A 112,719-nucleotide genomic window follows, 5' to 3' on the forward strand; every position below is an offset into this window, starting at 1 on the left:
AACTGATACTAATTGCCCGTAAGGCTTGATCCTATAACAGGTGTGTCTTTGAGAGACGCACGGTTGAGAGATCAGTGTTGTGCCGATATAAACAACACAACCCGAATTCAGTAAAAACTCTTTACGCTTCTTCCAGATTGGCTGTGGCGCCCCCAAAGGCGACGCAGCAACCCGTCATGCCTGATGACCATAGCGAGTCGGTCCCACCCCTTCCCATCCCGAACAGGACCGTGAAACGACTCTACGCCGATGATAGTGCGGATTGCCCGTGTGAAAGTAGGTAATCGTCAGGCTTCTTATGCAGTACGTCCAGAACCCCGGTTTCTCCAGAAGGAGAGCCGGGGTTCTGGCGTTTGGGCGCGGGAAATACGCGTGCCGGCTAGTGACTAACGTGCTCGGCTAGCTCACGGTAGCGCGAATAGCAAACCGCTCCCCGCAGCTGCTATCGAGCAGCCGCAGAATAGACGCAACGTCCGTCTGACCACAACCAAGGGCCGCAATGGCCCCCGCCTCAGCTCAATGTCTGCGGCGCACGCGCTCGAGCACGTGATGCTCGGCGAGCCAGTGGTGCATCATGCCTTCCCCGTTGTGTTCCTTCCGGTAAGCGCGCGATTTACCGAAGAGACACCGAGGGTAAAAGATCTGGCCCGACTGACCTCACCCTGCCGAGTGCACCATTCGTAAGTTAGTGGTCTCGCCGGTTTTCGGTTGATGCAGTTGTCGGAATTGGTCCGGTGCCAGTTGCCTCAAGGCACTATGCGGGCGCACCGAGTTGTAGTCCGTGCGGCACGCTTTGATCGGCGTGCGAGCATCGTCGAGACTGACGAACGCATGCTGCTTCAAACACCTTTCGCGCAGCCGGTCGTTGAAGCTTTCGATGTGTGCGTTTTCCACCGGCTCTCCAGGACGGATGATCACCTCTGTATCCGCTGCTCAAAGGTTGAGCAGGGCATTCAATCACGTCGGTAAATTCGATGAAGACTACGGGTCTAGGTGGGTCAATTCTGGGTGAACGTCAATAGTCCTGCATGGCTCCGGGTGCGTGGCTGCTCGCGCGAACACTTAGAACCCGAGAACTTTCGTTGATGGGCTACTGCGACAGGCAGGTTTCACAGATTGAACGGGTCGCGAGGAGATTCCGAACGACCGCTTTCAATGGGCGTTCAGGTCTGACGGTCATTGCCTGCATCTGGTCGGTAAGCGTCTGTTCGCCGGCCATGTTGCCGTCAGACCTCGGTCTGCTCCGTTGTCTCGGATTGAACCGGTCGTTGCGTCTTCTGCTGCATCACCATTGCACGCGAACCAACATGGGCACCTTGGCAGACGTCTTGCACCTACAGCCGCGCCAGATCGCACGCTCGAAGTTTGCTATCAATTGCAAGATTGAACATAGCCAGCTTGCGAATGTTCGAAGACATCTGGAGCCGGGTGCGTATCGCCCAAATTTCCGGAAGATTCAACGGCGGCTTCTGGCCGGTTGGTTTTCCCTTGTTCCACGGCACACGGTTGCCTGCCTGACCATTCTCCGTTTCCATGACGATCCAGCGGGCCGTCTCGCAGTGGAAGCAGTGGTCGCTACCCTACCCCGAGCGGCCTCCTGTCCGACCATGTGCCAACGGCTGTTTGTGGCCGCCACTACGCGGTCGTTCGCGAGCGCTCACCAGGAAAGGTTCGAACGACTTGTCACGGCAGAATCGCGGCGTGAGCTCACATGGAAAAAAGCTCGTGGTGCGTTTCGCCGAACGCCCCTGTGTTGGTGGCGGCGACTACGCCAGTCGCAAATCCCACAACACATCAAGTACATGTTGCGTGGACCGCTCAACGTGCCCCGCGCGATACGCAATACCGAGCCGTCGCCATAACGCAGGGCGTAGCGGACGCATGACAATGCGCTTGTCGGGTATTGGCGTCGTGGCCTCATGGGGCAACAGCGCTGCGCCGTAACCCGCTGCTACCAGACTCTTGATCGCATCGTTGTAGTTAAGCTCGATGCGCGGCGCAGGGTGGTGACCACCGGCCGCGAACCACTCCGTAGTCAAGCGCGAGAGACGCGTGGTCGCGTCGTTGAGAATGAGTGGCTGGGCAGCGAGCCATTCAGGAGTCACGCGCGCCGGGCATTGCCAATGGGCCGGCACAAACGCCATCACCGGATCGCGGCGCCAGGGCTTGATGACGAGTCCGGCCACCGCAGGCTGAGGTAGCGCGACCAGCCCGATATCCAACGTCCCCTCCACCAGCCGCGACAGGGTCTCCTGCGAAGTCAGCACGGCAATCTGAACGTCGATGGCGGGGTGGTGCTCGCGCAGCGCCTCCAGCGCTTGAGGCAGTAGATGTGCGATCACGCCCGTGGATGCGCCGAGACGCGCGCGTCCTTCGAGCCCTTCGACCTGCCGCTGAACATCGTCCAACGCCTGCTCCGCGTCGGCCAGCAACCGGCGCGCACGCTCCACCAGCAGATCGCCGATCGACGTCGGCCCCACATGGCCGCGCCTGCGTAGTAGCAGCGGCGCCCCGACGCGTTCTTCGAGTTCGGCGATGTGAAGGCTGACCGTTGGAGGTGCGAGATGCAATGCGCGCGCCGCATCGGCGAAGGAACCCCGGTCGGTGACTGCAACCAGAGTGCGCAAACGGTCCAGACTGATCTCTCGCATGATGTCGACCAGATTCAGAAAAACTGAATGTAGAAGTCACGAAATTCAACTTTCCCTATTCTAACCTTCCGCGCAACATAGGGCTCCTTCTACCTGTTAGCACTCACAGTCAGCGGAGCGATCCTCGTATGAGTTCTCCCGTAGTTTTCATCGACGGCGACCAGGGCACCACCGGCCTGCAAATCCACGAACGGCTACGCGACCGGACCGATATCCGCGTGCTCACGCTCGCGTCCGCAGAGCGCAAAGATCCGCGGCGTCGCACGGAAGCGATCAACGCCTGCGATATCGCCATGCTCTGTTTGCCGGATGCCGCCGCGCGCGAGGCCGTAGACGCCATCGTGAATCCTGACGTGAGAGTGATCGACGCCAGCTCGGCGCATCGGACCCATCCGGATTGGGTCTATGGTTTTCCGGAAATGACGCCGGGGCAGGCGGAGCGCATCGCGAACGCGCGCAGGGTGACGAATCCCGGCTGCTATCCGACCGGCGCAATCGGCTTGCTGCATCCCTTGATGGCGGCTGGGCTCATCCCGGACAACTACCCGATCAGTATTCACGCGGTCTCCGGATACTCGGGACGCGGGCGTGCTGGCGTGGACGAACATGAAGGGCCGGGCGCAGCGAACGCGCCGTCGTATCAGGTCTATGGTCTGGAGCTTGCGCACAAGCATACGCCGGAGATCGAGCAACATGCCCGGCTCGGGCAGCGTCCTGTTTTTGTTCCCGCGTACGGTGCGTTCCGGCAGGGCATCGTGCTAACGGTGCCGCTGGCGTCACGCCTGCTTGCATCTGGCGCGGACGGCGCGACGTTACATGCCTGCCTCGCGCGCCACTATGCCGATGCGGCCCATGTTCGCGTCTTGCCGCTGGAGGAATCGGGCGCATTAAAGCACCTGGATCCGCAGGTGCTGAATGGGACGAACGATATGAACCTGTGCGTCTTCCAGAACGTCGAGCACGGGCAGGTATTGCTCGCCGCGGTTTTCGATAATCTCGGCAAGGGAGCATCGGGTGCTGCTGTTCAGAACCTGAATCTGATGCTGGATCGCGGATAGCGAATGGCCATGGCAAACGCGTCGCCGCTATTTATGAGCTTCCGGGATCGAGCCTGAAATCGTTGGGATCTGTCGTGAGGAACGGGGCGAGTCAGTCAAAAGCCCCCGAGTCCGCTAAACAGTTTCTTCCCCAGATGCCATCAGCCGCGTCGACGCCAGTTCGGCACGGCGCTGAGAATCCGCGCAACGATGGAACCCTGTGCCGGAACCGTTTCTCTTCGCGCGCCACCAGCAAGCGATCCAGCCGACAGGTCTGCATGATCCTCGCCGAGCAGATCGTGAATGGCAACGTACCCATCGCCGCGGTACACATGCTCGACCAGCCGATGGATCTTGCCAAGGGGCTCGGACAACCAGTTATAGGTCGATGGCAGATCCTCTGCCGCATGCCTGCAACTCGCAAGAAACGCGTCGAACGCTGCCCGATGGCTGCTGCGTCGTCCGCGGAAGACGTGCAGCATTGACGCCGACGCAGGGGTCTTGACCGTCGCACTGATCACCGAAGGAAGAAGCTCGTCGCGAAAGCCGTGCTCATCGGCGTAACGCGATGCAAGCACATGGTCTTTCAGCGCACTCAGTTCCGCGATCGTCGTACAGCGACGGGCCGCGATACCGTAGTTATTGGTCTGATAGCGGAAATCATGCGGCTTACGCTCACCCCACTGGAAATCCGGCGTAATGTCGCCGGTGACGAAGGTGGAATGGCGTTCGCTGCCGAGGCGGAACAACGGTGTCACGATGCTGTCGGCATCCGTCTTTGCCGCACGGATGACCTCCGGCAGATGCGGCGCGAAGAAGTCGTCGTCGTCATGGAAATAGACGTAGCAACGCTCCACCGAAGCACACTGAGCGACAATCGAAAGCTGGTCGAGCGTCAGCATTCTGGCGTCAGGAATCGCCGAGATATTGCGGCGCGAAAGCATCGCGACCGCATGCCGGAAGGTAAAGAAGTCGATGGAGAAACGCCGGTTCCATTCGCCGATCAACGACACCAGCCGATCGGGGAAGCCCGGCACAGGATGGTCCGGAACGTAACGGGAAGGATCGATGGCCAGGCCCTGGCGATAATCCCGGGAAAGGCTTTGCCAATCCGGCGATTGTCGACGCACGAAAACGACTGCCGCGGTCACTAGGTACCTCAAATGGGCTGAGACGGCTGGCCGCATCCCCTTACCGACGATCAACGCGAACGACACATCGCGTGTGCAGCCGAGTGTGCGCCAGGTGCAGATTGCTGCGATCGCAATTGTACCGATGGCGCCTGGAAGGCGTTTACGCTTGATTACGCGGTCTTTCTGATGTTTTCCGGGGTGGGCAACGGCCACGCGTCGCGTCCGGCGACCTGCACTGGATCCCGGCAGCTCCCTCAGTATGGAAATGGACTATACGAGACCGCAAAGCAGCCGACCAGTACATGAGGTCGATGCAACCGCCATTCGCGCCCGTCTGCGTTCATATCAGGGGCCAGCCGACGCGCCCCTGATCGCGCGGCTTACGAGCCTGCTGTTCCAGCGGGCCGCTCCCGGCCGACCCAGTGCGGCGCTCAGTGTCTCGAATGCCGCACCGCCCCTTTTTTCAGCCATGAAACGACTTCGTCGACCATCGGATGGTGACGCTCGGTATTCCATATCAAAGCCGCGGTGACAACCATGATCTTCTCTTTCAGGGGCCTCACCACGACATTCTCCGGTGCCAGCTTTCGCATCGTCGCCGGAACCAGCGCCACGCCCTGTCCGCACCCGACGTACGCGATCTGCGAGGTGACCGAGCGCACCTCGTGGGTGACGCGTGGGGTCAATCCGTGCGAACGGCAGACCGACGTCAGCAAGTCGAAGTAGACCGGGCTGACCTGCCGGGAAGACATCACGAGCTGTTCGTTCGTCAGCGATTGCAGTCGAACCCTGGGCAGCGCGGCAAGCGGATGATCCTTCGGAAGCGCTACAGCCAATCTGTCCTCGGCCAGTGGCAGGGTGGCGATTCCCTTTCCGACCTCGCCATCCACGCGGACAAATGCCAGATCGATCTCGCCCGCTTCGAGCGCGGGAATGGCGTCGACGCTATCGATTTCGCGCACGAATACGGTCAGATGCGGATGCGCATGCTTGAGCGCTTCCAGCACGGGCGGGACCGTTTCCAGCATGGCAGAAGTGATCGCGCCGACGTGCAGCACGCCTGACTGACCGGCCGCCACTTCGCGGACTACGCGTTCCAGTCGTTCCACATGCTCCGCGAATTGCCGGATGGCGGGCAATATCGCCGCGCCTGCGGGGCTCAATTGCGTGCCTTGGCGAGATCGGTAAAAGAGCTGCAGTTTGAGCGATTGTTCAAGGACCTTGATCTGTTCCGTCAGCGGCGGCTGCGACATGTTGAGCCGCTTCGCCGCCCGCCCATAGTGCTGCTCCTCCGCGACGGCGAGGAACATCCATAACTGCCTTATCAGCTTGAAATCGATCGTATTGCTCATGTCGGTTTTTTTCGTCAGGGGGCGGTGAACGTACCATTGTGCCTGTTCCGAAATTAGTATCAGCGAGATACGAAATACGAAATTTACATATCAACCTGAAAGCGCGAGGATTGCCGCACTCTTCCATGGAACTACGCGCGATGAACCCGACATCCATTCTTGATCGCCTCGCGGCGCTGGACACCAACACGGTTTCCGACGCGCTCGACTTTCTCGGTCTGCCCGGTGCGACCTACGGACTGCGACCGTTGTGGAACTGCCCGAAGATCGTCGGTCGGGCGAGCACCATCCAGCTCGGGCCGAAAGCCGATGCGAAGCCGACCGTGCATCTGATTTCGCCCGTCATCGACGCCGTGACAACGGACGACCGCGTACTGGTCATCGCCGGCGGAGCGGAGGGCATCTCGTGCTGGGGCGACATCCTGGCCAATGCCGCCACGGCAAAGCAGATTCGCGGATCAGTGATCGACGGCCTGAGCCGCGACATCGATGGCAGTGAATCGATCGGCTATCCCGTTTTCGGTCGCGGCGTGACGATGATCAGCGCGCGAAACCGCGTGATCCAGATTGATTCGGGCAAACCCGTCCAGATGGCGGGCGTCACCGTCGAGGAAGACGACTACGTGGTCGCCGATCGCTGCGGCACGGTGTTCGTAGCGGCCGCCCGCATCGAGGAAGTGCTGGATCTCGGAGAGCGTATTGCGCGCCGCCAGGATGGCATGGTGACGGCCGTGCGTGCTGGCCGTTCGGTTGCCGAGGTCATGCACGACAAGGAATTCGAATCCATCGCAGTGCGCGGATTCGACATCATTTCTGTGGAGTGTCTCAAATGACGAAGCCGAAGAAGGCGGCTGCCGAAGATCAGGAACTGGTCGCGCTTTTCGCTGGACTGGATACCCCTGGCGTTTCCGATGCGATGGACAAACTCGGTCTGCATGGTCAGGCACTCGGCATCATGCCGCTGGCGAACTATGCGAAGGTCGTGGTGGGGCCCGCGTTCACTGTCAAATACGTACCCGCGAGCCATCCTCCCGGCACGGTCGGCGACTTCATCGACGACGTCGCGCAAGGCGATGTCATCGTGCTCGACAACGACGGCCGTACCGACTGCACCGTCTGGGGAGACATCATGACCCAGTACGCGGGGTTGCGTGGCATCGCCGGCACGGTCATCGACGGTGTCTGTCGCGATGTCAACAGGGCGCTCGGTGACAACTATCCGCTGTTCACGGCGGGCCGCTTCATGCGTACCGGCAAGGACCGCGTGCAGGTCGAATCGGTGAACGCGACGGTCGGAATCGGCACCGCGCGCGTCGCGTCGCGCGACATCGTGGTGGCTGATGCGAATGGCGTTGTCTTCGTGCCGCGTGGCCGCGCACGCGAAGTCGCGCAGATCGCTCGCCAGATCGAGGAAGTCGAGTCGCGGATCCGCGAACAGATCGCCCAGGGCAAGTCGCTGGGTGATGCGCGTGCCGCACTCGGTTATCACACGCTGCAAACCAAAGGCTGACCCATGACCATTACTCAATCCTACGATCAGACCCTGCTGCAGCAAGCCCGCAGACTGGGTACGTCCACGCTGTTCGAAGCATTGGGTGTTGCCACCAGCGCCGTCGATCCCGCCATCCACACGGTATGGCCGGGCGCGTCGGTCGCAGGTGCGGCGTATCCGCTCGAATGCTCTCCCGGCGACAACCTCTCGATCCATATCGCGATGGAGAGAGTACCGCGCGGCAGCGTGCTTGTCATATCGAGCGGCGGATTCGTCGCGGGCTACTGGGGCGAGGTGCTGACGGTCGCTGCGGAAGCAGCCGGCGTCGTTGGTCTGGTCATTGATGGCGGCGTGCGTGACATCGCGGCACTGACCGCGCGACGCTTCCCAGCGTTCACTCGCGGCATTTGCATGCGCGGCACGATCAAGGCGAGTTCGCCGTCGGTCGGACAGCCGATCAGCTTCGCGGGAACGCCTGTGGCGGCTGGCGATCTGGTTGTTGCGGACGATGACGGCGTGCTCGTGATCCCCGCTGCACATGTTGGAGGGACACTGTCGCGAGGGCAGGCACGTGCCGACAAGGAAGCGAAGATGATGGACGCGCTACGTGAAGGCCACAGCACGCTGGAGCTGATGGGACTCACGAGCTGGAGGGCGGGGCAATGACCGCGCGAGTTGACGGTCTGAACCGTTTCCTTGCCGTCGCGCGCCCGTCGGCGACCTACAAGGTCATGGATCGCGTCGCAGCGCGGCGCGCGAGCGGCGCTGCCGTGCTCTCGTTGAGCGCCGGCGAGCCGGACTTCAACACGCCCGAGCATGTTTGCGACGCGGGCGTTGCGGCGATCCGCGCGGGCCATACGCGTTACACGCAGGTGGCGGGGCTGCGCGCGCTGCGCGAAGCGATTGCCGCGAAGTTCCAGCGCGAAAACGGTCTCGACGTCGACTGGCGCGACACGCTCGTCTGCAGCGGCGGCAAGCAGGTGATCTTCAATGCGCTGGCCGCGACGCTCAATGAAGGCGACGAAGTCATCGTACCGGCGCCGTACTGGGTGAGCTACCCGGAAATCGTGCAATTGTGCGGCGCGCAGTCCGTGATCGTTTCGTGCGACGCTGGCAGCGGCTTCAAGCTGACTGCCGATGCATTGCAGGCCGCTATCACGCCACGTACGCGCTGGCTGATCCTGAACTCGCCATCGAACCCGACCGGCGCGGTTTATAGCCGCGCGGAACTGCAGGCGCTGGCCGAAGTGCTGCTCGCGCATCCGCAGGTACTGGTACTGTCCGACGACATCTACGAGCACCTGATTTTCGACAACCTTGAATTCTTCACGATCGCCCAGGTAGAGCCCCGGCTGCGCGAGCGTGTACTGACGATGAACGGTGTGTCGAAGGCGTACGCGATGACGGGCTGGCGCATCGGTTTTGGGACCGGGCCTGGTTGGCTGGTCGAAGCGATGGAGAAGCTTCAGGGACAGCAGACGTCCGGAGCGTCGACGATTTCGCAACACGCGGCGTTGGCTGCCCTGACCGGCCCGCAGAACTTCATCGAGCTTTCGCGCGAGGCATTCCAGCGCCGGCGCGACCTCGTTGTCGAGCAGATCAACCAGGCTCCGGGCCTGCACTGTGCAGTTCCGCAAGGCGCGTTCTACGTGTTCGCATCGTGCGAAGACCTGATTGGCAAAACCATGCCGTCGGGCGTGCGTCTGGATGGCGATGAATCCGTGGTCAACGCGCTGCTCGACGAAAAGGGCGTCGCGACCGTGCACGGGAGTGCATTCGGTCTCGGACCGTATATCCGCATTGCGTATGCGCTCGATGACGAGTCGCTGTTGCACGCATGTACGGCGATCCGGGACTTCTGCCAGACGCTGACAAACTAACGTATCGCGGCAACGGCCGGCCTCCGGGGCCGGTTCGATTCGACCACTATCCAGCGAGTAAAGAAAATGACCGCAGAATTTAGCCGCGCGCATTTCGTGTTTTCCGTTGATGGAACGGCGCTGGATGTTTCAGCCATCCGTCGCGACGGCGACAAGGCGCCGATCCTGTTCCTGCATGGATTCGGCTCGACCAAGGAGGACTATGCCGACATCGTCCGCCATGCGGAATTCGCCGGTCATCCGTTCGTCGCGTACGACGCGCCGGGATGCGGTGAGACGCATTGCGCCGATCTCTCGAAGATCAGCATCCCGTTCCTGGTGGAGACGGCGCTCGCCGTGATCGAGCGCGCCGGATACGACCGTTTCCATCTGGTCGGCCACTCGATGGGCGGCCTCACCGCCCTGATGCTTGCGCACCGGCACCCGGAGCGCGTGATCAGTTTTGTCGATATTGAAGGCAACATCGCACCGGAGGACTGCTTTCTCAGCCGGCAGATCATCGAGCACCCGCGCGACGGTGCGCAGCAGTTCCTTGATGACTTCATTGAACGCACGTTGCACGCTCCGGCGTACGCGAGCGCGCTCTATTCGGCGAGCCTGCGGCACAAGGTTCGCGCCGACGCCGTTGGTGGCATCTTCCGGTCAATGGTCGACCTGTCGGACAACGGCGACCTGATGACGAAGTTCCTCGGTCTGCCGTCTCCGCGGATGTTCATGTATGGCGAGCAGAACGCTTCGCTTTCCTATCTTGACTCCATCCGCGAGCAGGGCGTCGAGTTGGCCGAAATTCCGGAATGTGGGCATTTCCCGATGTATTCGAATCCCGTGCTGATGTGGAATGCCATTGCCTCGTTTCAGGCGCGTGCGGGTAACGGTGCGGATCATTAGTTTATTAAGCGGCTATGTGTCAACGCGACTGCAATTGATGCCTTGGGTTGTTTCGATTAATTCATCACGCGTATGTTCTGTTTCGAAGCGACAAGGAAAGGTTCTCCAGGAGCGCCATCCGTTGGTGAACCTCACATGCTGCTTGATTCAATTTGATGTCTTTACCTGGGCACCTCACCCAATCTGCGCAACCGCGCAGCGACAAACCTGCCGCAATATCAATCAGACTTCGGTTTCCGCGACGCCCGCATGGCGACGCGACTACTCTCCTTCGACGTTCAATTCGCCTTGCGGCAATACGCCGCGCTCGCGCGCTGTAACTCCTTATGCGATTGCGCTCCCGCTCGCCGCGATATGTACCGGAGCGAAGCGTATAGGGACAAACCCTAAAGATTTTTTTAACTTCTGTCGTAAGTCCCCGTAGATGAAGTTCTCCTTTCCACGGTAGCAAGACTTTCCAGCAGGTAAGAAAATCATGTTGAACGGCTTCACAATCAAGGCGAAAGTGGGCGTATCAATGCTCGCGCTCGGGGCGTTGATGGTCATGATCGGCGCTTTTGGTCTTTACGGCATGGCGTCCAGCAATAGCGATTTCGGTGATACGCACAACAACAAAATGCCGGGCATGCTGGCCGCAGCCATGGCCAATTTGAACGTCGCGCGCGAAAGACTGAATTACGACCGTGCTGTGATTCAGATCGGTACGTCGTCCGTCGACGTGGCCATCGATAAAGCCCACGCGTTCCGCCAGGCTGCCGCAAAGCAATTGAAGATTTACGAAGACCTGCCGGATGCACCCGGTGAAGCGGAGTTTCACGACGCCGTTCGCAAGAGCTACGAAGCCCATCAGCAACTCCTCGATCAAGGTTGGGCGGCCGTGAAGGCGGGCGATGCGCCGACGGCCCAACGCATCGCAGGCGAACTCGCCGGTCAATTCAATGCGTATGCGAAGGCCAACGAAGCGCTCTTTGCCTTTCAGCAAAACAGCACGGATAGTGCCTTTCGCGATGCAACCGCCCGTTATGAGCGCATTCGCGCGATCAGCGTGATTGCGATTCTCGTTGGGCTCGCGCTTGCGGTTTACGCGTGGTTTATGTTGCGTCGCGCGATCGGCGTGCCGTTGTCGATTGCACTCGAACATTTTCAGGCTATTTCCAAAGGCGATTTGACGCGTCCGGTGCACATTCATTCACGCGACGAAATGGGGCAATTGCTCGACGGCTTTTCGGCGATGAAAACCGCGCTGACCGAAACCGTCAGTTCCGTGCGGAGCGGAAGCGCGGCCATCGTGCAGGCGACCAGCGAAATTGCGGCGGGTAATCTCGATCTGTCTTCGCGTACGGAAGAGCAGGCTTCCGCGTTGCAGGAAACGGCGGCAAGCATGGAGCAATTGACCGGCACCGTTAAACAGAACGCGGAGAACGCGAAGCACGCGAATGCGATGGCCGAGAACGCATCGGAAACGGCATTGCGCGGCGCCGATGTCGTCGAACAGGTGGTATCGACGATGAGTGAAATTAACGAGAGCTCGACGAAAATCGCGGACATCATTGCGATCATCGAAGGTATTGCATTCCAGACCAATATTCTCGCGTTGAATGCGGCTGTTGAAGCCGCTCGAGCTGGCGAACAAGGCCGTGGTTTCGCCGTGGTGGCCGGCGAAGTGCGCACGCTCGCGCAACGTTCGTCCAGTGCGGCCCGGGAAATCAAGGATTTGATCAATACCTCGGTGTCGCGCGTGCGTTCGGGCACGACGCTCGTCGACGACGCAGGCAAGGCGATGCGCGAGATCATTTCGGCGATCAAGCGCGTGACGGACATCATGGGTGAAATCACCGCCGCTTCGCAGGAACAGAGCAACGGGATTGGCCAGGTGGCGCTTGCCGTCGGGCAAATGGATGAAGCGACGCAACGCAACGCGGCGCTCGTCGAACAGTCGGCCGCAGCGGCGCAGTCGCTTGAAGATCAGGCCGGGAAACTGCGCGAAACCGTGGCGGTTTTCCAGCTCGCCTGACGCTTGATTGAACGATTGGCTTGTCTGCTTCTCGCGCGACGAGAGGGCAGATAGTCCGATCGTCATCAGGCGTACTGATTTGCGAAACTCGACATGGCTTTAAAATAGTCGATGGCCGCGCCATGTCGGCGAACCGGCCATAACATTATAAGAACGCACGCTATGAAGAGAATCCTCACCGCTGCTCTCTGCTTTTCAACGACCTCGGTTTTCGCCGCGACGCCGGTTTTACTTGAAACGCCGGTCACCTACGCGCCGGACGCGAGCGTCGTCGAGCAGATCAAGAACGAATGCCACATTGAAGACATGCTCACCCAGCACGTCTCCAAGGTGCTCCGCAAGATCAACCATGGCGGCGACGGTACGATTGCCGCGCAAACTGATGCCGGCGATGCTCGGATTCTCAGGTTGCAGATTACCCACGTGCTGGGCGTGGGCGGCGGCGCATGGAGCGGTCCGAAGGCCACGACGGTCAGCGCCGATCTGATTGAAAACGGCAAGGTGGTTCGTCACACCAAAATCAATCGCTGGTCCGTCGGCGGCGTGTGGGGAGCGTTCAAGGGGAGCTGTTCGATTCTGGATCGCACGACTATTGTGATCAGCAAGGACCTGAGCCGTTGGGTGCGCGATCCGTCCTATGAGATCAAGGATGAGGCGCCGCCGAAAGAGGCGTCCGCGCCGACCGCGCAGGCGGAGTCGGCGAGTTCGGTCGACGCTGAGTAAGCGGTGAGGTAGGGGGGGGGCACACGGCACGTGTGCCCTCGCTGCGACACCGCCGACCATGGCCGACCAGGGCGTGAATGCTCTAGATCCATCGCGCTTCGCCAGACTGGTCGACGCTGCGCCGCGCGATCAATAGCAGTTTGACCTCATCGGCTGCGTACGGCTTGTGCTCGATACCTTTGGGCACCACAGCCATTTCGCCCGCGCGCAATACGAGCGAACGGTCGCGAAAGTCCAGACGTAATTCTCCGTCGAACACGAAATACGTCTCGTCGCTTTCAACGTGCGTGCGCCACAGAAAATCGCCTTGCAAACGCACGATCCGAAATTGATGATCGTTCATTTCGGCGATCACATGTTGGCCCCAATGCGATTCGATGCGTTCGAACTTGCCGTGCAAGGCGATGGCATGGCGCTGGCCGCGCGCGGCGTGCGTATCGAGTGTGTCGCGAGACATGACGGCAATTTCCCTGTGCAATGGATGGCGCAAAGGCTACGCACCATGCATCAGTCCGTCTTGCACGATATTGCAACTTGCTTACAGTCGCGGGAATCGGGATCGCTGCCGGTTATCGGTGATCCGCGGTCGGGTCGCGCAACATCTGCAGCCAGCGCGCCGGTGCGATGCCGAAGGCCTTGCCGAAATGGCGGGTGAGGTGGCTTTGATCCGTGAAGCCGGTGGCCGCGGCGACGCTTGCCAGCGGCGTGCCGGCTTCCATCATGCGGCGCGCGGCGTCCAGTCGGCGCAGGGTGAGGAAGCGGTAAGGGCTCGTGCCGTAAAAGGTGTGGAAGTCGCGCGTGAGGCTCCAGCGGTCGCGGCCCGTGATGGCTTCGAGTTCGTCCAGCGTGACCACGCGCAGCGCATTCTCGTGCAGAAATTCGCGTGCGCGACGGGCGCTGGCGAAATCGCGCGAAGCGGGCGCGGGCCGCGCACCGGAGACGGTCGCCAGTGCCATCGCGAGGTCCGCGAGCGCTTCAGCCTGTTCCATGGGATCGAGCGTGACGTTCATCGGCTGAAGCAGCATGTCGGTCGCGGCCAGCAGGCGCGGGTCGGTCGAAACACCATGGTCGATGAAGGGCAGCGCGCGCCCGGCCAGCGCATCCTGAAACAACGTGGGCTCGACGTAGATCATGCGATAACGGAAGCCACCTTCCGCGCCGGCTTGTCCATCGTGCAGTTCGTCGGGATGCAGGACGATGGTGTGGCCCGGCAGGCTGCGCCGCTTGCCGCGCCGATACTGGAAATCGTGGACGCCTGCGAGGGAGCGGCCGATGGCATAGGTGTCGTGCCGATGGCTCGCGTAGGCGTTGCCGGTGAAAAAGGCCTCCATGCGCTCGACGCCTTCCACCGCAACAGCACGCTGGATCCAGTCCGTCTCGCTGGATCGACGGGCCCGGCTCATGCACGCCCCCGCGCCGTGCAGGCTGCTGGAGTTGTTTCGCCTGAGGTTCTAAAACAAGCCGCCATATTCCCCGATTTCGATTTATCCAATTCAGTCACGAATTCATCATAACGCGATATTCGAGTGAATCCGGAACTGTCGATCGGCGACCGCATGATCAGTAGGGAGATTAAGCGATTGACGGGCAATGCGTCGGCGCATTAATTACTTCGTTTCGTCGAGGGCGTTTAAAACACGAAGCGCGCGATGAATCGCTGATTCAATCAATCAACCGGTCTCGTCCCGACAATACCGCGAATACGGTGACGAGCGCGCTCGCGCCGACGAGCATCGCGAGCGACGCCGTCCACGAACCCGTGACGCCATGTAGCATGCCCGTCAAAACGGGCCCTGGCGCCGCGCCCGCATAACCGACGAACTGCGCCATGCCGGAGAGCTTCGCGGCCTCGTCATGATGGCGCGTGCGAAGCGCGAACAAGGACAGGCTGGTCGTCATCGAAAAACCCGCGCCCAGACCCGCAATCGCGAGCCAGAGCGCCGGAAAGGGCGCGGCGACGCCGAGTCCGATCGTTCCCGCAAGCAAACTCGCGCCGCAAACGAGGCCGATGGCGCGCTGGTCTTTCGTGCGCTTGATGAGCGGCGCGGACAGCAGATTCGTGGCCACCGCGACCACCTGATAAAGCAGCAGATCGAAACCCGACGCAGTAGCCGATTCGCCGCGCGCCGCGCTCATCGCCGCGTACCAGGTGATCAGCGAGTAGAACACGAACGACTGGAACGCAAAGAAGCTCGACACCTGCCAGCCGATCGGATGACGCCACGGCGAGACTGCGTGCGACGCGTTCGCGCGCGACGCCACGGCATGATGCGGGCGACGCAACTGCGGCAGCCAGACGAGGATGGCGGCAGCGGTGATCACGGCGCCGAGCGCAATGGCGATGCGCCAGTTCGAGCCGGGCAGGTCCGCCACGGGCGCGGCGAGGCCGGCGGCCAGACTGGCCGCGCTGGCCATGGCCGCCGCGTACACGCCGATATGCAGCGTGGCGTGCTCCGGAAACGCGCGTTTGACGAGGCCCGGCAGCAGCACGTTGCCGACGGCGATTCCGCAACTGAGCAAAAGCGTGCCGATCCAGAGGCCGCCCGATAAAGGGCACGAACGGATCAGCGTGCCGATGAGGATCGCAACCAGTGCGATGGCGAGACTGCGCTCCAGTCCGAAGCGCCTGCCGAATGCGGGCGCAACCAGCGAAAGCAGCGCGAAAATCAGCAGCGGAAGGGCGCTGAGCAGGCTGGCGGTCGTGTCGCCGAGCGCCAGATCGGCCTGAATGCGGTCGAGAACCGGGCCGAGCGCGGTGATCGGCGCACGCAGATTGGCGCCAATGAGGACGATGCCGAGGGGGAGGAGAAAGCTGGAACGACGGCGCGATAGCGCCTTCGAAATGGCGTTATTCATCAATATGAACCCGACGCAATTGAGCCCGACGTCAGGTCGTCCGGCTCAAGGATTTGCGTTGGTTCACGTTAACGCCTACGCGAGAATCGAGCGAATGGCTGAATCCCGTCTGCGGCGCAGTGTAACGGGCTGAACGCCCGAACGCAAGCGTGCGCGGGAGACGGCGCGAGGTTGCGCGAGCCGCTGCTGGCGCCGTTCGACGCGGTGCTGCCGACGCGCAAAACCGGCCATGCACGTCGAAAAAATAATCGGGACGACGAGATAAGCGGAGAAAGCCGTGTTTTTTGTGTCATCGCGTGGACCGCGACCTGTGCTACTGTGAGCCTTCAGAGCCCGCAGCACATTTCAGTCGAACACCAGAAGGATGCTCATGGAATTCAACAACGGCGCTGTACTTGACGCTCTCCGACTCGCGTTGTATCGCCAGATACCGTGGCACAAGCGACCGGCAATTTTTACTTTGCTTCGCTCGCAAGGGCTGATTCAGACCGTTGATCAGAAACCTCCTCCCAGCACGAAATTCGTCCCGACGCTCCAGATTGCGATCCTGACCGACAAGGGGCAGCAGGAAATCCGGCGTATCGAGGCGTCGGAACATGTTTCCGGCTGGCTCGACGACGATTACTTCGCGACGTTTCTCGCGCAGGTTGCGTCATGAGTTGTTGACCGGATACGACATGAAATGGCGCACGTCGCTTGAACTGTCTATCAGGAAGCCGTTCCGTTCATAAAGCCGCCTGGCGGGATTCACGCGAAGAACGCGTAGCCGGATGGGCTTGTTGCACGCGTGCGCGCGCTCGATCAGGCGCGTGAGCAGCCACGTGCCGATGCCGCGTCCCTGAAAGGCCGGCAGGATATAAAGTTTTTCCAGCGACAGCACGCCCTCTTCTGCGACGACGGCCATGCAGCCAATCTCGTCTCCGTCGTATTGGATAATCTCGTGTATTTCGGGCCGGAAGTTTTCCGGTGGCTCGGGTATCCATGTTCCCCACGTTTGTACCGCGTACTCCTTCATGCAGGTTTCCTGAATCATGCTCAGTAAGATCCAGTCTGCATCTGATGCCTGGCGCAGCGTAATAGTCGGCATGGGAAAGGGGCGAGCAAGGGTTGTGGTGATATCGATTCTCGGTGAATCGGGTGCTTGCGTCGACTGATTAAAAATCCCTGAGTGGGGCGAACGATGATCACGCGAGAATTCGCGAGCTCATAAAAGTAATGCGGATCCCTAAATAACCAGGCATCCCCGCGCCTCGGCCACCGTCACGGTCGCTTCCATGCCCGCCGTGAATCGCAAATAGTCGCTTTCCATGCCATCGGAAAAGATCACACCGTTTTCCGGCATCCGCGAACGCACTCGCAGTGGCTGCGCGGCGCTCACGTGGCCGAATACCAGTTCGGTTTTCGACGCACGGCTCGGAAACGGCTCGCGCACGGCGAAGGTCAGTTCAGGGCTGTCCCAGTCCTGAGGCTCGTAGCGGAAATTGCCGCCCGAGCCTCGCACCGCCTCGCTCACGCCAATCGATCCCGTCACCACGCTTTTGATCCACGCGGTCGATCCCAGCCCCGTGGACACGATCACGCCCGACGACGACTGCGATTCGCATCGCTCGCCCAGTTCGATTTCGTAGAGCGCGGACGCATGCGTGCGCGGCCCGATAAACAGATCGTTGACCGCACGCAGCACCTGCCCGTCCGAGAGTCGCGCTTCCGCCATGGTGACGGATTTCGTCGCGCGACGCGGGCGGCTGTGGGCGACATCCGCGAGCACGGCACGGAGGTCGGGTGCCTCGAACGGCAGCAGCACGCCGTCCCATCTGCCGGGTTCGGGGTTCAGGCCGATCAGCGACTGGCCGTCGAGGTATTTCATCGAGTTCGCGACGATGCCATCCTGCCCGAGCGCGACGACGATGTCGTCCGGCGCGAAAATGAAATTGGGCAGATAGCTGCGATCGACGATCTGGTAACGACCCCAGTCTTCGAGCGTGCGAACCGTCAATTCCAGTGCGCGCGCGTAAGCGGCGTGTTCGGCGAGATAGTCGGAAAAGTCCGCGCCCAGATGCTCGATGTAAAAGCGCGCCTGGGCGAGCGTGTGGTGCCGCGCGATCAACTCTTCGTAGCGCGTGCGGCGCGTCACCAGCACGACCTTGCGTGATTCGGCGCTCATGCTGCCTTCCTTTCGCCGCCGCCGATCAAGCCCTGAAGCAGATCGGGCGACACATTGAGCTGGCCGATACGTTCCGCGCGCTCGGCAATGCCGCCGAATGCCTGAGCGATCAACTGACCCGGTTGCATGCCCGCCGCCGCGAGCGCGCTGACGATGCGCGGATCGGCCTTTTCGAGCGCCTCCATGACAGCGGCGACGCGGTGCGCCTCGGCTTCCGCGAGCGTCCGGCTGTTTTGCGCCTGGCCGTTCACGAACGCCTTGCGCTGTTCCTCGAGTTCGATATCCGATGTCATCTGCTCGTTGCGCAACGCGTTTTCCTTGCGCATCAACGTGGCTTTCGCTTCCATCTGCGTTTCGCGGATCTGCCGCTTCTTCTGCTCGACGGCGATGTCCGTATCGAGTTCGTTCTGGCGGATCGCGCGTTCGTTTTCCACCGCCGACATACGGCGCAGATAGACGGCGTCGTCGGCGGCCTTGAGGTTGGATTCGCGGGCCTCCGCTTCGAGTGCGCGTGCGATGTCCGGCGTCGGTTTCACGGCCATCACGGAAACGCCGAGGATTTCCAGGCCGAGCGCGCCGATTTCCGTTTGATCGGCGAGGCCCGTTTGCACGGTTTGCGCGATCGCCGCGGAGGCGCGCAACGCCTGCTTCAGATCGAGCGCCTGCACGGTCTGCTGAACGATCACCTCGACCTGCATCGCCACGCGGTCGCCGAGGCGTTTGGGATCGTCGGACACATAGCTTCGGCCGTCCTTGCCCAGCGAAAAATCCATCATGGCGGCCGTGCGATGCGGATCGCGAACCCGGTAGGTGACTTGCCCCTGCACGGTCACGCTCTGAAAATCCGCTGTCACCAGTTCGAGGATGAAGGGGCGATCCTGGCTCGCAACGGGCACCGACACGAGCGTCGTGGCGGGCGCGTAATAGAAGAACGACAGCCCGGCGCCTTCACGCACCATCTGGCCGGCGCGGAACTGCATGAGGTGGACGGTCGGTTGCGACTTGATGAACCGGATGCCGAACATGGTCTGCTCCTTGTTTGAGTTGTACAGTAAAACTTGTATGGGTTGTACAATACAACCTCGAATCCGGAACGTCAAGCATTCAAGGTGCACCATGGCAAACACAAAGCCTTCCTCCAGCCGCCGCGCGCGACCGGCGCGCGAGTTTCCGCAGCCTTATACGACCGTCGATGTCGTGATCTTTTCGGTGATCGACAATGCGTTGCAGGTGTTGCTGGTGCAGCGTCCAGACGTGCCGGGCGAGCCATATCCGGGGCGTTGGGCGCTGCCCGGCGGTTTCGTCGACGTCGAGGTCGATACGACGCTCGAGGATTGCGCGCGCCGGAAACTCCACGAGAAGACCGGCGTGAAGAGTCCGTATCTGGAGCAACTGGGAAGTTGGGGCAGTGCGGTACGCGACCCACGCGGCTGGTCCGCCACGCATGTGTGGTTCGCGCTGATTGCCGCGCAGGATGTGTCGCTCGCGAAGGGCGCGAATGCAGCCGAGGTGGCGTGGTTTGCCGTCGATGCGCTGATCGGCAAACACGCACTCGCATTCGATCACGACGCCATTCTCATGGCGGCGGTCGAGCGGCTGCGCAGCAAGGTCGAATACACCTCGCTGCCTGCGTTTTTGCTGCCGGAGCCGTTCACGCTGCCGCAATTGCAGCGCATGTACGAGGTCGTACTGGGCCGACCCGTGGATAAAAGCGGCTTTCGCACGCGCATGCTTGCGGCGGGGTTCCTGAGCGAAGCCGGTTATGTCGCCGGCGAATCGAACCGGCCGGCGCTCGGTTATTGCCTCGTCGATCGCAGCGCGCCAGCGGTGTTTCCGCGTACGTTCAGCCCGCGCGGCGGGGATTGATTAGGAGTTCGCGCGCGCGATTAGCCGAAGTCGCGGTTTAAGCGCAGACTGGATTGAACATGACATGGGCGGGCACGAATGAATGGCGGCGATATGCAGCCGGTAACCATTCATCGCCGCCATCTTACGCACTGTGCTGCAAGCTATCGAAGGTATCGAGCAGCGCGTGCATGGCGTCCTTGCAATCGGCGGGCTGCGGAGTCGAGGCGCGCAGCGCGTCCAGCGCGCGGTCGATGGCCTTGTCGACACGATGCCAGTCGCCGGGCGCGCGCGGTTTGATGCCGGCTTCGGCTTCATCCCAGGCGATCTCCAGATCCTTGATGCGCGCCTTGGCCGCGGGCAGGTCGCCGCTTTCGACTTTCGCCGTCACGTCTACCGCAATGGCGCGGAATGCGCCCAGATCTCCGAGTGCGGAATTCGCGCCGGCCAGGCCTTGTGCGTCCTTCTGTGCGGCAGCGTTGCTGGCGGGATTCGCGGTCGTGTTGTCGGCGGAGCGAGAGCACGCGCTCGTGGCAAGCACGAGCGTAGCGCAAGCGGAGAGCAGCAGGGTGGATCGAATCGACATCGCGACTCCTTCAGGCATGAGGTGAATGTGCGTGAATCAGTGAGTTGAAGATTCGGCGCGAAGTGATCGCGCCTTGATTTCCACCATCGCGACCAGTCCAACGATGGCAGTCAGAAATACGGCGCTGGTCCATTGCGCGCCGAAGCCGAGTCCGCCATAAACACGCGCTTGTGTCAGCAGATCACCCAGCGCGGCGCCAAATGGCCGCGTCAGGACATAGGCGACCCAGAATGTGGCGACGGCATTCGCGCCTAAGCGAAACAGCAGCCAGACCGCCGCGATCAGCACGCCGAAAATCATCGCGCCTCGCGTAAAGCCGAGTCCTGCGGCTTCCGTCGCGAGATCGCCTGCCGCCGTGCCTAATGCGAAGGTGCAGAGAATGGCGGCCCAATAGAATGCTTCGCGGCGGCTCGTCACAATGGTGTGGATCGAGAGCGTATGTTCGCTGCGATACCAGACGATAAAGATCGCGGCGAGCGTGACGGCGAAAAGGGCGGTGCTGACATACAGGCTGACGCCTAATCCATCGGTGAGCAGGTCGGTGATCTGCGTGCCGACGATGCTGACCAGAACCACAGCGAGCCAATAAAGCCACGCACGGAAACGGTCCGACGACCATTGCAACGCGAGAATCGCGACTAGCAGCGTGCACATGACGACACTTGTCACGCCTTGCCCCCAGCCCGCGTTGACTGCGAGATAATCCGCGCCGGTTTCACCGACTGTCGTCGAGAGTATTTTGATAATCCAGAATGCGAGCGTGATTTCCGGCACTTTATTCTGGCCGTGCGCGGAGGGCATTGAATACGTGGATGTCATGACCATCTCCACGGAAAAAGGAAAAGAGAATCGAAACGGCTTGGCTTGCGTGAAGCCTACGCTTCAAAGCTTAGCTGACGCTTAGCTTGCAATGCGTTGCGCGAATTCAGGTTGTCCTAAGTGATCGGCGAAATCCGGACAGGGAGTTCACGTTGAGGTGAATGACTCTTTGCGATTCGACGTGACGTGACGTGACGCGACGTGACGCGACTCGACTCGACTCGACGCGACTCGACTCGACTCGACTCGACTCGACTCGACGCGCCCGGCAGCTTGAACAGCCGCCGCAGCATGCCGATTGCGCATCCAGCGCCCAGCTATTTCCGGCAAGTGAAATAATGCTCTGCCCGCCGCCACGCCAATCTTCGGCGGGTTTCTTTACGTGCGAGAGTCGTTGTTGCAGGTCTGCATGCGACAGAGGCACCGGTATACGCTCCACGGGCGCTCCATTTCGGGCCGCGCGCACTCGCGCGGCTTCGGCACAGACCGGACAACCGTTTCCGCGACCACTGACCGGGAGACGTTCCGATGTCCTACCTCGAAGTGCTGGAACCGCTTGTTTCCACCCTCATCGCCCCCGAAGCCGCTCAGACCGACCAGTTCGCCCGCTTTCCGCGCGCGGCCGTCGATGCGCTCGGCGAGGCCGGCCTGCTCGGACTCATCAGCGCCGAGGAGGTCGGCGGGATGGGCCTGGGTGCGGCGCAGGCCTGCCGGGTCGTGGAGCGCATCGCGCGCGATTGCCCGTCCACGGCGATGGTCGTCACCATGCACTACGCGGGCGCGTCGCTGATCGAAAAATACGGCCCCGTCGAAATCCGTCGCGCGATCGCGCGCGGCGAGCACCTCACGACGCTCGCATGGTCGGAGACCGGCTCGCGCAGTCACTTCTGGGCGCCGGTCGGCACGGCCCGCGCCGATGGCGACGATTTCGTGCTCAGCGGCAGCAAGAGCATGGTGACGTCGGCATCCGAAGCCGATTCCTATGTGTGGTCGTCGCGGCCCGTGAGCGCGGAAGGCGCCAGCACGCTTTGGCTCGTCGACAGCCGCGCGCAAGGGCTGCAATCGCCGCATGCTTTCGACGGTCTCGGTCTGCGCGGCAACGCATCCGCGCCGATCCGCGCCGAGGGTTTGCGCGTGCCCGCAAGCGCGATGCTGGGCGCGGACGGCAGCGGCGGCGACATCATGAATGGCGACGCGCTGCCCGTGTTTGCAAACCTCGTTGCGTCGACTTCGATCGGTCTCGCCGACGGCGCGTTGCAACGCGCAACGCAGCACATCACCGCGAGCCGATTCGCGGAGAGCGGCGAGGCGCTCTGCGATCTGCCGACAATCCGCGCCTATCTCGCCCGCGCGCAACTGCGCGCGGACCAGGCTCGCACGTTGCGCGACGACACGCTGGCCGCGATGTCGGCAGGGCGGGCCGACGCGATGCTGCGCGTGCTCGAAGTGAAAGCCGCGGCCGCCGAAGCCGCGCTCGACGTGACGGATACGGCCATGCGTATTTGCGGCGGCGCGGCATTTCGCAAGGAGGTGGGCATCGAGCGTTTGTTTCGCGACGCCCGCGCCGCGTCCATCATGGGACCGACCTCGGACGTGCTTTACGACTTTCTCGGCCGCGTGCTGTGCGGCATGCCGCTCGCTTGACGGAGAAAAACGCCATGTCACGCAACGCACCGCTGATGCTCGGCGCCGTCGCCTACGCGCCGAAAGTCGTCACGATCTGGGAGGGTTTCAAGTCCTGGTTCGCAGAACAAGGATTGGCCATCGACTATCTGTTGTATTCGAATTACGAAACGCAGGTCGAAGCACAGTTTGCGGGCGATATCGCTTTCGCCTGGAATTCGCCACTCGCATGGATACGGGCGCGACGCATGGCCGAGGCGCGCGGCGAATCGGTTCAATCGCTTGTCATGCGCGATACGGATATTGATCTGCGGTCCGTATTAATTGTTCGCAGTGAAAGCCATGTGAAAACGCTCGCCGATCTGCGCGATACGGCGATCGGTTTTGGCGCCATCGATTCGCCTCAGGCCACGCTGATTCCGCTCGATCATCTGCGTCATGAAGGCGGCCTCGTTGCGGAGAGGGATTATCGCGCGCGCCGTTTCGACGTGCTGGGCGGCAAGCATGGCGATCATATCGGCGGCGAGCGCGATGCGGCCCGCGCGCTCGTGAACGGCGAGATCGACGCGGCGTGGATGATCGCCGGCAACTACAAGGCCTTCGCCGACGAAGGCACGCTGCCGGCGGGTGGCACGCGTATCGTCGCCACGACCGGCGCGTTCGATCACTGCAACATGACGGTCAGCCCCGGCGTGGCGGAGGACGACGCGCGCCGCTTTGGCGAGTTGCTGATGGCGATGGACTGGAACGATGCGAGCGTGCGTCCGCTGCTCGAACTGGAAGGACTGCGGCGCTGGCTGCCGGGCCGCGCGAGCGGCTACGCATTGCTCGATCGCGCCGTGACCGAGGAGGCGTTTTATGACGACCGAGGCCGGATCATCGAGCCCGCTTATCGATATTGAGGCGCTCGGTTTCGATGCGGGCGCGCATCTCCTGGTCCGGCACGCGCTCGATGCGTTGATGCCGGGCGAGCGCTTGCGCGTGGTGGGCGCGGCGCCCGGCTGGGACGTGATGCTTGCGCACTGGTGCCGCGCGCAGGGCCATGATGTGCAGTGGAAAGCCGAGGGAGGCGAGGACGGCGATGAAGGTGATATGAACGGCCGTCGCTATGCACTCGTTGCTCGAAATAGCCGGTACGGCCGCTGGCGCGACGCGCAGCAGAGCGGCCACAGCGATCCGCATGTGCCCGAAGCGGTAGCCGCGCGCGCGTTGCCCGTTTGGGGACTCGCGGCGCGCGGCGCGCAGGTCGAAGCCGGTGCGCCGGCGTTCGCGTTTCGGCTCGACCAGAAGGCGGAAGTCTGGACCGACAACGCGGCCGATCTCTACGCGCAGGCCGTCGCGTCGCAATGGAATCCCGACGAGGCGATCGACTGGTCGGTGCCATTCGATCTGCCCGCGCCGGTGGAAGCGGCCGTCGTGCAGATCATGACGTATATGGTCGAGAACGAGAACGCCGCGCTGATTGTGCCCGCGCGCTTTCTGGGCCAATTGCATCCGCATTACCGCGAATTGCAGGCGGCGCTCGCGATTCAGGTCGCCGACGAAGCGCGCCATATCGAAGTCTTCACGCGGCGCATTCGCCACAAGGGCCACGAGCCTGCTTTATCGACGGCGGGCGGACAGGCGTCGCTCAAAACGCTGCTCGATGAAGCGGATTTTTCCGTTGCGAGCTTTTTGCTCTCGGTGATGGGCGAAGGCACCTTCGTCGCGCTGCTGCAATTTCTGCAGACGCACGGGCCCGATCCGCTGACGCGACAGATCGCACGACTGGCCGCGCGCGATGAAGCGCGTCACGTTGCACTGGGCATGTCGCATCTGCTTTATCGTTTGAAAGGCGAACCGCATTTGCGCACGCGGCTCGCGCGCGCCGTCGAAATGCGTCATGACGCGCTGGCGGGCACGGCGGGCCTGAACGAAGAAGTGTTCGATGCGCTGATTCTCGTCGCGGCAGGCGAATTGACGCCAACTGCCGTGGCGCGCGGTTACGCGCTCGTGCAGAACCTGATGCGCGAGATGGCCGATGGCCGTTATACGCGCCTCGTGCGTCTGGGTTTCGACCCGCACGAGGCGCGCGAACTCGCGTCGCTGCACACGCGCAATTTCATGTAGCGCGAGTTATAGAACGCGGGCCGATTTTATTACCGCAATCAAACCGTGAATAACGCGCGCAACGCGCGAATATCGTGCACGGTTTCCAGACGATTGATCTGCGCGATCAATAGTTGCGTCTTGTCCTTGCCGAGCACCGGCGCCATCAAATCGCGCGCTTTGTCATTCACGCCCTCCACGCTCAAGGGATTTTCTTTCGTGCCTGGCGGAAAGCGTGTCGTATGCGATAACGTGCGGCCGTCCGTGGTCGTGACGAGCACGCGCGCGCCGCGCGGCGCGGCGGGATCGTCGAGCGCCTTATCGGCGACAACGCTGATCTTGCTGCGTAACGCGACCATATTCGGATCGTGCATCAACGCGGCGTTATGGCTGTCCGCGAACGACACCGCGCCTTTTACGAGCGCGACCGCCACCATATGCGCGCAATTCACGTCGGGCATCGAACTGTCGCCGACGATACCGACCGCATCGCTCGGCACATGCACCTCGATCTTGCTGACGTTGCCGGGCGTGAGACTGTTCTGTTTGCGAAGCGTGAGAAAAGCGTCGAGCGGCGATTGAATCGGATAGCCGACCGAATACGTTTTAATCGCCGTTTCGGTGACGAAGAAACGCTGACCGAGTCCGTCGAGCATCGCCTGCGGATCCGGTTGCGTCGAGAGCGCGATGAACAGATTGTGCGTGCCGTCGAGCACGTCGGCGACACCGGTCATGCCGGACTGCACCATCGTCACGGCCTGCACGCCGTTGCGCGCGCCCATGCCTGCGAAATCGAAGGCCTTTTCGATGTGGTCCTTGTCTTTTACCCAGCTCCACAAGCCCGATTCCTGCTGCGCGGCGTACGAAATGGCAAAGCGCGTGTCGCGCTCGTCGAGCGAGGCGAGCGCGGCGGCGGCGCCCACCGCGCCGAATGTCGAGGCCGTGCCTTCGGCGCTGCGATGCGAGGCCCGCACGTGGTCGGGGCCGAGCACCAGCAGCAGGCGGCACGCCATGTCGTAGCCGAGCGTCACCGCGCGAATGAACGCTTCACCGCTGCAGCCCGCGTGTTCGCCGACGGCGAGCGCGGCGGGCACGACCGAGCTGCCGGGATGCGCCTTGGTCACCGGCTCGAAGTCGTCGGTTTCGTCGGAGTGGGCGCACATGGCGTTAGCGAGCGCGGCGTTCACGCAGGTCGTGCGCAGGTTCGAGGCGATCACCGACGCTTGCGGCGTGCCGCCGAGACTGCGCACATAGCGCGTGGCGAGTTCGCCGGGACGCATGCGCGAGCCGGAGACCATCGCGCCGAAGGTGTCGAGGATATGGTTCTTGCACGCGGTGGCGACGGCCTCGGGCAGCGCCTGGCCGCGCGACGCCACGATGTAGCGCGCGAGTTGCGCGGTGACGTCGGTCGATGTGCCCGCGCTCGATGTCGTGTTGTTTTCGTCGGCGAAAGCGCGGGGCCAGCCTGGCAGCGAAGCGGCGACGAGCGCTGCGCTCGCTTGCAGAAAGTGTCGGCGGTTGCGGGAAATACGCGCCATCTGTTCTCCTGTTGTTGGGTTCGCCGATGCGCGTGCATCGGCGTCGAACGCACAATCGCGCTATGACACGGAGATCCAGTGCGAACCGATGCCGCCGACGATGCTCGCCGCGTCGAAGCGATACGCCATCAATGCGGCGAGACCGCGTCGTCCGTCGATCGACGCGGGCGCGCTCGTGAAGCCGTGCTTCGCGATCAGCGCGGCTTCGATAGCGTCGGCGGCGGCCTTACCGGTCTCGATCGCGCGCATCGCGTGCGTGGCGTTGTGCGCGAGTCCCGCGGCTTGCGTGGCGGCCACGCCGAGCGCGTGACGCGCGCGCGTTGCGTCGAGTCCGTAGAGCCGCGCGGCGGCGAGCACCGCGCCCAGGATGCCGAGCGACGACGCCACGTTCCAGCGCGCGCGGAATTCGCTGCTGTCCACCGCGGCGAGCACGCGCGCGGCCGCTTCGATGCCGATCGCGGTGGCGGCGGCGATGTCGACATCGGATGCGTTCGTGGCTTCGCCAACCGCGATCGCAACGGCGAGCACCGGCGCATCCGATGCGAACGCATCGGCATGCGCGAGCGTCGCGCCCAGCGTCCACGCACGCACGCGCAGATCGGTGGGCGAACTGCCTTGCGACTGCAACAGCGCCGCGAGTTGCGTGGCGATGGCGCGGTCGTCGTGCAGATATGAGCGGGCTTGCGCGAGCCGTGTTTTCGCGGCTTCAATCGCAGCGCCGGCCGAACGATCCAGCGAGGCGCAGGCCAGCGCGGTCAGCGCATCGGAGACGGCGGAATGTTGTACGGCTTCATGCATCGTTCAGTTCCTCTTGCGGTGCGCAGAGCGCGAACAACGTGTCGAGCGACGGCGCGGCGTCGATCGTTTCGACGGCCGTGGCGAGACTCGCCGCGATGCCGTCGCCGAGCAGCGGATCGATCAGCAGGCGCACCTTGTCCATGAGTTCCGCGTCGGTGAGCGGGCGGGCGAGACTGCCGCGCGCGTGCTCGACATGATGTTCGAGCACGTCGCCGCGCTTGAGCGTCGCGCGTATGAACACCTCGTCGCGATTCACCGCGGCATCGGGCGTGAGCGTCGTCAGCGCACGCACGCGCCGCACGTCGTCCTGCACCACGCGCGCGTCCTCGTACTGCGCGAGGCCCACGCGCTTGTCGCACAGCGCCGCCGCCACGCCGTGGATCGCCGAGAAGCGCGCCTGCAAGCCGTCCTTCGGCTGCGGATTGCCCATCAACTCCGGCACGAGCGGATGACAACGCAGCGTAATCGTTTCGATATCCTCAGCATTGTCAATGCGTGGCGCGAGCACGAGTCCCGCATCGATGGCCGGATGCGCGACGATCCCGCACGGATACGGCTTGTACGTGTTGAACAGCAGTTCCCAGCGTTCGCCGAACGCGCCGTTCATCTGCTCGAAATCGACGCGCGTCGACATCGAATGCGAATAGCCGCCCGCTGCGTCGAAGATATCGCCGGCCGCCTGCTGGCCCGCGAGCGCGAGTCGCGCGGCGGCGATGCCGTTGGCGGCGGCCTTGCCGGGGTGATACGGCTTGGTCATCGTGCCGAACGCCTCGCGCTGGCCGACGAACATCGACGCCGCGATCGCCACGGCCTGCGTCAGTTGCGCTTCGTTCAGGCCGAGCAGCAGGGCGGCCGTCGTGGCGCAGCCGACCACGCCGCAGGTGCCGGTGATGTGCCAGCCGCGGTCGTAGTGCTCGGGCGAGATCGACACGCCCACGCGCAACTGCGCTTCGCAGCCGAGCGCGAACGCACTGAGCGCGGCGCGGCCCGTCGGTCGCGTTTCCGGCGCGAGCGCGGTGATGACGGCGAGCACCGACGCGGCCGGATGGATGACCGTGGCGAGATGCGTATCGTCGAAATCGTCGAGATGCCCGGCGAAACCCGTGGCGAGCGCGGAAAAATGCACGTCCACGCGTTCCGTGCGGCCCGGCACCGGCGCGCGTGGCGCGACGCCGAGATCGCGCGCGGCGGCGAGTATCGCGTCCACGCCGGGATGGCGCGACGCGCCAATCGACGTGCCGATCACATTGATGAGAGAACGTTGCGCTTCGCGCGTGACGTTCGCGGGCAGCGGGCGCTGCGCAAGGGCATGGAGACCGTGCGCAAAGGCGGCGGCGATCACACTCATTGGGACAATTCCTCCAGACGGACGCCGTTGGTGCGCGGCCCGAGCGCGCCCACCATCACGACGATGACCAACATCGCTGACGAAATCAGCACGAATACGGCGGGCACGCCCGAATGCTTGAGCAGCGCCGCCACCCAGAAGCCGACGAAAATCGAACTGAGCCGGCTCCAGCTAAAGACGAAGCCGACGGCGCGCGCGCGAAAACGCGTCGGGTACAGCTCGGCCTGATAGGTGTGGAAGATGCCGATCAGCCAGTTGTTGGCGATCGTCACCGCCGCGCCGCACAGCAGGATCGGCAACGGTTCGCGCGCCATGCCGAACAGCACGCCCGCGACCGCCACGACAATCGCGCAGCCCACCAACTGCCACTTGCGCTGCACGCGCTCGGCGAACAGCATCGCGCCGATCGCGCCCAGCGGCGTCGTGAACGCAATCACCATCGTGTAGAGCAGCGAATGCGTGAGCGTGATGCCCTTCGTGAACAGCAGCACCGGCACCCACGCGCCGAAACCGTACACGCCGAAGGTCTGGAAAAAGTTGAAGCACGACAGCATGATCGTGCGCGGCAGATAGCGGCCACGCCACATGTCGCGCCACGAAGCGGGGGCGTCGTTGATGCCGTCGCGCGGCATATCGGGAACGGGCACGGGCGCGGCCAGACGCTGGCCCGTTTCCGCGACCACATGCTGCTCGATATCGTCGACGATCGCGCGCGCTTCGGCGAACCGTCCCTGGCTTTCGAGCCAGCGCGGCGACTCGGGCAGGCCGCGCCGCACGAACCAGATCAGCACCGCGCCGCCCGCGCCGATGATCATCACCCAGCGCCAGCCTTCGAGACCCAGCGCCGTGTACGGCACGAGCAGATAGGAGAGCACCGCGACGGTCGGCACCGACGTGAGAATCACGAGAATGCTGAAGGCCGAATAGCGGCCGCGCGTGTGATTGGGCGTCAGCTCGGAAATATAAGTGTCGACAGTAATCAGCTGCACGCCGATGCCGATGCCGGCGACGAAACGCCAGGCGTCCATCGCGACCGGCGAGGTCTGGAACGCGGCGGCGAGCGTCGCCACCGAATAGACGAGCATGGCCGCCGTGAACACGGCGCGGCGGCCGAGGCGGTCGGTGAAGCCGCCCAGCGCGACGGTGCCGACGAACATGCCCGCGAAGAACGAGCCGAGGAAACTCGCGAAGCCGTTCACGTCGAACATGCTCGACGTGGTGGCGCGGTAGAGGCCGCTGTGGATCAGGCCGAGCGAGATATAGGCGGCCATGAACATCTCGTAGAACTCGAACCAGCCGCCGATGGCGATGCGCGCGACCAGGCCGCGAAAGTAGCGGGTCGGCGGCAGGCGGTCGAGCCGCGCGGACACGCCCGCCTCGACTCCGCCCGCCAGGGCGACCTCCTTCTCCAGATACATGAATGTCTCCAATAGTGATGTGCGGCTTTTTTGTGAGTGTCGACACTTAATTCAGTGTATGTCTTGAAAAGGAGAAATTTCAAGATAAAATCTGCTAAGTGTATACACTAGAGCTTGGCGGCACGTTTAGAGATGCGGGCGCGGGTCGGGGCAAACAGCGGGCTGGCAGTTGGTAAAATCGGCGGGGCGGCGCGCCAGGCGCCTCGCAGGGACAGAAAAGGAAGCGCATATGACGGAGAGCGACGCCGTGCTGATGGATACCGACGACCTGCCGGAGGCGGGCGGCGAAAGCCCGCGAGTCGCGGAAATCGTGGACTGGGTCGCGCGCGGCATCATCGAAGGTCGCCTGCAGCCCGGCGACGATCTGAATTCGGTCGAACTCGCGCGGCGCTTCAGCGTGAGCCGCACGCCGGTGCGCGAGGCGCTGTTCGTGCTGCATCGCGAACGCATGGTGGACTGGTCGCCGCGGCGGCGCCCGCGCGTGGCGGCGATGAGCCTCAAGGACGTGCGCGAGATCTATCATCTGCGCGCGATGCTGTACGCGCAGGTGTCGCTTGCGATCGTCGAGCACGCGACCGACGACGACATCGCGTCGCTCTGGCGCGCGCACGGCGTGCTGGCCGAGGCCGCCGCGCAAGGCGACGTCGATCGGTATTTCTGGGCCAATGTCGCGTTTCGCGACGAGGAACTGCGCGTGAGCCGCAACGCGATCTTCAAGGAAGTGCTCGACTCCATGCGCATGCGCACGAATCGCATGCGGCACCTGAGCACGTCGCTGCCGGGCCGCATGCAACGCTCGTGCACCGATCATCAGCGACTGTGCGAAGCGTATGCGGAGCGCGACGGCACGCTCGCCGCTGCGCTGAATCGTTCGATCGTGATGGGCGCGCTGAAGTCGATCGAGAATATCTGGGTGGCTTGAATTGTCGATATCGCGTGCCGTTTAGATGAATCGGAATCCTGATTAATAGGGCGGGCGCGATGTAGCCGGTATCGAGCGAATGTTTTAAAATCGATCGGATTTCGCCGCCGTGGCCGTCGCCGGCGTTTGATCAGGCGGCGTGCGCGGCGCTCAACCGCGCCTTGAGTTCACACGATGACACAGACCGATCAGCCCTTCTCCGAGCGTTTGTTTTCCTATGGCACGCTCCAGCTCGAACAGGTTCAACTGGCCACCTTCGGCCGCAAGCTCGACGGCGAAGCCGACGAGATGCCGGGCTTCTCGCTCACGATGCTGAAGATCGACGACCCCGAGGTCGTGAAGACGAGCGGCAAGACGCATCATCCGGTGGTCGCCTATACGGGCAATCCCGCCGACCGCGTGGCGGGCGCCGTGTTTGCGATTACGGCGCAGGAACTCGCCCACGCGGACGATTACGAAGTGGCCGCGTATCGGCGCGATCGCGTCACGCTTGCGTCGGGCGTGTCGGCGTGGGTTTATGTCGATGCCAGTACGCCGCGTCAGCCGTAAGCGCGGCACGCTATAACCGATTATCAGGCGACCAGCACGCCACAAACGCCGGCGCCGCGCATGGCGCGGTCCGACGTTGTGCTCATATTGCGCACATGTCGCGTCTCAGCGGGCGGACGCATTCCAACTGCCGCCCGCCGCATCGAAGCGCATTACGAATGCGCGTACACCACCGAATCCAGATACGCGAGCTGGCCGTCCTGCTCGGCGTGCACGAGGTCCTGATACACCTGGGCGCGCGTGAGCGACTTGACGGGCTGGCCGTACGGCGGCACCCATTGGTCCGCCGTTGCCGCCGCGCCAACGTATTTCACCTGCGTGGGCGCAGCCTGATGCGCGCCGTAATTCGGCGCGGTGCCGACGTTCGTCTGCGCGAAAGCGGTCGTGGTGGTGGCGATACCAGCAAGGGCGGCGGCGATCATGAGGGCTTTCATCTGTTTCTCCATTACGGTTGAGTGAGGGGCGATGCGCAGTTCATTGCTCGCTCCATGTGCATAGCGTAGTGGCCTGGACTTATCAGAAAAGAGACGGCTTGATGAAGAAAAGTTAACTCGCGCGGACGGCGAGTTCGACCAGGGCGGGCGCGCCCGATGCGCAGCTTTCGTCATCGCGATACAGTGGACGCGTGCGCGTGGCTCACGGCCGTGCGCGTTGTCGAGCCACGTTCGCATAGAAGGGCGCGAACACGCTACCTCCACGAACGACCGCGAATTCCCGCACATTTCGGCACCGTTGCCTATGCCCCGCAAAAAATCGAACGTCTGGCTCAGAGGTTTCGATCTGCTTTCTACCGCGATGGGCGTGCGTCCCGTGAAATCGCTCAAGCCGAAGCGGGCCGCGAAAGTCGCCGCTAAATCGGCATTCAATTCCGCTGTCAAATCCGCCCTTAAACCGGCCGTCAAGCGCAAGCCCGCCGTCAAACGCGCGGCGGCGCGCAGCGCGCCGTCCGCCGCGCCGGGAAAGTGGATACGCTCGTTTCATTCCGCGCCGCCGCTGCCGGGTCATCTCGTCAACCATCTTGCCTATGAGTTGTACGTGCCCGCGAATCGTCCGGCGCGCGCGCGTTTGCCACTCGTCGTCATGCTGCACGGCTGCAAGCAGAACGCCGCGTCGTTTGCGGCCGGCACGCGTATCTGCAGGCTCGCGGAGCGCGCCGGTTTTGCCGTGCTGCTGCCGGAGCAGGCGGTCACCGCGAACGCGCAGCGCTGCTGGCACTGGCACGGCGATCCGGCGCAGACGGAAGCGCCCGCGGTGGCGTCGCTCGTCGCGGCTATCGTGCGGGAGCATGGTTTCGATGCGGCGCGCGTCTACCTCGCGGGCATGTCGGCGGGTGCGGGCCTCGCGGCGAATCTCGCGATACGGCACCCGGCGCTGTTCGCCGCCGTCGGCCTGCATTCGGGGCCGGCGTTCGGCGCGGCCACGTCCACGATGAGCGCGATGAGCGTCATGCGGCGCGGCAGCCGCGACGAAGCCGTGCATCTCGTCGATGCCGCCATCGACGTGGAGACGTTTCCGGGCATGCCCGCCATCGTCGTGCATGGCGATATCGACGCGGTGGTGGCGAAGCGCAATGCGCTGCAACTGGGCGAGGCGTTCGCGCGCGTCAATCGGCTCGTCGATGCGCACGGCGAGTTGCGCGTGGGGGAGCAACGCACGTTCGAGCGCGACGGTGTGGACTACGTCGACTATATGAAGCGCGGGCGGCTGATCGTGCGCGTGTGCGTGATACGCGGGCTCGGTCACGCGTGGAGCGGCGGCGATGCGCGCGAGGCGTTTCATTCGGGACGCGGCCCCGAAGCGAGCGCGATGCTCTGGCAATTCTTCCGTCGTCAGATAAGGACTGCTTAGTATTGCGATCTTGATTCAGTCGTGGCCGGATTTCCGTGCGCAAGACAGCCTGACAACCCGTCACGCGCAGTAGGCGTATAACCGTAGCATCCGCGCGCGTTGCGCGGCTTTTTCGGATTCTCACGGACGGAGGTTGTCATGACATTCACTCTGTTGCGAAGCGTGTGCGCCTGCCTGGCGCTGAGCGGCGCCGTCGCCGCGTATGCGCAGACGGATACGCCGGCGGCCGATGGCTCGTCGATGTCGGCACAAGCTGGCGCACAAGCGGGAACACAAGCCTCGCCCACGAACCAGAAGGCAACCAAGGCCGATCGCACCCTGTCGCGTGCGGTGCGCCGCGCGCTGTCGAAAGCGCAGGGCTTCGACGTATCAGGCGTATTCGTGCGCGCGCGCAGCGGCGCCGTCACCTTGAGCGGCACCGTGCGCAATGGCGATCAGATTCGCCAGGCGGAAGAGGTCACGCGCTCCGTGCAGGGCGTGACGTCCGTCACGAACCGGCTCACGCTCTTTCACGGCGGCAACGGCTGAGCCGCGTGATCAGAAGCGGTAGTTCAGTGCGGCGAAAGTGGTGAGTTCGCGGCGGCGCTCGGTGATCGGGCTGCCGGCGGCGTAGTGCTCCAGACGGCCGAGCGTCGCGTTGACGGAGCCGACCCAGTGCTTCGAGAAGTCGTGCGTCGCGTAGAACGTCATGTGCAGATCGCGCACGCCCGAGCCCGTTGCGTACTGCGGCAAGCCGGATGCCGCGCTCTGCGCGCCGGACACGCCGAACAGCGTGCGCGTGTAGACCGCATTGGCCCACGTGAGACCCGGTCCGACCGAGAACAGCCAGCCCGTGAGCGGCAGCGACGCGTACAGATCGAGCGTCGCCGTCGTGCCCTGACCGTGCCCGCTGATATCCTGATACACGGCGGCCGCGCCCGTGAAGGCCCAGAGCGTGTAGTCGGCGAACAGGCGCAGCTTGGGGCCGTCGTCGACGTTGCCGAGTCCGTGCAGATGCGGATCGTCGGACGCCGTGCGCGACTGGAAGTCGAAGCTCAGCGACGCGCCCACGTGATAATTCTCGCTCTGGAACACGTTCACGCCCAGCACGTCGGGGCCTTGCGAGAAAATGCGGTCGCGGTACGAGATATCGAGCGACGGAAACGGATACACCTTCATGTGGCGCGCGCCCGGATACTGCGGCGCGAGATACATGCCAGGCCCGATCGAGATTTTCCACGGCGAATCGGCCTGCGTCGACGTTGACGATGGCGTTGAGGTGAGCGTTGTCGCGTCGTCGTCGGCGCGTGCGGGCTGGCCGAAGGCAAACGCGATCACGCACGCGAGGCCCAACGCGGCGGCAGTCTTGTCGAGCAGCTTCAAGCGTTTTTCCTTCCGACTGCCGCCAGTTGGCGCAGGCGGCGCGCCAGCGCTTTCGACACCACGGGCTGGCTTTGCGCATCGCGTGCGCCGTGCGCAATTTCGCTTTCGCGCAGAAAGAGCGCAGTCTCGCGCGCCACGATCTCGCGTTCGTTATCGGACGTGATCATGTGATACGAATCGTCGAGCCAGACGGTGCGCAGAAAACTCGCGCCGATATGATCGATCACGTAGCGTGGATTGCGCGGGCTCGACGTTTCGTCGTCGATCGAATGAATCACGAGCGTGTCGTTTTCGATCGCGGCGACGTCCTTGCGCGCGCTGCGCGAGAGCCGCAGTGCCTGATGCAGCGCGGGCAGGGCGATGGTCGAGGGGCCCACTTCGCTGAACGCATTGCGCTGCATCGCCCGCGCGATCTTCGCGCGCAGCGCTTCGTTTCGCAATCCAAATGGTTCGGCTTCGCGATACTGATACGTGTGGCGCATGGGCGTGTAGTACGCGCAATCGAGCAGGAAGCGATACCACGGAATCGCCCAGCCATCGTAGGCGAGCGTGAGCGAAAGCAGCACGAGCGACTGCGCGGCGGGCCGCGCGTGAACGAGGCGCAGCGCGAGCGCGCCGCCAATCGAAAGACCGCACACGGAGACGCGCGCGTAGCGCGCGGCCAGCGCGTCGAATTCGCGCACGGCGCCTTCGAGCCAGCGCTCCATCGTCTGCATCGGCGAACCCGCGCTATAGCCCTCGATGACCGGCGCGCACACCGTAAAGCCTTCGTTCTGCAGATAGCGCGCGAGATAGCGCAATTCGAGCGGCGAACTGGAGAGGCCGTGCAGCAGCAGCACGGCGTGCGAATCGCCTTCGTGGAAAAAGCGCGCGGCCTGCATGGCGGGCCTTTGCACGGCTGAGGGTGCCGGTTCGATCGTCGCCATGTCAGCTCTCCGTGCGCAGCACGAGGAAATCGCCCGCGTGCGTGGTGAAGCGCTCGCAGAGGCAATTCGTGAGCCGATGCTCGCGGTCGTGCGGCGTGCGCAACAGACGCACGCGATGATTGCCGGGCCACAGCGCATTGTTCAGGCGCTGCACGTCTTCGGGATGCACGGCGTCGAACAGCGGACCGGGCGCGATTTCGCTGGCTTGCGGCAGCGCGGAGCCCGCGCTCTGTCCCACGCTCGCGCGCTGCGCGACATTCGTTTCGAGCGCCTTGATGAGAATGAAGCCGTCGTGATGCTGCGCGAGATGGCGCAGCAGGCGATGGGTTTCGTCCACGGCGCGGCGCGCGAGCGCGCGTTCGTTGTCGTGGCGCAGCAGCATTTCGTAGCGCGATTGCGCAACCGACGCGATCAATTGCGCGCGGCATTGCTCGCGTCGCAGACGCTCGATCAAGGTAATCACGATGAGCGTGACGAGCGGATAGGACACGATCAGAATGAGATCGTGGCGATCGAAATACGTAATATTGCCGTAAGGCGGCACGAACAGATAATCGGCGATACCGAGACCGAGCACCATCACGGTCAACGCAGGCGCGAGGCCCAAATAGTATTCGACCAGCGCGGCGGTGATGCAAAACGCGGTTGCGGGCATGATCGGGCCGAGCACCGGATGCAGGGCAATGCGCAGGGCGGCCGCGATGGCGAGCGCGCCGGCTGCGAGGCACCAACGGCGTGGACCTCGGGGTGCCCAAAGACGGGCATTACGGACTTTCATGGCATGCAGTGGCGCCAACCTCGTAGCGTCCCCGCGATCGGACTGCGGCGGGCGCTGGCGCGCTGGTTTTATCGAATAAGGAAGCGGGTTGGCCGCGTATGCGAAGACAGTGCTGGCCAACCGGTACGGAGGATCGTTATATAAGCGATTTTCCTCGTCGGGGGCGTATGTTACCACTGATTACAAACGTTTTTTCCGGGGAATTCTTTCGAATTCCTTTCTTTAATCGGTAGGGATATTGAATTGTAGGGTGAGGTAAAGGCAAGCGAATAAACGAGATGCAAAACCGCAAGGATTCTTCATCAATAAAACGTTAAAAGTGCGCGCGCGGCATGTCGAAAAAAGCGATTGCGCCCGAAGTTTTAACACCGGTTTTACGCGATCCGCTCTACGCTAGGTTTGTCTTCACCACCGGCGCGTTTTTCGCCCGATCGTATGGCTCTCGCACAATCCCGTCTTGCCCGTCATGCCGTTGTGGATGCTTCCACCACGATTCCCGCTTTGAGTTCCGCTTCCAGTTCCGTCACATCGCGCCCGCGCGCCAAGGTCGTGCCGCTGCGCGCGCCACGCGCCTGGCTCGATATCGCGCTCGAGGCCCGCACGCACGATGCGGCGCGCGCGCAGCTGGCTACGCTCTATCATTCGCCGCTCGGCATTTACGTCGTGCAGTCCGCCGTGAAGCGCGAGACGCTGTGCGTGCGTTTCGACATTGCGCCGGAAGATTTCGATTTCACGTTGCACACGCTCATGCGCATCGTGCCCGAAGCGACGATCGGCTCGCTGCGTCCGCGTCAAGGTGGCCAGGCATGCTGAATCGATTCGAAGGCATCTGGTTGCCGATCGTCACGCCGATGCGTCGAGGCGAAGTGGATATCGACGCCTTGCAGGCGCTCACGGATCATTACGTGAACGCGGGCATCGACGGTCTCGTGGCGTTGAGCACGACTGGCGAGGCCGCCTTGCTCGACGACGTGGAGCGCGCCGCCGCGTTGCAGGCGATCACCGATGTGGCCGCGCAGCGCGTGCCGGTGCTCGCGGGCGTGGGCGGCAGCGACACGCGCGCCTTCGTGCGCGAAATTCATCGCCTCGAACATTGGGACGTGACGGGTTTTCTCGTTTCCGCGCCCGCCTATGTGTGCCCGGACCAGCGCGGCGTGGCCTGGCACTTCGAGCAGATCGCGCGCGCGACGGCGCGGCCCATCGTGCTCTACGACGTGCCGCATCGCACGGGCGTGGCCATCGAAGCGCAGACCGCGAGCGATCTCGCCGACATCGACAATATCGTGGCGATCAAGGCCTGCGTGCGCGAGCGTTTCGACGCGCTCGGCGGCTCGCGTCTTGCGATGCTATGTGGCAGCGACGACGCGTTTCTCGATTGCCTGAACGCGGGCGGCACGGGCGGCATCCTCGCCGGCGCGCACGTTTGCGGCGACCTGCTGCGCGACGTGCTCGTGCTCATGAAGCAGTCGCAACACGAAGCGGCGGCGGAGCTGTTCAAGCGCTTCGTGCCCGTGCTGCGCCTGTTGTTCTCCGCGCCGAATCCGAGCGCGATCAAGGCGATGCTCGCGCTCGAAGGACGCCTCTCGCACGAGACGCGCATGCCGATCGCGAGTGCGTCGCCGGTCCTGCTTACGCGGCTTGAAATCGCGCGCGCCGCGCTCGACGATCTGCGTGCCGAACTGGCGCTGAACGCGTGACGCATTCAGCGCGACGGGTGAATCCGGTTCACTCCACCGAGTAATGCACCGAGAGCTGTCCCTTCTTCTCCTTCACCTTCGACACGACGATCCTGCCCACCCGCGCCGACGACACCACATGCGTGCCGCCGCACGGATAAGCCGGTTGCGTGCCATAGCCGATCTTGCGAACCGCGCCTTCGACATGGCTATGACGCGGCAGATCGGCCGCCGCCTGCGCGTTGGCGTGCTGTTCGATGAGGTCGGCGTGGAAGGGCGGCGCGTCGCCGCTGCTTTCGAATACGACGCGTGCTTCGCCCGGCCAGTGATGCGCCTTCACGGGCGTCCAGCCAAGCTGTTCGCCGCAATAGCCGAGCAGATGGCCCGCCGAATGCAGACGCGCGTGCAGGTCGCGCACACTCGCATCGACGCGCAAATGTGTGCTGCCGAGCGGCACTTCGGCGTCGCAAACGTGGATCACCTCGTCGCCATCGAGCAGCGCGCGCAGCACGTTCGCCGTGCCGATCGTGCCGATGTCGGACGGCTGGCCGCCGCCTTGCGGATGAAACAGCGTCGCCGAGAGCACGACGTGATAGTGGCCGTCGTCCGTGCGCGTGCAGCGTAGCGCGACGCTGGCCGTTTCCAGTTCGTCGCTCTGCAAATAGAGGCGTTGCGTCATGAGCGGCTCCTCACGCGCGCGGCGAGGCGACCGCGTCGCGCGCGTGCGCGATCAGGCTGTCGACCGCATCCGGCGCGGTGCAGAACGCGGTCACGAAACGCACCACGTCCGGACCCCAGCGGTCGCGATAGAACTGGAATCCGGCCTGCACCAGCGCGGCGCTGACCGGCTTCGGCAGACGGCAGAAGATGATGTTGGCCTGCGTTTCGCCCATCACCTCGACGCCTGGCACCGTCGCGAGACCTTGCGTGAGACGGCGCGCCATGTCGTTTGCGTGACGCGCGTTGCGCAGCCACAGATCGTCGTTCAGATACGCGTCCATCTGCGCGGAAAGAAAGCGCATCTTCGAGAACAGATGGCCCGCGCGCTTGCGGCGATAGCCCATTTCGGCGGCCAGCGTCGTGTCGAACAATACGATGGCTTCGGCGGCGAGCACGCCGTTTTTCGTCGCGCCGAGCGAGAGCGCGTCGACGCCCGCTTTCCATGTCATCTCGGCGGGCGTGCAGCCGAGCGAGACGAGCGCGTTCGCGAAGCGCGAGCCATCCATGTGCAGCTTGATCGACGCGGCCTTGCAGACTTCGCCGATCGCCGCGATTTCATCGAGCGTGTAGACGCTGCCCACTTCGGTGGCCTGCGTGATGCTCGCGCAGGCGGGCTGCGTCGAGTGCACGTCGCCGACCTTCACGCGTGCGGCCGCGCGCAGTGCGTCGGCATCGAGTTTCGCGGCCGGCCCGTCGAGCGTCACGAGCTTCGCGCCGTGCGTGTAGAACTCGGGCGCGCCGCATTCGTCGTTGTTGATGTGGCTGGCGGGGTGGCAGTAGACGTTGCCCCAGGGCGGCGTCATCGTGCTCAGGCACAGCGCGTTGGCGGCCGTGCCGGTCGGCACGAGAAACACGGCCACGTCGCGCTCGAAGATCGCGGCCAGCCTGCGCTCGACGCGCGCGGTGATCTCGTCCGCGCCGTATGGGCTCGACTGGCCCGTGCTGCTCGCCACGATCGCTTCGACGATTTCCGGCGATGCGCCGGCGATGTTGTCGCTCGTAAATCCCCATGCGGGCGCACGTGCGCCCGGTGCTCGCTCACTGTTCATGCTTGCGTTCCTCGACTGGCGGGCGACGATGGCTCGCCCGGATCGACGCATTCTGGCGCAGGCGGCCCGGCGTCGGCTTGTAAAAAATTGCGCGACGCGGCGGGGGCGCTCAGGCCTGGTAAGTCGATGGCGCGACGCCGAAGGCCTGGCGGAACGCGCGATTGAAGTGGCTCTGGTCGTAGAAGCCGACCGCCTGCGCGACGCTGGCGATGGCTTGCGGACGCCTCGACAGCAGGCTGCACGCATGTTCGAGGCGCAGCCGCACGAGCCAGGCGTGCGGCGTCATGCCGATGGTCTGCTTGAACTGCTTGAGGAACGCGAAGCGCCCGAGGCCGCAGAGGTCGGCCAGCGCATCGAGTGTGATTTTTTCGGCGAGATGCGCGAAGCAGTAGTCGCGCACGCGCTGCCATTGCAGCGGCGAGAGCGCGCCTTGCACCGTTTCGGGCACGATCGCGCGCGATTGCGCGAGCAGCAGATCGGCGAGCGCGAGCCATTCGGATTGCACCGCGAGCACGTCGGCGTTGGCGCTCATGGCGTCGTGCAGTCGCAGCAGCCGATGCGCGAGCGCCGGGTCTTCGAGCAGGGTCGCGGCGAGCGAGGGTTCGCGCGGCGCGCCGCCGATCTCCTGCGCCACGCTCGCGAGCAGGTCGGGCGCGACGCGGAAGGTCTTGAGCGTATAGGCGTCGCCGTCCTCGCCCACGCCGTCGTGAATCTCGCCGGGCGGCATCAGCGCGATGCATCCGGCCCCGACGCGCACGGTCTTGCCGTTGAAGCGCTGCCGCTGCACGCCGTCGGTCACCAGCCCGATATGGAAGTCGAGATGGAAATGGCGCTCGAAACTGAAGTCGACGAAGCGCGCGGCGCCCAGCACGAGGCCGGGAACCTCTGAGACCTGGTGGTAGTGGACGGAGTCGGCCATGGAGCAGGGTGCGGGAGGCGGCGGGTTCGCGTGAGTATACCGCCGGGCGGCGCGCGGCGCCTGGGCGGTTCGGGGCACAATGGCGTGGTTTGGCGTGTATTCACTCAACATCCATGAGAATTCGCTTCAAGATTCATCCACCATCGACGATGAGGTCATCATGAGCAATCCGAATCAATCGACCGAAGCGGCAGCGTCATCCGGACACAGCGAAGCGTATGAAGCCGGCAAGGCGCGGCGCACGCAGGTGATGGGCGAGCCGTTCGTCGAACGCGCGATGAGCGGAACCGATGGCTTTTCGCGTCCGCTGCAGGATTGGCTCAACGAACACGCGTGGGGCAGCACGTGGCTGCGTGACGGCCTCGATCTCAAGACGCGCAGCCTGTGCACCTGCGCGATGCTCGCCGCGCTCGGGCGCAGTACGGAACTGAAGGGGCACGTGCGCGGCGCGCTCAACAACGGCGCGAGCGTCGTCGAGATCCGCGAAGTGCTGCTGCACAGCGCGCTCTATGCGGGCGCGCCCGCGGCGAGCGAAGCGTTTCGCAGCGCGCGGGCGGTGCTGGAGGAAATGGGCGTGCCGATGCCTGAATGACGGGCCTCGCCGGATGGGCGAGACCGATAAAACCCGTTCAGGCCGCGACGCTTTCGCGTTCCTCGCGCGTTTGCGGCGTGAGCGTGTCGATCGTCACCGGCACGCGGCGCGCGACCGCGCAGAGCAGTTCATAGCCGATCGTGCCCGACGGTTCGGCCACCTCGTCGACCTTGATGTGCTCGCCCCACAACTCGACCGTCGAGCCGATATTCGCCGCCGGACACGGCGTGAGATCGACCGTGAGCATGTCCATCGACACGCGGCCGACCACGCGCGTGCGCACGCCGTCGACCATGATGGGCGTGCCGGTGGGCGCGTGACGCGGATAGCCGTCGGCGTAACCGCAGGCCACCACGCCGATGCGCATCGGCTGCTCGACTTCGTAGGTGCATCCGTAGCCCACGGTTTCCTGCGGCGCGAGCGTCTGCACGCCGATGATCCTGCTCGTGAACGTCATGGCCGCGCGCAGCCCGACGCTTTCGATATGCCGCGCCGCGCCCGTGGGCGACGCGCCGTAGAGGATCGTGCCGGGGCGCACCCAGTCGCGGTGCGCGCGCGGATGCCAGAGCACCGCCGCCGAATTCGAGAGCGAGCGCTCGCCGGGAATGTCCTGCGTGGCGGCGTCGAAGCGATCGAGTTGCCAGTCGATCGCGCCGTCGTCGGCGTTCGCGAAATGGGTCATGAGGCCGATCTCGCCGATCGTCGGCACGGCGCGGGCGCGCTCCCAGGCGGCGCGGTAGGCGTCCGGACGATAGCCGAGGCGGTTCATGCCCGAATTCATCTTCAACTGGATGTCGATCGGGCGCGTGGTGTTGGCCGCCGCGAGCAGCGCCAGTTGATCGTCGCCATGCACGGTCACGGTCAGGCGATGCGCGACGGCCGTCGCCACGTCGGCGGCGTCGAACACGCCTTCGAGCAGCAGGATCGGGCCGGTCCAGCCCAGTTCGCGCACGCGCACGGCTTCGTCCAGATCGAGCAGCGCAATGCCGTCCGCCGCCGCGAGCGCGCAATAGATGCGCTCGATGCCGTGGCCGTACGCGTTAGCCTTGACGACTGCCCAGACGCGCGCGCCTTGCGCGCTTCGCTTCGCGATCTGGAGATTGTGGCGAATGGCATCGGGATGAATGCGGACGGCAATCGGACGCGGCATGGCGAATGGGTTCCTGGTTAGTGGTTTGTGCAATCGTATTGATTTTCGTCCAGTTATTTTTAATGTATTTTTTCGGAAATTTGGACGAAACCACTGGTTTGCGATGTCAGCCGCTGGCGAGGTGTTTGTAGTAGAAGGTGGTGGCGCAGAGTGCGCCGTCCGGCATTAGCGCGTAGTCCGGCACGGTGCCCGCGCGTTGCCAGCCGCTGCGCCGGTAGAGCCGTTCGGCGTCGCCGCCCGTGACGGTGTCGAGCACGAGCACGGTTTTTCCGGCCGCGAGCGCGTGGGTATCGACGGCCTGCATCAGCAACTGGCCGACGCCGCGCCGCCGCGCGCGGCGATGCACGAGCATCTTGGCGACATCGGCGCGATGCGGCTGATTGTCGGGCTGCGACGTGACGATCTGCACGGTCCCGACGATCTCCCCGCGCGCGTCTTCGGCGATCAGCAGAATGCGTTCGCCTGCGGCCACGCCGTCGGCCACGCGTTTCCAGAATGCCCGCGCCGTGTCGCGCGCCAGCGGCGCCATGAAGCTGACCGAGGCGCCGCCCGCCACGCAGTCCATCAGCACGTCGGCGAGCGCGTCGATGCTGGCGGCGGCTTCGTTTGCGCCGAGCGGGCGTACCGCGATGGCGTCGTTCATTGCGTTCACGTCGTTCATGCCGGGCTCCTTGCGCTGCCGTCGGGGACGCGGCTGAGCGCCACGAGATAACGCGCCGGCTTGCGCGTGGGGTTGCGATAGACGATCGGGCAATCGAGGCGCATCGCGAGACAGTCGCCGGTGCGCAGGCGCCAGCGCTCCTCGCCGAGGGTCATCTCCATTTCCCCCTCGATGATCCACACCTGCTGATGGATTTCCGCGTCGCGCAGGCTGGTGTCGTAGGCCACGCGCTTGCCCGCCGGGAATTGCACTTCCACGAGTTGCAGCGGCGACCAGAGCGCGGGCGAGAGATTGCGGCGCACGTAACCCGAAGCGGGATCGGTCCAGACCGGCTGTTCCCCGGCGACGGCGAGCGGCGAGGGCTCGGTGGCCGCCGCGCCGTCGGGTGCTTCGAACAGCGAGGCGAGCGAGACGCCGAGCGCCGTCGCGAGTTTGTCGAGCACGACGGCGGTGGGGCTGCTCTGTCCGCGTTCGATCAGCGAAATATTCGAGCGGCTGACCGTGCTGCGATCGGCGAGCGCATCGAGCGACCAGCCGCGCGCGTCGCGCAATTCGCGCAAACGCTGGGCAAGGGCGGTGTGGATGTCCATGCGGCGTCCAGTTTATTGGAGGTTGATTTCCAGTAAACTAGACGAGCAATATTCGCGTGTCAACCGCTTCGAATCGAACGCAATGACGGCAGGGTGATTCAAATTAATACGGATGCCGAATTAATCGATGCAACAAAAAAGCGTGCAGCCGCGATGGCCGCACGCCCGTCACCGTCGCTTACGCGGCGGCGATCACGTCGATGCGCAGCGCTTCGCCGCCCGCTGCGACTTCGAGCAGACGGTCGACGTTCGGGTGCGCGCCCGGACGGTTGCGCGCGTCGGCGGTGTGCTCGGCGAACACAGCGAGGCCGTGCTCGGCCGCTTTGGCGTCGAGCGTGCCGAAAGCTTGCTGCAGATAGTGATAGACCGCGAGCGAGCCTTGTTTGCCCGGCTTGTTTTCGATCGTCGAGACCACGGCGCCCTGGCCGTTCACGAGATCGATGCGCTCGATGCCGTCGATGGCGGGCAGTTGCGCGAGATTGTCCTTGAAGACGTTGCCGGGTTGAATCATGAGAGCACTCCGTTAAGTCAGATAAAGCGTGGGGATGGCGTAGTGGGCCGCATTTTAGCCGATCCCCCGCGCCCGTTTCAGGCCGGGCCGCAGCCGCGCGCGCCGTCTCGCTGCGGCGCGCGCGAGAAAACCGCCTGATTTCAGGGCTTTTCTTTCCCGAGCGCCGTGAGGATCGCGTAGCCGGCGCGCACGCGCGCGTCGATCGGATAGGCCTTGTTGGCAAGAATCACCACGCCGATTTTCTGCGAGGGCACGAACGCCGTATAAGTCGAGAAGCCGTTGGTCGAACCGGTCTTGTTGATCAGCGCGTCGGTTTGCGGCGGCAACGGCGGCGTGATCGCGGTGGCGGGCATGCCCTTGCGCAGCATGTCGGGGCCGTTGCCGCTTTGCAGCGTGGCGAGCGTGACGGGCCACGGATACTGCTCCCACACGAGATCCTGCGTGATTGCGGCCGCCTTGTAATAGCCCGTGTGCGTGCACGCGAGCGCGCGTTGCCACGGCTCGGGCAGCGCGGTGAGACCCATGTTGGCGTCCAGATAGCGCACGAGATCGGGCGCGGTCGTGCGCATCCCGTAGGCTTCGTCGGCGAGCACGCCGGGATGCAGGCGCAGCGGCGTGTCGTGCGCATCGTAGCCTTGCGCGTAATCGGGCATGCGCGCGGCGGGCACGTCGAGCCACGTGTGCGTCATGCCGAACGCGGGCAGCAGACGCTGCTCGACGGTCTCGCGATACGGCTCGCCCAGACTTTGCGCCGTGACCATGCCGAGCAGCCCGATGCCGAGATTCGAATACACGCGCTGCGTGCCCGAGGGTTGCGCGGGCTGCCAGCGGCGGTAGTACGCGATCAGTTGCGCATCGTTGGTCACGTCGTCGGGTTCGAACAGCGGCAGGCCGGACGTATGCGTGCCGAGATTGAGCACGCTCACGCGATCGAACACGCTGCCGCGCAGCGCGCCGACATACCGGCTGGCGGGCGCGGCGAAGTCCAGCTTGCCTGCGCCCTGCGCGTAGCACGCGAGCGTGGCCGTGAACGTCTTGGTCAGCGAGCCGATTTCGAACAGCGTGTCGTCGCGCACGGGCGCGCCGCTGGCCCTGGAGGCCACGCCGTAGCGATAGAACGTGTGCTTGCCGTTCACGGTCACGCCGACGATCAGGCCCGGCACGCCGTATTGCGTCCGCACGGGCGCGACGGCGGCATCGACGGCGTCTTTCAGGCGGTCTTGCGCGTGGCCGGTGGTGGCCGTGGCGGCAGCGGCGGCCAGGCTCATCGACATCAGTAAAAATTTTATCTTGATTTTCACGATCGAGGAGAGAGTTGGTCAGTAGAGCGCCCGACAGACGCCGCCGGGCGGCGGATCACACTCATTGCGCCGACGATTGTGGTGCGTTGCCCGCCGTCCGACAAGCGACGATAATTTGGTTGAGCCACAAGCCAAACTTATAGGTCGACACGATGCGTCCCAATTTACCGCTGCATGCGCTGCGCGCTTTCGAGGCGTCGGCGCGCCACCTGAGCTTCACGCGCGCGGGCCTCGAACTCAAGGTCACGCAGGCCGCGGTGAGCCAGCAGGTGCGCATGCTCGAAGAGTGGCTCGGCGTGCCGCTGTTCCGGCGCCTGCCGCGCGGGCTCGGCATGACCGACGAGGCGCGCGCGCTGCTGCCCGTGCTGAGCGACGCGTTCGGCCGCATCGAAACCGTGCTCAAGCAGTTCGAGGGCGGACGTCTGCACGAAGTGCTCACGGTGGGCGTGGTCGGGACATTTGCGATCGGCTGGTTGATGCCGCGTTTGAAGTCGTTTCGCGAGGCGCATCCGTTCGTCGAATTGCGGCTGCTGACGAACAACAATCTCGTCGATCTGGCGGGCGAGGGGCTGGATTTCGCGATTCGTTTCGGCGACGGCAAGTGGCCCGCGACCGACAACACGCGCCTCTTCGACGCGCCGCACGCGGTGCTGTGCGCGCCGGAGATCGCGCGGCGGCTGGCGTCGCCGGCCGATCTGGCGAAGGAGACGCTGTTGCGCTCCTATCGCACCGACGAATGGCTGGAATGGTTTGCGGCCGCGGGCGTCGAGGCGTGGGCCGTGAGCGGGCCGATTTTCGATTCGTCGCGGTTGATGGCGGAGGCGGCGATGCAGGGCGCGGGCGTCGCGCTCGCGCCCGCGTGCATGTTCGCGCGCGAGTTGCAGGCGGGCTTGCTGGTCAGGCCGTTCGAGGTGGAGGTGAGGCTCGGGAGTTACTGGCTCGCGGGGTTAAAGTCGCGCGAGATGACGCCGGCGATGAAGGCGTTTTGGGGGTGGATTGTGGGGGAGGCGCGGGCACACTGACGCCGTTCACCTTCCCGCTTCACAACACATTCAACATCGCCAGCGCCGTCTCCTGCAGATGCGGCAGCACGCGCCGCACGGCTTCTTCCGGGCTTTCATTCCCGATCGACATATTGGTGCTCAACGCCGCCACCACATCGCCGTTGCGATTGCGCAGCGGCACGGCCACGCCGCGCACGCCGACCTGCAACTGCTGCTCGATCAGCGCATAACCGTCCACGCGCGCGCGCACGATCTTTTCGCGCAGACGCGACGCGCTCGTGATCGTGTGCGCCGTGAAGGGCGCGAGCTCCACGCCGTCGAGCCAGTTCGACACCGCCTCCTGATCCTCCTTGTGCGCGAGCAGCACGACGCCCGGCGAGATCAGCGGCGCGGGCACGCGCGCGCCGAGCACGAAGCCCGTCGTCATCACGCGCGAGACGCCGTTGCGTGCGATCACGACGAGATCCCAGTCGTCGAGCACGCTCACATACGCGGACTCGTTGAGCGTCGCGCTCAATTGCTGCAGATACGGCTGCACGGTGCGCGGCAGGCGCGCCGAATCGAAATACGACCAGCCTACGCGCAGCACGCGCGGCGTGAGGCCGAACAGACGCCCGTCGGTGTAGACGTAGCCGAGCGATTCGAGCGTCAGCAGATAGCGCCGCGCGGCGGTGCGCGAGAGGCCGGTGCGTTCGCCGGCCTGGGTCGCGGTCATGCGCGCGTGCTGGTTGTCGAAGGCTTCGAGTATCGCGAGGCCTTTTTCGAGTCCGGCGATCCAGTCGCGCCGGGCGAGGGGGATGGTTTTCATATCGGATGGCCGGAAGGCAAAAAAGCCGGGCATGCGCCCGGCCTCGTGACTGCCTCTGCGCTTGCGCTCAGTGCGCCTGCGCGGGCTTCATGCGCGCCGCCACGATCAGGGAAATCAGGCAGCCGACGGCGAGATACGCGGCCACCAGATGCCACGAGCCGCCGCCCACGCCCACCAGCGCCACGGCGATGAACGGCGTAAAGCCGCCGCCCACCACGCTCGCGAACTGGTAGCCCACGCCCGCGCCGCTGTAGCGGTATTCGGCGCCGAACAGTTCGGTGAACAGCGGCTGCTGCACGCTCACCACCATGTCGTGCGCGAGGTTCGCGAGCGCCACCGAGCAGATCACGATCCACACGATCGAGCGCGCTTCGAGTGCGAGGAAGAACGGCACCGCGCCGGCGAGGCCGATCGTCGCGCCGATCAGATAGACGCGGCGCAGGCCAACGCGGTCGGCGAGCCACGCGAAGCACGGAATCGTCACGCACGACAGCGCGCCGACGAACAGGCCGATGCCGAGGAACAGATCGCGCGACAGGCCGAGGTTCGCGGTCGAATAGCTCAGGGCGAACGCGGTCACGATGTACATCGTGAAGAGTTCGGCCAGACGCAGCGCGACGATATAGACGAAGGCCTTCGGATGACGCGTCAGCGCTTCGAGCACCGGCATCTTGAGCTTGCGATGGCCGTGCTCGACCTTTTCGACGAATTCGCGCGACTCGTCCATGCTCGAACGCACCCACAGGCCGACCAGCACGAGCACCACGCTGAAGACGAACGGCAGACGCCAGCCCCAGGCGCGGAACGCCGTCTCGCCGAGCAGATGGCTCAGCAGCGCGACGATGCCGGTCGCGAGCACGAGGCCCACGCCGTAACCGACCTGCACGCCGCTGCTGTAGAACGCTTTCTTGTGCTTGGGCGCGCTTTCCACGGCCATCAGCGCCGCGCCGCCCCATTCGCCGCCCACCGCGAAGCCCTGAATGGCGCGCAGCAGCACGAGCAGTACGGGCGCCCACCAGCCGATCGTCGCGAAGGTGGGCAGCAGGCCGATGGCGACCGTCGAGAGGCCCATCAGCATGACGGTCAGCACGAGCATGCGCTTGCGCCCGAGGCGGTCGCCGTAGTGGCCGAACACCACGCCGCCGAGCGGGCGGAACAGGAAGCCTACGCCGAAGGTCGCGAACGCCGCGAGCGTGCCCATCTTGCCGATGTTGGGGAAAAATGCCGTGTTGAAGACCAGTGCGGCGACAATCCCATAGAGCAGAAAGTCGTACCAGTCGACGACGGCGCCGACGAAGCTGCCGATCGCGGCCTTGCGGGCCTGGCCGCTGGAACGGGCGGCAGGGGCGGGCTCGCTGGCGCCGGTGGTGTCGAGGGTCGGGGTCATGAGTGTCTCCAGAAACTGGCTTTTGATCTATGTCGCCAAACATGGCTGCGGGACTTGCCGCAGCGGTGAAACGGAGCATAGAGCCGCGCAGGCGGCTCGGCAATGTACGGAACGCGCAAAATGCGCGATTATCGCCCAAGCGCGTGCGTTTATCGAACGCTTTGCGGGTTAGCACCGAGAACGGGCAGCCCCGGAACGATGCCCGTCTTTGGCGCGATGAACGATTTGGTTAAAATTGGCGTGCACTGGCGGCGCGGTCTGTCGTCGCTGTCGTTCATGGTTTTTTGCTGGTATCAGGAGCCTTCCGCATGTCGTCCAACCCCATTTCCGGCGCGCCGGAGCAGGCCAATCCGCTCGGCATGGCCGGCATCGAGTTCGTCGAATTCGCGGCGCCCGATCCCGCCGCGCTCGGGCGGCGCTTCGAGCAGCTGGGGTTCAAGGCCATCGCGCGCCACATCAGCAAGGACGTGACGCTCTATCGCCAGGGCCAGATGAATTTCCTGCTGAACGCCGAGCCGGACTCGTTCGCCGCGCGCTACGCCGAGGAATACGGCATGGGCATCTGCGCGATCGGCGTGCGCGTGGACAGCGCGCGGCGCGCCTTCGAGCACGCGCTGCGTCTGGGCGCGTGGGCGTTCGAGGGCGAGCGCGTGGGCACGGGCGAGCTGAAGATCCCGGCCATTCAGGGTATCGGCGACTCGCATATCTATTTCGTCGACCGCTGGCGCGGCCGTGGCGGCCAGCGCGGCGGCGTCGGCGATATTTCGATTTTCGACATCGACTTCCGGCCGATCGACATCGCCACCGCCGAGGCCGATCTGGAGCACGGCGGCACCGGCCTGCAACGCGTCGATCACCTCACGCAGACGGTGGGCGCGGGCCGTATCGGCGAATGGCTCGATTTCTATCGCGAGCTGCTGCACTTCCGCGAGATTCACGAGATCAACGCGAACTGGCACGTCTCGCAGGAGTCGCGCGTGATGGTGTCGCCGGGCGGCGAGATCCGCATTCCCGTCTATGAGGAAGGCACGCGCCGCACGGAGCTGATGCACGACTATCTGCCCGATCATCCGGGCGAGGGCGTGCAACATATCGCGCTCGCCAGCGACGACATCGTGCCTTGCGTCGACGCGCTGATGGCCAATGGCGTCGAATTCGTGGAGCCGCCGCCCGCGTACTACGATTCGGTCGATGCGCGCCTGCCCGGTCACGGCCTCGATATCGCGGCGCTGCGCAAGCGTCATATTCTGATCGACGGCGAAATCGGCGCGGACGGCGTGCCGCGTCTTTTCCTGCAGACCTTCGTGAAGCGTCGTCCCGGCGAGATTTTTTTCGAAGTGGTGCAGCGCCTGGGCCACCACGGTTTCGGCGAGGGCAATCTCGACGTGCTCGCGAAGGCGCGCACGGTTTGATGCCTGACATTGCACGCTGAAAAGGAAAACGCCCCGCTGAAACCGGGGCGTTTTTCATGCTGCGTTGGTCTTCGTGCCGGCGGGCTTTACACCGTCACGACGATCTTGCCGACCTGCGCGCCCGCCTCCATGTAGCGATGCGCTTCGACAATGTCGTCGAGCGTGAACGTGCGGTCGATCGCGGGCTTGAGCGCGCCCGAGGCGAGGCCTTCGGTAATGAAGCGTTTCGCGCGTTCGAGCTTCGCGGTGTCGGTGGTGATTTCGAACAGTTCGTAGCCGCGCACCGAGAGATGGCGCGAGAGCAGGTCCATCACCGGCACGCTCAGATCGCGCGTGTCGAGCGCGCCGTATTGCACGAACATGCCCTGTTTCGCGAGCGCGCGCAGTTGATGCGCCGCTTCCGGGCCGCCAACCGGATCGAAGGCCAACTGCGCGCCCGTGCCGCCCGTGAGCTCGCGCACCTGCTGCGTGAGCGCGTCGCCGCCGCCCGCGATCACGTGCTGTGCACCGGCTTCGAGCAGCGCCGCGCGCTTGCTGTCGCTGCGCGTGAGCGCGATCGGCACCGCGCCGACGCTGTTGGCGATCTGGATCGCCGCCAGTCCCACGCTGCTGGACGCCGCGCCCACCAGCACCGCCTGGCCGCGTGCGAGGCCGCCGATCTCGATCAGCGCGCCCCAGGCCGTGGCGTACTGCATCCACGTGGCGGCCGCTTCCTCGAACGAGAGGCCGGCGGGGTTCTTCACCACGGCGCGCGCGGGTGCGTTCACGAGTTCGCCGTACATGCCGTAGTCGAGAAACGAAAATGCGGGGACGACGCTCACGGCGTCGCCGGGCGCGAAGTCCTGCACGCCCCTGCCCACGGCCTCGACCACGCCCGACGCTTCGTAGCCGAGCGCGGCCGGAAAGCGCGGCGCGTGTGTGTACTGGCCGCTGCGATACATGACTTCGGCGCGATTCAGGCCAATCGCCTTGACGCGGATCTGCACGTCCCCGGCCTTGGGCGTGGGCACGTCGATATCGTCGATCTGAAGCACCTCGGGGCCGCCGATACGGTGAAAGCGTACGATTCTGGACATTCTGGATTCCTCTTGAATTCGAACGGGGCGCACAGCATCGAGCACAGCCTCGCGGAGCGCGCCGGGTCCGAATACTGTATGCCGCGCGGCGGCGCGAATAAACGCGCGGGGCGATTACTCATTGTTATTGGATGAATAACAATGCGCGACACCGCGAGGAACGCGCGCAGCACGTCAGCCCGGACAACGCTTGCCGATCAGCTCCGTGAGCCAGTCGACGAACACGCGCACCTTGCCCGGCAGATGCTCGCGATTCGGGTACATGACGGAAATCGGCTTGGGCACCTTCACGACGCCCGGCACCACTTCCACGAGTTGTCCCGCGTCGATATGCGGCTGCAACGCGGGGCGCAGCGCGTGTATCAGCCCGAAGCCCGCGAGACCGCAGGCGAGCAGCGCTTCGGCATTGTCGGTGAGCAGGGCGCTCTCGAGCTTGAGCGCGACGTTCTTGCCGCCGCTGCGATACACCCAGTCCATCACGCGACGATTGCGTCCGGTGAAGAAGTTCACGGCGCGATGCGCGCGCAGATCGTCGAGCGTGCGTGGCAGGCCGTGACGCGTGCAATAGGCGGGCGACGCGCAGGTCGCCATCGACACCGAGCCGATCTTGCGCGCGACCATGCTGGAGTCTTTCAGATCGCCGATACGCACCACGCAATCGATGCCTTCGCCGATCAGATCGACGGGCTGATCGCTCGCGCCCAGCACGATTTCGATCTGCGGATAGCGCTGCTGGAATTCGGGCAGTGCCGGAATGATGACGGCCTTGGCGAGCGCGACGGCCACGTTCAGGCGCAGCCGTCCTTTAGGCTGCGGACGCTGCTGCGAAAACTGCGCGAACGAGGCGAAGGTCTCGTTGACGCCCGCGAGCAACTGCACGCAGCGCTGATAGAACTCGTCGCCCTCGGCCGTCGTGCTCACGCGCCGCGTGCTGCGGTTCAGGAGCCGGATGCCGAGTTCGTCCTCCAGTTGCTGCACGGCTTTCGTGACGGCGGGGCGGTGCAGTTGCAGCGCGTCGGCGGCTTGCGTGAAGCTGCCGCGCTCGACGATATTCACGTAGATCTGCATGGTTTGCAGACGATCCATGGGGCTTCCTCGGCGATCGGTTCAAGCGGTTCAAACGGTTCAAGCATTTCGGGGCGCACGCGGTTTCACATGTGCGGTGGCGCACAGACGCGCGGCATCGCGTTCGCCTATGCTGCAACCGGGCCCTCCCCACAAGCGGTGACGACAATGATAAACACTGACCGCATCGACGAGACACGTGCGCGTGCACGGCGTAGGACCGTGCTGCGCGCGAGCGCGCGGCTGGGCTTTTGTCTGAATCTGCTACTGGGTTTATGCGTGGGTTTGTGCGTGGGCATCGCTGCGGATGCGCGGGCGCAGGACGCCGCGCCGGGCTATCGTCCGCCTGTGTGGACCGCGAGCCTGCCCGGTCATCCGACCTTGCTGCTGCTGCCGACGATCCACGGCCTCGCGCACGACGATCCGCGCATCGACGCCGCGCTTGCCGCGCTGGCGGACGGCGTGCAGGCCGTCGTGCTCGAAACGAACGTGAACCCGACGCACGAGAACGTGCAGACGATCCTGCGCTACGGCCTTTATCCCGCCTCCGACAATCTCTCGAATCACATGCAGTCGATGAGCGCCGAAGCGCTCGCGCATTGCGCGCGCGACAGCGGCGCCGACATCAAGCTGTTCTTCCAGCACAAGCCGTGGCTCGCGGGCTTTCTCGTCGATGCGGTGCGGCTGCACGCGGACCGCTTCGAGTGGAAGAACGGCGCGACGCATCCGCATCTCGTGCCGACGGGCGAGTCGCTCGTGTTCGCGGGGATCGATTTCCGGCTCGAAGCGATCGCGCAGCGCCGCAGCATTCCGCTGATCTATCTGGAGACGATGGAGCAGGGCATGAGCCTCTTCGACACCATGCCCGCCGCCGATCAGGACGCCTTCCTGCAAGGCGAGTGCGCGGGCCTGCATGGCGCGCGCCAGGGCGCGGCGTCGTATGCGCAATTCCAGCAGGCGTGGGTCGCGGGCGACGCCGCGCAACTGGAGCGGCTGGCGATGGCGCGCTATCCCGGCGAAAGCGACGCGCATTACGACTTCAGTCAGTATCTGTTCGTGCGCGGCACCGATATTTTTGCGCGGACGCTCGCGAGCGACGGCTATTTCTACGGCAAGGGTCCGATCCTCGTCGCGGTGGGCGCGGGGCACTTCTTCGGTGCGCAATCGCTGCTGCAACGGCTGCGCGACGCGGGTTACACCGTGACCGGACCGGCGCCCGCGCTGGGCGAAGTCGCCGCTCGCTGACGATTTGTAAACTTACCGATTCTTGCGAGGGCTTCCCTAAACTTTCCCGTGCATGCGCCGTTAGAGCAGGTATGAAAACGCTATTCTCGAAAACGGAAGCCCAGCTTCTGCTGTCGATCGCCCACGAACGCGCGGAGCACCGCGCGGCGGCGGCGGGCGTCGATCTCGAGTCGCCCGCGGGTTCCGCGATCTACGACACGGTGATCTATTCGACACTCTCCGAATTCGCGCCCGCGCTGACGATCGACGAATTCATCGGCCTGCTCGCCCGTCCCGAGGTCCTGCACTGAGACCGGTATCGCCAATGGCCGGATGAAAAAACGGCGCGCGGGTGAGAGCCCGCGCGCCGTTTTCTTATCGGCGAAATGATGAGCGACGCCTAGAACTTCTCGCGCAAACCCACGCTCACGATCGCCTGCGATTGCGCGTTCGACGAGTGGCCGTTGCCCTTGTCCGAGACCGAGGCGGTCGCGGCCACCGGACGGCCGAGCGCGTCGAGCGTCGTGCCCGAGGCGTGCTGATAACCGGCCAGCAGATACACCGTCGAGCGCTTCGAGAAGTCGTAGAGCGCGCCGACCGAGACGTTGTGGTACTGCGCGGCGTCGTCGAGATTGTCGACGTCGCTGCCGCGCGTGTAGCTGTAGCTCGCGAACAGATGCGTGTTCGGCTGCACGTTCCACATGCCGAACACGCCCGCGATATTGAACTTCGCCGTGCCCGAATAGAGCGAGTTCGCGCCCGCCTTGTACTGCACGTTGCTGTAGTTCACGCCCACCTGCACCGTGCTGAAATTCCACGTCGCGCCCGCGGCCACCACCTGCTGCGATTGCGCGCTCGCGAAGCCTTCGTTGATCGACGAGTTGAAGGTGCCGTCGTAGGTGCCTTGCCACTTGCCGTAAGTGGTGTCGTCGAGGCCGGTCTTGCTGTTGTCCGAGCGCTCGTAGCCCACGCCCACGCGCAGCGGGCCGTTCGCGTAGCCCGCGCCCACGCTCCACGTGTTCTTGCGCTTGAGGCTGCCCGCCTGGCCGCCGAAACCGTATAGCGCGCCGAACGTCAAGCCGTTGTAGTTCGCGCTCGTGTACTTGATCGAGTTGTCGACGCGCGTAGTCTGGTCGAGATCGTCGATATCGCCCGGATGCGCGCCGAAGCCGCCGATCTGGCTCACCGGCGCGACCGGCCCGACGAAGTCGTCGAGCGAGGTGTACTGGCGGCCCATCGTCAGCGAGCCGAAGTGCTGGTCGGCGAGGCCCACGAACGCCTGGCGGCCGAACAGGCGGCCGCTCTGGCCCGAGGTGCCGTTGCTGATGTCGAAGCCGTCTTCGAGCACGAAGATCGCCGAGAGGCCGTTGCCCAGATCCTCGCGGCCCTTGAGGCCCCAGCGGCTGCCGGAGAGGTTGCCGGTCGTCACGCCGACATTCGAATGGCCCTGATAGGCGCCGGTCTTGCCGACGCGCTCGTTGCTGCGGTAGGTGATGCCCGCGTCGGCGATGCCGTAGAGCGTGACGGAGCCCTGCGCGGCCGCGGTGCCCGCGAGCGTGAGCAGAACCGGAGCGCAGAGCAGGTGGTGTTTCATCATGTGTCGTCTCGGTGAAGAGTGGAGCGCCGCATCAAAGCGGTCTCGTTGTTATGCGCGCGCAGCCCGGCCGCCTCGATGACGAGGCAGCCGGCGTGCGGCGCTGGAAAAACGCGGATGGGAACTTCAGGACCTCAGGCGCGTGATATCGCGCGACGCCACGTGATTCGACGCGTGGCGTGTCGCGGATATCAGCGCTTGAGCGAGGCGCCCGGCGGCAGCTCGGGCGGCGTGACGTTCACGGTCTTGCGCAGCTTCGCGACGTCGTCGGCGCTGACCGGCGCGCCGGTATTGCCCCAACTGGTGCGCACGAAGGTGGCGACGTCGGCGACTTCCTGATCGGAGAGGCGCCAGCCGAACGGCGGCATCGTGAAGGTCGAGGGCGCCGTCTGCGTGCCTTCGAGCGCGGCGCCCGCGAGCAGCACGTGGATCAGCGACGTGGCGTCCTTGCCCTGCACGACGGGGTTGCCGCCGAGCGCCGGGAACACGCGCGTGTAGCCGCGTCCGTCGCTGCGGTGGCAGGCCATGCAGTTGTCGCGATAGACCGCCGCGCCGCGCGCGCTCGCATCGCCGCCTTGCAGCTTGCTCGCGGCGGTGGCGTCGTAGGCGTACGGCGTTTCCTTCGCGTCGTTCGAGGGCAGCGTCTTGAGATAACGCGCCATCGCGAGCAGATCGGCGTCGGTCATGTACTGCATGCTGTGCTGGACCACGTCGGTCATGCCGCCGAACGCCGCCGTGTGCAGATTGCGGCCGGTTTTCAGGAACTGGACGATGTCGTCCTCGCTCCACGCGGCGATGCCCGTACGCGGATTGCCGCGCAGGCTCGACGGCACCCAGCCGTCGATCGGGCCGCCGCCCGCTAGGAAGTCGTCGCCTTCGAGATCGGTCAGCGCGAGTTCCTGCATCGTGCGCGCGCGCGGCGTGTGGCATGCGCCGCAATGGCCGAGACCCTGCACGAGATATGCGCCGCGCGCGACGATCGCATCGTTGTAATGCGCGGCGTCGAACGGCGCGACCTTCGGCGCGAACATCGTGCGCCAGATGCCGAGCGGCCAGCGCATCGACAGCGGCCACGGAATGTCCACCGCGCGATTGGCGGCGTTCACCGGCGCGACGCCGTGCATGAAGTACGCGTAGAGCGCTTTCATGTCGTCGTCGGAGAGGCGCGCGTACGACGGGTAGGGCATCGCCGGATAGAGCGTGTCGCCGTTCGGGCGCACGCCCTCGCGCACGGCCTTGGCGAAGTCGTCGTAGGTCCACTTGCCGATGCCGCTGTTCGCGTCGGGCGTGATGTTGGTCGAGTAGATCGCGCCGATCGGCGTGTCGAACTTCAGGCCGCCCGCGAAGGGCTTGCCGCCTTGCGACGTGTGGCAGGCGATGCAGTCGCCGGCGCGCGCGAGGTACTCGCCGTGCGCGACGCGCGCGGCGTCGGACGACGCGGCTTGCGTCGACGGCGCCGCCGTGGCGGCGTGCGCAGCCGTGGCCGCGAACGTCATCGAAAACGTCACCGACAGCGCCGCGCACGCGGCCAGCGCGCCACGTGCGACGCCCGTGGGGAAAAGGGTCTTCTTCATGCGGGTCGTCACACGCTCACCAGAGGGCCGGGGTTCTTGAGGTACTGGCTGCGAATGGCCTTCGCGGACCAGTACGCCAGGGCGGCGACCATCCCCGTGGGGTTGTAGCCGATGCCTTGCGGGAACGCGGACGCGCCAATCACGAAAACGTTATGGACGTCCCAGCTCTGCAGATAGCGGTTCAGCGCGCTGGTGTTCGGGTCGGTGCCCATGATCGCGCCGCCCACGAGGTGGGTGGTCTGATAGCGGCGCGAATCGAAATGCGCGCCGAACTCGCGCGTGTAGACGTTGATGGCCTTCGGGCCCATCGCCTCGGCGATCTTCTTCATCTGGCCGGTCACGTACTGCGCCATCTTGACGTCGTTGTCCTTCCAGTCGAAGGTCATGCGCAGCAAGGGCTGGCCGTACGAGTCGCGATAGGTCGGATCGAGGTCGAGGAACACATCGCGATACGACATGTTCGAGCCGTGCGCGTCCATCGAAATGGTGTGCGCGTAGTGATCCTTCACGGCCTTCTTCCACTGCGAGCCCCAGTTCGGCGTGCCCGCGGGCGTGGCGATGCCGCTGATCGGCTTCACGCCCGCCTGGTTCACCCACAGCGGCGAGCCGCCGACGAAACCGAGCGGACCGTGGTCGAAGTTGTCGGCGTTGAAGTCGTCCACGGCCACGCCGTTGCCGCCCGCGCCGATGAACGGATTGGTCCACGTGTCCTTGTCGAAGAACGCCGTGATGGTCGAGAGATTCTGGTACGCGAAATTGCGGCCCACGACGCCCGTGCCCGACACCGGGTCATACGGCTTGCCGATGCCCGAGAGCAGCATCAGATGGACGTTGTGATACTGGAACGCCGAGACGATCACGAGATCGGCGGGCTGGAACACTTCCTGGCCCGACGGATCGACGTAGGTCACGCCGGTCGCGCGCTTTTTCGTGTCGTCGAGTTCGACGCGCAGCACATGGCACTTCGAGCGCAGTTCGAAGTGCTTTTCGAGCTTGAGCGCGGGCAGGATGTTCAGGTTCGGCGACGCCTTCGAGTACATGTAGCACGCGTAGCCGCTGCAGTAGCCGCAGAAGTTGCACGGGCCCATCTGCACGCCGTACGGGTTCGTGTACGGACCCGAGGTGTTGGCCGAGGGCAGCCGGTACGGATGCAGGCCGACCGACTTCGCGGCGTCCGAGAAGCGTTGCGCCGAGTACGTATTCAGTTGCGCGGGCAACGGAAAATTGTCGCTGCGGCGCGCTTCGAACACATTGCCGTCGCCGACCACCTTGTCGCCGACCTTGTAGGCCTGGCCCGAGGTGCCGAACACTTTTTCGGCGAAGTCGAAATGCGGCTCCAGCTCGTCGTAGCTCACGCCGTAATCCTGGATCGTCATGCCTTCCGGGATGAACTTCTTGCCGTAGCGTTCTTCGTAATGGCTCTTCAGGCGCAGCTCTTCCGGCGTGATGCGAAAGTGCACGCCCGACCAGTGCAGGCCCGCGCCGCCCACGCCCTCGCCGGGCAGAAACGCGGCGAGCTGGCGGTAGGGCAGCGCCGTTTCGGCCGCGTTATGGCGGATCGAAACGGTGGTCTTCGAAAGGTCGAGAAAGAGCTTCTTGCGGATGTTGTACGTGAGCTCGTCGATGGTGTTCGGGTACGCGCCATCCGGATAGGTGTCGCGATACTCGCCGCGTTCGAGCGCGACCACGTTCAGGCCCGCTTCCGTGAGCTCTTTCGAGAGGATCGCGCCGGTCCAGCCGAAGCCGACCACGACCGCGTCCACATGAGGTTTCTTGATCGCCATTACGTGCGCTCCCCGTTGATCGATACCGGACCGTACGGGTAAGGCTGACCGTTCTGGTTCACGAAATCCATGAAGTCGGCGCGCGCGCCGGGAAAGCCGATCATCTTCCACGCGGCCATGTCCTTGTTGCCGCCGTGGATCGGATCGCAGAAGTAGCCTTCGCGCGTGTTCTGCAGCAACTGGCCGAAGAACACCTTCGCGGGCACCGAATCGAGTTCGACCTTGCCCGCTTCGAGATTCGCGAGCAGCGCGTCGCGCGTGTTCGCGTCGAGTGCGTCGAAATCCTTGCCGTATGCCTTGTTCGCGTACGCGTTCACCGCCGCGATGCCGAGGCGGTAAATGTCGCGCGGCACCAGCTTCATCTGATAGCCGAGTTCGGGCGCGCCTTGCTGGAACGGCCCCTGCATGTACCAGAGCGCGCCGTGCGCGTAAGGCGTGTCCATCTGACGGTCGATGAATTCGGGCACGCCCGCGTCGAGCGCGCCCGGACCTTCGGCGTCGGCGGGAATCAGGCGGTCGACCGCCGCTTGCACGAAGGCCCATTCACGGGCGTCGAAGTAGCGGGGCTTGTAAGGCGCGGCCTGGGCCTGGGTTTGTCCCGGCTGGCTGCCGCCTGATTGTTGCGCGTTGCCGGCGGACGACTGCGCGCCGCCTTCGCAGCCGGCGAGCGCCCCTGCGGGAACGAGCACTACCGCCGTGCGTAGGAATCCACGGCGAGACGTGAGAGGGGATTCGGACATTGTTCGATTCTGTATGAATTCGGCGCGATCTGATCTGACCGTGAGCATCTGGGGAAGCCGGTTTCTGCCCGGCCGTCGCGGTAACCAATGGTAATTGGAACCGGTTCCATGATTGGCGGGGCATTTTACAATAATCCGTTGCGCTGGCTGTATCGGTCGCGGCAGGTCAAGTGGCGGGGTGTCGCAAGGCAGCGCGCCATGGCGCCCCGGATGGTTCGCGAAACTCGTGCGGATTCAAGGGCTTGAGTTCGCCGCGCGGATTTCGGACGGGCGGCGTCCGAGCGCAATCGGCGACTTTCAAGACGGGCGCACGGCCGCGAAGGCTGTTGCTTTTTAGGGAATGTGCCGGGCGTTGGGTTGTCACTCGCGGACGGATTCGCTAACGCACGGGATCGCGCGGGATTGTGTACAACATGTAAAGGCGCGTGCCTGATCGTCCGATCAATCCCCGAAACAGCAGTGCGAACAACCGCCGCAAATCCCCGCCCAGCCGCGCCCACGCTGGTGTGGCCGAGCGTCTCCGAACAAACCCTAACAAGTCCATCAAGTTGTTTGACAACTAGTCGGGGCGAGTGCTACTGTGCGGATATCGACAACCCACCATTTCTGCACGAGGCCTCATGAACGTGTCCCCGATCGTCGAAAGCGAATTCGCTTCGACCGTGATGGCGGTGCCCCCTCTGGCACGCCGCGCCGATTTTTCCCTCGACGTTGAAGCAAACGGCAAGCTCATCCGCCATATGGAAGCGGGCGGCATCCGCACGCTGCTGTACGGCGGCAATGCCAACCTGTACCACGTCGCCGTGAGCGAATTCCGCGAGTTGCTTGACATGCTCGCCGAACAGACCGCGCCCGAGACGCGCGTGATCCCGGCCATCGGCCCGGACTACGGCAAGATGCTCGATCAGGCGCGCATCCTCGCGCAGACGCAGTACAAGACCGCCATGGTGCTGCCGCTGTCGGGCTTCACCACGCCGGCCGGCGTCGAAGCGGGCCTCACGCGCGTCGCCGACGCCGCGGGCATTCCGCTGACGCTCTATATCAAGAGCGAGGATTATGTCGATGTGGACACGCTCGTGCGCCTGATCGACCGCGGCACGCTCATCGCCGTGAAGTACGCCATCGTGCGTCAGGATCCGGCCAACGATCCGTATCTGCGCCGCCTGCTGCAAAGCGTGCCGGCTTCGAAGGTCGTCTCGGGCATGGGCGAGCGTCCGGCCCTCGTGCACGTGCGCGATTTCGGCCTTGCCGCCTGGACCACGGGCTCGGGCTGTATCGCCGCGAACGCCGTGATGGCGCTGCTCAAGGCCGCCAAGGAAGGCCGCGCCGACGAAGCGCAACGCCTTTACGACGCGTTCATGCCGCTCGAAACGCTGCGCGACGACATCTCGCTGATCCGCGTGCTGCACGACGCCGTCACGCTGTCGGGCATCGCCGACATGGGCCCGATCCTGCCGCTGCTTTCGCAGTCGCCGGCCGAAGCGCTGCCCGCCATCGGCGAAGCGGCGAAGACGCTGCTCGCGTTCGAGCGCACGCTGGCCGGTTCGGCGCAGGCGGCGCACGCCTGAGCGGCGCGTGCAGGCGCTTGCGCGGAGGCTCGTGCAGGCGCCTGTGTCACTGAATGAACTGAACGGAGCGACCATGTCGTCTATCACGGGAGCCATGCTGATCGGCGCGCAGTCGGTGCGCGGTCAGGCCGGCGAAATGCGTGCCTTCGCGCCCGCGCTCGGCCAGGACATCGAGCCGGCCTTCGGTCTCGGCAACAAGGCCGACGTCGCACGCGCCTGCGAACTCGCGGCGCAGGCGTTCGACGCCTTCCGCGCCGCGCCGCACGAAACGCGCGCCAAACTGCTGGAAGCGATCGCCGAGCGCATTCTCGCCATCGGCGACGAACTGATCGAACGCGCGCATCTGGAATCGGCGCTGCCCAAGGCGCGCCTGGAAGGCGAGCGCGGCCGCACGGTCGGCCAGTTGCGCCTGTTCGCCTCGCTGGTGCGCGACGGCCGCTGGTGCGGCGCGGTGCTCGATTCGGCGCTGCCGGAGCGCAAGCCGCTGCCGCGCTCGGACCTGCGCGCGCAACGCATCGGTCTCGGCCCGGTGGCCGTGTTCGGCGCGAGCAACTTCCCGCTGGCGTTTTCGGTGGCGGGCGGCGACACGGCGTCGGCGCTGGCCGCCGGCTGCCCGGTGGTCGTGAAGGCGCACCTCGCGCATCCGGGCACCTCGGAACTCGTCGGTCGCGCGATCCAGCAGGCGGTCGCCGACGTCGGCCTGCCCGAAGGCGTGTTCTCGCTGATCTTCGGCGGCGGCAACGAAACGGGCGAAGCGCTGGTCGCGCATCCGGCCATCAAGGCGGTGGGCTTCACGGGTTCGCGCCGCGGCGGTCTCGCGCTCGCGCAGATCGCGGCGCAGCGCGCGGAACCGATCCCCGTCTACGCGGAAATGAGCAGCATCAATCCGATGCTCGTGCTGCCGGCCGCGCTGGCGGCACGCGGCGAGGCGCTCGCGCAGGGTTTCGTCGATTCGCTCACGATGGGCGTCGGCCAGTTCTGCACGAATCCGGGCCTCGTGCTCGCGATCGATTCGCCGGAACTCGACCGTTTCGTGACGGCCGCGAGCGCGGCGCTCACGCACAAGCCCGCGCAGACCATGCTGACGGCGGGCATCGCGTCGGCGTATGACGAAGCCGTGGCGCAGCGCAAGACGCAGGGCGTCGAGCAACTCGCCGAAGGCACGGCCAGCGATGCGCAGTGCGCCGCGCTGCCGCTGCTGTTCAAGGCGAGCGCCGAGCAGTTCCTCGCGCAGCACGCGTTGTCGGACGAGATTTTCGGGCCGACCTCGATCGTCGTAGCGTGCCGCGACGAAGCGGAACTGCTGCGCGTGACCGAGTATCTCGAAGGCCAGCTCACGGCCACGCTGCAAATCGACCGCGACGACTACGCGATGGCCGCGCGTCTGCTGCCGGTGCTCGAACGCAAGGCGGGCCGCATCCTGGCGAACGGCTTCCCGACGGGCGTCGAGGTGTCGTACGCGATGGTCCACGGCGGCCCGTTCCCGGCCACCTCGGACGCGCGCACGACCTCGGTGGGCGCGATGGCGATCGAGCGCTTCCTGCGTCCGGTTTGCTATCAGGATCTGCCGGCGGAACTGCTGCCGGCCGCGCTCCAGGACGAGAATCCGCTGGCGCTGTGGCGTCTGCGCGACGGCGAACTGGTGCGCAAGTAAGTACCGCACGACGTCGGGCGAAGGCGCTTGCCGCGGCTCCCGAGCCTGCTGCAAGCGCCTTCTCACGGGGCGGCCCGACGATCGACTCACAGCATGCTCACAAAAGCCCTGACGTTGCTTGACAACTTGATGTGTGGTTCGGCATCCTTTGACCGCGGCGAAAGTTGGCGCGAAGGTGGCAGCAAGCTGGCAATAAGTTGGCAATAAGTTGGCAACAGGCTGGCGCCAAACAGGCGTCCAGCCGGAAATACAGGCATCAGAACGACAACAGCCGTGTATTCAAAACCCATAATCAGATGTGAGGAGATGCGATGTTCGATGGACGCTTGAAGGCCAGCGTGCTGGCCGTATGTGTGGCGGCCGCGGCGGCGCTCGGCATGAGCGCGGCGAAGGCGGATCCCGTTTCCCTGAACATAGTCGACGTGGCCGGCAACCTGCAGCTCACGCAGAAAGCCTTCGAGGCGTTCAAGGCGAAGTACCCGAATCTCGTCTCCAACATCACGTACACCAATGCTCCCGCGCCGCAGTTGCCTGGCAAGATCAAGGCGATGCAGGCGGCCGGCCGCGCCGATATCGATCTCGTGCTCACGGGCACGGACGCGCTGGCGGCGGGCATCGAACAGAATCTGTGGATGAAGCTGCTGCCCGATCAGACGGCGGCGCTGCCGGGCGTGCTCGACAAGTACGCGCCGGGTCCGCGCAAGATGCAGGATCTCGCGCAGGGTTACGGCCTCGAAGTGTCGTACATGCCGGCCGGTCCGCTCGTCGAATACAACCCGGCCAAGGTCGCGAAGCCGCCGCACACGCCGGCCGAACTGCTCGCGTACTGCAAGGCCAATCCAGGCAAGCTTATTTACGCGCGTCCGGCCAATTCGGGTCCGGGCCGCACGTTCCTGATGGGGCTGCCGTACCTGCTCGGCGACAAGAATCCGCAAGACCCGATCAATGGCTGGGACAAGACCTGGGCCTTCCTCAAGGAGCTGAATTCGTGCGTGCCGTATTACCCGGGCGGCACCTCGGCGGTGATGAAGGAACTCGGCGAAGGCACGCGCGACATGACCGTGACCGTCACGGGCTGGGATATCAACCCGCGCGCGCTCGGCATCGTGCCGGCTGAATTCAAGGTGCAGGCGTTCGACAACATGACGTGGGTGAACGACGCCCACTACATGGTGGTGCCGAAGGGCGTGTCGAAGGAGAAGCTCGCGGTCCTGCTCAAGCTGATGAACTTCATGCTGGAGCCGCAGCAGCAGGCCATGACCTACGACGACGGCTACTTCTATCCGGGCCCGGCGGTGAACGGCGTGACGCTCTCGATGGCGCCGAAGCCGAGCCAGGACGTGATCGCGAAATACGGCCGTCCCGAATACGCGAAGTGGCTGACGCAGTATCCGCACGTCCAGCCGCTCTCGGCGCAGGCGATGGTCGCGGCGTTCCAGAAATGGGACCGCGAAGTCGGCTCGCAGAAGTCGCAGTAAAGGGCGCGGCGCCGGGCTGCTCGCAGTCTGGCGCCGGAGAAAGGGATCTCGTGGTCAGGAAGGTGTCATGAAGCATTCTTTCGATCGTCTGCGTCTGGACGCGGTGTGCCGCAGCTTCACGAGCGCGGAGGGCGCGCAACTGGCGGCGCTGCGCGGTCTCGATCTGGAGATTCGCCGCGGCGAATTCATCGCGCTGCTCGGGCCGTCGGGCTGCGGCAAATCGACGGCGCTCAACTGCATTGCGGGCCTGCAGCCGCTCACGAGCGGCAGCATCTGGCTCGACGAACAACGCATCGACGTGCTGCCGCCTGAGAAGCGCGGCTTCGGCATGGTGTTCCAGAATTACGCGCTGTTCCCGCATATGTCGGTGCTCGACAACGTGGGCTTCGGCCTCAAGATGCAGGGCATCGCGCGCGACGAGGTCAAACGACGCGCGCGCGAAGCGCTGCAACTCGTGCAGCTCGTCGGACACGAAAGCAAGCTGCCGGGTCAGCTCTCGGGCGGCCAGCAGCAGCGCGTCGCGATCGCGCGCGCGATCGTGATCGAGCCGCCGCTCGTGCTGATGGACGAGCCGCTGTCGAATCTCGACACGCGTCTGCGTATCGAAATGCGCGCCGAAATCCGCCGCATTCACGGCCAGCTCGAACGCGCCACGATTTACGTCACGCACGATCAGGACGAGGCGCTCTCGATGGCCGACCGCATCGTCGTGATGAAAGAGGGCGTCGTGCAGCAGGTCGCCACGCCGAAGCAGATCTATAGCCGTCCCGCGAATCTGCACGTCGCGCGTTTCATGGGCTATCGCAATGTGCTGCCGTTCGCCGTGAGCGGCGAGCGTGGCGAGCATATCGCGCTGTCGTCGTCGGGCATCACGCTGACGGGCGTGCCGATGGACGAACTGAAGGGCGGCGAGATTTCGGTGGCAATGCGCCCCGAAGATTTCGAGCGCGCCAGCGCGGGCGATGCAAACGCGTTCGATGTCGAAGTCGAAATGGTCGAATACGGCGGCCGCGATTCGCTGCTGCTCGCGAACGCGCCGTTCGGCAAGCTGTGGGCGCGCGTGGAAGGCGAATTCGAAGCGGGCGAGCGCGCCACGCTGCGCGTCGCGCCGTCGCGCGTGCTCGCTTATGCGGAGCGTGCATCATGAGCGCGCTGGCCCCGTCGCTCACCAAAGCGCCGCGCGACGCGCGCGGCTGGCTCGTCGCGCCCGCGCTCGGTTTCATCATCGCGCTGTTTCTCTATCCGTTCGCCTACGGTCTCGTGCTGTCGTTCAAGCCGATGAACGGCGGCGGCGTGTTCGCGAACTATCTGCAGTTCATTCACGATCTGTCGCTGTGGCCGACGGTGTTCGTCACGCTCAAGCTCGCGGTGCCCGCGACCGTCATCAACGTCGGGCTGTCGCTGCCGGTGGCGTTCGCGCTGCGCCGCAAGTCGCCGTATCAGAAGCTCGTGACGACGCTGCTGGTGATTCCCGTCACGCTCGGCACCGTGCTGATCGCCGACGGCATGCTGAGCTACTTCGGGCCGAACGGCTGGTTCCCGCAGGCGCTGCACGCGCTGCATCTGTACACGAACGAAGAGATCCGCCTCACGCACAACTACTGGGGCGTGCTGATCTCGCTGATCGTCTCGGGCTTTCCGTTCGCGTTCCTGCTCACGCTCTCGTACGTCACGGGCATCGACCCGACGCTCGCGCGCGCGGCGGCCACGCTCGGCGCGGGTCCGTGGCAGCAGTTCCGGCAGATCTATCTGCCGCTGCTCGCGCCCGGTCTCACGATGGCCGCGTGCCTGTCGTTCGTGCAGGCGTACTCGGTGTTTCCGTCGGCCGTGCTGCTCGGCGCGCCCGCCGGTCCCACGCGGGTGATTTCCATCGCGGCGTCGGAAGCGGCGTTCGAGAGCTACGATTACTCGCTCGCCTCGACCATCGCCATCGTGATGGGCTTCGTGCAGCTCGTGGTGGTTGCGGCGATGCTCAGCGCGAAACGCTTCTTCTACTCGGGTCCGGTGAGCGGAGGGAAAGGCTGATGAGCGCACATCAACGTAACGCCGCCGGTCTGCCCGCGGGCGCGCCGATGCGCGACGAACGTCCCGCGCCCGCCGCCAACGCGCCGCAGACGAAGCCCGGCGCGAACGTGCCCGAGATCGTCTGGAAAGTGCTCGTGTGGGGCGGCGTGGTGTTCTTCCTGCTCAACGTGCTGCTGCTGATCGCGACGGTGGGCGTGAACTCCATCGCCACGCGCTGGTTCGGCACGCCGCTGCCGCAAGGCTTCACGCTGCACTGGTATGCGCAGGCGTGGCGCGACTTCCAGCTGGGCAGCGTGCTGTGGGTCACGTTCGAAGTGGTGGGCGCGGTGGTCGTGCTGTCGATCGCGCTCGGCGTGCCGGCCGCGTATGCGCTCGCGCGCGCGCAGTTTCCGGGCAAGCGCATCGCCATGCTCGTGTTCCTGCTGCCGCTGATGGTGCCGCCCGTGACCTACGGCATTCCGATGGCCACCGCGATGTATCAATTCGGTCTCGCGGGCACGCTGCCCGGCGTGATCCTCGCGAACCTCGTGCCCGCGCTGCCTTTCGTGATTCTCGTGATGACGCCGTTCATCGAGCAGATCGATCCGAATCTGGAATCGGCGGCGCGCATTTTCGGCGCGAACACGCTGCGTTATTTCCGTTATGTATTGCTGCCGCTCCTCGTGCCGGGGATGCTGGCGGCGGGGCTGCTCGTGCTGGTGCGCACGATCGGCATGTTCGAACTGACTTTTTTTACCGCCGGACCCGACACGCAAACGCTCGTCGTCGCGCTGTATTACGCAGTGTTCTCGACGGGCGTGCGCGCGCCGCAGTCCATCGACGCCATGGCGATGATCTACATGGCCATCACGCTCGCCTGGGTGCTGGTCGCGCTGCAGTTCGTCAGCCCGACACAACTCGTGTCGCGCGTGAAGGAATCGCGTTAGCGCGATGTCGGCCCGCGCCGGCGGCTTTATTGACACATCCGCGGAAACACTGGAGCAAGGCAAGATGAGCAACAAGCGAAAGACCCCCGAAGAACTGCGCAGCCACCGCTGGTATGGCGTGAACGACCTGCGGTCGTTCGGCCATCGTTCGCGCTCGGCGCAGATGGGCTACAGCCGCGAGGAGTATGCGGGCAAACCGGTGATCGCCATCCTCAATACGTGGAGCGAAATCAACCCTTGCCATACGCACTTCAAGCAGCGCGTGGAAGAGGTCAAGCGCGGCATCTGGCAGGCCGGCGGTTTCCCGATCGAGCTGCCGGTGCAGACGCTCTCCGAGCCGTTCCAGAAGCCCACCACGATGCTCTATCGCAACTTCCTCGCGATGGAAACCGAGGAAACGCTACGCTCGTATCCCGCCGACGGCGTGGTGCTGATGGGTGGCTGCGACAAGACCACGCCCGCGCTGCTGCTCGGCGCGATCTCGATGGATCTGCCGACGATCTTCCTGCCCGCGGGCCCGATGCTCAACGGCAACTGGAACGGCGTGACGCTCGGTTCGGGTTCGGACACCTGGAAGTACTGGGCCGACCTGCGCGCGGGCAAGATCACCGAAGCGGACTGGCAGGGCGTGGAGGGCGGCATCGCGCGCTCGCCGGGCCACTGCATGACGATGGGCACGGCCTCGACGATGACGAGCGCGGCGGAAGCGCTCGGCTTCACGCTGCCGGGCTTCGCCTCGATTCCGGCGCCGGATTCGCGTCACGCGCAGATGTCGGCGAAGACGGGCATGCGTATCGTCGAGATGGTGTGGGAAGACCTGAAGCCCTCGGACATCATTACGCGCAAGTCGGTCGACAACGCGGTGACCACGTGTCTGGCGCTGTCGGGTTCGACCAATGCGATCGTGCACATGATCGCCGTCGCGCGCCGCGCGGGCGTCGACCTGACGCTCGGCCACTACGACGACATCGCGCGCCGCACGCCGGTGCTCGCGAACGTGCGCCCGACCGGCAAGTACCTGATGGAAGACTTCTATTACGCGGGCGGTCTGCGCGCGATGCTCAAGGAGCTCGGCGACCTGATCGACGGCACGCAGATGACCGTGAACGGCAAGACGCTCGGCGAGAACATCGCCGACGCCGAGATCTATAGCGACGAAGTGATCTATCGCCGCGCGACGCCGCTGATGCCGGACACGGGCCTCGCCGTGCTGCGCGGCAATCTCGCGCCGGATGGCGCGGTGATCAAGCCGGGCGCGGCTGAAAAGCGTCTGCACGTGCATACGGGCAAAGCCGTCGTGTTCAAGGACTACAACGACATGGCCGCGCGCATCGACAGCGAAGACCTCGATTGCGACGAGAACAGCGTGATCGTGCTTCAGCACGCCGGTCCGGTCGGCGCGCCGGGTATGCCCGAGTGGGGCCAGTTGCCGATTCCGCAAAAGATTCTGCAGAAGGGCGTGCGCGACATGCTGCGCATCTCCGACGCGCGCATGAGCGGCACGAGCTATGGCGCGTGCGTGCTGCATGTCGCGCCGGAATCGTTCATCGGCGGTCCGCTCGCGCTGGTCAAGGACGGCGACCTGATCGAAATGAACGTGCCGGAACGCCGCCTGAACGTGCTGATTTCCGACGAGGAAATGGCACGTCGCAAGGCTGAGTGGGTCGCGCCGGAACCGCGCTTCACGCGCGGCTATGGCGCGATGTATCAGATGCACGTCATGCAGGCCAACAACGGCTGCGAATTCGACTTCATGCAGCGGGACGGCGCCGGCGGTTCGTGCGGCGGCGGCGTCAAGAACGGCGGCGAACCCGAGATTCACTAAGCGGCACGGATTCGGCGCGGTTTATCGCGGCGCGCGCGGCGGGGCTTGGCCGCCTCGCGCGCCGCGATGCTGGAGGAGCACAGGCAAGACGATTCACGCGTAGTTAAAAAATCAATACATCACAACGATTAGATCAGGAGTACAGATGAAGAAGACCATTCTCGCGTCCACGCTTGGACTTGCCGCACTGGGCGCGCACGCCCAGAGCAGCGTCACGCTCTACGGTATCGTCGATACCGGCATCGGTTATCAAAGCAGCGCCACGTCGCTCGGCAAGACTTCGGGCGGCCATTCGCTCGTCAAGATGGCGCAAGGCATCTGGGCGGGTTCGCGTTTCGGCTTCAAGGGTAGCGAAGATCTGGGCGGCGGCACGCGCGCGATCTTCCAGCTCGAAGAAGGCTACAACTCGGCCACCGGCGCTGAATCGACCTCGGGCCTGATGTTCAGCCGCGCGGCCTTCGTCGGTCTCGCGAACCAGCAATACGGTACGCTGACCGCAGGTCGCCAGTACGCGCCGTACTACACGCTGCTCTCGGCCTACAGTCCGACCAACTGGCTCACGGGCGCGTACGGCGCACACCCGGGCGACCTCGACTCGATGGATACGATCTACCGCATCAACAATGCGCTGGTCTACACGTCGCCGAACTTCTCGGGCTTCACGTTCAGCGGCATGTACGCCTTCGGCGGCGTGGCGGGCAGCACGAACGCCGGCTCGTCGTGGAGCGTCGCGGCGAACTATATTCACGGTCCGGTCGGCATTGCCGTGGGCTTCGAGCGTCTGAACAACGCGACGAGCGGCGGCGGCACGTGGAGCTCCAGCTCGACTGCGTATAGCGGCGGCGAGCCGGGCGTCTCGGGCATCACCAACGGCTTCCAGACCGCGCAGGCGCAGCAGCGTCTCGCCGTGACGGGCGGCTATGCCTTCAATTCGCAATGGGATATATCGGCATCCTATTCGAATGTGCAGTACATCGCGGGCGCGGGTTCGAAGTTCTTCGACACGCAGATCTGGAACACGGGCGGCGTGGTGCTGCACTACAAGCCGTTCACGGTGCTCGATCTGGCGGCGGGCTACAGCTACACGCGCGCGACCAAAGCGAACGGCATCACCAGCGCGGCGTCGTACCAGCAGTTCAACCTCTCGCAGTACTACAGCCTGTCGAAGCGCACGGGCCTGTACTTCGTCGAGGCGTATCAGCGCGCGGGCGGCCAGACGCTCGGCACGAACGGCGCGGGCGACATCATCAACGCGACGGCCGATATCGGCGACGGTCAGAACAGCGCGCCGGCTTCGTCGCGCAGCCAGTTCGCGGGCGCGATCGGCATCATCCATCGTTTCTGATTTCACGCTCCGAGGGAGTCTCTTGCGGCGGTGCCTGGCGGCACCGCCGTTTTTTTTTGCGTGTGCAGTTGAGTGTGACGCCGAGCGTGAATGCGCGGAAAGCGGGGCGGCGCCTGTGACGTTCGAGCGCCTGCGCTATCATGCAGCCCCCGGCATCGCGAAAGCATCCGCGTCGCCGCTCATTCACGCACCCAACGTCGACGATGCTCGAATCCTTTCTTTCCGGAGGCGTCCTGCTGCCTCACATGCAGGCGCTCGATACGTGGCAACTCGCCGGACTCGCCGTCGCGCTGGTGCTCGGCGGCATGGTGAAGGGCGTGAGCGGCATCGGCGTGCCGCTTGTCGCCATGCCGATCCTCACGCAATTTCTGCCCGTCAAACAGGCCGTGCTGCTGCTGTCGATGCCGATCATTCTCGGCAATATTCCGCAGGCGCTCGAAGGCGGCGAGCTGTGGAAGACGATCAAGCACATCGCCGCGCCGCTGATCGGCACGGTGATCGGCAACGTGGTGGGCGTCTCGGTGCTGCTCCGGCTCGAACCGCATCACGCGCAGGCGGCGTCGGGCGTCGCGCTGGCGCTGGCGGCCGGTTTGCTGCTCGCGTCGCCCAAACTCACGCTCTCGCCCGGGCTCGTGCGGCCCGTGGGCTTCGCGCTCGGCTTTGGCGCGGCGCTGATGGAAAGCATCGCCTCGGTGCCCGGGCCGCTGCTCGCGATGTACCTGATCGCCACGGGCGCGACGGGCCGCGCGTTCACCAAGCAGATCGCGATCATCCTCGTGGTTTCGGTGCTCACGCTCATCACGACGTTCAGCGGCGGCGCGCACGCCAACAGTGCGGATCTCGCGATCTCGGCGCTGGCGAGCCTGCCCGCGATCGTCGGCATGCTGCTGATCCGGCCGCTGCGCGACAAGCTGCATCCGCTGGCGTTTCGCGTCGTGGTGCTGGTCTGCGTGGCGGCGGCGGCGGTGCAGATGATCGTGAAGTCGGGCGTTCTGTGAGTGCTTGACGCGCGTGATGCGCGTGCCCCGCCATGAAAAAAAGCGCCTGTGCAGGCGCTTTTTTGTTTCCCGGCGAACGGCTTGTGGGGATCAGCCGCGCTTGCCGCGCTGCTCGACCGGCGTGAAATCGAAGCTCGCGAAACTGCCGCCCTGATAACGCTGCGCGGTCGCGTCGAGCGGATTCTGCTGCGCGAGAATTTCCGCGGCGTAGTCTTCCGAATTCTGCGTCGGCGTGTAACCGAGGCGCTTCGCGTCGTCGTGTTCGCCTTCCTGCACCCAGTAGCTGCGCGTGTTGTTCGACACGCCCCACACCACGGCGAAGCCGATCGATTCCACGTTGATCACGCGATCGACGAGATGGAACAGATCTTCGTGGCCGAACCACGTGCTCAGATGGCGGAACTCGGTCGGCTTCGGCAGGCAACTGCCGATGCGCACGTTCACGGTCTCGATGCCGTGCTTGTCCCAGTAGAGACGCGCGAGCGATTCGCCCCACGCCTTCGAGAGACCGTAGAAACCGTCCGGACGAAACGCGCAATCGAGGTCGAGTTTGTCGTCGACGGAATACATGCCGATCGCGTGATTCGAGCTCGCGAACAGAAGGCGTTTGACGCCGTGGCGGCGCGCGCCTTCGTAGACTTCCACGAGCCCGCGCAGATTGTTCTCGATGATCTCGGGCAGCGGACGCTCGACGCTCGTGCCGGCCATGTGGATCAGCACGTCGACGCCGTCGAGCAGGCGGTCGACCACTGCGGGATCGCGCAGGTCGCCGTGCATGACGTCTTCGCCCGCGACGAGCGGTTCGAGCGGCTTCGTGCCGGCGGCGGATCGCAGGTTCACGCCGCGCTCGAGCAGGCCCTTGCGCAATACGGTGCCGAGCTGGCCGGCGGCGCCGGACAATGCAACTTTCTTCACAGTGGATTACCTCACATAAAAACGCCAAAAGCCGGCGCCCTCGCGGACGCCGGCCGATGATGAGCCGATCAGGCCTTCACGTTGTGCGCAGGCTGGAGCGCGGCGCTGACCGCGTCGTCGCGCTGCTGGTTCGAGATCAGACGCCAGGCCACGCAGGCGCCGATCAGGTCGAACAACATCAGGCAGACGAACAAGGGGTTATAGCCGATCGTGCTGGCCAGTGCGCCGACGATGAGCGAGAACACCGTCGCGCCGAGATAGCCGAACATGCCCGAGAGACCCGTCGCCGTGGCCACTTCATGCTGGCCGAAGACGTCCGAGGCGAGCGTGAACAGGGCGCCCGAAATCGTCTGGTGCGCGAAGGTGCCGACGCAGAAGAGGGCGATCGCGGCATACGGGCTCGCGACGAGACCCACGCAGGCCGGTCCGATCATCAGCACCGCGCCGGTCGTGATGACGAGCTTGCGCGAGGTGATCAGCGAGCAGCCGAACCAGCGGATGAACAGCGGCGCGAGGTAGCCGCCGATCAGGCAGCCGAGGTCGGCGGCGAGGAACGGCATCCACGCGAACAGCGCGATTTCCTTCAGGTTCATGTGGCGCACGGTGACCATGTACAGCGGAATCCACGCGCCGAAGGTCTGCCATGCCGGCTCGGCGAGCATGCGCGGAATGCCGATGCCCCAGAAGCGGCGCGTCTTGAGCACTTCCTTGAACGAGGCGCGTTGCTTGCCCGATGCCTTCTGCGCGGGCGTTTGACCGGCGCGGATGTAGTCGGCTTCTTCCTGCGAGAGCTTCGGGTGCTCGGCGGGTGTCTTGAAGAACACGAGCCACAGGCCGACCCAGATCAGCGCCACGCCGCCGGTCAGGACGAACGCGAATTGCCAGTTGTACTTGAGAATGCACCAGACCACGAGCGGCGGAGCGATCATCGCGCCGATCGACGTGCCGGTGTTGAGCCAGCCGGTGGCGACCGAACGCTCTTTCGCCGGGAACCACTGGCTGATCGCCTTCATGCCCGCCGGGAAGATCGCGGCTTCGCTCATGCCGAGCAGGCCGCGGAAGAACGCGAGCGAGGGCCAGCTGGTGGCGAGGCCGTGCAGCATGTTGGAGATGGCCCAGCCGAACGCGAAGATGGCGAAGCCGATCTTGACGCCGACCGAGTCGAGCACGAAGCCGGCGATCGGCTGAGCGAGTGCATAGCAGGCCTGGAACGCCGTGACCACGTACGAATACTGCTGCGTGGTCATGTGCATCGTCTGCGTGAGCGTGGGCGCCGCCACGGAAAGCGAACTGCGCGCGAGATAGTTGAAGATCGTGCCGATCATGATGAGGCCGATGATCCACCACCGAAGCCCCTTGATAGTCTTGCGTTGCACTGCTCGTCTCCTGCTGTTGTCGGGAGCGGGCGCGGGGGAGGCCGCGCCGGACGATGCGCCCGGATGGAAGTGGTATGCGTGTGCCAGGTGTGTCTTGCGGCTGGCCAGTGTGCCTGGACGCCGCGTTTTTTCAGCCGTGTTGTTCGAATCGCTGTTGGGCCGTGACGCGGTGCCGATCGGTTCGATCTGCCCGGTCATGTAAGACATCATTCTATTTGCGGCAAAGTTGTAAAGCAAATCCTCAGTGAATGGGGATTTCCCTAATGCCGGGGCGACTCGCGGCGGGGCCGGAACGCAATGTCACTCGATCGACGATCGCGCATGCATGTCGGATATTTCGCGCAAATCGGCGTGGGGCGGATTCGGCGGGTTGTCGGATGACTGCGGGGAAAGCGCGCCGCGACGGGCTGGTTGACAATTTTCGTGTTGTATTACAACAATGCGGACATTGCGCCGGATCTACGGTCCTCGCGCATCACACATCACAAAATCGGACGAGACACGATGAATTCACCCGCCATCCCCGTCAGCGAACGCGCGCTCGAACAACTGCGCCACGTCTCCAACGCGACGCTCACCACCCAGCTTTTCAAGCGCGGCCTGCGCAACGTGTTCCTGCAAGGCGTGCATCCGCTTGCCGCGCCGGCGGCGGGCGCGCCGAATCTCGTCGGTCCGGCCTTCACGATGCGCAACATCCCGGCGCGCGAGGATCTCGATCAGTTGAGCGCGTTCCAGAATCCCGAGCATCCGCAGCGCAAGGGCGTGGAAACCGTGCCCGCGGGCGCCGTGCTCGTGCAGGATTGCCGCGGCGTGACCGACGCGGCGTCGATGGGCTCGATCCTCGCCACGCGCATGAAGGTGCGCGGCGTGGCGGGCATGGTCTCGGACGGTCCGGTGCGCGACAGCGCGACCATCGCCGCGCTCGGCATTCCGGTGTTCTGCGCGGGCGCGTCGGCGCCGCTGAATCTGTGCAAGCACCACACGGTCGATCTGAACGTGCCGATCGGCTGCGGCGGCGTGGCCGTCTATCCGGGCGACATCATCGTCGGCGACGCCGACGGCGTGGTCGTGATTCCGCGCCATCTCGCCGAGGAAGTCGCGCAGGCGGCCTTCGAGCAGGAAGAACTCGAATGCTTCATCACCGAGCGCATCGAGGCGGGCGCGGCGCTGCCCGGCACCTATCCGCCGAACGAGGCGACACTGGCCGCCTTCGCCCAATGGAAGCAGGCGCGCGCCGAAGCGGCGTCGTAACGCGCCGGAAGTTTTCTCGTTTTCCGATACGAAACCCCGCCCGCACAAGCGCACAAGCGCACAAGCGCGACTATCAGCGAAACACGCCATGCCGAAGTTTCAGGATCAGGACGTCATTGAAATCGGGCGCGGCGGTTCGCTGCTGCGCGTCGCGCCGCGAGCGGGCGGACGGCTGTTGTCGTGGCATCGACATGGCGAGTCGATCATCCATTGGCCCGATAGCGCCGACTGGAGCCAGCCCGCGCTGGTGCGCGGCGGCAATCCGCTGCTGTTTCCGTTCATCGCGCGGCATCGCGTGGATGGCGTGATCGGGCGCTGGCGCGACGCGCAGGGCGTGGTGCGCGAGGTGCCTTTGCACGGCTTCGCGCGCGATCTGCCGTTCGAGGCGCAAGTCGATGCCGCCGGCGACGCCGTGCGCATGACGCTTACCGACAGCGACGCGACGCGCGCGGGCTATCCGTTCAGCTTTCGCTTCGAGGCCGCGTATCGGCTTATCGACGAAAACACGCTCGAAGTCGAGCTGACGACCACGAACACGGCGCGTAAAGGCGCTGTGCCGTTGCCTTCGCCGTTGCCCTATTACGCGGGCCATCATTTCTACTTCGCGCTGCCGCACGCGCAGCGCGGCGCGGCCAGTTTGACGCTGCCGCGCAACGTCTACCGCCATCAGCTCGCCGATGGCACGACGACCGCGCCCACGCCTGGCGCGACGCGCTATCGCTTCGACGATCCGCAAATCGTCGACCGCTTTCATTGCCTCGACGGTGAGCCCGGGCGCACGGTGCGCATCGAGATGCCGACATTGAAGCGCGCGATCGACATCGACCTGCGCCGTCCGGGCTCGACGCCGTGGTACGCCGTGACTTCATGGACGCTGGCGGCCGATTCGGATTTCTACTGCATCGAGCCCTGGCTCGGCTTGCCCGACGCGATCCACAGCGGCCTCGGGCTGCGCTGGCTCGCACCGGGACAGCGCGAAACCGCGACCTTGCGGATAGTTGTCAGCGATTTGGCGTGAGCGCGAGAAATCGCCGCAGCGCGCGCCATACGGGGCGTAGAAAGCCGAAGATTCGCCGAAGCGCCGCGTCAATGACTTACAATCCACGACATACCTGACAACCTACGCGTAGCACTGACCATGGCTGAGCAGAAAGCGCCGAATATGCCGGCGCGGATTTACAGCGACATCCTGAACCGGATCATCGAAGGCGAGTACAAGGAAGGGGAGCGCCTGCCGACCGAGCACATGCTCGCGGAGCGCTTCGCGACCTCGCGTCCGACCGTGCGCGAAGCGCTCGCGCAGCTGCGCGCGGACGGCATCATCGCCACGCGTCACGGTTCGGGCACCACGGTCATGCGCCGTCCCGATCCGGACGTGCGCCGCTTCGCGCCGCTCGAAACGTTGTCGGACATCCGTCGCTGCTACGAATATCGCGTGGTGGTGGAGTCGGGTGCGGCCTCGCTTGCCGCGCAGAAGGCCGACGACGCCGACATCGCCGCGATCCGCCACGAGTGGGACAACCTGCAAACGATCATCGAGACCTCGGGCATCGGCGCGAAGGACGACTTCGCCTTCCACATGGCCGTGGCCCGCGCGTCGAAGAACCAGTTTTTCATCACCGCGCTCTCGGGCATCCAGGAGCAGATGGTGTTCAGCATGAACCTGTCGCGCAATCTGTCGCTCGTGAAGTCGATCGAGCGTCAGCGCATCGTGCAGCAGGAGCACCTCGAAGTGCTCGAAGCCATTCAGGCGCGCAACGCCGAGCGCGCCGCGCAGGCCATGCGCGATCACCTCGAACAGGCCGTCAGCCGGATGTTCGGCTCCTGAGCCCGCGCCCCGCGCGCGAATCTATCTCGCGCGGCAAAGAAAAAGCGGGTTTCGTTTGCACGAAACCCGCTTTTTTTACCCCTGTCGCCCTCGCCGATATCCGGCCTGACGGCCGGCGAGGGCGCCTGAATCGCCAGACGCTTACGCTGCCTGCTTGGCGGCGCGCGTGGCCTGAGCGGCGGCCTTCGAGGCGGCCTTGGTCACGGCGTCGAAATTCGTTTCCGCCATTTCAGCGGCTTGCTTCGCGGCCTTGTTCACCGAGTCGTAAGCGCCTTGCGCAGCCGTGATGGCCGACTTGAAGGCGGCGACGGCGGTTTCCGAACCGGCCGGGGCGTTCTTCGCAGCGTTGTCGACGAAGGTCTGCACGGCGTGTTGCTGCTGCTCGATCTGGCTTTGCGCGGCCTGGGTGAATTCCGACTGCGCGGCCGAGACGATGGCGTACACGTTGCGGCCATAAGCCAGCGCCTTTTCGGCGGCCGGCTGGGCGAAGCCTGCCTGCAGCGCGAAGAAGCCTTGCGGGTCCTTCGACGACAGCGAGCGCTGCGCGTGTTCCTGGCCTTCGGCGATTGCCGCGCGGGCCGTTTCGATGTTCAGTTCAGCGAGCTTGACCGCGCCTTCGAACGCCTTGGTCGTGAGACCGAAAAGCGCTTCGAGACCCGCTTTCTGGGTGGCGGCGAATTGTTCGGGAGTGGGCAGAGACATGTCGTCGTTCCTGATGGTGGGGACCGCTACGCGTCGGTTCCGTTTGCGAATAAAAGAGGTCTTTCAATCGAATCGATCACCGGTTCGCGCATTGATGCGATGCAGCAATCGAGGTTCATAATATCTCAAAAGAAGCCTGTGTCAAGCACTTTATTGTGCGTCGCAACATTTCAGTAAACGCTTGATTCGCTTTGGGAATTTTTGACAGGGTGCAAGCGTGGTGGAAGGCGAAAATTGCCGATGCGCAGCGCATGATTCCGATACGAAAACCGCGTCGTCGGCACGATATTCCGATCGGAAACACGTGGCCGCCGCAGCAATGGCGAACCGGCGTCAAGGTGCGGCACGCGTTAAGCGCAGCGCTTTGCGCATGCGTGCACAATGTTCCCTCTCTCGCGCGGCAGCCCGCGCGCAGACCCGTCCCCCAATCCAGCCGCGACGCTCCCATTGACGAGGAGCGCGGATGCAATCCGCGCAGCGCGGCCTGGCGATTTCACAGGAGATGTGACATGGCTGAATCGAGCGGCAAGCCTCTTGGCAAATCCACGACGAGCGCGGGCGCACCGGCCGTCAGCGACCGTAACTCGCTGACGGTGGGACCGGACGGTCCGATCCTGCTGCACGACGTGCATTTCCTCGAGCAGATGGCGCACTTCAATCGCGAGAAGGTGCCCGAGCGTCAACCGCATGCGAAAGGCTCCGGTGCGTTCGGCGAGTTCAAGACCACCGAGGACGTTTCGCAATATACGAAGGCGGCGCTGTTCCAGAAGGGCGCGGCCACCGAAATGCTCGCGCGCTTTTCGACCGTCGCGGGCGAAATGGGCAGCCCCGACACCTGGCGCGACGTGCGCGGTTTCTCGCTGAAGTTCTACACGACCGAAGGCAATTACGATCTGGTCGGCAACAACACGCCGGTGTTTTTCGTGCGCGATCCGATGAAGTTCCCGCACTTCATCCGCAGCCAGAAGCGTCTGCCCGATTCGGGTCTGCGCGACAGCGAAATGCAGTGGGACTTCTGGACCAACAATCCGGAATCGGCGCATCAGGTCACGTATCTGATGGGCGAGCGCGGCTTGCCCAAGACGTGGCGCAACATGAATGGCTACGGTTCGCACACGTATATGTGGGTGAACGCGAAGGGCGAGAAGTTCTGGGTCAAGTATCACTTCCACACCCAGCAAGGCATGGCCAATTTCACGAATGCCGAAGCCGAGGCGACGGCGGGCCGCGACGCCGACTTCCATCGCCGCGATCTGTTCGAGGCCATCAAGCGCGGTGAATTCCCGTCGTGGACGCTGTTCGTGCAGGTCATGCCGTACGCGGAGGCGAAGCACTATCGCTTCAATCCGTTCGATCTGACCAAGACCTGGTCGCACAAGGACTATCCGCTGATCAAGGTCGGCACGATGACGCTGAACCGCAATCCGGAGAACTTCTTCGCGCAGATCGAGCAGGCCGCGTTCTCGCCGGGCAACACCGTGCCGGGCATCGGCCTGTCGCCGGACAAGATGCTGCTGGGCCGCGCGTTCGCCTATAACGATGCGCATCGCGCGCGCATCGGCACGAACTTCAACCAGTTGCCGGTGAACCGTCCGAAGGTGCCGGTGCAGACCTATCAGTTCGACGGTCACATGGCTTACGAGCACACCGGCAACGCGCCGGTCTACGTGCCGAACAGCTTCGGCCGTCCGTGGGCGGACGAAACCGGTCCCGCCGAAGACGGCTGGGAAACCGACGGCGACATGGTGCGCAGCGCCTACACGCTGCACGCGGAAGACGACGACTTCGGCCAGCCCGGCGATCTCGTGCGCAAGGTGTTCAACGACAAGCAGCGCGAACTGCTGGTCGAGCAGGTGGTGGCGAGCCTGAACGGCGTGGGCAGCCCGGTGCGCGAGAACGTCTTCACGTACTGGAAGAATATCGACGCCGACGTGGGCCGTCGCATCGAGGAAAAGGCCGGCGCCGCGCAGAAGGTGGCCGAGCCCGCGAAGTAAGCCCGCGCGTCTTCGAACACGCTTCATCTGCTTTATCCCGAACCGGATCGGTCCCTGCGGGCCGCTCCGGTTTTTTCATTTTCATTACCGTTGCATGACGGCTGCCGGACGCCAAACTGACACGCGCGCCATCGGGCGGCTTCTGCAGTGTCAGGGACGACGGGCCATAATGGGCGCATTGCCGGGCGGCGGCATCGCGCGCAATCGTATGAGTGCTCGCTATGAACGCTCGTTTGAACGCCTGAGAACCCGGCCGCCTGCCGCGCGTGGCGGGAATAATTTCGACGCGCGGCGCGTTAACCCAACTGACCCGTTACGGCACGTTCACGTGAAAACTTCTCTCTCCGCCGATTCCCGTCTCGACAGTGCAGGCGCTTCGTCCAAATACACGCGCGTCGCGGTGCTGCTGCACTGGTCGATCGCGTTGCTGATCCTCGGCAACGTCGCGCTCGGCCTGAGCGCCGCGCTGCTGCCCGACGGCACGCTCTCCGACAACGCGATCCGCTTCGTGATCGACACGCACAAGTCCATCGGCATCACGGTGCTCGGTCTCGCGATCCTGCGCGTGCTGTGGCGCCTCACGCATCGTCCGCCGCCGCTGCCCGCCGAATTTCCCACCTGGGAAAAAGTCGCGGCCCATGCCGCGCACATCGCGCTGTACGTGCTGATCTTCGCGATGCCGCTCTCGGGCTGGCTGCACGATTCCGCGTGGGTGGCCGCCGCCTCGCATCCCATGTATCTGTTCGGCCTGTTCGAGTGGCCGCGCATCGGCTTCATCATGAATCTCGATCCGGCGACCAAGAACCAGTTGCACGAGCAGTTCGGCGCCTTGCATACGGCGTGCAGCTATGCGCTTTACGGCGTGCTCGCGCTGCATATCGCGGGCGCGCTCAAGCATCAATGGATCGATCGTCATTCGGTGCTGCGCCGGATGATGCCGTGAAGGCCGCCACGCAACGACGGATCGCGCTGATGACATGCCTCGACGCAACGAACACAAAAGGAATGCCTTGAACGACTCGCTCGACCAGGCGCTTGCGCGCACTTCGCCGCGCCTGACGCCGCCGCCCACACCGCTGATCAGCGTCGTGATTCACTTGAGCGTCATGGTGCTCTGGTGCGTGCTGTTCGCGCGCGCGTTCTTCCTGCAGGGCGTGGTGGCGTGGTCGACCGGCATCGCCTATGTGATTTACGACACCGTGCTGCTGCTGTTCGTGGCGTGGCAGGCGCGCGTGCTGTTGCGTCCCGCGCCGGCCAGCGACGAATCGGCGGCGCCGCCGCACGCGCTGCCCACGCTCGGCGTGATTGTCGCCGCGCACAACGAGGCCGCCGTGTTGCCGATCACGCTCGACGCGCTGTTCGCGCAGACGCGCGCGCCGCAGCAGATCGTGATCGCCGACGACGGTTCGAGCGACGGCACGGCCGCGCTGCTCGCGCAACGCTACGGGCTCGCCGATCCGGGCGAAGGGCGCCTGAGCGCGCCGTCCGCGCGCTATCCGACGCTGCGCTGGCTGAAGCTCGCGCACGGCGGCAAGGCGCGCGCGCTCAACGCGGCGCTCAGCGCGATGGACACCGAGACCGTGATGACCGTCGACGCCGATACGCTGCTCGAACCCGACGCCTGCGCCGCCATGGCCACGGCATTCGGCCGCGAGCCGCAACTGGTCGCGGCGGCGGGGCTGCTCACGCCGGTCTGCGGCAACTCGGCGAGCGGGCGCTTCTTCCAGTGGTTCCAGACCTACGAGTACATCCGCAATTTCATTTCGCGCTTTGCGTGGATGCGTGCCGACAGCCTGCTGCTCGTTTCGGGCGCTTTCGCGGCGTTCCGGCGCGAGGCGGTGATGACGGTGGGCGGCTTCGATCCGCATTGTCTCGTCGAGGACTACGAACTGATCCATCGCCTGCGCCGCCATTCGGCGCGCGAAGGTCTGGGCTGGGACGTGCGCGTGATCGGCACGGCGCGCGCCACCACCGACGCGCCCGGTACGCTCGCGAGCTTCCTGCGCCAGCGTCGCCGCTGGTTCGCGGGCTTTCTGCAAACGCAGTACTGGTATCGCGACATGACCGGCAATCGCCGTTACGGCAAGCTCGGTCTCATGATGCTGCCGGTCAAGGCGTTCGACACGGTGCAGCCCATCTACGGGCTCACGGCGTTCGCGTTGCTGCTCGGTTTTCTTTTCGACGGGCGCTTCACGATCGTGCTGCCCGTGCTCGCGGTGATCGTCGGCAAGATTGCGATCGATCTCGCGTTCCATCTGTTCTCGGTGCACCTGTACCGGCGCTGGAGCGGCGACCGCACGCATTCCAGCTTCGGCATGGCGTTGCTGGCGGCGATTTTCGAGCCGTTCTCGTTTCAGCTCATGCGTCACACGGGTGCCACACTCGGCTGGTTCCATTTCCTGCTTGGGCGGCGTAAATGGGGCGTGCAGCAGCGTACCGGGCTCAGCGCCCACGGGCAGCGCGAAAGCGCGGCCTCTTCTCGCTGAGCGCTGAGTACTGAGCGGGTTTCCGGCCTCGATCTTCCGATGGCCGGCTCCGGCGTCATCAAGACGTTTTTCGTCTTGATGACGCTGCGCTTTCCTCTGATCTAATGTCGCCTGCCCGGTCCGCACCGCCTCTGCACCACGATGAGGCGCGCGGACGGTTGGCGTCGCCAGCCGCTCGCGCATTGCGCGGCGGCTTTCGTTTACGCGCGCCGATTTGCACCATGAAGGCGCGCGAAACGGGGCGCGCGGATGGCATGTCCCTTGCTTTTCCAGAGTACGCAGCGCGCCACGCATGACGCCACGACGATCATGCGTGCGAGACGCGCCGCTGCATCCACGCGCGAGAACGAGCCGATGCAAGTCCATGACGAAATGCGCGATGAGGGCGCCGTGCGCCCGCACTACGAGCGGTTCCAGCACTGGCTGGAGCGGCAGACTGGCGAAACGATGGCGCGCAAACGCGCCGAGGCGGACCTGCTGTTCAGGCGTGTGGGGATCACGTTCGCGGTCAACGGCGACCTGTCCGGAACCGAACGTCTGATTCCGTTCGACCTGATTCCCCGCATCATTCCCGCCGACGAATGGGCGCTGCTCGAACGCGGTTTGCGTCAGCGCGTGCAGGCGCTCAATCTGTTTCTGCACGACGTCTATCACGATCGCGACATCGTGCGCGCCGGGCGCATTCCGGCCGAGCAGGTCTACACCAACGCGCAGTATCGGCCCGAGATGCAGGGCATCGATCTGCCGCTCGGCGTCTACGCGCATATCGCGGGCATCGACATCGTGCGCGACGGCCGCGACGGCGCGTTCTACGTGCTCGAAGACAATCTGCGCGTGCCGTCTGGCGTCTCGTACATGCTCGAAAACCGCAAGATGATGATGCGGCTTTTCCCGGAACTCTTCGTGCAGCACAAGGTGGCGCCGGTCGCGCATTATCCCGATCTGCTGCTCGAAACGCTGCGCGCCTGCGCGCCCGCGGGCGTGGACGATCCCACCGTCGTGCTGCTCACGCCGGGCATGTACAACTCGGCGTATTTCGAGCACACGTTTCTCGCGCAGCAGATGGGCGTCGAACTGGTCGAAGGCAGCGATCTGTTCGTCGAAGACAACTACGTGTTCATGCGCACGACGCAAGGCCCGCGCCGCGTCGACGTGATCTATCGCCGCGTGGACGACGACTTTCTCGATCCGCTCGCATTTCGCGCCGATTCGGCGCTCGGCGTGGCGGGGCTGCTCACGGCATATCGCGCGGGCCGCGTGGTGCTCGCGAACGCGATGGGCACCGGCGTGGCCGACGACAAGTCGATCTATCCGTATGTGCCGGACATGATCGAGTTCTATCTCGGCGAAAAGCCGATTCTCAACAATGTGCCGACGTGGCAATGCCGCCGCCCCGAAGATCTCGCCTACACGCTCGACCGGCTGCCCGAACTGGTGGTGAAGGAAGTGCACGGCGCGGGCGGTTACGGCATGCTCGTCGGCCCCGCTTCGACGCGCGCGGAAATCGAGGCGTTTCGCGCGCGGCTGATCGCGCGGCCCGGCAATTACATCGCGCAGCCCACGCTGTCGCTGTCGGCGTGCCCGACTTTCGTGGAAGCGGGCATCGCGCCGCGCCACATCGACCTGCGTCCGTTCGTGCTGTCCGGCAAGACCGTGCAGATGGCGGCGGGCGGCCTCACGCGCGTGGCGCTCAAGGAAGGCTCGCTGGTCGTGAATTCGTCGCAAGGCGGCGGCACGAAGGATACGTGGGTGCTGGAATAAATCCGCGAATGAACCGCGAATAACCCGCGAATAAAGCTCGAATCAACCCGCTCGACAGAATCGCTGCAACTGGAACCGAAGAGGAACGACCATGCTGAGCCGTACCGCCGATCATCTGTTCTGGATGGCCCGTTATATGGAGCGGGCCGAGAACACCGCGCGCATGCTGGACATCAATCTCAAGGCGCTGCTGCTGCCGGGCAATGCCGACGACGAGGCGCGCACGCATCGCGCGATGCTGCGCATTTCCGAGCTCGACGCGGCCTTCGACGCGCGTCACGAGAAGGTCACGCGCGCGAACGTGCTCGAATTTCTGGTCGCGGACCCGACCAATCCGTCGAGTATCTATTCGTGTCTGCAGGCCGCGCGTGAAAACGCGCGCGCCGTGCGCGGCACGCTCACGACGGAGTGGTGGGAAACAGTCAACGACACCTGGCTGCAGTTTCACGAGCTGCTGCGAACCGACGAATTGAGCACGCATCCGGAAACGCTGTTCGAATGGGTGAAATTCCGCTCGCATTTGTCGCGCGGCGTGCGTGTGGGGACAGCGTTGCAGGACGACGCACTGTTCTTCACGCAGCTCGGCACCTTTCTCGAACGCGCCGACAACACCGCGCGCATTCTCGACGTGCGTTTCGTGGAAGTCGATAACGCCGATTCGCGTTCCGCCGCGCGTCAGCTCGAAGACTTCTATTACTGGACGTCGATTCTGAGTTCGGTGTCGGCGCTCGAAATCTATCGCAAGGTCTATCGCGACGTGGTCACGCCGGCGCGCGTGGTCGAACTGTTGATCCTCAATCAGCAGATGCCGCGTTCGCTGCTCGCGTCGATGGACGGCGTGTGCGCGAATCTCGCGATGCTGCGCACGGACACGTCGAAAGAGGTCGAGCGCACGGCGGGCAAGCTGCGCGCCGAACTGCTCTATGCGGATCTGCGGCAGATTTTTTCGGTGGGCGTGCATACGTTTCTCACGCAGTTCCTCGCGCGCGTCTACGAACTCGGCAACCAGGTGGCGCGTACCTATCTGATGCTGCCGGTGGGTTAGACGGGCGCGCGCGGATCGATATCTTTTTCGCCTTGATGTGGTTCTTGTTGCCGTTTTGTTGAAGGACTTTCGCCATGCAACTCGCGATTCGCCACGACACCGTTTATCGCTACGATGCGCCCGTGCATTATTCGATCCAGCAGTTGCGCCTCGCGCCGCTCACCACGTCGAGCCAGATCGTCACGCAATGGCATGTCGATGCTCCGGGCAAGCTCGACGCGAGCCGTGACGCCTACGGCAACACGCTGATGACGCTGGTGCTCTCGAAGCCGCACAACGAGATCCGGCTACGCGTGCGCGGCGAAGTGGAGACGGTGCCGCTCGCCGACGGTCGGTTGCCCGAAGGCGAGGGCCCGATTCCCGCCGAGCATTTCACGTCGCCCACGCGCCTGACCGAAGCCGACGACGCGCTCGCCGCGTTCGCGCACAGTCTCGCGCCGCTCGATAGCGCGGCCGCGCTGCTCGAGGCGGCGGCGCGCGTGACCGAGCGCGTGTGCTACGAAGCGGGCGTGACAGACGTCACGCATACGGCCGCGGATGCGCTCGCGATCGGGCGCGGCGTGTGTCAGGACCACGCGCACGTGATGTTGGCGCTGTGCCGCGCGCGCGGCGTGCCGGCGCGCTACGTGAGCGGCTATGTCGATCCCGGCGACGTGCCGGAGATGGCGAGCCACGCGTGGGTCGACGTCTGGCTCGACGGCGGCTGGGTCACGGTGGACGTCACGCATGCGTGTTTCGCGAGCGAGAAGTACTGCCGCATTGCCGTGGGCCGCGACTACGAAGCGGCGGCGCCGGTGCGCGGACGCCGCATCGGCGGACTGAACGAGACGATGGACGTGAACGTGCGCGTCAGCGCGCAGAGTGCACTGAGTGCGCAGCAATAGTTTTCTCGATATCGGAAAGGAAACTCAAGGAGACGACGCGTGTTTCGCATCGGCAACATCCGGTGCGTAGAGCGACGCGTCGAGGGAACAGCATGACCTACTGTGTAGCCATGGCCGTCGACGACGGCCTCGTTTTTCTCGCGGATACGCGTACCAACGCGGGCGTCGATCACATCAGCACGTCGCGCAAGATGGCCGTGTTCGAGGAGCCGGGCGAACGCGTGCTGGTGCTGCTCGTGGCCGGCAATCTGGCGATCACGCAGGCGACGCTGCAGGTGCTCACCGAGCATCAGGACCCGGCGCGGCCCACGCTCTGGAACGTGCCGGGCATGGTCGAGGCAGCGCGGCTCGTCGGCGAGGCGGTGCGCGAGGTGCATCGGCGCGACGCCGAGGCGCTCAAGGCCTTCAACGTCGATTTCAATTGCAGCTTCATCCTCGGCGGGCAGTTGCGCGGTCAGCCGATGCGGCTGTTCCAGATCTACGCGGCGGGCAATTTCATCGAGACGTCGAGCGTCAATCCGTATTTCCAGATCGGCGAATCGAAGTACGGCAAGCCGATCATCGATCGCGTGCTGACGCCGCGCACGCCGCTCGACGAGGCTGCGAAATGCGCGCTCATTTCGATGGATTCCACCTTGCGCTCGAATCTCTCGGTGGGTTTGCCGCTCGATTTGCTCGTCTACGAGCGCGATGCGTTGCGCGTGACTCGCTATGCATCGCTCGATGAATCGAACGCCTATTTCGACATGCTGCATTCGACGTGGGGCGAGCGGCTGCGTCAGGTGTTCAGCGAGATTCCCGATCCGCTCTGGACCGATAGCGGCAGCGCGCCGCGTCACGAGCGCGTCGATTTGCCGATCGTCGCGCGGCCCGCGCACGACGGCGGCGGCACCGAGCCGCGTCTTGCGCAGACGCTCGCGCAAGGGCCGCAGCCCGGGCTGCCGCCGCGTAACACCTGACGCCTGATCCTTCGGCAGCCTCGGGCAGCCTCGGGCACGTCAGGCGCATCGGGGCACGTCGGGGCATGTCGGGGCATGTAAGGCCGCCGAACCGTCATGCGTGCGTCGCTTGCGCCGACGCACGCGGTATCCTCCCGTGAGACGTGTAGCCCGCGCGCGGCGCGCAGCCCGTGCGACTTTCGACCGGACACAGGAGACAGGTTCATGAAGCACGACGACCCGAAGCCCGAGGACCCGCACGAAGCAGGCGGCCCGCCGAGCGATCAGGGCAACGCACACGGCCCGAGCGGCCCCGACGATCCCACGCGTCGCCGCGTGCTGGGCGGCCTCGCGGCGGTGGGCGTGGGCCTCGCGATCGGCGGCTGCGAGACGACCGGGCCGGGCGCGACCGGCACGATGGGCTCGACGGGCGCGACGGGCGGACCCGGTGCGCCGCGCAGCGCGGCCGACGCGCGCGTGGATGCGGCGTTGCGCGACCAGGTGCGCCACATCGTCGTGATCTACGCCGAGAACCGCAGCTTCGTGAACCTGTACGGCGATTTTCCGGGCGTGCAGACGCCGCTTGCCGGTGTCGGCGCAGCGCGCTATACGCAGCTCGACCGCGACGGCAAAACCGCGCTCGCGCAGTTGCCGAAGATCTGGGGCGGGCTCGTTCCGCAGGCGCAGGAAGTCGGCGGCCGGCGCTACATGATCGACGAGCAGGCCATCACGGGGCTGTCGAACGGGCCGTTCCGCATCGCCGACGCGCAGGGCCGGCCGCTGCCGAACGGCGTCATCACGCGCGACCTCGTGCATCGCTTCTATCAGAACCAGATGCAGATCAACGGCGGCCGCAACGACCAGTTCGCCGCGTGGGGCGACTCGGGCGGGCTCGTGATGGGCTATTACGAGAATTCGGCGGACTCGCTGCGGCTGTGGAAACTCGCCCAGCAATACACGCTTTGCGACAACTTCTTCATGGCCGCGTTCGGCGGTTCGTGGCTCAACCACATCTTCCTGATCTCTGCGCAGGCGCCGTTCTATCCCAACATCCAGGCGAGCCCGGCGAAGCATCTGGTTTCCGTGCTCGATGGCGACGATCCGCTCGGCACGCGTCTGAAAACGGCGGCGGCGAGTCCGGCGTCGGCGCTCGGCGGCCCGCCGAAGTTCGTGAACGACGGCCTGTTCACGCCCGACGGCTACGCGGTCAATACGATGGCGCCGCCGTATCAGCCGAGTAGTGTGCGTCCGGCCGAGGACGGCAATGCGGCGTGGGCCGATGCCGCCGATCCGCGCGTGTTGCCGCCGCAAACCTACGCGACGATCGGCGACCGGCTGTCGGCGAAGGGTGTCGACTGGGCGTGGTACAGCGGCGCCTGGCAGTACGCGCTCGACCATCGCGATACCGGCGCGGTGCCGGATTTTCAGTATCACCATCAGCCCTTCAACTACTTCGCGAGCTTTGCGCCGGGGACGGCGGAGCGCGCGCGGCACCTGCGCGACGCGGGCGTGGGCGACGATCCGGCCACCAACCGCCTGCTCGCCGACATCGACGCGGGCCGTCTGCCGACGGTGACCTTCTACAAGCCGCAGGGCAATCTGAACATGCACGCGGGCTATGCGGATGTGGAGTCGGGCGACCGGCACGTGGCCGCCGTCATCGAGCATCTGCAGCGCAGCCCGCAATGGGCCAACACGGTGATCGTCATGACGCACGACGAGAACGGCGGCTGGTGGGATCCGGTCGCGCCGCCCACGGGCGACCGCTGGGGACCGGGCTCGCGCATTCCGGCGCTCGTGATCGCGCCGTTCGCGAAGCAGGGTTACGTCGATCACACGTTCTACGACACGGCGTCGATCCTGCGCTTCATCAGCCGCGTGCATGGCCTCGCGCCGCTCGACGGCGTGGCGTCGCGCGACCGGGCGTTTGCCGGGCGCGGACGGACGCCGCCTGGCGATCTGACGGCGGCGCTCGATCTGGCCTGAGGTGAGCGAAGAGAGGTAATCGAACGCGAAGCGGGGAGGCGAGCGCCTCGCCCGCGCGAGCGGTGCTCATCGCAGACGCAGTTGCCGCTTTCGTGACTGGAGCGACTAACTGTCCGTCCGATCAATGAGTTGGCGTAATCTCCAGGAGGTTATCCCCAAAGTTTTCAACAAAAACTGTGGACAACTTTTTTGCGCAAAAAACGTGCATTTCTGCTGCTCCCGACGCGCTTCTCTTTTTCCGTCAACGACTTAGGTGAAATGTCCCAAGGTTGCCCACAAGGCTGTGAACAAAATCTGTGGACAAGCCAGTCGGGGACGCAGCGCCTGACGCCCGATCTGCTCCGATTGGAAACGTCGTGAACAAACCGATATGCATCAGGCACTTGGCGCACTCGTCCCAGGGTTACGCACAGGGCTGCCAACAAAATCTGTGGAGAACTTTGTCGCGTGATGCGTGAGCGTGCGAAGGCGGGCTTCGCGTGAGGGGCGAGGGAAGCGGCGACGGGATTGGCGCGATCAGGCGTCAGCGGCCTGCCAGACCAGCGCGACTGTCTGGAGGACGATGAGCGCGCGGGAAGTGGGCGTCCAGAGCGATGTTTTCACGTTGGGCGCGCAACGCCAGGCGCAGACCATCCACAGAAACAGTCCGGCCGCATAAAGCATGACGACGACCAGCAACGCGAGCGTCGATGCCTCGGCTTGCACGCACGCGCGCAGGATGAAGCCGGCAACGAGGCCGTAGGGGAGACCGAGCAGCCACCAAACCTTCCAGCACCGTTCCTGACCGCGCCATGCGTTGATAAACATCTTTGCCTCCTGTGCGAGTGGTCTTTGATCGTAAACCGATCTCAAAACTATGGATTACCTGGTAGTGCGTAGTGTGTCGCTCGTGAATGTGTGGCGACGCTGCACCAGTCGATCGCGGTTCCGGTTGGGAAAAGGCGGAGACACGACGAACTCAGAGTGCCATGAGCTATGAGACGCACCGGTTAGTCAAGCTGGTCGGTTTCCGGAACGGCAGAGGGAACGGCATGAAGTTACCGTGAAATCCGTCAATATGAGAGAAATGGTGGGGCGATGAGGTGATCAGATTGGAGCGCTGATTGTTAGGAAAATTCCGAGGTTGGGTACCACCTCGCGTCCTGTCTGCCTGCACTTGACGGCCGTCAAGCTGTGTTGCGGCCCTAAAGTGCAATATAAGATTCTCTGCTGGCCCGAAGGGCAGGGGCTCTCAGCCTAAGGGCGGTGCCACGCCCGCTGGTTCCTTACAGCGCCAGTCTCTAAACCGCGGCCGAGTTCCGATGTCTCTCGGCCGCGGGTATAGGGCTTTACTTAATTTCACGTTGCAACTTTTTTCTGGCCTTCGCGTCTGCCGCCTTTGTCGTGTGGTTTGATAGATAAGGAATGCAGATCAATCTGACGGGACGGCAATGGCCCCGGAACTTCTTGATTATTACCTGCGGCAGTTGACGTACGTCACGGGGCTGTTTAGTGAATTCGCACAGAAGCACCCAAAGATCGCCGCGAGGCTCGGCGCGCACGGGAACGAAGTACGCGACCCCTACATCGATCGACTGCTTCAGGCGTATGCATTGAGTGCGGCGCATTCGGAAATGCGCATTGACCGCTGGCCGCTTGAAATTCCACAGCGTCTGCTCGATTGCATTGATGTCAACTTTAATGCGCCTCTGCCGTCGCTGGGCGTGACGCGGTTCCAGCCCGACGCGAAGGGTGTGCATACGCCCGAGGGGGCGTTGTTGCCCCGCGATACGCGCCTGAGCATGGGTACGTCCGGGCCAGAATATTCCGATGGGCAAGCGCGACTACCAGCGGCAATTCTGGATGAGTGACTGGGATTACCTCAACCTGCTGTGGCAGGAATGGGGTCTGTGCTTCTACTGGGAAGGAAGCACGCTGGTGATGATTGATAACCACGGTTATCCGGGCCAGGACGAACCGTACAGGACGGTCCGGTATATCGAGCGCGGCGGCCAGCGTGTTGATGAGGAGCATATCCACAAGCTGAAGTATGGCCGAGGTTTGACCACGGGACAGGTGGTCTTGATGGACTACGACTATACGATGGCGGACGTGAATGGTTATGCGCGCAAAATGGGGCAGCGCAGCGACACCATGAACGATAACGCCGAGGAATATAACTGGGGCGACTACGCGCAGCCGATGCAGGGCGGCATGGGCCTGAACTCGGAACGCAATGACGAGGAGTTTGAGGGCGACCATCTGGCGCTGGTGCGCAGCGACGCGCATCGTAACAAGTCACTTGTCATCAAGGGTAGTGGGAAGCCGAGCCTGATTTTCGCGCCCAGCGAGATCGCGGACGCGCGGGTGGTCAACGGCAAGTTGCGCATCCGCCTTTACAGCCTGGGCATGCTCGGGCCGAACGGCCCGTTGCCACTGCATGTCACGGAAATCGCCCGCGAGCGCGAAGAACATCGGCGCGATCCGACGTTGAGCAATTTCCTCGACATCTTTCATCATGGCGCGCTCGCGTTGCTTTACCGCGCATGGGCGTCGGCGCAATCGGTCGTAAGCCTCGACCGGCCCGAGCGGGACAGGTTTTCGTTCTACGTCGGCAGTCTGTCGGGCTGCATGTTCCGGTACACACGAACTGTATCGTTGCCTACGCACGCAAGGCTTGCCGCTTCGCCTCATCTGATACGCGAAGCGCGCAGTCCCGATGCGCTGGCCGCATCAACAGCCTGGCACTTTGGCGTGCCGGTGCGCATTGAGGAACTTTCGGATGACTGGAGCGCGCTGCCCTCTGAGCTGCAATGCCGCATGGGGCAAGAGGTGGGAGCCGCCACGCTGGGGTGCGGAGCCATGCTGGGTGGTCACGTGTTCTCCCGGTCTCACCGTTTCTGCATGGTGATAGGGCCGGTCGATCTGGAAACGTATCAGCGCTTCACGCCGCAGGGAAAGGACTTGCTGCGGCTGATTGCCTGGGTGCGGGCGTACATCGGACGGGAGTATGAATGGCTGCTGGAATTACAGATTCGGCCGGATTGCATGCCGGAGGCAATGTTAGGGGATCAGCACAAATTGGGCTGGTCAAGCTGGATGGGGCGGCAGGCAGGTCGGCAGCCGGTGGTCGGTATGCGCATCGAACCTGAACAATATCTGAGGCAACTCGCAGTGGATGGTCGGAACGATGGACGAATGAGTCCGATGCTCCCTGTGGGCGGCGTGCACGATGTATCTTGTTGAACCGGCGCCGGCCTTTGCGGACAGAATATGGCTGTGATCGCGATCGTGACGCTGATGAATCCACAACTCGCAAGCCACCGATGCGAGCAGACGGCTGGCGGGCGGTGTGATCGGACGTATAAGCGTGGGGTTTGCAGGTCTGGTCGTGCTGTGTAATGCGGCGGTGAGTGTTCCGGAACTTACCGGGTCGCGCGCGTTCAGTCCGGGGTGATAGCGGGCGGAATCCGCGACTGTTCCAAATTTTGTGTGCAGCGCACCATATACAACCAAGCCAGTAAATATGAAAAATAGACGAAGGTGGCCGGATAGCGTCAGCTTTGCTAGCGGTGCCGCAGGCGAGAATTTCAGCCAGTGCCACCCAGATGCTGATATCGGTAACACCACGGTTGCAAGCATCCACCGTTCCACCCGATAATCGCAGTCGATACGCCTGACGACGCACCCCAAGCGTCGCGGCCTTCCCCTCGCCACTACCCGTCGCGCCGTGCTCAAAAACTCGCGCTTTGTCGGTCTTCTGCATATCCCCGGTTTCCTGCCGCTTGCCGGCGCCACCCTGATGCTCGGCGTGGCGATGTCGTTCACCGCGCCCTATCTCTCGCTATTCGGCGTCGAGCGCGCGGGTATGACGCCGCTGCGGCTCGGCCTGTTCATGACGACGATCGCCATGAGCGGCGTGATCGCCAGCACGGCGGCGGGCCGCTGGAGCGACGCCACCGGCAAGCATCGGCCGCTGTTGCTCGCCTCGCTATGCGCGGCCACGCTCGGCTATATCTCCCTGTGCATCGTGCGCGACTACCGGCTGCTGCTCGTGGTCGGCATCGCGTTCATCGGCGCGGGCGGCTGCGCGCTGTCGCTGGTGTTCTCGTTCAGCCGCGCGGCGCTGCCCTGCGCGGACGATGCCGAACGCACTTTCGCCAGCGCGACGCTGCGCACGATTCTCTCGGCGGCGTGGGTGTTCGGCCCGGCGGTCGGCGCGCTGGTGCTGGCGGCCACGAGCTTCTACGGCCTCTTTCTGTTCGCGGCGGCGAGCTTCGCGGCGTGCGGCTTCATCGTCTGGCGCATGCGCGAGCCGCGCGCCGACGAGCACGCCACCCAACATCTGATGACGCGTCCCAGGGCGCAGGAAGTCGCCCAGGAAATCGCCGAGGAGGCGATCGCGCCGTACGAAGGGCAGCCGCTCACGCAGGCGGAAGTGCAGCCCGCCGTGAAGCAGCGCGTGCGCGCAGACGCGCCCGAAGCCACGCAAAAAGACATCATGCGCGCCGTCGTGGCGCTCACGCTCATCGGCCTCGCGGCCAACGCGACGATGATCGTGCTGCCGCTCTACATCGTCCATGGGCTGGACGGCACGCGCATCGACGTTTCGATCATGCTCGGTCTCGGCGCGTTCATGGAAATCCCGATGATGCTCGCGCTCGGCGCGAAGGCCTCGAAGCTCAACAAGCCGAACTGGCTCGCGGCGTGTGCGGTCGTGCACGCGGTGTACTTCGCGTCGATGGCGGCGGCGCCCGGTGTGCATTCGCTCATCCCGATGCAGATTCTCAACGCATTCGTGGTGGCCGTGACGTCGTGCCTCGGCATGACCTACGTGCAGGATCTGATGCCCGAGTCGCCGGGGCGCGCGACGGCGCTGTTCTTCAATGCGTCGCGGCTCGGTTCGATTCTTTCCGGCGTGCTGTCGGGCTTGCTCGTGCAGGCCTTCGGTTATCGCGGCACGTTCCTGTTCTGCGGTGTGCTGGCGCTGTGCGCGCTCGTGCTGTTCGCGGTGCCGGGCGAGCAATATCCGAAGATGTCGCGCGCGCTGCGCCGGTTCGTGCGCGAGCGCGTGGCGTCGCGTACGCGTCGCGACTGAGCGGCGTCGCGGTTATCCGGCTGATTGATCAGGCATCCGAATCAATTTTTCACCAAGGCAAAGCGGCGCGATCGACGCGCCGCTGCCTGAATCTTCCCGCGTGGCGTTACTGTGCGGTTTCCGTCAGGCGAATTGCGTTCGTGCTGCCGGTTTCATCGGCGAAATCTTCGGCGTCGACATCGTAGCCCGACGGTTCCCAGCGCACCGCGAGCAGCGCCGCGAGACCGGCGAGCGGCGCGATGGCGATGATCCAGAACACGCGCGTGCTGAGCGCGGCGGCAAGCACGGGGAACAGGAACAGCGACACGGTCGAGCTTGCGCGCATCAGCGTCTGGTTCAGGCCCACGCCCACGCCGCGCAGCGACGTCGGGTAGCCGAGCGATGCGAACGTCATGCTGTGCGAGCCGGGCCCGATGCCCTGGCCGAACAGGAAGGCGGCGAGCAGCGCGACGGCGCTCACGACTTCCGGCGTCGTCGACGGCTTGCCGACGATCGCGAGGCCCACGAGCGCGCAGAACTGGATCGTGTAGCCCCAGACCGTCATCCTCCACGCGCCGAAGCGCGGCACCGTGCGCACGGCGATCAGGCCACCGACGAACGCAAAACCCAGGTTGAGCGCGAGCGAGGCGAGGATGGTGGTGAGCATCGACTGCGCGAGGAAGCTCGAGATGATCACGGGCAGGCCGAACGCGACCGCGTTGTACGCGAACGAGGAGGCCACGCCGATCACGGTCGCGAGCGTCGTGCGTCGCGCGTAGACGCCGCGCATCAGCGCGCCGTAGTTCTTCCACGACGCCACGCGTGCGGGTTTCGCGGCGGCCGCCTGACGTGCTTCCGGCGCGACTTCGGCGTCGATGCCGTAGGAGCGTTTGAGGATGCGCGCGGCATCGGCGAGATCGCCCTGGTTCGCGGCCCACACCGGCGACTCGCTGATGTAGCGGCTGCGAATCGCGATGATGACGAGCGCGGGCACCGCGCCGAAACCGAGCGTCAGGCGCCACAGCAGGTGCGAGTGCGAGGCGGGCAGCGTCGAGTACAGCGCGAGCACGAGCAGATACGAGACGCTGATCGCCGCATACCAGACGGGGCACCACATCGCCACGCGCGCGGCTTTGTTGCCGCGTCCGGCGAGGCGCGAGAACTCGGCGAGGAAGGCCATCGCCACCGGCAGGTCGATGCCCACGCCGAGGCCCATCACGAAGCGCGCGCCGCCCAGCACCCATGCGTTGGGCGCGAGCGCGCAGGCGATCGCCGCGACCACGAAGAAGAACATGTCGGCCATGAACACGCGGTAGCGGCCGATGCGGTCGGTCAGGAAGCCGCCGAGGAACGCGCCGACGATTGCGCCGAAGGTGATCGCCGAGGCCACGAAGCCGGTGCCGGCGGGCGTCAGTGAGAATTCGCGCGCGACGTCCTTGAGGCCGAAGGCGAGGGCGCCCAGGTCGTAGGCGTCGAGGAACACGCCGCCCAGCGCGATCGCGACGACGATGCGTGCGTTGCTGCCGGGCGCGCCGCCCGCGTTGACGAGCCGCGAGACGTCGGCGGCGCTGCGGATGAGCGGACGGCCGGCGTGGGACGAAGAGGAAGCCGAAGCGGGGGCGGATGCGGGGGCGGAAGCGGACGAGACGGACATGCGAGGCGGGGCGGCAACGAGGAGCAACGAAAACTGCGGGCGGCGCAATGCCGGTCGAAGGCGCAGATGCTACCGGCGACGGCGCGCTCGCCCAAATCGTTTTTGGTTATGAGCTCATGCCTTGCGAGGCCGGTGTCCGGGCCGGACGCGTCGCGGGCATGACGACTGGCGTGGCAGGGAGCCAGTCAGCGCACAGAATCAGTGCATATAGGTCACGCGGCGCGCGCGGTCGCTCAGTTGCACGCCGGCGTCGAGCAGCGCGATGGCGAACCAGCGCGCGGTCTTGAGCATGCCGCTCACGCTCGGCGTCGGCAGCCAGTCGTTGAGCAGCTGCACGGCGGCTTCGCTGCGCGTCGATTGCAGCAGCGCGATCACCTGCAGGAGCGAGCCTTCGTCCTTGGCCAGCTCCGAGGCGCAGCGGCAGCGCGTGTCGAGCGGGCGGCACGACGCGCGGCACAGCGTACCCATCAGCAGATCGAAGTGGCCGATGCCATCGACGGCGATACCGGCGTCGGCCAGCACGCCGCGCCAGTTTTCGTCCTTGGCGTAGGCGTCGCAATGCGGACGCAGCCAGGTGCGCACGGCGCGCAGCACGGTTTGCTCGGCGCTGTCGGGATGATGGACGAAGGTGTCGTCGATCAGGGTGTCGTTTCTCGTAAACGGGGCGGTGTAGTTCATGGAGCCTCCGGCGAACGGTCAAGCGTGGCGCGGACGCTCCGCGCTCACATGATTCGGTGCCGGTCTCGCCGGCATGGGCTCCATGATGCGGCAATTTTTTATCAAATGCAAATGATTCTCATTTGATATTTAATGCGCATGGCGGGAGGAGGATGAACCGGACCGCGGCGTTCGTCGAGGCGTGGCGCCGTTTCGGCTGGGCGGAAAGGACTCTTCCAGGCGGCCCGCTTAATTCGGGGTCCGCAACCCGCTACAGTGCGCCCATGCGTGTTCCAGCGTCGCTGGCGCATCGTGAGAGTTTGGCCCCTGCCCGCATACGGCAGGGGCTTTTTTTTGCGCTGCGCAAACGGTCGCAAGATGGGGCCGGAACGTCTTTTCGACGCTCGCGACGGACCGCTCTCGCTGTCTAAGTAATTGAAGCGAAAGATACAAGTAATGTATTATTCAGCCCGCGCTGCGCGACAGCATGCCGCGCCAGGTGGGGCTTGCGAGGTCGAAACAGGTGATTTCGGAGTAAAAAGCGGGCTTCAGAGGCCGTTTTGTCGTTTTTCTTCGTAGTATAATTTCGAATAAAAACAATGACTTGCATCAATCTTCGATCCGGCTCGCATTGTTGCGCTGCAAAAGTTCCGTATTCCGATTACCCTCGTTAACCCTTGAACGTGTGTTGCATTTCGCCGCTCAGCTGACAAAGACATTACAGCCAGCCCGGTTCGATTTTCACCCCGCGTCAATCTTTCAAATTGCTTGCGCCCGGGCGGCGCGCTGTCGAAGCTATTTGCTCCGCATTTTTAAGGTCCTGTTGAAATGCAATCCGTTCCATTTCTGAGTCTGGCGATCTGGATTCCCATCCTGTTCGGCGTGGCTGTGCTGCGTCTGGGGTCGGACCGTCATCCGCAGCGCGCGCGCTGGCTTTCGCTGATCGGCTCCATCGTCGGTCTGCTGCTGACGCTGCCGCTCATCAGCGGCTTCGACAACCACGAAGCCGGCATGCAGTTCGTCGAATTCCGCAACTGGCTGCCCGAGTTCGGCGTGGCGTGGCGTCTGGGGATCGATGGCATTTCGATGTGGCTCGTCGTGCTTACCGCGTTCACGACGCTGGTGATCGTGATCGCCTCGTGGGAGTCGATCACCGTGCGCGTCGCCCAGTACTTCGGCGCGTTCCTGATCCTCTCGGGCCTGATGGTCGGCACCTTTGCGGCCACGGACGGCATGCTGTTCTTCGTGTTCTTCGAAGCCACGCTGATCCCGCTGTACCTGCTGATCGGCACGTGGGGCCACGCCCGCCGCACGTACGCCGCGGTCAAGTTCTTCTTCTTCTCGTTCGGCGGCTCGCTGCTGATGCTGCTGTCGATGCTGTATCTCTACAGCCAGTCGCACACCTTCGACATGTCGGCGTGGCATAACCTCACGCTCGGCTTCGTCCCGCAGGTGCTGGTGTTCATCGGCTTCTTCGCGGCCTTCGCGGTCAAGGTGCCGATGTGGCCGTTCCACACCTGGCTGCCCGACGTCCACCTCGAAGCGCCCACCGGCGCGACCGTGCTGATGGCCATGCTCAAGCTCGGCGGCTACGGCTTCCTGCGCTTCACGCTGCCGATCACGCCGGACGCCGCGCACTTCTTCGCGCCCGTGATCATCACGCTGTCGCTGGTGGCGGTGGTGTACTCGAGCCTGCTCGCGCTCGCGCAGACCGACATGACCAAACTGCTCGCGTACTCGACGGTCGCCCACATGGGCCTCGTCACGCTGGGCCTGTTCCTCTTCAACCAGATCGGCACCGAAGGCGCGATCGTTCAGATGATTTCGTACGGCTTCGTCTCGGGCGCGCTGCTGCTGTCGGTTGGCGTGCTGTTCGACCGTACCAAGACGCGCACGATCGCGGCTTACGGCGGCGTGGTCAACGTGATGCCGCGCTACGCGACGTTCATGATGCTGTTCTGCATGGCCAACGTCGGCCTGCCGGGCACCTCGGGCTTCGTGGGCGAGTTCATGGTCATCATGGGCGCGATCCGCGTGAACTTCTGGATCGGTGCGATCGCCACGACCACGGTCGTGCTCAGCGCCGCGTACACGCTGTGGATGTACAAGCGCGTGATCTTCGGCGCGGTGGCGAACAAGAGCGTCGCGAAGCTGGCTGACATCGGCCGCCGCGAAACGCTGATCTTCGCGTCGCTCGCCGCACTGGTGCTGGCGGTGGGCATCTATCCGAAGCCCATGACCGACGCGATCGAGCTCTCGGCCGCGAACCTCGTCGCTCAGGCCGGCCGCACCAAGCAGCCGACCGACGAAGCCGCGAACGCCAACACGGATGCCGTGCGCGCCGGTTCGGCCGGTGCGGACGTGCGTGCGGTTTCGCTGACCGAGCGTTCGCCGACGTAAGCAGCACGTTCACTGTAGTTAAAGAATGACGACGCACGCGCGCGCCGTCCCGCGAGTGTTCGCGGCACGGCGCGCGTGTACGTTCAAGAGTTTCCGAATTGCAAGATTCGGGAAAAAAGCCGCGGCGAGTCTGCGTTGGAATAAGGGCAGGGCATGACGTGCGTGTGTTGATGAGGCGCGACGAACCTCGCGAACACATGTGACAAAGTGTCTCACTTTTGTTTTGACAAAGATCATTTTCAACATTCATTGATTGTTATTGATCAAAGCGGCTGTATGATGCGGTCGCGCTTCCTTTGCGTGATGTCAGGGGTAGTGCCCGGAACTATTCAATGAATGAAATTCAGGCAAACGTGATGAAAAGAACAACCTTTCAAAGGTTATTGCTTCCCGTCAGCGCCGGATTGGCCATGTGTCTTTCCGGCTGCAACATGGAAGTCCTCGACCCCAAAGGGAGCGTGGGCATGGCGGAAAAGTCGCTGATCGCGACCTCCACCTGGGCCATGCTGATCGTGGTGATCCCCGTGATCATCCTGACGCTGTGGTTCGCGTACCGCTACCGCGCTTCCAACCGCAACGCCACCTACGCACCGAAATGGTCGCACTCGACGGCGATTGAAATCGTCGTCTGGACGGTCCCCACACTGATCATCCTGTTTCTCGGCGTGCTCACGTGGAAGACCACCCACGAGCTCGACCCGTACAAGCCGCTCGAATCGAACGTCAAGCCGATCAACGTCGAAGTTGTGGCGCTCGACTGGAAGTGGCTGTTCATCTATCCGGATCTGGGCATCGCGACGGTGAACCAGCTGGCCGTGCCCGTCGGCACGCCGGTGAACTTCAGCATCACGTCGGATTCGGTGATGAACTCGTTCTTCATCCCGCAGCTTGGCACCCAGGTCTACGCGATGGCAGGCATGCAGACCCGTCTGCACCTGATCGCCGATCACGCTGGCGATTACGCCGGTCTGTCGGCGAACTTCAGCGGCAAGGGCTTCTCGGACATGAAGTTCCGCACGCTCGCCACGAGCCAGCAAGACTTCGACGCGTGGGTTCAGAAGGTCAAGGCGTCCTCGACGCAGCTTTCGATGGACCAGTACGCGACGGTCGCGCAGCCGAGCGAAAAGGCGCCTGTTGAGTACTTCTCGACGGTGGATCCGAAGCTCTTCAACAACATCATCGCGAAGTACAACAACGGCCACGTCACGAATTTCAGTGACCCGTCCTGCGTGACCAAGGGGTAATCCAAGCATGTTCGGAAAACTTACACTGGACGCCATTCCGTATCACGAGCCGATTATTCTCGGCACGATGATCGGGATGGCAATCATCGGCGCATTCGTGCTCGGTGGCGTCACTTACCTCGGTAAGTGGAAATATCTGTGGACCGAGTGGCTGACGAGCGTCGACCACAAGCGTCTGGGCGTGATGTACATCGTGCTCGCCCTGATCATGCTGCTGCGCGGCTTCGCCGACGCCATCATGATGCGTACCCAGCTCGCGCTGGCGTACAACGCGCCGGGCTACCTCCCGCCGCACCACTACGACCAGATCTTCACGGCTCACGGCGTGATCATGATCTTCTTCATGGCCATGGCTTTCATGGTTGGCCTGATGAACATCGTGGTGCCGCTGCAGATCGGTGCGCGCGACGTCGCGTTCCCGTTCCTGAACTCGCTGTCGTTCTGGATGACCGCCGTTGGCGCGATCCTGCTGATGATCTCGCTGGTCGTCGGTGAGTTCGCCATGACGGGCTGGCTCGCATATCCGCCGCTTTCGGAGCTGGCATACAGTCCAGGCGTCGGGGTCGACTACTACCTGTGGGCGCTGCAGATCTCGGGTGTCGGCACGCTGCTGACCGGCGTGAACTTCTTCGTCACTATCATCAAGATGCGTGCCCCCGGCATGACGCTGATGAAGATGCCGGTGTTCACGTGGACGGCACTGTGCACGAACGTGCTGATCATGGCCGCGTTCCCGATCCTGACCGTCACGCTCGCGCTGCTCGGCCTGGACCGTTACGTCGGCACGCACTTCTTCACGAATGACGGCGGCGGCAACGCCATGCTGTACCTGAACCTGATCTGGGCCTGGGGTCACCCCGAGGTGTACATCTTGATCCTGCCGGCGTTCGGTATTTTCTCGGAAGTCGTTGCGACCTACGCGAAGAAGCCGCTGTTCGGTTACACCACCATGGTCTACGCGACCTGCTCGATCATGGTGCTCTCGTTCCTCGTGTGGCTGCATCACTTCTTCACGATGGGTTCGGGCGCCGACGTCAATGCGTTCTTCGGCATCATGACGATGATCATCGCGATCCCGACGGGCGTGAAGATCTTCAACTGGCTGTTCACGATCTACCGCGGTCGCCTCGAGTTCACCTCGCCGGTGCTGTGGACGCTCGGCTTCATGGTCACCTTCACCATCGGCGGCATGACCGGCGTGATGATGGCGATCCCGGGCGCGGACTTCGTGCTGCACAACTCGCTGTTCCTGATTGCTCACTTCCACAACGTGATCATCGGCGGCGTGCTGTTCGGCTACCTGGCCGGCTTCAACTACTGGTTCCCGAAGGCGTTCGGCTTCAAGCTGAACGAAAAGCTGGGCAAGCGCGCGTTCTGGTTCTGGCTCGTGGGCTTCTACGTTGCATTTACGCCGCTGTACGTGCTGGGCTTCATGGGCGCAACCCGCCGTCTGAACCACTACGACAATCCGGCATGGCATCCGTGGATGGTCATCGCCTGGGTTGGCGCCGTGCTCGTGGCAATCGGTATCGCTCACCAGCTGATGCAGCTGTACGTGTCGATCCGCGACCGCAACCTGCCGGAAAACCGCGACCTGACGGGCGATCCGTGGGGTGGCCGTACGCTGGAGTGGTCGATGTCGTCGCCGCCGCCGGTCTACAACTTCCCGGTTATCCCGAACGTGTCGGAACTCGATGAATTCCATCACCTGAAGGAAATGGGCCGCGAAACGCCGGACGTCGCGAACACGCATTACACCGATATCCACATGCCCTCGAACACGAGCGCAGGTCTGTTCATCGGTTTCTTCAGCCTGGTGCTCGGCTTTGCTGGCATCTGGCACATCTGGTGGCTCATGATCGTCGGCTTCGTCGGTATTCTCGGCACGGCTATCGCTTACAGCTTCCAGAAGAACGAAGGCTATTACATCCCGGCCGCCAAGGTCCGGGCGGACGAAGAAGCGCGTAGTCGCGCACTGGTCAAGGCGTTTGCTGACAAGCAGCGCGGTGGCAAGGTTGAAGAAGCACTGGAGGCCAACTGATGTTGACGAAAACTGGTGCGGCCGCACTTGCGGAGCACGATCACCACGATCACCCGCCGTCACACTCGGTGTTCGGTTTCTGGCTGTACCTGATGACCGACTGTATTCTGTTCGGCTCGCTGTTCGCAGTGTTCGCCGTGATGCAGAACCAGTTCGCAGGCGGCCCGACGGGTAAGGATCTGTTCGACATCCAGGGCGTGGCGATGGAAACGGCAGTGCTGCTGCTGTCGTCCATCACCTACGGTTTCGCCATGATCGGCGCGCACAAGCAGCGCAAGGGTCAAGTGCTGGTCTGGCTGGCGATCACCTTCCTGCTGGGCGCGACGTTCCTGTACTTCGAACTGCATGAGTTCGCGCACATGATCGCCGAGGGCAACGGCCCGCAGCGCAGCGCCTTCCTGTCGTCGTTCTTCACGCTGGTCGCCACCCACGGTATCCACGTGACGATGGGCATGATCTGGATGATCGTCCTCATGGTTCAAGCCGTGAAGGCGCCGGTGCTGGGCGAGCGCGAAATCCGCCGCCTCGCGTGCCTGAGCCTCTTCTGGCACTTCTTGGACATCGTCTGGATTTGCGTGTTCTCCTTTGTTTATCTTGCGAGCGTGATCTAAATGAGTGCTCATTCCATCCATGAAGAAGAAAGCCATGGCAGCGTAGCTAGCTACGTGGCAGGTTTCGTCCTGGCGGTGGTGCTCACGGCCGCTTCGTTCTGGCTCGTGCTGCACGGCGGCTTCCCGCGTGAAACCGCGCTGCTCGGCCTCGCCGTGCTGGCTGTGGTGCAGATCGTGGTCCATCTCGTGTTCTTCCTGCACATGAACACGTCGTCGGGCCAGCGCTGGAACGTGACGGCATTTGGCTTCACGGTGTTGACGGTCCTGATCGTGGTCGTCGGTACGCTGTGGGTCATGCACAACGTCAGCATGAACATGATGTCGCGTTGATTTTTCAATCAGCGATATCGGCTTGATCCGCATCCGGCGTTCGCGCCGGATCGCAAACAAGCAAAACGCCGCCTGGGCTTGCGCCCGGCGGCGTTTTTCTTTTGCGGCATGCCGACGTGCTTTCGCGTGTTCAGGCGCCGAAGCGCTGGCGCACGATCGCGGCGACGGCGCAGCCGAGCTTGTGATGCTGATCGGCCTCGTAGTGGATGCCGTCGGTCGCGCTGACGGTGGCGACTTCGCCGGCGTCGAGAAACGCCGAGCCGTGCTTGACCGCCACGCGCTCGTAGAGCGGCGCGAGCAGCCGCGATTTCGCCGCGCCGCCCGTGAAGATCGCGCCGAGAAAGCCGACCTCGTCGATCGGTACGGGCGCCATCAGCAGGACGTGCGGCGTCGCGCCGCCCGGGCCCGCGCGGCAGGCGGCCAGGGTTTCGAGCAGGACGTCGACGGAATGGGCGATGTCGGCGGGCGTGACCGAAAAGCGCGTCTTGAGGTCGTTGGTGCCGAGCATGAGCACGACTACGTCGACGGGCAACTGGCTTTCGAGGCACGGCCGCAGATACGCGAGGCCGTTCTTGTGGCGGCCCTCGATCGGGTCGTCGTGGACGGTGGTGCGCGCGGGCAGGCCTTCCTCGACGATCTTCCAGCCGCTGCCCAGCGTCTCGGCCAGCACGCCGGGCCAGCGGTCGGCGGGGGCGAATCGTTCGAGCACACCGGGAAGATTGAGCGGCTTGGTGCCGTGCGTGTTGGAATCGCCGTAGCAGAGCAGGGTGCGTGGGGTCATGAGGCTACGCTCCAGAATGAGTGCGGGTGAAAGTTTCCGATACGAAACAGCCGTGCGGCGGGCTGCGTCAGAGTACTGCGTGACAGGACGGCGAGACGTGTGCCGAAAGCTTGCGCTAAAAACCCCATTGACGATCGGGAGAAGCCTAGACGACTGGTCTAATCGGGCTGTAACATGCCCTCCCATGAATGCAGCGCCAGCCGTGGAAGTGCGGCAACACATCCTCGATACCGCCATGCCCATTTTGCTGGGCAAGGGCTTTTCGGCCGTCGGTCTCAATGAGATCCTGGCGGCGGCCGGCGTGCCCAAAGGGTCGTTCTATCATTATTTCGGTTCGAAAGAGGCGTTCGGCGAAGCTTTGCTGACGTTCTATTTCACCGAATATGCGGAACGCCTGGAGGCGCAACTCGTGCGCGCGCCCGGCACGGCGCGCGAGCGTCTGATGCGTTATTTCGAGGAATGGCGCGCGATGCAGTGCGCGGACGGCCCCGACGGCAAGTGCCTCGCCGTGAAGCTGGGCGCCGAAGTCAGCGACCTGTCGGAGCCAATGCGCGTGGTCCTGCGTCGCGGCACCGACGAGATCATCGGGCGCATCGCGGCGTGTATCGAAGAAGGACTCGCGGACGGTTCGCTCGAAGGCGTGCGCAACGCCTCGGGCACGGCGGGCACGCTGTACGAACTCTGGCTGGGCGCGACGCTGATGGAAAAAATCCGCCGAGACCGCAGCCCGCTCGATTCGGCCATGGCGACCACGCGCGCCTTGTTGAACCTGCCGCCCGCAACGTGATCGAACGCGCAGCGGCGTCATCGTAGCGCCCGCGTCGCAATCCCCATCCATAGAGACAGAGACAGCGCCGCTTGCCGGGCGCAGCAAAGAGGGCCGCTTCATGCGGCGAAGGTCTAGACGACCGGTCTAATAACGCGCGCTTGCACACCGCTTGCATACCGATTTCGTGCCAACGCGCACACATGGACCGGTTCCGAACGGACGCGCAAGCGCCCGGACATCACCGAACAAGGAACGCCGATGAAGGTACTGATCGTTTTGACTTCGCACGAAGACCTCGGCAACACGGGCAAGAAGACGGGCTTCTGGCTCGAGGAATTCGCCGCGCCGTACTACGCGCTGCGCGATGCCGGCGCGCAGCTCACGCTCGCGTCGCCCAAGGGCGGCCAGCCGCCGCTCGATCCGAAGAGCAGCGATCCGTCCGCGCAGACCGACGCCACGCGCCGCTTCAACGCGGACGCCGCCGCGAAGGCCGAGCTGGCCAATACGCAGCGTCTCGCCGATATCGACGCGAGCGACTTCGACGCGGTGTTCTATCCGGGCGGCCACGGCCCGCTGTGGGATCTCGCCGAAGATCCGGTCTCGATCGCGCTGATCGAAAAGACGCTCGCGGCGGGCAAGCCGGTCGCGGCCGTGTGCCACGCGCCGGGCGTGCTGCGTCACGTGAAAGGCGCCGACGGCAAGCCGCTCGTGGCGGGCAAGTCGGTCGCCGGTTTCTCGAACAGCGAGGAAGCGGCCGTGGGGCTGACCGATGTGGTGCCGTTCCTCGTCGAGGACATGCTCAAGCGCAACGGCGGCCGCTACACCAAGGGCCCCGACTGGGCGCCGCACGTCGTGGTCGACGGGCTGCTCATCACGGGCCAGAACCCGGCTTCGTCGGAGCCGGTCGCCGAAGCCTTGCTCGCCGCGCTCAAGCGCTCATGAGCGGCTGACGCAGGCGGCGCCGGCGTTCTGCGCGCCGCCTGCGTTTTCACACACCTTTTCCTTTCGGCAACGCCTTGTGCCGCGCGCGACGCGGCGGGGCGCGTGCGTGCCACCTGCGTGCCGCCGAAAGCCCCATTTCGCGTTTTCGCGTTTCCGTTTCATCGCGGGTGAGCGCCGCGCCCATCGCATCCGTTGCGATCCGCGTTCGGCTGAACCCATTTTTCATGTGACCGGACCCCGGCGCGTGTGCGCCGCTCCGATCGACACAGGAGAGCTGTTGATGTCTGCATTGTTCGAACCGTTCAAGCTCAAGGACGTATCGCTGCGCAACCGTATCGCCGTGCCGCCGATGTGCCAGTACATGGCCAACGACGGCGTGATCAACGACTGGCACCACGTTCACTACGCGCAGATTGCGCGCGGCGGCGCGGGCGTCGTGATCGTCGAAGCCACGGCGGTGTCGCCGGAAGGCCGCATCACGCCGGGCTGCACGGGTATCTGGAATGACGAGCAGGCCCAGGCGTTCGTGCCGACCGTGAAGGCGATCAAGGCGGCCGGCTCGGTGCCGGGCATCCAGATCGCGCACGCGGGCCGCAAGGCGAGCGCGAACCGTCCGTGGGAAGGCGACGATCATCTGCCCGAAGGCGATCCGCGCGGCTGGCAAACCATCGCGCCGTCGGCGATTCCGTTCGGCGCGAATCTGCCGAAGGTCCCGAAGGCGATGACGCTCGACGATATCGCGCGTGTGCGCGAGGACTTCGTCGCCGCCGCGAAGCGCGCGCTCGACGCGGGCTTCGAATGGCTCGAACTGCATTTCGCGCACGGCTATCTGGGTCAGAGTTTCTTTTCGGAACATTCGAACCAGCGCGACGACGCCTATGGCGGCAGCCTCGAAAACCGCAGCCGTTTCCTGCTGGAAACGCTCGCAGCGGTTCGCAAGGTCTGGCCGGAACATCTGCCGCTGACGGCGCGTTTCGGCGTGATCGAGTACGATGGCCGCGACGAGCAGACGCTCGCCGAGTCGATCGAACTCGCGAAGAACTTCAAGCGCGAAGGCCTCGACATGCTGAGCGTGAGCGTCGGTTTCTCGACGCCGACGGCGCAGATTCCGTGGGCGCCCGCGTTCCTCGCACCGATCGCGCAGAAGGTGCGCCGAGCGACCGGTCTGCCGGTGTCGTCGGCATGGGGCATCGGCACGCCGGAACTGGCCGAGCGTTCGGTCGCCTCGGAGCAGCTCGATCTCGTGATGGTGGGCCGCGCGCATCTCGCGAACCCGCATTGGCCGTACTTCGCCGCGCAGCAGCTCAACGTCGAGCGCGCCGCGTGGACGCTGCCCGCACCGTACGCGCACTGGCTCGAACGCTACAAGGCCTGAGCGCGCCTCGCACCGGTCGGCAGGTTGCCGATCGGAAACTTCGTTGACGACAGGAAACAACGATGAGCATCTACATCTTTGCAAGCATTACGCCGAAGGCCGAACACGTTGCCGACCTCGAAGCGGTACTGCGCAATATGGTGGTCCATTCGCGCCGTGAGCCGGGCAATCTGCGTTACGACCTGCTGCGTCGCGCGGACGGCACGCCGGGCTTTCACGTCTACGAAACCTATGCGGATGAAGCGGCCATTCAGGCACATCGCGACAGCCCGCATTACGTGGCGTTTCGCGCGCAAATCGGCGAGTGGCTGGCCGAGCCCGTGGACGTCAAGGTGCTGACGGGCGTTGATATCGCGGCCTGATTGTGCGCCTGATTTTGCTGCCTGATTGTGCTGCCTGATTTGGCGTCGGCGTAGCATAAAAAAACGCCGGGCTTTCGAGCCCGGCGTTTTTTATTGGCGAACGCTTCGATGAAGCGAGTGCGGATTAGCTCGCGAAGTCGAGCACCACGCGGCCTTCGATGGCGCCGCGTTCCATGCGCGCGAAAATGTCGTTGATGTTTTCGAGCTTGTCGGTGCTTACGGTGGCCTTGACCTTGCCTTCCTGCGCGAACATCAACGACTCCTCGAGGTCGAGGCGCGTACCGACGATCGAGCCGCGCACGGTGACGCCGCTCAGCACCATGTCGAAGATGGGCAGCGGGAAGTCGCCGGGCGGCAGGCCGTTCAGCGACACCGTGCCGCCGCGCCTGACCATGCCGAGTGCCTGTGAGAACGCGATGGGCGACACCGCCGTGACGAGCACGCCGTGCGCGCCGCCGATTTCCTTCTTCAGATACGCCGCCGGGTCGGTGGTTTTCGCGTTGACGGTGACGGTGGCGCCGAGACGCCTGGCGAGTTCGAGCTTTGCGTCGTCGACGTCGACCGCCGCCACGTTGAGCCCCATCGCGCGGGCGTATTGCACCGCCATGTGGCCGAGGCCGCCGATGCCTGAGATGACGACCCAGTTGCCGGGCCGCGTGTCGGTGACCTTGAGGCCCTTGTAGACCGTGACGCCCGCGCAGAGCACCGGCGCGACGTCGATGAAATCGACGCCCTTGGGCAGCAGGCCCACGTAATTGGCGTCGGCTTTCGCGTATTGCGCGAAGCCGCCGTTGACGGAATAGCCGGTGTTTTTCTGCGTTTCGCAGAGCGTTTCCCAGCCGCCGAGGCAATGCTCGCAATGACCGCAGGCCGAGTAGAGCCACGGAATGCCCACGCGGTCGCCTTCCTTCACGTGCTTGACGCCGCTGCCGACGCCCACGACGTAGCCCACGCCTTCGTGCCCCGGAATGAAGGGCGGTTCCGGCTTCACGGGCCAGTCGCCGTGCGCGGCGTGCAGGTCGGTATGGCAGACACCGCAGGCTTCGATCTTCACGAGGAGTTCGCCGGGGCCGGGTTCGGGTATGGCCACTTCTTCGATGACGAGTGGTTTTCCGAACGCGCGAACTACCGCGGCTTGCATTGTCTTGCTCATCGTCGGGCTCCTGTTGCTGGTGAAGATGGGAAATGAAGATGGGACGTAAAGCGCGAAAGTGGTGCATGCGTGGTGCATGCACCACTTTCAACACGCGTTTCAGTGTGCCGAAAAGCGCGGTGCGATGCGTTGAGCTTGCGCATGCGTTATCGAATAAAAATCACTGAAATGGGCATGCGATGTTTATTAACGAAGGGAATGGACGAGGAAATGAAATGGGAAATTAAATCGGATGACGAATTAAATGGCGGGTTCTGAAAAGGCGAATTCCGGCGTATTCAGGAACCGGTTCGGCGTCCGATTACAATCGGGGGATCGCACCTCGACTGGCTTACCCGGATGCAGACCGAAGAACTTTTTCAGCGCGCGCATGAACAGCATATTGCGGGCCATCTCGCGCAGGCGCGGGACCTCTACCTGCAGATCGTCGCGCTCGATCCGGCGCATGGCGCCGCGCAATTCCGGCTCGCGGTCATCGGCATTCAGGAAAATCGCTTTCAGGACGCTATCGAACGGCTGACGAAAGCGCTCGAAGTCGAGCCGGGCAACCGGCGGTATCGCGAGGCGCTCGGGCAGGCGCTGGCGTTCGCGCAGCGCCATGCCGAGGCTGCATCGGTCTATCGCGGCCTGATCGACGAAGACGCCGCCGATGCCGATCACTGGTTCGGCCTCGCCAGCGCGTTGCAGGCGCAGGGCGCAGTGTCCGACGCGGCGCTCGCCTGGGAAGGCGTCGCGCAGCGCGATCCGCAGCGCGCCGACGCGCTGAATAACCTCGGCAACTGCCGCCGTCTGCTCGGCGAACCCGCGCTCGCGCAGGCCGCTTACGCGCGCGCGCTCGCGGCGCAGCCGGGCAATGCCGATGCGCTCACCAATCTCGGCACCTTGCTGCAAGCGCAAGGCCAGCACGCGCAGGCGCTGCCCTTGCTGCGCGAGGCCGTGGCGGCCGCGCCCGATTCGGCGGCCGCGCTCGTCAATCTCGGCGCGCTGCTGATGGACGAAGCGCACGCGCAGGAAGCCGCGGACGTGCTCGCCCGCGCGGTGGCGCTCGCGCCGGATTTCGCGCCGGCGGCCTACAACTACGGCAACGCGCTGCACGCGCTGGGGCAGCGGCGCGAGGCGCAGGCGCAGTATCGGCGCGCGTTGGCGATCGATCCCGCGCATGCGGAGGCCGCGAACAATCTCGGCAACGTGTGCCGCGAACTCGGCGAGCACAAGGCCGCGATGGACGCATTCGACACGGCGTTGAAGGCGCGGCCCGATTTCGTCGATGCCTGTAACAACGCGGCCAATCTGCACCGCGCGCTCGGGCATCAGGACGCCGCGCGCGCGCTGTTGAGCCAGGCGCTCGCGCTCGCGCCTCACCATTCGCCGACGCTCAACAACCTCGGCAACGTGTTCAAGGATTGCGGCGAACTCGACGACGGCGTGACCTGCTTCCGGCAAGCCGTGGCGAGCGATCCGCGCAATCTCACCGCGCACAGCAATCTGCTTTATGCGCTGTCGTTCCAGTCCTTCGATGGCGAGGAGATCGCGGCCGAAGCGCGCCGCCTCGCCGCGCAACACGAAGCGCCGCTGCGTGCCGAACGTATCGCGCACGCGCCGCGCAGCGCGCAGGGGCGGCGTCTGCGCATCGCGTATGTGTCGTCGGATTTTCGTGAGCATTGCCAGGCATTGTTCATGACGCCGCTGCTTTCGCATCACGATCGAAGCCGCTTCGAGATTCACGCGTATTCGAGCGTCGTGCGCGCGGACGCCACCACGGCGCAACTCGCGGCACACGTGGACCACTGGCACGACGTGCGTCTGCTCGACGACGCCGCGCTCGCGGCGCGCATTCAGGCGGACGGCATCGATATTCTCGTCGATCTCGCGATGCATATGGCCGATGGCCGTCCGTTGCTGTTCGCGCGCCAGCCGGCGCCGGTGCAGGTCGCGTGGCTCGCGTATCCCGGCACCACGGGGCTCGATGCGATCGGTTATCGGCTCAGTGACCCGCATCTTGATCCCCATCTTGATCCGCAGGCTGAACCTGCGATGCACGACCGCCACTACACCGAACGCACGCTGCGTCTGCCCGACACATTCTGGTGCTACGACCCGCTTGCGCAAGAGCCCGCCGTAAACGCGCTGCCCGCCGCGCAAACGGGGCAGGTCACGCTGGGCAGCCTGAACAATCCGTGCAAGCTCACGGAGGCGACGCTCGCGCTGTGGTCCGGCGTGTTCGCGGCCTTGCCGCAGGCGCGTCTGCTGCTGATGGCCGCGCAGGGCGAGGCGCGCGAACGTCTGCTGACGCGTCTCGCGCGTCACGGCATCGACGCCGCGCGCGTGCGTTTCGTGCCGTTCCAGCCGCGCGACGCCTATTTGCGCACCTGGCACGAGATCGATCTGGCGCTCGATACGCTGCCGTACAACGGCCACACCACGAGCCTCGACGCGATGTGGATGGGCGTGCCGGTGGTCACGCGCGTTGGCACGACCTGCGCCGGACGGGCGGGGCTGTCGCAACTGGCGAATCTGGGTCTCGATGAGCTGGCCGCTTTTTCCGACGAGGCGTTCGTGGAGACCGTGGCCGCGCTCGTCAACGATCTGCCGCGTCTGGCCGCGCTGCGGGCGAGCTTGCGGGCGCGGATGGAGGCGTCGCCGCTGATGGATGGCGCGCGATTTGCGCGCGGCATGGAGTCTGCTTACGAGACGATGTGGCGCGAATGGACGCGAGAGCGCGGCTGAATTGGCTACGGTCCGGCGCGGCGCGTTGAGCCGTCCCGGCCCGCGCCGATGCAAACGGCGTAGGCCGTTCGGCCGGCTTGACGAGCCACAAACCGGGCTTGGCGGCGGCCAGTCGCGCCTCCAGCGTGCTGTATAAATATACAGTAGAATCTTAAACACTCAGTCCGCACCGTCGGGCTGCAAGCTGCCGGGCCGCGTCGCCGCCCGGCTCCCGCGAGTGATCCAGCCGGAATGCCAGCGCAAGTGAGCGATAACCGATCCATCCGTATCCGCGGTGCCCGCCAGCACAATCTCAAGAACCTCGATCTCGATCTGCACACCGGCGAAATGACGGTGGTCACCGGGCCGTCCGGCTCGGGTAAATCGAGTCTCGTGTTCGACACCCTTTACGCGGAAGGCCAGCGCCGTTACGTCGAAACCTTCAGCGCCTACGCGCGTCAGTTCCTCGACCGCATGGACCGCCCGCAGGTCGATCGTGTGGACGGCGTGCCGCCCGCGATCGCCATCGACCAGACCAATCCGGTGCGCAGTTCGCGCTCGACGGTCGGCACGATGACCGAGCTGAACGACCATCTGAAGCTGCTCTACGCGCGCGCCGCGAATCTGTTCGACCGCGTGACCGCGCAGCCGGTGCGCCACGACACGCCCGAAACGATCTACGCCGAACTGCTCGCGCGCACGGCGGTGGGCGATCCGCGCCTCGTCGTGACGTTTCCTGTCGAACTGCCCGACACTACCAGCGAGGAAGAAGTCGCGCAGTGGCTGTCGGCGAGCGGCTATACGCGCGTGCAGGCTCAGCGCGAGGTGAAAACCGCCGAGGGCACGCGCAAGGTGCTCGACGTGGTCGCCGACCGTTTCCGTTTGCAGAACGCCGAAAAGAGCCGCGTGATCGAGGCCATCGAAGCCTCGCTCAGGCGCGGCGCGGGGCGCGTGAACATTTATGTCGTATCGGAAACGGACGCTCAAGCCGAGGTTTCCGATGCGAAACCCGAACCGGTGATCTGGCGTTTCTCGACCGGCCTGCATTGCCCGGACAGCGATCTGCGCTACGCCGATCCGCAACCGGCGCTGTTCTCGTTCAACTCCGCCTACGGCGCCTGCGATGCGTGCCGTGGATTTGGCCGCGTGATCGGCGTCGACTGGGGGCTCGTGATTCCGGACGCGCGCAAGAGCCTGCGCGGCGGCGCGATCAAACCGCTGCAAACGCCCGCGTGGAAGGAGTGCCAGGACGACCTGATGCGCTACGCCGCGAAGGCCGGCATTCCGCGCGACACGGCGTGGTCGGAGCTGACGCAGGCGCAACGCGACTGGGTGATCGACGGCGCGCCGGACTGGAAGGGCAGTTGGCAGACGCAGTGGTACGGTGTCAAACGCTTCTTCCAGTATCTGGAGTCGAAGGCGTACAAAATGCACATCCGCGTGCTGCTGTCGAAATACCGCAGCTATACGCCGTGCGAAACCTGCGGCGGCGCGCGCCTCAAGACCGAAGCGCTGCAATGGCGTCTGGGCAGTCAGGAGAACGCCGACGAGGTGCTCGCGCCCCCCGCGCGTTTCATGCCGCACGGCGTGGACTGGTCGCGCGCGCAACTCGAAGCGCTGCCGGGCCTGACGCTGCACGACGTCATGCTGCTGCCGATCGAGCGCATTCGCCGCTTCTTCGACAATCTGTCGCTGTCCTCCGCATTGCTCGACGATGCGTTGAAGCTCCTGCTCGCCGAAGTGCGCACGCGCCTCAAGTATCTGTGCGACGTGGGCCTCGGTTACCTCACGCTCGATCGCCAGAGCCGCACGCTCTCGGGCGGCGAAGTGCAGCGTATCAACCTGACCACGGCGCTCGGCACCTCGCTCACGAAGACGCTGTTCGTGCTCGACGAACCGAGCATCGGCCTGCATCCGCGCGACCTGAACCGCATCGTCGAAGCGATGCAGCGGCTGCGCGACGCGGGCAACACGCTCGTGGTCGTCGAACACGATCCGTCCGTGATGCTGGCGGCCGACCGTCTGATCGACATGGGGCCGGGCCCGGGCGAGCGCGGCGGCTCGATCGTCTATGACGGCACGCCCGCCGACATCCGTTCGTCCGGCACCTTGACGGGCGAATATCTGGGCGGCCACCGCGCTGTCGCGGACGCCTCGAACTGGGAACGCCGCCCCGTC

Annotated in this window: 103 protein-coding genes, 1 rRNA gene and 1 pseudogene (1 of these 105 only partly in view); 59 read left to right on the top strand and 46 right to left on the bottom strand. The window is 64.5% G+C overall.

Going from position 1 to position 112,719, the window contains the following annotated elements:
- Positions 1-179: 179 nt before the first annotated feature.
- Positions 180-293: ribosomal RNA gene (gene rrf, locus BMY06_RS24420) — 5S ribosomal RNA — on the top strand.
- A 364-nt stretch (positions 294-657) separates the two neighbouring features.
- On the opposite strand, the gene BMY06_RS24425 is transcribed toward rrf, so the two are convergent.
- From BMY06_RS24425 to BMY06_RS24435, 3 genes and pseudogenes are all read right to left on the bottom strand, one after another.
- Positions 658-918 carry an integrase core domain-containing protein gene (locus BMY06_RS24425; protein WP_080180280.1) on the bottom strand — a complete coding sequence of 87 codons (261 nt, stop codon included), beginning with the start codon at positions 916-918 and terminating at the stop codon, positions 658-660.
- Between the two features lie 317 nt (positions 919-1,235).
- Positions 1,236-1,535 (bottom strand): annotated as a pseudogene (locus tag BMY06_RS24430) (site-specific integrase); the annotation flags it as partial.
- 231 nt (positions 1,536-1,766) lie between these two features.
- The gene (locus tag BMY06_RS24435) at positions 1,767-2,651 is read right to left on the bottom strand and encodes a LysR family transcriptional regulator (RefSeq protein ID WP_074985804.1); all 885 of its coding nucleotides are present in this window, start codon (positions 2,649-2,651) and stop codon (positions 1,767-1,769) included.
- Between the two features lie 128 nt (positions 2,652-2,779).
- Between BMY06_RS24435 and argC the strand changes: the two genes are divergently transcribed.
- A complete protein-coding gene (argC, locus tag BMY06_RS24440; protein ID WP_074985806.1) occupies positions 2,780-3,709 on the top strand; it encodes an N-acetyl-gamma-glutamyl-phosphate reductase in 930 nt (309 codons plus the stop codon).
- A 140-nt stretch (positions 3,710-3,849) separates the two neighbouring features.
- Here argC and BMY06_RS24445 read toward each other — a convergent pair whose 3' ends face one another.
- Both BMY06_RS24445 and BMY06_RS24450 read right to left on the bottom strand, forming a co-directional pair.
- Entirely contained in the window at positions 3,850-5,034 is a 1,185-nt protein-coding gene (locus BMY06_RS24445) for a hypothetical protein (RefSeq protein ID WP_124261209.1), read from the bottom strand.
- 218 nt (positions 5,035-5,252) lie between these two features.
- Positions 5,253-6,173 (bottom strand): LysR substrate-binding domain-containing protein, encoded by a 921-nt coding sequence (locus BMY06_RS24450; protein WP_074985809.1) that lies wholly within the window; start codon positions 6,171-6,173, stop codon positions 5,253-5,255.
- A 140-nt stretch (positions 6,174-6,313) separates the two neighbouring features.
- Here BMY06_RS24450 and BMY06_RS24455 point away from each other — a divergent pair, with 140 nt between their 5' ends.
- The 7 genes from BMY06_RS24455 to BMY06_RS24485 all read left to right on the top strand — a co-directional run bounded on the left by BMY06_RS24455 (position 6,314) and on the right by BMY06_RS24485 (position 13,170).
- Entirely contained in the window at positions 6,314-7,006 is a 693-nt protein-coding gene (locus tag BMY06_RS24455; RefSeq protein WP_074985811.1) for an RraA family protein, read from the top strand.
- Complete coding sequence (locus BMY06_RS24460) at positions 7,003-7,683, top strand: RraA family protein (RefSeq protein ID WP_074985812.1); 681 nt, start codon at positions 7,003-7,005, stop codon at positions 7,681-7,683. Before BMY06_RS24455 ends, BMY06_RS24460 begins: the two co-directional genes overlap by 4 nt.
- 3 nt (positions 7,684-7,686) lie before the next feature.
- A complete protein-coding gene (locus BMY06_RS24465; protein ID WP_074985814.1) occupies positions 7,687-8,331 on the top strand; it encodes an RraA family protein in 645 nt (214 codons plus the stop codon).
- Positions 8,328-9,545, top strand: a complete 1,218-nt coding sequence (locus BMY06_RS24470) for a pyridoxal phosphate-dependent aminotransferase (protein ID WP_074985815.1) — start codon at positions 8,328-8,330, stop codon at positions 9,543-9,545. The genes BMY06_RS24465 and BMY06_RS24470 overlap by 4 nt, the downstream gene beginning before the upstream one ends.
- Positions 9,546-9,611: 66 nt before the next feature.
- The gene (locus BMY06_RS24475) at positions 9,612-10,433 is read left to right on the top strand and encodes an alpha/beta fold hydrolase (protein WP_074985817.1); all 822 of its coding nucleotides are present in this window, start codon (positions 9,612-9,614) and stop codon (positions 10,431-10,433) included.
- A 475-nt stretch (positions 10,434-10,908) separates the two neighbouring features.
- Positions 10,909-12,447: a methyl-accepting chemotaxis protein gene (locus tag BMY06_RS40490; RefSeq protein ID WP_074985819.1), complete on the top strand. Its 1,539-nt coding sequence runs from the start codon at positions 10,909-10,911 to the stop codon at positions 12,445-12,447.
- A 162-nt stretch (positions 12,448-12,609) separates the two neighbouring features.
- Entirely contained in the window at positions 12,610-13,170 is a 561-nt protein-coding gene (locus tag BMY06_RS24485) for a hypothetical protein (protein ID WP_065064913.1), read from the top strand.
- Between the two features lie 82 nt (positions 13,171-13,252).
- Here the strand turns inward: BMY06_RS24485 and BMY06_RS24490 are convergent, their stop codons facing one another.
- The 3 genes from BMY06_RS24490 to BMY06_RS24500 all read right to left on the bottom strand — a co-directional run bounded on the left by BMY06_RS24490 (position 13,253) and on the right by BMY06_RS24500 (position 16,026).
- The gene (locus tag BMY06_RS24490; protein ID WP_065064915.1) at positions 13,253-13,627 is read right to left on the bottom strand and encodes a cupin domain-containing protein; all 375 of its coding nucleotides are present in this window, start codon (positions 13,625-13,627) and stop codon (positions 13,253-13,255) included.
- Positions 13,628-13,739: 112 nt separating this feature from the next.
- Positions 13,740-14,573 carry an AraC family transcriptional regulator gene (locus BMY06_RS24495; protein WP_074985820.1) on the bottom strand — a complete coding sequence of 278 codons (834 nt, stop codon included), beginning with the start codon at positions 14,571-14,573 and terminating at the stop codon, positions 13,740-13,742.
- 259 nt (positions 14,574-14,832) lie between these two features.
- Positions 14,833-16,026: a CynX/NimT family MFS transporter gene (locus tag BMY06_RS24500; protein WP_074985822.1), complete on the bottom strand. Its 1,194-nt coding sequence runs from the start codon at positions 16,024-16,026 to the stop codon at positions 14,833-14,835.
- A 370-nt stretch (positions 16,027-16,396) separates the two neighbouring features.
- Between BMY06_RS24500 and BMY06_RS24505 the strand changes: the two genes are divergently transcribed.
- A complete protein-coding gene (locus BMY06_RS24505) occupies positions 16,397-16,684 on the top strand; it encodes a hypothetical protein (protein ID WP_074986016.1) in 288 nt (95 codons plus the stop codon).
- Here BMY06_RS24505 and BMY06_RS24510 read toward each other — a convergent pair.
- The 3 genes from BMY06_RS24510 to BMY06_RS24520 form a co-directional block, all read right to left on the bottom strand.
- Positions 16,679-17,059, bottom strand: a complete 381-nt coding sequence (locus tag BMY06_RS24510) for a GNAT family N-acetyltransferase (RefSeq protein ID WP_161495541.1) — start codon at positions 17,057-17,059, stop codon at positions 16,679-16,681. The genes BMY06_RS24505 and BMY06_RS24510 overlap by 6 nt on opposite strands.
- 192 nt (positions 17,060-17,251) lie before the next feature.
- The gene (locus BMY06_RS24515; RefSeq protein ID WP_074985825.1) at positions 17,252-18,190 is read right to left on the bottom strand and encodes a diacylglycerol kinase catalytic domain-containing protein; all 939 of its coding nucleotides are present in this window, start codon (positions 18,188-18,190) and stop codon (positions 17,252-17,254) included.
- On the bottom strand, positions 18,187-19,215 hold the full coding sequence (locus tag BMY06_RS24520; RefSeq protein ID WP_074985826.1) for an SPFH domain-containing protein: 1,029 nt from the start codon (positions 19,213-19,215) through the stop codon (positions 18,187-18,189). The genes BMY06_RS24515 and BMY06_RS24520 overlap by 4 nt, the downstream gene beginning before the upstream one ends.
- Positions 19,216-19,306: 91 nt before the next feature.
- Here BMY06_RS24520 and BMY06_RS24525 point away from each other — a divergent pair, with 91 nt between their 5' ends.
- Positions 19,307-20,056, top strand: coding sequence for an NUDIX hydrolase (locus BMY06_RS24525; RefSeq protein WP_065064919.1), 750 nt, complete (start codon positions 19,307-19,309; stop codon positions 20,054-20,056).
- A 124-nt stretch (positions 20,057-20,180) separates the two neighbouring features.
- On the opposite strand, the gene BMY06_RS24530 is transcribed toward BMY06_RS24525, so the two are convergent.
- Together BMY06_RS24530 and BMY06_RS24535 are read right to left on the bottom strand one after the other, a co-directional pair.
- Positions 20,181-20,621, bottom strand: a complete 441-nt coding sequence (locus BMY06_RS24530; protein ID WP_074985828.1) for a hypothetical protein — start codon at positions 20,619-20,621, stop codon at positions 20,181-20,183.
- Between the two features lie 36 nt (positions 20,622-20,657).
- Positions 20,658-21,440, bottom strand: a complete 783-nt coding sequence (locus tag BMY06_RS24535) for a COG4705 family protein (protein ID WP_074985830.1) — start codon at positions 21,438-21,440, stop codon at positions 20,658-20,660.
- 528 nt (positions 21,441-21,968) lie between these two features.
- Here BMY06_RS24535 and BMY06_RS24540 point away from each other — a divergent pair.
- Genes BMY06_RS24540 through BMY06_RS24550 form a run of 3 tightly spaced genes read left to right on the top strand, consistent with a single transcriptional unit; the run spans position 21,969 to position 25,172 of the window.
- Entirely contained in the window at positions 21,969-23,084 is a 1,116-nt protein-coding gene (locus BMY06_RS24540; RefSeq protein WP_065064922.1) for an acyl-CoA dehydrogenase family protein, read from the top strand.
- A 14-nt stretch (positions 23,085-23,098) separates the two neighbouring features.
- The gene (locus BMY06_RS24545; protein ID WP_074985832.1) at positions 23,099-23,965 is read left to right on the top strand and encodes a phosphate/phosphite/phosphonate ABC transporter substrate-binding protein; all 867 of its coding nucleotides are present in this window, start codon (positions 23,099-23,101) and stop codon (positions 23,963-23,965) included.
- Positions 23,922-25,172 (top strand): ferritin-like domain-containing protein, encoded by a 1,251-nt coding sequence (locus BMY06_RS24550; protein ID WP_074985834.1) that lies wholly within the window; start codon positions 23,922-23,924, stop codon positions 25,170-25,172. Before BMY06_RS24545 ends, BMY06_RS24550 begins: the two co-directional genes overlap by 44 nt.
- A gap of 38 nt (positions 25,173-25,210) precedes the next feature.
- Here BMY06_RS24550 and BMY06_RS24555 read toward each other — a convergent pair whose 3' ends face one another.
- Genes BMY06_RS24555 through BMY06_RS24570 form a run of 4 tightly spaced genes read right to left on the bottom strand, consistent with a single transcriptional unit; the run spans position 25,211 to position 30,253 of the window.
- A complete protein-coding gene (locus BMY06_RS24555) occupies positions 25,211-26,689 on the bottom strand; it encodes an MmgE/PrpD family protein (RefSeq protein WP_074985836.1) in 1,479 nt (492 codons plus the stop codon).
- 60 nt (positions 26,690-26,749) lie between these two features.
- The gene (locus BMY06_RS24560; RefSeq protein ID WP_074985837.1) at positions 26,750-27,487 is read right to left on the bottom strand and encodes an MmgE/PrpD family protein; all 738 of its coding nucleotides are present in this window, start codon (positions 27,485-27,487) and stop codon (positions 26,750-26,752) included.
- Positions 27,480-28,835, bottom strand: coding sequence for an MmgE/PrpD family protein (locus tag BMY06_RS24565; RefSeq protein WP_074985839.1), 1,356 nt, complete (start codon positions 28,833-28,835; stop codon positions 27,480-27,482). Before BMY06_RS24565 ends, BMY06_RS24560 begins: the two co-directional genes overlap by 8 nt.
- Entirely contained in the window at positions 28,832-30,253 is a 1,422-nt protein-coding gene (locus BMY06_RS24570) for an MFS transporter (protein WP_065064927.1), read from the bottom strand. The genes BMY06_RS24565 and BMY06_RS24570 overlap by 4 nt, the downstream gene beginning before the upstream one ends.
- A 229-nt stretch (positions 30,254-30,482) precedes the next feature.
- Between BMY06_RS24570 and BMY06_RS24575 the strand changes: the two genes are divergently transcribed.
- Positions 30,483-31,175, top strand: coding sequence for a GntR family transcriptional regulator (locus BMY06_RS24575; protein ID WP_074985840.1), 693 nt, complete (start codon positions 30,483-30,485; stop codon positions 31,173-31,175).
- Positions 31,176-31,349: 174 nt separating this feature from the next.
- A complete protein-coding gene (locus BMY06_RS24580; RefSeq protein ID WP_065064929.1) occupies positions 31,350-31,724 on the top strand; it encodes a gamma-glutamylcyclotransferase family protein in 375 nt (124 codons plus the stop codon).
- Positions 31,725-31,876: 152 nt separating this feature from the next.
- Here the strand turns inward: BMY06_RS24580 and BMY06_RS24585 are convergent, their stop codons facing one another.
- Complete coding sequence (locus tag BMY06_RS24585) at positions 31,877-32,158, bottom strand: DUF4148 domain-containing protein (RefSeq protein WP_065064976.1); 282 nt, start codon at positions 32,156-32,158, stop codon at positions 31,877-31,879.
- Between the two features lie 304 nt (positions 32,159-32,462).
- Here BMY06_RS24585 and BMY06_RS24590 point away from each other — a divergent pair, with 304 nt between their 5' ends.
- Both BMY06_RS24590 and BMY06_RS24595 read left to right on the top strand, forming a co-directional pair.
- Positions 32,463-33,572 carry an extracellular catalytic domain type 1 short-chain-length polyhydroxyalkanoate depolymerase gene (locus BMY06_RS24590; RefSeq protein ID WP_074985842.1) on the top strand — a complete coding sequence of 370 codons (1,110 nt, stop codon included), beginning with the start codon at positions 32,463-32,465 and terminating at the stop codon, positions 33,570-33,572.
- Between the two features lie 138 nt (positions 33,573-33,710).
- Entirely contained in the window at positions 33,711-34,100 is a 390-nt protein-coding gene (locus BMY06_RS24595; RefSeq protein ID WP_065064931.1) for a BON domain-containing protein, read from the top strand.
- A gap of 9 nt (positions 34,101-34,109) precedes the next feature.
- Here BMY06_RS24595 and BMY06_RS24600 read toward each other — a convergent pair whose 3' ends face one another.
- From BMY06_RS24600 to BMY06_RS24610, 3 genes are read right to left on the bottom strand one after another with little or no spacing between them, the layout of a single operon-like run.
- A complete protein-coding gene (locus BMY06_RS24600; protein WP_244144409.1) occupies positions 34,110-34,934 on the bottom strand; it encodes a MipA/OmpV family protein in 825 nt (274 codons plus the stop codon).
- Positions 34,931-35,815 carry an alpha/beta hydrolase gene (locus tag BMY06_RS24605; protein ID WP_065064977.1) on the bottom strand — a complete coding sequence of 295 codons (885 nt, stop codon included), beginning with the start codon at positions 35,813-35,815 and terminating at the stop codon, positions 34,931-34,933. The genes BMY06_RS24600 and BMY06_RS24605 overlap by 4 nt, the downstream gene beginning before the upstream one ends.
- A gap of 46 nt (positions 35,816-35,861) precedes the next feature.
- A complete protein-coding gene (locus tag BMY06_RS24610) occupies positions 35,862-36,638 on the bottom strand; it encodes a DUF4118 domain-containing protein (protein ID WP_074985844.1) in 777 nt (258 codons plus the stop codon).
- A 501-nt stretch (positions 36,639-37,139) separates the two neighbouring features.
- Here BMY06_RS24610 and BMY06_RS24615 point away from each other — a divergent pair.
- The gene (locus BMY06_RS24615) at positions 37,140-37,451 is read left to right on the top strand and encodes a hypothetical protein (protein ID WP_080180283.1); all 312 of its coding nucleotides are present in this window, start codon (positions 37,140-37,142) and stop codon (positions 37,449-37,451) included.
- Positions 37,445-38,335 carry a 4-hydroxy-tetrahydrodipicolinate synthase family protein gene (locus BMY06_RS24620; RefSeq protein ID WP_074985845.1) on the top strand — a complete coding sequence of 297 codons (891 nt, stop codon included), beginning with the start codon at positions 37,445-37,447 and terminating at the stop codon, positions 38,333-38,335. Before BMY06_RS24615 ends, BMY06_RS24620 begins: the two co-directional genes overlap by 7 nt.
- 28 nt (positions 38,336-38,363) lie before the next feature.
- Here BMY06_RS24620 and BMY06_RS24625 read toward each other — a convergent pair whose 3' ends face one another.
- The 3 genes from BMY06_RS24625 to BMY06_RS24635 form a co-directional block, all read right to left on the bottom strand.
- Positions 38,364-38,993 carry an alanyl-tRNA editing protein gene (locus BMY06_RS24625; RefSeq protein ID WP_074985847.1) on the bottom strand — a complete coding sequence of 210 codons (630 nt, stop codon included), beginning with the start codon at positions 38,991-38,993 and terminating at the stop codon, positions 38,364-38,366.
- Positions 38,994-39,003: 10 nt separating this feature from the next.
- Positions 39,004-40,083 (bottom strand): threonine aldolase family protein, encoded by a 1,080-nt coding sequence (locus BMY06_RS24630; protein ID WP_074985849.1) that lies wholly within the window; start codon positions 40,081-40,083, stop codon positions 39,004-39,006.
- Positions 40,084-40,192: 109 nt separating this feature from the next.
- The gene (locus BMY06_RS24635) at positions 40,193-41,002 is read right to left on the bottom strand and encodes an AraC family transcriptional regulator (RefSeq protein ID WP_074985850.1); all 810 of its coding nucleotides are present in this window, start codon (positions 41,000-41,002) and stop codon (positions 40,193-40,195) included.
- A gap of 160 nt (positions 41,003-41,162) precedes the next feature.
- Between BMY06_RS24635 and BMY06_RS24640 the strand changes: the two genes are divergently transcribed.
- Positions 41,163-41,594 (top strand): carboxymuconolactone decarboxylase family protein, encoded by a 432-nt coding sequence (locus BMY06_RS24640; protein WP_065064978.1) that lies wholly within the window; start codon positions 41,163-41,165, stop codon positions 41,592-41,594.
- Between the two features lie 37 nt (positions 41,595-41,631).
- Here the strand turns inward: BMY06_RS24640 and alr are convergent, their stop codons facing one another.
- The 5 genes from alr to ampC all read right to left on the bottom strand — a co-directional run bounded on the left by alr (position 41,632) and on the right by ampC (position 45,780).
- On the bottom strand, positions 41,632-42,744 hold the full coding sequence (gene alr / locus BMY06_RS24645) for an alanine racemase (protein ID WP_074985852.1): 1,113 nt from the start codon (positions 42,742-42,744) through the stop codon (positions 41,632-41,634).
- Between the two features lie 106 nt (positions 42,745-42,850).
- Entirely contained in the window at positions 42,851-43,387 is a 537-nt protein-coding gene (locus BMY06_RS24650) for a GNAT family N-acetyltransferase (RefSeq protein WP_074986019.1), read from the bottom strand.
- Between the two features lie 14 nt (positions 43,388-43,401).
- Positions 43,402-43,995: a helix-turn-helix domain-containing protein gene (locus BMY06_RS24655; RefSeq protein WP_074985854.1), complete on the bottom strand. Its 594-nt coding sequence runs from the start codon at positions 43,993-43,995 to the stop codon at positions 43,402-43,404.
- Between the two features lie 178 nt (positions 43,996-44,173).
- A complete protein-coding gene (locus BMY06_RS24660) occupies positions 44,174-44,506 on the bottom strand; it encodes a DUF2322 family protein (protein WP_065064941.1) in 333 nt (110 codons plus the stop codon).
- Between the two features lie 140 nt (positions 44,507-44,646).
- Positions 44,647-45,780 carry a class C beta-lactamase gene (ampC, locus tag BMY06_RS24665; protein WP_074985856.1) on the bottom strand — a complete coding sequence of 378 codons (1,134 nt, stop codon included), beginning with the start codon at positions 45,778-45,780 and terminating at the stop codon, positions 44,647-44,649.
- Positions 45,781-45,959: 179 nt separating this feature from the next.
- On the opposite strand from ampC, the gene BMY06_RS24670 reads away from it, so the two are divergent.
- Positions 45,960-46,829, top strand: a complete 870-nt coding sequence (locus BMY06_RS24670) for a LysR family transcriptional regulator (protein WP_074985858.1) — start codon at positions 45,960-45,962, stop codon at positions 46,827-46,829.
- Between the two features lie 19 nt (positions 46,830-46,848).
- Here the strand turns inward: BMY06_RS24670 and BMY06_RS24675 are convergent, their stop codons facing one another.
- The 3 genes from BMY06_RS24675 to BMY06_RS40495 form a co-directional block, all read right to left on the bottom strand.
- On the bottom strand, positions 46,849-47,619 hold the full coding sequence (locus BMY06_RS24675) for an IclR family transcriptional regulator domain-containing protein (protein ID WP_074986022.1): 771 nt from the start codon (positions 47,617-47,619) through the stop codon (positions 46,849-46,851).
- Between the two features lie 67 nt (positions 47,620-47,686).
- Positions 47,687-49,006, bottom strand: coding sequence for a shikimate transporter (gene shiA, locus BMY06_RS24680; RefSeq protein ID WP_065064945.1), 1,320 nt, complete (start codon positions 49,004-49,006; stop codon positions 47,687-47,689).
- A gap of 149 nt (positions 49,007-49,155) precedes the next feature.
- Positions 49,156-49,284: a hypothetical protein gene (locus tag BMY06_RS40495; RefSeq protein WP_260183678.1), complete on the bottom strand. Its 129-nt coding sequence runs from the start codon at positions 49,282-49,284 to the stop codon at positions 49,156-49,158.
- Positions 49,285-49,314: 30 nt separating this feature from the next.
- Here BMY06_RS40495 and BMY06_RS24685 point away from each other — a divergent pair, with 30 nt between their 5' ends.
- On the top strand, positions 49,315-50,418 hold the full coding sequence (locus BMY06_RS24685; protein ID WP_074985860.1) for a 4-hydroxyphenylpyruvate dioxygenase family protein: 1,104 nt from the start codon (positions 49,315-49,317) through the stop codon (positions 50,416-50,418).
- Between the two features lie 86 nt (positions 50,419-50,504).
- Here the strand turns inward: BMY06_RS24685 and BMY06_RS24690 are convergent, their stop codons facing one another.
- Entirely contained in the window at positions 50,505-51,494 is a 990-nt protein-coding gene (locus tag BMY06_RS24690) for a zinc-dependent alcohol dehydrogenase family protein (RefSeq protein ID WP_074985861.1), read from the bottom strand.
- Positions 51,495-51,668: 174 nt separating this feature from the next.
- The gene (locus BMY06_RS24695; RefSeq protein ID WP_065064948.1) at positions 51,669-52,580 is read right to left on the bottom strand and encodes a LysR family transcriptional regulator; all 912 of its coding nucleotides are present in this window, start codon (positions 52,578-52,580) and stop codon (positions 51,669-51,671) included.
- Positions 52,581-52,781: 201 nt separating this feature from the next.
- Between BMY06_RS24695 and BMY06_RS24700 the strand changes: the two genes are divergently transcribed.
- Together BMY06_RS24700 and BMY06_RS24705 are read left to right on the top strand one after the other, a co-directional pair.
- Positions 52,782-53,804: a TraB/GumN family protein gene (locus tag BMY06_RS24700; RefSeq protein WP_074985863.1), complete on the top strand. Its 1,023-nt coding sequence runs from the start codon at positions 52,782-52,784 to the stop codon at positions 53,802-53,804.
- A gap of 71 nt (positions 53,805-53,875) precedes the next feature.
- The gene (locus tag BMY06_RS24705) at positions 53,876-54,094 is read left to right on the top strand and encodes a hypothetical protein (protein ID WP_074985865.1); all 219 of its coding nucleotides are present in this window, start codon (positions 53,876-53,878) and stop codon (positions 54,092-54,094) included.
- Positions 54,095-54,183: 89 nt separating this feature from the next.
- Here the strand turns inward: BMY06_RS24705 and BMY06_RS24710 are convergent, their stop codons facing one another.
- From BMY06_RS24710 to BMY06_RS24725, 4 genes are all read right to left on the bottom strand, one after another.
- On the bottom strand, positions 54,184-55,377 hold the full coding sequence (locus tag BMY06_RS24710; RefSeq protein ID WP_065064980.1) for a porin: 1,194 nt from the start codon (positions 55,375-55,377) through the stop codon (positions 54,184-54,186).
- A 191-nt stretch (positions 55,378-55,568) separates the two neighbouring features.
- Positions 55,569-56,951 (bottom strand): c-type cytochrome, encoded by a 1,383-nt coding sequence (locus tag BMY06_RS24715; RefSeq protein WP_074985867.1) that lies wholly within the window; start codon positions 56,949-56,951, stop codon positions 55,569-55,571.
- Between the two features lie 8 nt (positions 56,952-56,959).
- The gene (locus BMY06_RS24720) at positions 56,960-58,735 is read right to left on the bottom strand and encodes a GMC family oxidoreductase (RefSeq protein WP_065064951.1); all 1,776 of its coding nucleotides are present in this window, start codon (positions 58,733-58,735) and stop codon (positions 56,960-56,962) included.
- The gene (locus BMY06_RS24725) at positions 58,735-59,475 is read right to left on the bottom strand and encodes a gluconate 2-dehydrogenase subunit 3 family protein (protein WP_065064952.1); all 741 of its coding nucleotides are present in this window, start codon (positions 59,473-59,475) and stop codon (positions 58,735-58,737) included. Before BMY06_RS24725 ends, BMY06_RS24720 begins: the two co-directional genes overlap by 1 nt.
- 620 nt (positions 59,476-60,095) lie before the next feature.
- Here BMY06_RS24725 and BMY06_RS24730 point away from each other — a divergent pair.
- The 9 genes from BMY06_RS24730 to BMY06_RS24770 all read left to right on the top strand — a co-directional run bounded on the left by BMY06_RS24730 (position 60,096) and on the right by BMY06_RS24770 (position 71,294).
- The gene (locus BMY06_RS24730) at positions 60,096-61,043 is read left to right on the top strand and encodes a dihydrodipicolinate synthase family protein (protein ID WP_065064953.1); all 948 of its coding nucleotides are present in this window, start codon (positions 60,096-60,098) and stop codon (positions 61,041-61,043) included.
- Positions 61,044-61,116: 73 nt separating this feature from the next.
- On the top strand, positions 61,117-62,697 hold the full coding sequence (locus BMY06_RS24735) for an aldehyde dehydrogenase (NADP(+)) (protein ID WP_074985869.1): 1,581 nt from the start codon (positions 61,117-61,119) through the stop codon (positions 62,695-62,697).
- Positions 62,698-63,074: 377 nt separating this feature from the next.
- A complete protein-coding gene (locus BMY06_RS24740; RefSeq protein WP_234775070.1) occupies positions 63,075-64,175 on the top strand; it encodes an extracellular solute-binding protein in 1,101 nt (366 codons plus the stop codon).
- 67 nt (positions 64,176-64,242) lie between these two features.
- Positions 64,243-65,322 (top strand): ABC transporter ATP-binding protein, encoded by a 1,080-nt coding sequence (locus BMY06_RS24745; RefSeq protein WP_065064956.1) that lies wholly within the window; start codon positions 64,243-64,245, stop codon positions 65,320-65,322.
- On the top strand, positions 65,319-66,200 hold the full coding sequence (locus BMY06_RS24750) for an ABC transporter permease (RefSeq protein ID WP_065064957.1): 882 nt from the start codon (positions 65,319-65,321) through the stop codon (positions 66,198-66,200). The genes BMY06_RS24745 and BMY06_RS24750 overlap by 4 nt, the downstream gene beginning before the upstream one ends.
- Positions 66,200-67,126 (top strand): ABC transporter permease, encoded by a 927-nt coding sequence (locus tag BMY06_RS24755; protein WP_110328578.1) that lies wholly within the window; start codon positions 66,200-66,202, stop codon positions 67,124-67,126. Before BMY06_RS24750 ends, BMY06_RS24755 begins: the two co-directional genes overlap by 1 nt.
- A 64-nt stretch (positions 67,127-67,190) precedes the next feature.
- Entirely contained in the window at positions 67,191-68,951 is a 1,761-nt protein-coding gene (gene araD / locus BMY06_RS24760; protein WP_074986024.1) for an L-arabinonate dehydratase, read from the top strand.
- Positions 68,952-69,096: 145 nt separating this feature from the next.
- On the top strand, positions 69,097-70,296 hold the full coding sequence (locus tag BMY06_RS24765; protein ID WP_074985872.1) for a porin: 1,200 nt from the start codon (positions 69,097-69,099) through the stop codon (positions 70,294-70,296).
- Between the two features lie 203 nt (positions 70,297-70,499).
- Positions 70,500-71,294 carry a sulfite exporter TauE/SafE family protein gene (locus BMY06_RS24770; protein ID WP_074985874.1) on the top strand — a complete coding sequence of 265 codons (795 nt, stop codon included), beginning with the start codon at positions 70,500-70,502 and terminating at the stop codon, positions 71,292-71,294.
- A gap of 90 nt (positions 71,295-71,384) precedes the next feature.
- On the opposite strand, the gene BMY06_RS24775 is transcribed toward BMY06_RS24770, so the two are convergent.
- Entirely contained in the window at positions 71,385-72,209 is an 825-nt protein-coding gene (locus BMY06_RS24775; RefSeq protein WP_065064960.1) for an NAD-dependent epimerase/dehydratase family protein, read from the bottom strand.
- Positions 72,210-72,277: 68 nt separating this feature from the next.
- Positions 72,278-73,585: an MFS transporter gene (locus tag BMY06_RS24780; protein WP_373681683.1), complete on the bottom strand. Its 1,308-nt coding sequence runs from the start codon at positions 73,583-73,585 to the stop codon at positions 72,278-72,280.
- 504 nt (positions 73,586-74,089) lie between these two features.
- On the opposite strand from BMY06_RS24780, the gene BMY06_RS24785 reads away from it, so the two are divergent.
- The 3 genes from BMY06_RS24785 (at position 74,090) to BMY06_RS24795 (ending at position 76,664) form a co-directional block, all read left to right on the top strand.
- On the top strand, positions 74,090-74,836 hold the full coding sequence (locus BMY06_RS24785; RefSeq protein ID WP_074985875.1) for a ribonuclease activity regulator RraA: 747 nt from the start codon (positions 74,090-74,092) through the stop codon (positions 74,834-74,836).
- Positions 74,837-74,924: 88 nt separating this feature from the next.
- A complete protein-coding gene (locus tag BMY06_RS24790) occupies positions 74,925-75,854 on the top strand; it encodes an aldose epimerase family protein (protein ID WP_074985877.1) in 930 nt (309 codons plus the stop codon).
- Between the two features lie 120 nt (positions 75,855-75,974).
- A complete protein-coding gene (locus tag BMY06_RS24795) occupies positions 75,975-76,664 on the top strand; it encodes a FadR/GntR family transcriptional regulator (RefSeq protein ID WP_065064965.1) in 690 nt (229 codons plus the stop codon).
- A 141-nt stretch (positions 76,665-76,805) separates the two neighbouring features.
- On the opposite strand, the gene phaP is transcribed toward BMY06_RS24795, so the two are convergent.
- A complete protein-coding gene (gene phaP / locus BMY06_RS24800) occupies positions 76,806-77,366 on the bottom strand; it encodes a TIGR01841 family phasin (RefSeq protein ID WP_065064966.1) in 561 nt (186 codons plus the stop codon).
- 509 nt (positions 77,367-77,875) lie between these two features.
- On the opposite strand from phaP, the gene BMY06_RS24805 reads away from it, so the two are divergent.
- The 8 genes from BMY06_RS24805 to BMY06_RS24840 all read left to right on the top strand — a co-directional run bounded on the left by BMY06_RS24805 (position 77,876) and on the right by BMY06_RS24840 (position 88,460).
- Positions 77,876-79,360, top strand: coding sequence for a catalase (locus tag BMY06_RS24805; protein WP_065064967.1), 1,485 nt, complete (start codon positions 77,876-77,878; stop codon positions 79,358-79,360).
- Positions 79,361-79,688: 328 nt separating this feature from the next.
- Complete coding sequence (locus tag BMY06_RS24810; RefSeq protein WP_065064968.1) at positions 79,689-80,303, top strand: cytochrome b; 615 nt, start codon at positions 79,689-79,691, stop codon at positions 80,301-80,303.
- A gap of 67 nt (positions 80,304-80,370) precedes the next feature.
- Positions 80,371-81,846 (top strand): glycosyltransferase family 2 protein, encoded by a 1,476-nt coding sequence (locus BMY06_RS24815; RefSeq protein WP_110328584.1) that lies wholly within the window; start codon positions 80,371-80,373, stop codon positions 81,844-81,846.
- A 354-nt stretch (positions 81,847-82,200) separates the two neighbouring features.
- The gene (locus BMY06_RS24820; protein WP_065064984.1) at positions 82,201-83,607 is read left to right on the top strand and encodes a circularly permuted type 2 ATP-grasp protein; all 1,407 of its coding nucleotides are present in this window, start codon (positions 82,201-82,203) and stop codon (positions 83,605-83,607) included.
- Between the two features lie 91 nt (positions 83,608-83,698).
- On the top strand, positions 83,699-84,652 hold the full coding sequence (locus tag BMY06_RS24825; protein WP_065064970.1) for an alpha-E domain-containing protein: 954 nt from the start codon (positions 83,699-83,701) through the stop codon (positions 84,650-84,652).
- A gap of 74 nt (positions 84,653-84,726) precedes the next feature.
- On the top strand, positions 84,727-85,536 hold the full coding sequence (locus BMY06_RS24830) for a transglutaminase family protein (protein ID WP_074985879.1): 810 nt from the start codon (positions 84,727-84,729) through the stop codon (positions 85,534-85,536).
- A gap of 92 nt (positions 85,537-85,628) precedes the next feature.
- The gene (locus tag BMY06_RS24835; protein WP_074985881.1) at positions 85,629-86,495 is read left to right on the top strand and encodes a proteasome-type protease; all 867 of its coding nucleotides are present in this window, start codon (positions 85,629-85,631) and stop codon (positions 86,493-86,495) included.
- Positions 86,496-86,699: 204 nt separating this feature from the next.
- Complete coding sequence (locus BMY06_RS24840) at positions 86,700-88,460, top strand: acid phosphatase (protein WP_080180285.1); 1,761 nt, start codon at positions 86,700-86,702, stop codon at positions 88,458-88,460.
- A 516-nt stretch (positions 88,461-88,976) separates the two neighbouring features.
- On the opposite strand, the gene BMY06_RS24845 is transcribed toward BMY06_RS24840, so the two are convergent.
- The gene (locus BMY06_RS24845; protein ID WP_074985883.1) at positions 88,977-89,267 is read right to left on the bottom strand and encodes a hypothetical protein; all 291 of its coding nucleotides are present in this window, start codon (positions 89,265-89,267) and stop codon (positions 88,977-88,979) included.
- A gap of 623 nt (positions 89,268-89,890) precedes the next feature.
- On the opposite strand from BMY06_RS24845, the gene BMY06_RS24850 reads away from it, so the two are divergent.
- From BMY06_RS24850 to BMY06_RS24860, 3 genes are all read left to right on the top strand, one after another.
- The gene (locus tag BMY06_RS24850; RefSeq protein ID WP_074985885.1) at positions 89,891-90,310 is read left to right on the top strand and encodes a type VI secretion system baseplate subunit TssF; all 420 of its coding nucleotides are present in this window, start codon (positions 89,891-89,893) and stop codon (positions 90,308-90,310) included.
- Entirely contained in the window at positions 90,270-91,685 is a 1,416-nt protein-coding gene (tssG, locus tag BMY06_RS24855) for a type VI secretion system baseplate subunit TssG (protein WP_074985887.1), read from the top strand. The genes BMY06_RS24850 and tssG overlap by 41 nt, the downstream gene beginning before the upstream one ends.
- Positions 91,686-92,169: 484 nt before the next feature.
- Positions 92,170-93,537 carry a sugar efflux transporter gene (locus BMY06_RS24860; RefSeq protein ID WP_074985889.1) on the top strand — a complete coding sequence of 456 codons (1,368 nt, stop codon included), beginning with the start codon at positions 92,170-92,172 and terminating at the stop codon, positions 93,535-93,537.
- 106 nt (positions 93,538-93,643) lie between these two features.
- Here the strand turns inward: BMY06_RS24860 and BMY06_RS24865 are convergent, their stop codons facing one another.
- A complete protein-coding gene (locus BMY06_RS24865; protein WP_074985891.1) occupies positions 93,644-95,170 on the bottom strand; it encodes an MFS transporter in 1,527 nt (508 codons plus the stop codon).
- A 198-nt stretch (positions 95,171-95,368) separates the two neighbouring features.
- Positions 95,369-95,848 carry a hypothetical protein gene (locus BMY06_RS24870; RefSeq protein ID WP_065065961.1) on the bottom strand — a complete coding sequence of 160 codons (480 nt, stop codon included), beginning with the start codon at positions 95,846-95,848 and terminating at the stop codon, positions 95,369-95,371.
- Between the two features lie 807 nt (positions 95,849-96,655).
- On the opposite strand from BMY06_RS24870, the gene BMY06_RS24875 reads away from it, so the two are divergent.
- The 5 genes from BMY06_RS24875 (at position 96,656) to cyoD (ending at position 102,453) form a co-directional block, all read left to right on the top strand.
- Positions 96,656-98,227 carry an NADH-quinone oxidoreductase subunit M gene (locus BMY06_RS24875; RefSeq protein WP_074985893.1) on the top strand — a complete coding sequence of 524 codons (1,572 nt, stop codon included), beginning with the start codon at positions 96,656-96,658 and terminating at the stop codon, positions 98,225-98,227.
- Between the two features lie 356 nt (positions 98,228-98,583).
- The gene (cyoA, locus tag BMY06_RS24880; protein WP_065065976.1) at positions 98,584-99,471 is read left to right on the top strand and encodes a ubiquinol oxidase subunit II; all 888 of its coding nucleotides are present in this window, start codon (positions 98,584-98,586) and stop codon (positions 99,469-99,471) included.
- 7 nt (positions 99,472-99,478) lie between these two features.
- Positions 99,479-101,512, top strand: a complete 2,034-nt coding sequence (gene cyoB / locus BMY06_RS24885; RefSeq protein WP_065065959.1) for a cytochrome o ubiquinol oxidase subunit I — start codon at positions 99,479-99,481, stop codon at positions 101,510-101,512.
- A complete protein-coding gene (cyoC, locus tag BMY06_RS24890) occupies positions 101,512-102,123 on the top strand; it encodes a cytochrome o ubiquinol oxidase subunit III (protein ID WP_074985895.1) in 612 nt (203 codons plus the stop codon). Before cyoB ends, cyoC begins: the two co-directional genes overlap by 1 nt.
- Entirely contained in the window at positions 102,124-102,453 is a 330-nt protein-coding gene (cyoD, locus tag BMY06_RS24895; protein ID WP_065065957.1) for a cytochrome o ubiquinol oxidase subunit IV, read from the top strand.
- A 130-nt stretch (positions 102,454-102,583) separates the two neighbouring features.
- Here cyoD and BMY06_RS24900 read toward each other — a convergent pair whose 3' ends face one another.
- A complete protein-coding gene (locus BMY06_RS24900; protein WP_074985896.1) occupies positions 102,584-103,234 on the bottom strand; it encodes an SGNH/GDSL hydrolase family protein in 651 nt (216 codons plus the stop codon).
- Positions 103,235-103,418: 184 nt separating this feature from the next.
- Between BMY06_RS24900 and BMY06_RS24905 the strand changes: the two genes are divergently transcribed.
- The 4 genes from BMY06_RS24905 to BMY06_RS24920 all read left to right on the top strand — a co-directional run bounded on the left by BMY06_RS24905 (position 103,419) and on the right by BMY06_RS24920 (position 106,682).
- Positions 103,419-104,021 carry a TetR/AcrR family transcriptional regulator gene (locus BMY06_RS24905; RefSeq protein ID WP_065065955.1) on the top strand — a complete coding sequence of 201 codons (603 nt, stop codon included), beginning with the start codon at positions 103,419-103,421 and terminating at the stop codon, positions 104,019-104,021.
- 240 nt (positions 104,022-104,261) lie between these two features.
- Positions 104,262-104,945, top strand: coding sequence for a type 1 glutamine amidotransferase domain-containing protein (locus BMY06_RS24910; protein ID WP_074985898.1), 684 nt, complete (start codon positions 104,262-104,264; stop codon positions 104,943-104,945).
- Between the two features lie 280 nt (positions 104,946-105,225).
- Entirely contained in the window at positions 105,226-106,320 is a 1,095-nt protein-coding gene (locus tag BMY06_RS24915; protein WP_065065953.1) for an NADH:flavin oxidoreductase/NADH oxidase, read from the top strand.
- A 62-nt stretch (positions 106,321-106,382) separates the two neighbouring features.
- The gene (locus tag BMY06_RS24920; RefSeq protein WP_065065952.1) at positions 106,383-106,682 is read left to right on the top strand and encodes a putative quinol monooxygenase; all 300 of its coding nucleotides are present in this window, start codon (positions 106,383-106,385) and stop codon (positions 106,680-106,682) included.
- 124 nt (positions 106,683-106,806) lie between these two features.
- On the opposite strand, the gene adhP is transcribed toward BMY06_RS24920, so the two are convergent.
- Complete coding sequence (gene adhP, locus BMY06_RS24925) at positions 106,807-107,835, bottom strand: alcohol dehydrogenase AdhP (protein ID WP_074985900.1); 1,029 nt, start codon at positions 107,833-107,835, stop codon at positions 106,807-106,809.
- Positions 107,836-108,174: 339 nt separating this feature from the next.
- On the opposite strand from adhP, the gene BMY06_RS24930 reads away from it, so the two are divergent.
- Positions 108,175-110,562: a tetratricopeptide repeat protein gene (locus tag BMY06_RS24930; RefSeq protein ID WP_074985902.1), complete on the top strand. Its 2,388-nt coding sequence runs from the start codon at positions 108,175-108,177 to the stop codon at positions 110,560-110,562.
- Positions 110,563-110,793: 231 nt separating this feature from the next.
- Positions 110,794-112,719, top strand: the 5' end (the start) of a protein-coding gene (gene uvrA / locus BMY06_RS24935; protein WP_390971344.1) for an excinuclease ABC subunit UvrA. 4,074 nt of this gene lie beyond the right edge of the window; 1,926 of the gene's 6,000 nt are visible here — the first part of the coding sequence; the start codon lies at positions 110,794-110,796; the stop codon falls past the right edge of the window.

Origin of the sequence: Paraburkholderia tropica (genome assembly GCF_900109265.1) — a bacterium.
Taxonomy (GTDB): Bacteria; Pseudomonadota; Gammaproteobacteria; order Burkholderiales; family Burkholderiaceae; genus Paraburkholderia; species Paraburkholderia tropica.

Excerpts from the sequence above, each read along its gene's own strand:
- BMY06_RS24435 (WP_074985804.1), bottom strand. The coding sequence starts at position 2,651 with ATGCGAGAGATCAGTCTGGACCGTTTGCGCACTCTGGTTGCAGTCACC.
- argC (WP_074985806.1), top strand. The coding sequence starts at position 2,780 with ATGAGTTCTCCCGTAGTTTTCATCGACGGCGACCAGGGCACCACCGGC.
- BMY06_RS24450 (WP_074985809.1), bottom strand. The coding sequence starts at position 6,173 with ATGAGCAATACGATCGATTTCAAGCTGATAAGGCAGTTATGGATGTTC.
- BMY06_RS24455 (WP_074985811.1), top strand. The coding sequence starts at position 6,314 with ATGAACCCGACATCCATTCTTGATCGCCTCGCGGCGCTGGACACCAAC.
- BMY06_RS24460 (WP_074985812.1), top strand. The coding sequence starts at position 7,003 with ATGACGAAGCCGAAGAAGGCGGCTGCCGAAGATCAGGAACTGGTCGCG.
- BMY06_RS24465 (WP_074985814.1), top strand. The coding sequence starts at position 7,687 with ATGACCATTACTCAATCCTACGATCAGACCCTGCTGCAGCAAGCCCGC.
- BMY06_RS24470 (WP_074985815.1), top strand. The coding sequence starts at position 8,328 with ATGACCGCGCGAGTTGACGGTCTGAACCGTTTCCTTGCCGTCGCGCGC.
- BMY06_RS24475 (WP_074985817.1), top strand. The coding sequence starts at position 9,612 with ATGACCGCAGAATTTAGCCGCGCGCATTTCGTGTTTTCCGTTGATGGA.
- BMY06_RS40490 (WP_074985819.1), top strand. The coding sequence starts at position 10,909 with ATGTTGAACGGCTTCACAATCAAGGCGAAAGTGGGCGTATCAATGCTC.
- BMY06_RS24485 (WP_065064913.1), top strand. The coding sequence starts at position 12,610 with ATGAAGAGAATCCTCACCGCTGCTCTCTGCTTTTCAACGACCTCGGTT.
- BMY06_RS24490 (WP_065064915.1), bottom strand. The coding sequence starts at position 13,627 with ATGTCTCGCGACACACTCGATACGCACGCCGCGCGCGGCCAGCGCCAT.
- BMY06_RS24495 (WP_074985820.1), bottom strand. The coding sequence starts at position 14,573 with ATGAGCCGGGCCCGTCGATCCAGCGAGACGGACTGGATCCAGCGTGCT.
- BMY06_RS24500 (WP_074985822.1), bottom strand. The coding sequence starts at position 16,026 with ATGAATAACGCCATTTCGAAGGCGCTATCGCGCCGTCGTTCCAGCTTT.
- BMY06_RS24505 (WP_074986016.1), top strand. The coding sequence starts at position 16,397 with ATGGAATTCAACAACGGCGCTGTACTTGACGCTCTCCGACTCGCGTTG.
- BMY06_RS24510 (WP_161495541.1), bottom strand. The coding sequence starts at position 17,059 with ATGATTCAGGAAACCTGCATGAAGGAGTACGCGGTACAAACGTGGGGA.
- BMY06_RS24515 (WP_074985825.1), bottom strand. The coding sequence starts at position 18,190 with ATGAGCGCCGAATCACGCAAGGTCGTGCTGGTGACGCGCCGCACGCGC.
- BMY06_RS24520 (WP_074985826.1), bottom strand. The coding sequence starts at position 19,215 with ATGTTCGGCATCCGGTTCATCAAGTCGCAACCGACCGTCCACCTCATG.
- BMY06_RS24525 (WP_065064919.1), top strand. The coding sequence starts at position 19,307 with ATGGCAAACACAAAGCCTTCCTCCAGCCGCCGCGCGCGACCGGCGCGC.
- BMY06_RS24530 (WP_074985828.1), bottom strand. The coding sequence starts at position 20,621 with ATGTCGATTCGATCCACCCTGCTGCTCTCCGCTTGCGCTACGCTCGTG.
- BMY06_RS24535 (WP_074985830.1), bottom strand. The coding sequence starts at position 21,440 with ATGACATCCACGTATTCAATGCCCTCCGCGCACGGCCAGAATAAAGTG.
- BMY06_RS24540 (WP_065064922.1), top strand. The coding sequence starts at position 21,969 with ATGTCCTACCTCGAAGTGCTGGAACCGCTTGTTTCCACCCTCATCGCC.
- BMY06_RS24545 (WP_074985832.1), top strand. The coding sequence starts at position 23,099 with ATGTCACGCAACGCACCGCTGATGCTCGGCGCCGTCGCCTACGCGCCG.
- BMY06_RS24550 (WP_074985834.1), top strand. The coding sequence starts at position 23,922 with ATGACGACCGAGGCCGGATCATCGAGCCCGCTTATCGATATTGAGGCG.
- BMY06_RS24555 (WP_074985836.1), bottom strand. The coding sequence starts at position 26,689 with ATGGCGCGTATTTCCCGCAACCGCCGACACTTTCTGCAAGCGAGCGCA.
- BMY06_RS24560 (WP_074985837.1), bottom strand. The coding sequence starts at position 27,487 with ATGCATGAAGCCGTACAACATTCCGCCGTCTCCGATGCGCTGACCGCG.
- BMY06_RS24565 (WP_074985839.1), bottom strand. The coding sequence starts at position 28,835 with ATGAGTGTGATCGCCGCCGCCTTTGCGCACGGTCTCCATGCCCTTGCG.
- BMY06_RS24570 (WP_065064927.1), bottom strand. The coding sequence starts at position 30,253 with ATGTATCTGGAGAAGGAGGTCGCCCTGGCGGGCGGAGTCGAGGCGGGC.
- BMY06_RS24575 (WP_074985840.1), top strand. The coding sequence starts at position 30,483 with ATGACGGAGAGCGACGCCGTGCTGATGGATACCGACGACCTGCCGGAG.
- BMY06_RS24580 (WP_065064929.1), top strand. The coding sequence starts at position 31,350 with ATGACACAGACCGATCAGCCCTTCTCCGAGCGTTTGTTTTCCTATGGC.
- BMY06_RS24585 (WP_065064976.1), bottom strand. The coding sequence starts at position 32,158 with ATGAAAGCCCTCATGATCGCCGCCGCCCTTGCTGGTATCGCCACCACC.
- BMY06_RS24590 (WP_074985842.1), top strand. The coding sequence starts at position 32,463 with ATGCCCCGCAAAAAATCGAACGTCTGGCTCAGAGGTTTCGATCTGCTT.
- BMY06_RS24595 (WP_065064931.1), top strand. The coding sequence starts at position 33,711 with ATGACATTCACTCTGTTGCGAAGCGTGTGCGCCTGCCTGGCGCTGAGC.
- BMY06_RS24605 (WP_065064977.1), bottom strand. The coding sequence starts at position 35,815 with ATGCAGGCCGCGCGCTTTTTCCACGAAGGCGATTCGCACGCCGTGCTG.
- BMY06_RS24610 (WP_074985844.1), bottom strand. The coding sequence starts at position 36,638 with ATGAAAGTCCGTAATGCCCGTCTTTGGGCACCCCGAGGTCCACGCCGT.
- BMY06_RS24620 (WP_074985845.1), top strand. The coding sequence starts at position 37,445 with ATGCTGAATCGATTCGAAGGCATCTGGTTGCCGATCGTCACGCCGATG.
- BMY06_RS24625 (WP_074985847.1), bottom strand. The coding sequence starts at position 38,993 with ATGACGCAACGCCTCTATTTGCAGAGCGACGAACTGGAAACGGCCAGC.
- BMY06_RS24630 (WP_074985849.1), bottom strand. The coding sequence starts at position 40,083 with ATGAACAGTGAGCGAGCACCGGGCGCACGTGCGCCCGCATGGGGATTT.
- BMY06_RS24635 (WP_074985850.1), bottom strand. The coding sequence starts at position 41,002 with ATGGCCGACTCCGTCCACTACCACCAGGTCTCAGAGGTTCCCGGCCTC.
- BMY06_RS24640 (WP_065064978.1), top strand. The coding sequence starts at position 41,163 with ATGAGCAATCCGAATCAATCGACCGAAGCGGCAGCGTCATCCGGACAC.
- alr (WP_074985852.1), bottom strand. The coding sequence starts at position 42,744 with ATGCCGCGTCCGATTGCCGTCCGCATTCATCCCGATGCCATTCGCCAC.
- BMY06_RS24650 (WP_074986019.1), bottom strand. The coding sequence starts at position 43,387 with ATGAACGACGCCATCGCGGTACGCCCGCTCGGCGCAAACGAAGCCGCC.
- BMY06_RS24655 (WP_074985854.1), bottom strand. The coding sequence starts at position 43,995 with ATGGACATCCACACCGCCCTTGCCCAGCGTTTGCGCGAATTGCGCGAC.
- BMY06_RS24660 (WP_065064941.1), bottom strand. The coding sequence starts at position 44,506 with ATGATTCAACCCGGCAACGTCTTCAAGGACAATCTCGCGCAACTGCCC.
- ampC (WP_074985856.1), bottom strand. The coding sequence starts at position 45,780 with ATGTCGATGAGCCTGGCCGCCGCTGCCGCCACGGCCACCACCGGCCAC.
- BMY06_RS24670 (WP_074985858.1), top strand. The coding sequence starts at position 45,960 with ATGCGTCCCAATTTACCGCTGCATGCGCTGCGCGCTTTCGAGGCGTCG.
- BMY06_RS24675 (WP_074986022.1), bottom strand. The coding sequence starts at position 47,619 with ATGAAAACCATCCCCCTCGCCCGGCGCGACTGGATCGCCGGACTCGAA.
- shiA (WP_065064945.1), bottom strand. The coding sequence starts at position 49,006 with ATGACCCCGACCCTCGACACCACCGGCGCCAGCGAGCCCGCCCCTGCC.
- BMY06_RS40495 (WP_260183678.1), bottom strand. The coding sequence starts at position 49,284 with ATGAACGACAGCGACGACAGACCGCGCCGCCAGTGCACGCCAATTTTA.
- BMY06_RS24685 (WP_074985860.1), top strand. The coding sequence starts at position 49,315 with ATGTCGTCCAACCCCATTTCCGGCGCGCCGGAGCAGGCCAATCCGCTC.
- BMY06_RS24690 (WP_074985861.1), bottom strand. The coding sequence starts at position 51,494 with ATGTCCAGAATCGTACGCTTTCACCGTATCGGCGGCCCCGAGGTGCTT.
- BMY06_RS24695 (WP_065064948.1), bottom strand. The coding sequence starts at position 52,580 with ATGGATCGTCTGCAAACCATGCAGATCTACGTGAATATCGTCGAGCGC.
- BMY06_RS24705 (WP_074985865.1), top strand. The coding sequence starts at position 53,876 with ATGAAAACGCTATTCTCGAAAACGGAAGCCCAGCTTCTGCTGTCGATC.
- BMY06_RS24710 (WP_065064980.1), bottom strand. The coding sequence starts at position 55,377 with ATGAAACACCACCTGCTCTGCGCTCCGGTTCTGCTCACGCTCGCGGGC.
- BMY06_RS24715 (WP_074985867.1), bottom strand. The coding sequence starts at position 56,951 with ATGAAGAAGACCCTTTTCCCCACGGGCGTCGCACGTGGCGCGCTGGCC.
- BMY06_RS24720 (WP_065064951.1), bottom strand. The coding sequence starts at position 58,735 with ATGGCGATCAAGAAACCTCATGTGGACGCGGTCGTGGTCGGCTTCGGC.
- BMY06_RS24725 (WP_065064952.1), bottom strand. The coding sequence starts at position 59,475 with ATGTCCGAATCCCCTCTCACGTCTCGCCGTGGATTCCTACGCACGGCG.
- BMY06_RS24730 (WP_065064953.1), top strand. The coding sequence starts at position 60,096 with ATGAACGTGTCCCCGATCGTCGAAAGCGAATTCGCTTCGACCGTGATG.
- BMY06_RS24735 (WP_074985869.1), top strand. The coding sequence starts at position 61,117 with ATGTCGTCTATCACGGGAGCCATGCTGATCGGCGCGCAGTCGGTGCGC.
- BMY06_RS24740 (WP_234775070.1), top strand. The coding sequence starts at position 63,075 with ATGAGCGCGGCGAAGGCGGATCCCGTTTCCCTGAACATAGTCGACGTG.
- BMY06_RS24745 (WP_065064956.1), top strand. The coding sequence starts at position 64,243 with ATGAAGCATTCTTTCGATCGTCTGCGTCTGGACGCGGTGTGCCGCAGC.
- BMY06_RS24750 (WP_065064957.1), top strand. The coding sequence starts at position 65,319 with ATGAGCGCGCTGGCCCCGTCGCTCACCAAAGCGCCGCGCGACGCGCGC.
- BMY06_RS24755 (WP_110328578.1), top strand. The coding sequence starts at position 66,200 with ATGAGCGCACATCAACGTAACGCCGCCGGTCTGCCCGCGGGCGCGCCG.
- araD (WP_074986024.1), top strand. The coding sequence starts at position 67,191 with ATGAGCAACAAGCGAAAGACCCCCGAAGAACTGCGCAGCCACCGCTGG.
- BMY06_RS24765 (WP_074985872.1), top strand. The coding sequence starts at position 69,097 with ATGAAGAAGACCATTCTCGCGTCCACGCTTGGACTTGCCGCACTGGGC.
- BMY06_RS24770 (WP_074985874.1), top strand. The coding sequence starts at position 70,500 with ATGCTCGAATCCTTTCTTTCCGGAGGCGTCCTGCTGCCTCACATGCAG.
- BMY06_RS24785 (WP_074985875.1), top strand. The coding sequence starts at position 74,090 with ATGAATTCACCCGCCATCCCCGTCAGCGAACGCGCGCTCGAACAACTG.
- BMY06_RS24790 (WP_074985877.1), top strand. The coding sequence starts at position 74,925 with ATGCCGAAGTTTCAGGATCAGGACGTCATTGAAATCGGGCGCGGCGGT.
- BMY06_RS24795 (WP_065064965.1), top strand. The coding sequence starts at position 75,975 with ATGGCTGAGCAGAAAGCGCCGAATATGCCGGCGCGGATTTACAGCGAC.
- phaP (WP_065064966.1), bottom strand. The coding sequence starts at position 77,366 with ATGTCTCTGCCCACTCCCGAACAATTCGCCGCCACCCAGAAAGCGGGT.
- BMY06_RS24805 (WP_065064967.1), top strand. The coding sequence starts at position 77,876 with ATGGCTGAATCGAGCGGCAAGCCTCTTGGCAAATCCACGACGAGCGCG.
- BMY06_RS24820 (WP_065064984.1), top strand. The coding sequence starts at position 82,201 with ATGCAAGTCCATGACGAAATGCGCGATGAGGGCGCCGTGCGCCCGCAC.
- BMY06_RS24825 (WP_065064970.1), top strand. The coding sequence starts at position 83,699 with ATGCTGAGCCGTACCGCCGATCATCTGTTCTGGATGGCCCGTTATATG.
- BMY06_RS24830 (WP_074985879.1), top strand. The coding sequence starts at position 84,727 with ATGCAACTCGCGATTCGCCACGACACCGTTTATCGCTACGATGCGCCC.
- BMY06_RS24835 (WP_074985881.1), top strand. The coding sequence starts at position 85,629 with ATGACCTACTGTGTAGCCATGGCCGTCGACGACGGCCTCGTTTTTCTC.
- BMY06_RS24840 (WP_080180285.1), top strand. The coding sequence starts at position 86,700 with ATGAAGCACGACGACCCGAAGCCCGAGGACCCGCACGAAGCAGGCGGC.
- BMY06_RS24845 (WP_074985883.1), bottom strand. The coding sequence starts at position 89,267 with ATGTTTATCAACGCATGGCGCGGTCAGGAACGGTGCTGGAAGGTTTGG.
- BMY06_RS24850 (WP_074985885.1), top strand. The coding sequence starts at position 89,891 with ATGGCCCCGGAACTTCTTGATTATTACCTGCGGCAGTTGACGTACGTC.
- tssG (WP_074985887.1), top strand. The coding sequence starts at position 90,270 with ATGGGCAAGCGCGACTACCAGCGGCAATTCTGGATGAGTGACTGGGAT.
- BMY06_RS24865 (WP_074985891.1), bottom strand. The coding sequence starts at position 95,170 with ATGTCCGTCTCGTCCGCTTCCGCCCCCGCATCCGCCCCCGCTTCGGCT.
- BMY06_RS24870 (WP_065065961.1), bottom strand. The coding sequence starts at position 95,848 with ATGAACTACACCGCCCCGTTTACGAGAAACGACACCCTGATCGACGAC.
- BMY06_RS24875 (WP_074985893.1), top strand. The coding sequence starts at position 96,656 with ATGCAATCCGTTCCATTTCTGAGTCTGGCGATCTGGATTCCCATCCTG.
- cyoA (WP_065065976.1), top strand. The coding sequence starts at position 98,584 with ATGAAAAGAACAACCTTTCAAAGGTTATTGCTTCCCGTCAGCGCCGGA.
- cyoB (WP_065065959.1), top strand. The coding sequence starts at position 99,479 with ATGTTCGGAAAACTTACACTGGACGCCATTCCGTATCACGAGCCGATT.
- cyoC (WP_074985895.1), top strand. The coding sequence starts at position 101,512 with ATGTTGACGAAAACTGGTGCGGCCGCACTTGCGGAGCACGATCACCAC.
- cyoD (WP_065065957.1), top strand. The coding sequence starts at position 102,124 with ATGAGTGCTCATTCCATCCATGAAGAAGAAAGCCATGGCAGCGTAGCT.
- BMY06_RS24900 (WP_074985896.1), bottom strand. The coding sequence starts at position 103,234 with ATGACCCCACGCACCCTGCTCTGCTACGGCGATTCCAACACGCACGGC.
- BMY06_RS24905 (WP_065065955.1), top strand. The coding sequence starts at position 103,419 with ATGAATGCAGCGCCAGCCGTGGAAGTGCGGCAACACATCCTCGATACC.
- BMY06_RS24910 (WP_074985898.1), top strand. The coding sequence starts at position 104,262 with ATGAAGGTACTGATCGTTTTGACTTCGCACGAAGACCTCGGCAACACG.
- BMY06_RS24915 (WP_065065953.1), top strand. The coding sequence starts at position 105,226 with ATGTCTGCATTGTTCGAACCGTTCAAGCTCAAGGACGTATCGCTGCGC.
- BMY06_RS24920 (WP_065065952.1), top strand. The coding sequence starts at position 106,383 with ATGAGCATCTACATCTTTGCAAGCATTACGCCGAAGGCCGAACACGTT.
- adhP (WP_074985900.1), bottom strand. The coding sequence starts at position 107,835 with ATGAGCAAGACAATGCAAGCCGCGGTAGTTCGCGCGTTCGGAAAACCA.
- BMY06_RS24930 (WP_074985902.1), top strand. The coding sequence starts at position 108,175 with ATGCAGACCGAAGAACTTTTTCAGCGCGCGCATGAACAGCATATTGCG.